At 37.0% G+C, this 115343-nt stretch carries 97 protein-coding genes and 1 riboswitch (1 of these 98 running past the window's edge); of the genes, 33 read left to right on the forward strand and 64 right to left on the reverse strand.

Translation table 11 applies throughout. The annotated features are described in order from the left end of the window. Window positions 1-112 precede the first annotated feature (112 nt). A complete protein-coding gene (locus tag SOLCA_RS11015) occupies window positions 113-625 on the forward strand; it encodes a DinB family protein (RefSeq protein WP_014680521.1) in 513 nt (170 codons plus the stop codon). Between the two features lie 16 nt (window positions 626-641). Here the strand turns inward: SOLCA_RS11015 and SOLCA_RS11020 are convergent, their stop codons facing one another. Both SOLCA_RS11020 and SOLCA_RS11025 read right to left on the reverse strand, forming a co-directional pair. Next, the gene (locus SOLCA_RS11020; protein WP_014680522.1) at window positions 642-1160 is read right to left on the reverse strand and encodes a threonine/serine exporter family protein; all 519 of its coding nucleotides are present in this window, start codon (window positions 1158-1160) and stop codon (window positions 642-644) included. A 12-nt stretch (window positions 1161-1172) separates the two neighbouring features. Then, window positions 1173-1967, reverse strand: a complete 795-nt coding sequence (locus tag SOLCA_RS11025; RefSeq protein ID WP_014680523.1) for a threonine/serine exporter family protein — start codon at window positions 1965-1967, stop codon at window positions 1173-1175. A 324-nt stretch (window positions 1968-2291) separates the two neighbouring features. Here SOLCA_RS11025 and SOLCA_RS11030 point away from each other — a divergent pair, with 324 nt between their 5' ends. Both SOLCA_RS11030 and SOLCA_RS11035 read left to right on the forward strand, forming a co-directional pair. After that, a complete protein-coding gene (locus SOLCA_RS11030; RefSeq protein WP_014680524.1) occupies window positions 2292-2735 on the forward strand; it encodes a GNAT family N-acetyltransferase in 444 nt (147 codons plus the stop codon). Window positions 2736-2807: 72 nt separating this feature from the next. Then, complete coding sequence (locus tag SOLCA_RS11035; protein WP_014680525.1) at window positions 2808-3068, forward strand: TFIIB-type zinc ribbon-containing protein; 261 nt, start codon at window positions 2808-2810, stop codon at window positions 3066-3068. Between the two features lie 47 nt (window positions 3069-3115). Here SOLCA_RS11035 and pyrF read toward each other — a convergent pair whose 3' ends face one another. Continuing rightward, on the reverse strand, window positions 3116-3943 hold the full coding sequence (pyrF, locus tag SOLCA_RS11040) for an orotidine-5'-phosphate decarboxylase (protein WP_014680526.1): 828 nt from the start codon (window positions 3941-3943) through the stop codon (window positions 3116-3118). Between the two features lie 314 nt (window positions 3944-4257). Here pyrF and rho point away from each other — a divergent pair, with 314 nt between their 5' ends. The 3 genes from rho (at window position 4258) to purS (ending at window position 7039) form a co-directional block, all read left to right on the forward strand. After that, window positions 4258-5898, forward strand: coding sequence for a transcription termination factor Rho (gene rho / locus SOLCA_RS11045; RefSeq protein ID WP_014680527.1), 1641 nt, complete (start codon window positions 4258-4260; stop codon window positions 5896-5898). A gap of 102 nt (window positions 5899-6000) precedes the next feature. After that, entirely contained in the window at window positions 6001-6708 is a 708-nt protein-coding gene (pssA, locus tag SOLCA_RS11050) for a CDP-diacylglycerol--serine O-phosphatidyltransferase (RefSeq protein WP_014680528.1), read from the forward strand. A gap of 79 nt (window positions 6709-6787) precedes the next feature. After that, entirely contained in the window at window positions 6788-7039 is a 252-nt protein-coding gene (gene purS / locus SOLCA_RS11055; protein WP_014680529.1) for a phosphoribosylformylglycinamidine synthase subunit PurS, read from the forward strand. Between the two features lie 84 nt (window positions 7040-7123). Here purS and folK read toward each other — a convergent pair whose 3' ends face one another. Beyond that, on the reverse strand, window positions 7124-7612 hold the full coding sequence (gene folK, locus SOLCA_RS11060; RefSeq protein ID WP_042481143.1) for a 2-amino-4-hydroxy-6-hydroxymethyldihydropteridine diphosphokinase: 489 nt from the start codon (window positions 7610-7612) through the stop codon (window positions 7124-7126). 147 nt (window positions 7613-7759) lie between these two features. Between folK and sppA the strand changes: the two genes are divergently transcribed. From sppA to SOLCA_RS11085, 5 genes are all read left to right on the forward strand, one after another. After that, on the forward strand, window positions 7760-9529 hold the full coding sequence (sppA, locus tag SOLCA_RS11065; protein ID WP_014680531.1) for a signal peptide peptidase SppA: 1770 nt from the start codon (window positions 7760-7762) through the stop codon (window positions 9527-9529). Window positions 9530-9565: 36 nt separating this feature from the next. After that, a complete protein-coding gene (locus SOLCA_RS11070) occupies window positions 9566-9979 on the forward strand; it encodes an OsmC family protein (RefSeq protein ID WP_014680532.1) in 414 nt (137 codons plus the stop codon). 141 nt (window positions 9980-10120) lie between these two features. Further along, entirely contained in the window at window positions 10121-11791 is a 1671-nt protein-coding gene (locus SOLCA_RS11075; RefSeq protein WP_042479686.1) for a DNA polymerase/3'-5' exonuclease PolX, read from the forward strand. 37 nt (window positions 11792-11828) lie between these two features. Continuing rightward, a complete protein-coding gene (locus SOLCA_RS11080) occupies window positions 11829-12818 on the forward strand; it encodes a glycosyltransferase family 9 protein (protein ID WP_014680534.1) in 990 nt (329 codons plus the stop codon). Between the two features lie 9 nt (window positions 12819-12827). Next, entirely contained in the window at window positions 12828-13319 is a 492-nt protein-coding gene (locus SOLCA_RS11085; protein ID WP_014680535.1) for a SixA phosphatase family protein, read from the forward strand. A 265-nt stretch (window positions 13320-13584) separates the two neighbouring features. On the opposite strand, the gene SOLCA_RS11090 is transcribed toward SOLCA_RS11085, so the two are convergent. The 5 genes from SOLCA_RS11090 to SOLCA_RS11110 form a co-directional block, all read right to left on the reverse strand. Next, window positions 13585-14934, reverse strand: a complete 1350-nt coding sequence (locus SOLCA_RS11090) for an ammonium transporter (protein ID WP_014680536.1) — start codon at window positions 14932-14934, stop codon at window positions 13585-13587. 94 nt (window positions 14935-15028) lie between these two features. Further along, on the reverse strand, window positions 15029-16123 hold the full coding sequence (gene dprA / locus SOLCA_RS11095; protein WP_014680537.1) for a DNA-processing protein DprA: 1095 nt from the start codon (window positions 16121-16123) through the stop codon (window positions 15029-15031). A 109-nt stretch (window positions 16124-16232) separates the two neighbouring features. Further along, the gene (rsmG, locus tag SOLCA_RS11100; RefSeq protein ID WP_042479688.1) at window positions 16233-16856 is read right to left on the reverse strand and encodes a 16S rRNA (guanine(527)-N(7))-methyltransferase RsmG; all 624 of its coding nucleotides are present in this window, start codon (window positions 16854-16856) and stop codon (window positions 16233-16235) included. A gap of 41 nt (window positions 16857-16897) precedes the next feature. Beyond that, window positions 16898-17503 carry an RNA polymerase sigma factor gene (locus SOLCA_RS11105; RefSeq protein WP_014680539.1) on the reverse strand — a complete coding sequence of 202 codons (606 nt, stop codon included), beginning with the start codon at window positions 17501-17503 and terminating at the stop codon, window positions 16898-16900. Beyond that, window positions 17494-18621, reverse strand: a complete 1128-nt coding sequence (locus SOLCA_RS11110) for a glycosyltransferase (protein WP_042479691.1) — start codon at window positions 18619-18621, stop codon at window positions 17494-17496. The genes SOLCA_RS11105 and SOLCA_RS11110 overlap by 10 nt, the downstream gene beginning before the upstream one ends. A gap of 238 nt (window positions 18622-18859) precedes the next feature. Between SOLCA_RS11110 and tgt the strand changes: the two genes are divergently transcribed. From tgt to SOLCA_RS11140, 6 genes are all read left to right on the forward strand, one after another. Further along, window positions 18860-19990, forward strand: a complete 1131-nt coding sequence (gene tgt / locus SOLCA_RS11115; RefSeq protein WP_014680541.1) for a tRNA guanosine(34) transglycosylase Tgt — start codon at window positions 18860-18862, stop codon at window positions 19988-19990. A gap of 51 nt (window positions 19991-20041) precedes the next feature. Next, window positions 20042-21328, forward strand: a complete 1287-nt coding sequence (locus SOLCA_RS11120; RefSeq protein WP_014680542.1) for a helix-turn-helix transcriptional regulator — start codon at window positions 20042-20044, stop codon at window positions 21326-21328. A 100-nt stretch (window positions 21329-21428) separates the two neighbouring features. Continuing rightward, the gene (locus tag SOLCA_RS11125) at window positions 21429-22544 is read left to right on the forward strand and encodes an LptF/LptG family permease (RefSeq protein ID WP_014680543.1); all 1116 of its coding nucleotides are present in this window, start codon (window positions 21429-21431) and stop codon (window positions 22542-22544) included. Beyond that, complete coding sequence (locus tag SOLCA_RS11130) at window positions 22531-23436, forward strand: DMT family transporter (protein ID WP_014680544.1); 906 nt, start codon at window positions 22531-22533, stop codon at window positions 23434-23436. The genes SOLCA_RS11125 and SOLCA_RS11130 overlap by 14 nt, the downstream gene beginning before the upstream one ends. A 645-nt stretch (window positions 23437-24081) precedes the next feature. Continuing rightward, entirely contained in the window at window positions 24082-26931 is a 2850-nt protein-coding gene (locus SOLCA_RS11135; protein WP_014680545.1) for a TolB family protein, read from the forward strand. Window positions 26932-27050: 119 nt separating this feature from the next. Continuing rightward, window positions 27051-27314, forward strand: coding sequence for a hypothetical protein (locus SOLCA_RS11140; RefSeq protein WP_014680546.1), 264 nt, complete (start codon window positions 27051-27053; stop codon window positions 27312-27314). Between the two features lie 73 nt (window positions 27315-27387). On the opposite strand, the gene SOLCA_RS11145 is transcribed toward SOLCA_RS11140, so the two are convergent. The 14 genes from SOLCA_RS11145 to ispE all read right to left on the reverse strand — a co-directional run bounded on the left by SOLCA_RS11145 (window position 27388) and on the right by ispE (window position 45196). Continuing rightward, window positions 27388-27837, reverse strand: a complete 450-nt coding sequence (locus SOLCA_RS11145) for an RrF2 family transcriptional regulator (protein ID WP_014680547.1) — start codon at window positions 27835-27837, stop codon at window positions 27388-27390. A gap of 256 nt (window positions 27838-28093) precedes the next feature. Next, window positions 28094-29650, reverse strand: a complete 1557-nt coding sequence (locus SOLCA_RS11150) for a TSUP family transporter (protein ID WP_014680548.1) — start codon at window positions 29648-29650, stop codon at window positions 28094-28096. Then, a complete protein-coding gene (gene cobA / locus SOLCA_RS11155) occupies window positions 29650-30432 on the reverse strand; it encodes a uroporphyrinogen-III C-methyltransferase (protein WP_014680549.1) in 783 nt (260 codons plus the stop codon). The genes SOLCA_RS11150 and cobA overlap by 1 nt, the downstream gene beginning before the upstream one ends. A 27-nt stretch (window positions 30433-30459) precedes the next feature. Beyond that, a complete protein-coding gene (locus tag SOLCA_RS11160; protein WP_014680550.1) occupies window positions 30460-32559 on the reverse strand; it encodes a HEPN domain-containing protein in 2100 nt (699 codons plus the stop codon). A 283-nt stretch (window positions 32560-32842) separates the two neighbouring features. Further along, window positions 32843-32986: a hypothetical protein gene (locus tag SOLCA_RS23155; RefSeq protein WP_014680551.1), complete on the reverse strand. Its 144-nt coding sequence runs from the start codon at window positions 32984-32986 to the stop codon at window positions 32843-32845. A 219-nt stretch (window positions 32987-33205) separates the two neighbouring features. Then, window positions 33206-36133: a TonB-dependent receptor gene (locus SOLCA_RS11165; protein ID WP_014680552.1), complete on the reverse strand. Its 2928-nt coding sequence runs from the start codon at window positions 36131-36133 to the stop codon at window positions 33206-33208. Window positions 36134-36438: 305 nt separating this feature from the next. After that, window positions 36439-37314, reverse strand: coding sequence for a DUF4349 domain-containing protein (locus tag SOLCA_RS11170; RefSeq protein ID WP_014680553.1), 876 nt, complete (start codon window positions 37312-37314; stop codon window positions 36439-36441). Between the two features lie 65 nt (window positions 37315-37379). Beyond that, complete coding sequence (locus tag SOLCA_RS11175) at window positions 37380-38552, reverse strand: trans-sulfuration enzyme family protein (RefSeq protein WP_014680554.1); 1173 nt, start codon at window positions 38550-38552, stop codon at window positions 37380-37382. Window positions 38553-38667: 115 nt separating this feature from the next. After that, window positions 38668-38779, reverse strand: a riboswitch (SAM riboswitch). 232 nt (window positions 38780-39011) lie between these two features. After that, window positions 39012-39425: an OsmC family protein gene (locus tag SOLCA_RS11180; protein WP_014680555.1), complete on the reverse strand. Its 414-nt coding sequence runs from the start codon at window positions 39423-39425 to the stop codon at window positions 39012-39014. Between the two features lie 197 nt (window positions 39426-39622). Beyond that, window positions 39623-40870, reverse strand: coding sequence for a sulfate adenylyltransferase subunit 1 (locus tag SOLCA_RS11185; RefSeq protein WP_014680556.1), 1248 nt, complete (start codon window positions 40868-40870; stop codon window positions 39623-39625). A gap of 137 nt (window positions 40871-41007) precedes the next feature. Further along, complete coding sequence (cysD, locus tag SOLCA_RS11190) at window positions 41008-41898, reverse strand: sulfate adenylyltransferase subunit CysD (protein ID WP_014680557.1); 891 nt, start codon at window positions 41896-41898, stop codon at window positions 41008-41010. A gap of 199 nt (window positions 41899-42097) precedes the next feature. After that, on the reverse strand, window positions 42098-42799 hold the full coding sequence (locus SOLCA_RS11195) for a phosphoadenylyl-sulfate reductase (protein WP_014680558.1): 702 nt from the start codon (window positions 42797-42799) through the stop codon (window positions 42098-42100). A gap of 276 nt (window positions 42800-43075) precedes the next feature. Continuing rightward, window positions 43076-43909, reverse strand: a complete 834-nt coding sequence (locus tag SOLCA_RS11200) for an energy transducer TonB (protein WP_014680559.1) — start codon at window positions 43907-43909, stop codon at window positions 43076-43078. Window positions 43910-44392: 483 nt separating this feature from the next. Continuing rightward, complete coding sequence (gene ispE, locus SOLCA_RS11205; RefSeq protein ID WP_014680560.1) at window positions 44393-45196, reverse strand: 4-(cytidine 5'-diphospho)-2-C-methyl-D-erythritol kinase; 804 nt, start codon at window positions 45194-45196, stop codon at window positions 44393-44395. 157 nt (window positions 45197-45353) lie between these two features. On the opposite strand from ispE, the gene SOLCA_RS11210 reads away from it, so the two are divergent. Then, the gene (locus SOLCA_RS11210) at window positions 45354-46148 is read left to right on the forward strand and encodes a thymidylate synthase (RefSeq protein WP_014680561.1); all 795 of its coding nucleotides are present in this window, start codon (window positions 45354-45356) and stop codon (window positions 46146-46148) included. A gap of 62 nt (window positions 46149-46210) precedes the next feature. Further along, complete coding sequence (locus SOLCA_RS11215; protein WP_042481151.1) at window positions 46211-46699, forward strand: dihydrofolate reductase; 489 nt, start codon at window positions 46211-46213, stop codon at window positions 46697-46699. On the opposite strand, the gene SOLCA_RS11220 is transcribed toward SOLCA_RS11215, so the two are convergent. From SOLCA_RS11220 to SOLCA_RS11230, 3 genes are read right to left on the reverse strand one after another with little or no spacing between them, the layout of a single operon-like run. Next, a complete protein-coding gene (locus tag SOLCA_RS11220) occupies window positions 46696-47142 on the reverse strand; it encodes a protease inhibitor I42 family protein (RefSeq protein WP_014680563.1) in 447 nt (148 codons plus the stop codon). The genes SOLCA_RS11215 and SOLCA_RS11220 overlap by 4 nt on opposite strands. Continuing rightward, window positions 47132-48796 carry a C1 family peptidase gene (locus tag SOLCA_RS22375; protein ID WP_014680564.1) on the reverse strand — a complete coding sequence of 555 codons (1665 nt, stop codon included), beginning with the start codon at window positions 48794-48796 and terminating at the stop codon, window positions 47132-47134. Before SOLCA_RS22375 ends, SOLCA_RS11220 begins: the two co-directional genes overlap by 11 nt. A 50-nt stretch (window positions 48797-48846) precedes the next feature. Continuing rightward, window positions 48847-49755: a C1 family peptidase gene (locus SOLCA_RS11230; protein WP_014680565.1), complete on the reverse strand. Its 909-nt coding sequence runs from the start codon at window positions 49753-49755 to the stop codon at window positions 48847-48849. Between the two features lie 294 nt (window positions 49756-50049). On the opposite strand from SOLCA_RS11230, the gene secDF reads away from it, so the two are divergent. The 5 genes from secDF to SOLCA_RS11255 all read left to right on the forward strand — a co-directional run bounded on the left by secDF (window position 50050) and on the right by SOLCA_RS11255 (window position 56813). Continuing rightward, a complete protein-coding gene (gene secDF, locus SOLCA_RS11235; protein ID WP_014680566.1) occupies window positions 50050-52995 on the forward strand; it encodes a protein translocase subunit SecDF in 2946 nt (981 codons plus the stop codon). 154 nt (window positions 52996-53149) lie between these two features. After that, entirely contained in the window at window positions 53150-54457 is a 1308-nt protein-coding gene (locus tag SOLCA_RS11240) for an NAD(P)/FAD-dependent oxidoreductase (protein ID WP_014680567.1), read from the forward strand. 58 nt (window positions 54458-54515) lie between these two features. Further along, window positions 54516-55394, forward strand: coding sequence for a hydroxymethylglutaryl-CoA lyase (locus tag SOLCA_RS11245; protein WP_014680568.1), 879 nt, complete (start codon window positions 54516-54518; stop codon window positions 55392-55394). A 631-nt stretch (window positions 55395-56025) separates the two neighbouring features. Continuing rightward, window positions 56026-56418, forward strand: a complete 393-nt coding sequence (tnpA, locus tag SOLCA_RS11250) for an IS200/IS605 family transposase (RefSeq protein ID WP_014680569.1) — start codon at window positions 56026-56028, stop codon at window positions 56416-56418. 128 nt (window positions 56419-56546) lie between these two features. After that, window positions 56547-56813: a hypothetical protein gene (locus SOLCA_RS11255; RefSeq protein WP_014680570.1), complete on the forward strand. Its 267-nt coding sequence runs from the start codon at window positions 56547-56549 to the stop codon at window positions 56811-56813. A gap of 458 nt (window positions 56814-57271) precedes the next feature. Here the strand turns inward: SOLCA_RS11255 and SOLCA_RS11260 are convergent, their stop codons facing one another. The 7 genes from SOLCA_RS11260 to SOLCA_RS11290 all read right to left on the reverse strand — a co-directional run bounded on the left by SOLCA_RS11260 (window position 57272) and on the right by SOLCA_RS11290 (window position 68481). Next, the gene (locus tag SOLCA_RS11260; RefSeq protein ID WP_014680572.1) at window positions 57272-58468 is read right to left on the reverse strand and encodes an acyltransferase family protein; all 1197 of its coding nucleotides are present in this window, start codon (window positions 58466-58468) and stop codon (window positions 57272-57274) included. Between the two features lie 86 nt (window positions 58469-58554). Beyond that, the gene (locus SOLCA_RS11265) at window positions 58555-59964 is read right to left on the reverse strand and encodes an alpha-amylase family glycosyl hydrolase (RefSeq protein ID WP_014680573.1); all 1410 of its coding nucleotides are present in this window, start codon (window positions 59962-59964) and stop codon (window positions 58555-58557) included. A 111-nt stretch (window positions 59965-60075) separates the two neighbouring features. Further along, the gene (locus tag SOLCA_RS11270; RefSeq protein ID WP_014680574.1) at window positions 60076-61146 is read right to left on the reverse strand and encodes a SusE domain-containing protein; all 1071 of its coding nucleotides are present in this window, start codon (window positions 61144-61146) and stop codon (window positions 60076-60078) included. A gap of 11 nt (window positions 61147-61157) precedes the next feature. After that, complete coding sequence (locus SOLCA_RS11275; protein WP_014680575.1) at window positions 61158-62753, reverse strand: RagB/SusD family nutrient uptake outer membrane protein; 1596 nt, start codon at window positions 62751-62753, stop codon at window positions 61158-61160. A gap of 21 nt (window positions 62754-62774) precedes the next feature. After that, complete coding sequence (locus SOLCA_RS11280; protein WP_014680576.1) at window positions 62775-65750, reverse strand: SusC/RagA family TonB-linked outer membrane protein; 2976 nt, start codon at window positions 65748-65750, stop codon at window positions 62775-62777. 284 nt (window positions 65751-66034) lie between these two features. After that, entirely contained in the window at window positions 66035-67636 is a 1602-nt protein-coding gene (locus SOLCA_RS11285; RefSeq protein ID WP_014680577.1) for a DUF6377 domain-containing protein, read from the reverse strand. Window positions 67637-67677: 41 nt separating this feature from the next. Continuing rightward, window positions 67678-68481, reverse strand: coding sequence for a 5'-nucleotidase, lipoprotein e(P4) family (locus SOLCA_RS11290; RefSeq protein ID WP_014680578.1), 804 nt, complete (start codon window positions 68479-68481; stop codon window positions 67678-67680). 149 nt (window positions 68482-68630) lie between these two features. Here SOLCA_RS11290 and SOLCA_RS11295 point away from each other — a divergent pair, with 149 nt between their 5' ends. Together SOLCA_RS11295 and SOLCA_RS11300 are read left to right on the forward strand one after the other, a co-directional pair. After that, window positions 68631-71141: a cation-translocating P-type ATPase gene (locus SOLCA_RS11295; protein ID WP_014680579.1), complete on the forward strand. Its 2511-nt coding sequence runs from the start codon at window positions 68631-68633 to the stop codon at window positions 71139-71141. Between the two features lie 168 nt (window positions 71142-71309). Further along, window positions 71310-72365 carry a class I fructose-bisphosphate aldolase gene (locus SOLCA_RS11300; protein WP_014680580.1) on the forward strand — a complete coding sequence of 352 codons (1056 nt, stop codon included), beginning with the start codon at window positions 71310-71312 and terminating at the stop codon, window positions 72363-72365. Window positions 72366-72579: 214 nt separating this feature from the next. Here the strand turns inward: SOLCA_RS11300 and SOLCA_RS11305 are convergent, their stop codons facing one another. The 14 genes from SOLCA_RS11305 to fbaA all read right to left on the reverse strand — a co-directional run bounded on the left by SOLCA_RS11305 (window position 72580) and on the right by fbaA (window position 89015). Next, entirely contained in the window at window positions 72580-73512 is a 933-nt protein-coding gene (locus SOLCA_RS11305) for a YeiH family protein (RefSeq protein ID WP_014680581.1), read from the reverse strand. Window positions 73513-73588: 76 nt separating this feature from the next. Beyond that, on the reverse strand, window positions 73589-74485 hold the full coding sequence (locus SOLCA_RS11310; RefSeq protein ID WP_014680582.1) for a LysR family transcriptional regulator: 897 nt from the start codon (window positions 74483-74485) through the stop codon (window positions 73589-73591). A 29-nt stretch (window positions 74486-74514) separates the two neighbouring features. Next, window positions 74515-75930, reverse strand: a complete 1416-nt coding sequence (locus SOLCA_RS11315; protein WP_042481163.1) for an alpha/beta hydrolase family protein — start codon at window positions 75928-75930, stop codon at window positions 74515-74517. A 43-nt stretch (window positions 75931-75973) separates the two neighbouring features. Next, window positions 75974-76396 carry a GNAT family N-acetyltransferase gene (locus SOLCA_RS11320; RefSeq protein WP_014680584.1) on the reverse strand — a complete coding sequence of 141 codons (423 nt, stop codon included), beginning with the start codon at window positions 76394-76396 and terminating at the stop codon, window positions 75974-75976. 300 nt (window positions 76397-76696) lie between these two features. Beyond that, window positions 76697-77284 (reverse strand): hypothetical protein, encoded by a 588-nt coding sequence (locus SOLCA_RS11325; protein WP_014680585.1) that lies wholly within the window; start codon window positions 77282-77284, stop codon window positions 76697-76699. Between the two features lie 157 nt (window positions 77285-77441). Further along, window positions 77442-78791, reverse strand: a complete 1350-nt coding sequence (locus SOLCA_RS11330; RefSeq protein ID WP_014680586.1) for an MFS transporter — start codon at window positions 78789-78791, stop codon at window positions 77442-77444. Between the two features lie 111 nt (window positions 78792-78902). Next, the gene (locus SOLCA_RS11335) at window positions 78903-80747 is read right to left on the reverse strand and encodes an alpha-amylase family protein (protein WP_014680587.1); all 1845 of its coding nucleotides are present in this window, start codon (window positions 80745-80747) and stop codon (window positions 78903-78905) included. 64 nt (window positions 80748-80811) lie between these two features. Beyond that, complete coding sequence (locus SOLCA_RS11340; RefSeq protein WP_014680588.1) at window positions 80812-81522, reverse strand: SDR family oxidoreductase; 711 nt, start codon at window positions 81520-81522, stop codon at window positions 80812-80814. A 27-nt stretch (window positions 81523-81549) separates the two neighbouring features. Further along, on the reverse strand, window positions 81550-83871 hold the full coding sequence (locus tag SOLCA_RS11345) for a glycoside hydrolase family 65 protein (protein ID WP_014680589.1): 2322 nt from the start codon (window positions 83869-83871) through the stop codon (window positions 81550-81552). Window positions 83872-84041: 170 nt separating this feature from the next. Then, a complete protein-coding gene (pgmB, locus tag SOLCA_RS11350) occupies window positions 84042-84713 on the reverse strand; it encodes a beta-phosphoglucomutase (RefSeq protein WP_014680590.1) in 672 nt (223 codons plus the stop codon). A 188-nt stretch (window positions 84714-84901) separates the two neighbouring features. Next, on the reverse strand, window positions 84902-86755 hold the full coding sequence (locus SOLCA_RS11355; protein WP_014680591.1) for a glycoside hydrolase family 13 protein: 1854 nt from the start codon (window positions 86753-86755) through the stop codon (window positions 84902-84904). Window positions 86756-86986: 231 nt separating this feature from the next. After that, on the reverse strand, window positions 86987-87385 hold the full coding sequence (locus SOLCA_RS11360; protein ID WP_014680592.1) for a hypothetical protein: 399 nt from the start codon (window positions 87383-87385) through the stop codon (window positions 86987-86989). Between the two features lie 10 nt (window positions 87386-87395). Then, a complete protein-coding gene (locus SOLCA_RS11365) occupies window positions 87396-87581 on the reverse strand; it encodes a type II toxin-antitoxin system HicA family toxin (RefSeq protein ID WP_014680593.1) in 186 nt (61 codons plus the stop codon). A 342-nt stretch (window positions 87582-87923) separates the two neighbouring features. Continuing rightward, window positions 87924-89015 (reverse strand): class II fructose-bisphosphate aldolase, encoded by a 1092-nt coding sequence (gene fbaA / locus SOLCA_RS11370; protein ID WP_014680594.1) that lies wholly within the window; start codon window positions 89013-89015, stop codon window positions 87924-87926. A gap of 390 nt (window positions 89016-89405) precedes the next feature. Between fbaA and accD the strand changes: the two genes are divergently transcribed. Beyond that, complete coding sequence (accD, locus tag SOLCA_RS11375) at window positions 89406-90254, forward strand: acetyl-CoA carboxylase, carboxyltransferase subunit beta (protein ID WP_014680596.1); 849 nt, start codon at window positions 89406-89408, stop codon at window positions 90252-90254. 185 nt (window positions 90255-90439) lie between these two features. Here accD and SOLCA_RS11380 read toward each other — a convergent pair whose 3' ends face one another. After that, a complete protein-coding gene (locus tag SOLCA_RS11380; protein ID WP_014680597.1) occupies window positions 90440-91576 on the reverse strand; it encodes a cysteine desulfurase family protein in 1137 nt (378 codons plus the stop codon). A gap of 160 nt (window positions 91577-91736) precedes the next feature. Beyond that, the gene (gene glmM, locus SOLCA_RS11385) at window positions 91737-93116 is read right to left on the reverse strand and encodes a phosphoglucosamine mutase (RefSeq protein ID WP_014680598.1); all 1380 of its coding nucleotides are present in this window, start codon (window positions 93114-93116) and stop codon (window positions 91737-91739) included. Window positions 93117-93266: 150 nt separating this feature from the next. Between glmM and SOLCA_RS11390 the strand changes: the two genes are divergently transcribed. The 3 genes from SOLCA_RS11390 to SOLCA_RS11400 are packed head-to-tail and all read left to right on the forward strand — an operon-like array spanning window position 93267 to window position 95342. Beyond that, window positions 93267-94007 (forward strand): class I SAM-dependent methyltransferase, encoded by a 741-nt coding sequence (locus SOLCA_RS11390; RefSeq protein ID WP_014680599.1) that lies wholly within the window; start codon window positions 93267-93269, stop codon window positions 94005-94007. 32 nt (window positions 94008-94039) lie between these two features. Continuing rightward, window positions 94040-94615 (forward strand): phosphatase PAP2 family protein, encoded by a 576-nt coding sequence (locus SOLCA_RS11395; protein ID WP_014680600.1) that lies wholly within the window; start codon window positions 94040-94042, stop codon window positions 94613-94615. Then, window positions 94602-95342, forward strand: a complete 741-nt coding sequence (locus SOLCA_RS11400; protein WP_014680601.1) for a ZIP family metal transporter — start codon at window positions 94602-94604, stop codon at window positions 95340-95342. Before SOLCA_RS11395 ends, SOLCA_RS11400 begins: the two co-directional genes overlap by 14 nt. A gap of 241 nt (window positions 95343-95583) precedes the next feature. On the opposite strand, the gene SOLCA_RS11405 is transcribed toward SOLCA_RS11400, so the two are convergent. The 11 genes from SOLCA_RS11405 to SOLCA_RS11455 all read right to left on the reverse strand — a co-directional run bounded on the left by SOLCA_RS11405 (window position 95584) and on the right by SOLCA_RS11455 (window position 107253). Beyond that, entirely contained in the window at window positions 95584-96030 is a 447-nt protein-coding gene (locus tag SOLCA_RS11405; RefSeq protein ID WP_014680602.1) for a MarR family winged helix-turn-helix transcriptional regulator, read from the reverse strand. Window positions 96031-96129: 99 nt separating this feature from the next. After that, window positions 96130-97560, reverse strand: a complete 1431-nt coding sequence (locus SOLCA_RS11410) for a SusD/RagB family nutrient-binding outer membrane lipoprotein (protein ID WP_042481166.1) — start codon at window positions 97558-97560, stop codon at window positions 96130-96132. A 16-nt stretch (window positions 97561-97576) separates the two neighbouring features. Next, complete coding sequence (locus SOLCA_RS11415) at window positions 97577-100744, reverse strand: SusC/RagA family TonB-linked outer membrane protein (RefSeq protein WP_014680604.1); 3168 nt, start codon at window positions 100742-100744, stop codon at window positions 97577-97579. Window positions 100745-101311: 567 nt separating this feature from the next. Continuing rightward, on the reverse strand, window positions 101312-101527 hold the full coding sequence (locus SOLCA_RS23345) for a DUF5522 domain-containing protein (RefSeq protein ID WP_014680605.1): 216 nt from the start codon (window positions 101525-101527) through the stop codon (window positions 101312-101314). After that, on the reverse strand, window positions 101520-102461 hold the full coding sequence (locus tag SOLCA_RS11425) for an MBL fold metallo-hydrolase (RefSeq protein WP_014680606.1): 942 nt from the start codon (window positions 102459-102461) through the stop codon (window positions 101520-101522). Before SOLCA_RS11425 ends, SOLCA_RS23345 begins: the two co-directional genes overlap by 8 nt. A gap of 56 nt (window positions 102462-102517) precedes the next feature. Beyond that, complete coding sequence (gene coaE, locus SOLCA_RS11430; RefSeq protein WP_014680607.1) at window positions 102518-103117, reverse strand: dephospho-CoA kinase; 600 nt, start codon at window positions 103115-103117, stop codon at window positions 102518-102520. Window positions 103118-103189: 72 nt separating this feature from the next. Beyond that, a complete protein-coding gene (locus SOLCA_RS11435) occupies window positions 103190-104149 on the reverse strand; it encodes a CdaR family protein (RefSeq protein WP_014680608.1) in 960 nt (319 codons plus the stop codon). A 105-nt stretch (window positions 104150-104254) separates the two neighbouring features. Further along, window positions 104255-104578: a preprotein translocase subunit YajC gene (gene yajC, locus SOLCA_RS11440; protein WP_014680609.1), complete on the reverse strand. Its 324-nt coding sequence runs from the start codon at window positions 104576-104578 to the stop codon at window positions 104255-104257. A gap of 22 nt (window positions 104579-104600) precedes the next feature. Beyond that, on the reverse strand, window positions 104601-105041 hold the full coding sequence (locus SOLCA_RS11445; RefSeq protein ID WP_014680610.1) for a DUF1573 domain-containing protein: 441 nt from the start codon (window positions 105039-105041) through the stop codon (window positions 104601-104603). Between the two features lie 42 nt (window positions 105042-105083). Continuing rightward, the gene (nusB, locus tag SOLCA_RS11450; protein ID WP_042479700.1) at window positions 105084-106022 is read right to left on the reverse strand and encodes a transcription antitermination factor NusB; all 939 of its coding nucleotides are present in this window, start codon (window positions 106020-106022) and stop codon (window positions 105084-105086) included. 130 nt (window positions 106023-106152) lie between these two features. Continuing rightward, window positions 106153-107253, reverse strand: a complete 1101-nt coding sequence (locus SOLCA_RS11455; protein ID WP_014680612.1) for a Glu/Leu/Phe/Val family dehydrogenase — start codon at window positions 107251-107253, stop codon at window positions 106153-106155. Window positions 107254-107635: 382 nt separating this feature from the next. Between SOLCA_RS11455 and SOLCA_RS11460 the strand changes: the two genes are divergently transcribed. After that, window positions 107636-109426: an ABC transporter ATP-binding protein gene (locus SOLCA_RS11460; RefSeq protein WP_014680613.1), complete on the forward strand. Its 1791-nt coding sequence runs from the start codon at window positions 107636-107638 to the stop codon at window positions 109424-109426. 184 nt (window positions 109427-109610) lie between these two features. Continuing rightward, window positions 109611-109934 carry a DUF3276 family protein gene (locus tag SOLCA_RS11465; protein WP_014680614.1) on the forward strand — a complete coding sequence of 108 codons (324 nt, stop codon included), beginning with the start codon at window positions 109611-109613 and terminating at the stop codon, window positions 109932-109934. A gap of 60 nt (window positions 109935-109994) precedes the next feature. Here the strand turns inward: SOLCA_RS11465 and SOLCA_RS11470 are convergent, their stop codons facing one another. Both SOLCA_RS11470 and SOLCA_RS11475 read right to left on the reverse strand, forming a co-directional pair. Continuing rightward, complete coding sequence (locus tag SOLCA_RS11470; protein ID WP_014680615.1) at window positions 109995-110570, reverse strand: TetR/AcrR family transcriptional regulator; 576 nt, start codon at window positions 110568-110570, stop codon at window positions 109995-109997. Window positions 110571-110881: 311 nt separating this feature from the next. Beyond that, window positions 110882-111895, reverse strand: coding sequence for a N(4)-(beta-N-acetylglucosaminyl)-L-asparaginase (locus SOLCA_RS11475; protein ID WP_014680616.1), 1014 nt, complete (start codon window positions 111893-111895; stop codon window positions 110882-110884). Between the two features lie 236 nt (window positions 111896-112131). Between SOLCA_RS11475 and ychF the strand changes: the two genes are divergently transcribed. Further along, on the forward strand, window positions 112132-113229 hold the full coding sequence (gene ychF / locus SOLCA_RS11480) for a redox-regulated ATPase YchF (protein ID WP_014680617.1): 1098 nt from the start codon (window positions 112132-112134) through the stop codon (window positions 113227-113229). A gap of 61 nt (window positions 113230-113290) precedes the next feature. Here ychF and SOLCA_RS22820 read toward each other — a convergent pair whose 3' ends face one another. After that, the gene (locus SOLCA_RS22820) at window positions 113291-113896 is read right to left on the reverse strand and encodes a heavy-metal-associated domain-containing protein (RefSeq protein WP_014680618.1); all 606 of its coding nucleotides are present in this window, start codon (window positions 113894-113896) and stop codon (window positions 113291-113293) included. Between the two features lie 41 nt (window positions 113897-113937). Beyond that, a protein-coding gene (locus SOLCA_RS11490) for a TonB-dependent receptor (RefSeq protein WP_014680619.1) crosses the window boundary here: on the reverse strand, window positions 113938-115343 show its 3' portion. Its footprint extends 820 nt past the window's final position; the window shows 1406 of its 2226 coding nt (coding positions 821-2226); its start codon lies beyond the right edge, outside the window; its stop codon occupies window positions 113938-113940.

A 115343-nucleotide genomic window follows, 5' to 3' on the forward strand; every position in this document is an offset into this window, starting at 1 on the left:
ACATACAACGAGATGTAAATAAAATTTAGTATCGAACGAAAATATATAAATAAGACGTTCTTCAAACAGTATCTTTATCAGCTCAAAGAACAATCACCTTATCCTTTTTATTATGCAGAAACCATCAAAAGACGAGTACAATCCTTATTATCAACATTATATTGATCTGGTTCCGGACGGAAACTTTGAAACTGTTTTTACGGATAATTCAATTCAAACCATCCACTTTTTTGAAAATATTACGACAGAAAAGCATGATTTTCGCTATCAGCCGGGCAAATGGTCTGTAAAGGAAGTATTGATGCATATTATCGATACAGAACGGGTAATGTCTTACAGAACGTTGGTAGCCGCAAGAGGTGATAGTAATACCCCACTACCAAGTTTTGATGAAGACGGTTATGCAAATAATGTGGATGTAAGCCATAGGACTATGAATGATCTGCTTGATGAATTTAAGGCAGTACGGAGCGCGACCGAAAAGCTTGTAAAAAATTTAACAGCAGCTCAGGTAAAATTTAAGGCAAATGCCGTCACCCACCCAATAACAGCATGTGCCTTAAGCTATATAATGATCGGGCATATTAACCACCACATCAATGTTCTTAAAGAACGCTATCTATAGCACCCGAATCATTTGGTTAACCTGCTGATTTTCCTAATCTCGGCAGGTTTATTTCTTTGATACTTTTTTTACGGAAGATCAACGTTCCAACACAAAGTCCGATCGCAAGAGAGAAAAGCAGTGAACCCGTCAGAATAAAATAATGGGCCGTTTCTGTTAATAAATGCGGTGAGCTAAAAGCGAGATCCTTATCGGTTAGTTTTGCCACCCCTAACATAGTACGATAAGCGTACAATCCCGGAATCATTGTGATACATGCCGGCATTGAAAACACAATTGGCGGAGTATGAACAATATGCGCAACAAAAATACTGGCAAAGCCTATTAACAATGATGCAGATAAAGTTGATACAATAATACTTTGTCCGCATTCTTCCCTTAAAATAAACCGAAGCATGTGACCGGCAGCGCCCAACAAACCTGCTGTAATTAATGCTTTCTTGGGAGTATTAAATAATAAAGCGAAGCCGATTCCTACAAAAAAAGCCAGTATACCGTCTCTTAAAATGAGTACTAAATTCGATTCCAAATTCATAGCTATGCTGTATTAATAATTGTTAAATCCTATAATTAACATGCTTAGTATCATACCAATAGCGATACTAAGTACTATGCAGGCTCCATAAATTCCACGGGCAATTGCTGTTGGGATATGCCCTTCAACAAGGTCCATAATGGCATTCAATAGCGGAACGCCGGGTACCAAGTACAAAACACTGGTAGCTAAAGTTGATTCAGGAGTTTTTCCTATATGCATTAAAACGTCCAAGCCTGCAATAATACTGGTAACAAAAGAAGCTGCCAGTACAGATATAAGTACGTTGAATCGTCTCTTAGTGAGTAATTGCCTGCAATAAAGTCCGGCAACAGAAGCGATAAAAGCAATGCCTGCGTTTTTATAATCGCCATTCATCAATAAGCACAAGCTTGCACAAGCTAATCCGATACCCAAAAAAAGTACCCAGCGAGGGTAATGAGGTATTTCCCTGATCTTTTCTACTTTGGCTTCCACTTCTTCTATTTCCATTTGTTCATTATGAACATCCCAGGATAGAATGCTGATGCTACTCACAATGGCAAAATTGACTCCATGCATTGGTACCCGTTGAAATCGGGTTACAGTATCCAGTGGATTTTCCTTATCAGTTAGCGTTATCATTATGCCGGTAAAGGATGAAAACAGCTCAAGGTTGTATCCCCATGCATTTGCTATACGAAGCATATTTACACTAATACGTCGGCTATTACTACCCGATGTGAGCAGCAATGCTCCTATCTTAAGCAACAGATTGGCAACCCGGCTGGTGCTACCGCTTGGTGATTGGCTCACTTCTGTGTTCATTCTAAAAATTTTAATATTATTTTTATGTATTCGTGTTAAATTGATCTCCTTAAGAATACTGATTAATTATCATTTTATGCCAAACAGTACTAATCAAGGAATTAAATCTAGTTAAGTCGCATGAGATTTAATAGGTTCAATAGCAGTAACCACTAAACAATGGCAAAATTCATTCGATTTACTATTAAATTATATGAATATTATCAGTTTAAAACATGTTTTTAAACATGTTTTATATCATAAAATCTAAATAAAAATCAATTTTCATTAACTTGCCTTAGATTTTTAACAGATCATCTGAAATTTAACTTTTTATTCCTGTTTATGTTAATTCGTACCGATTCTCAACACCCTGATTTCATATACCTTGTATCATTGCTAGACGGAGACCTAGCCATTCGTGACGGTGAAGATCATGCATTCTATGACCAGTTTAATAAAATTGATTCAATTAAACATGCAGTTGTAGCTTATTTAGATGAAATTCCGGTTGGCTGTGGCGCTATTAAACAATATGAAGATGGCGTAGCTGAATTAAAAAGAATGTATGTTAAGGATGATTGCCGAAGAAAAGGTATTGCCAGTGCTGTTTTAGCGGAATTAGAGAAATGGGCAAAGGAACTCAATTATTCTTCATTAATATTGGAAACCGGGAAAGCGCAGCCAGAAGCAATTGCTCTTTATCAGGGAAAAGCATTTTCAATCATTCCTAATTACGGACAATATGCCGGCGTCGATAATAGTGTTTGCATGAAAAAGCCTATTTAATAAATACGTAACAATTAGGAAACAACAATTCAACCGTACATCCGTTAAATAGGAAATATATCTCTTACTATTATGAAATGTCCAAATTGTAGTGAAACATTGGTAATGACCGATAGAAATGGTGTGGAAATCGATTATTGTCCTCAATGCAGAGGAATCTGGTTGGATAAAGGTGAACTGGATAAAATTATTGAACGTACAGGAAATCACTACTCAAGTCGCGAAAACTATGATAATGATTTTAAACGTTATGGATATGATGAACATGACAAAAAGAATTATCATCCCAAAAAGAAAAAATCATTCTTAAGTGATTTTCTTGATTTTGACTAAGATACATGCATAAAAAAAGCGACAATCAGCTGATTGTCGCTTTTTCATTATAAATATTTATCTAGTAAAATATCCATTTCGTCTCGCAGTTTTTTAGCTTCTTCTCTCGCCTTTTCAGCAAAATCTTCTCCTTTTGAAGCATATATAATAGCCCTTGAGGAGTTTACCAATAAACCGCATTTATCATTCATGCCAAACTGAGCAACTTCTTGTAAGCTGCCGCCTTGTGCCCCTACACCCGGAACCAGTAAAAAATTATCAGGAGCAATCTTTCTAAAATCACTTAGTTCACTTGCTCTTGTTGCTCCAACTACAAACATAATTTGTTCAGGCGATCCCCAGGTATGAGCAGTTTTAACAACTTTTTCAAACAGCTTTTCTTCAGATTTAAGTTCAGAGAACTGGAAATCCTTTCCACCTTCATTTGAAGTAAGTGCCAAAAGAATTACCCATTTATTATCAAAACCTAAAAACGGACTAACACTATCAACTCCCATGTATGGAGCTACAGTTACCGAATCAAAATCAAAACCAGATTCTTCTTTATTAAAGAAGGCTCTTGCATACATGGCTGAAGTATTTCCTATATCACCACGTTTTGCATCAGCAATAGTAAATATATTTTCAGGCACAAGATTCATTGTTTCCTGAAGATTTTGCCACCCTTTCACACCCATACTTTCATAAAAAGCTGTATTGGGTTTATACGCAACACAGAACTCCGCAGTAGCTTCAATAATTTGACGATTAAACTCAACTACTGGATTTTCTTCTTTTAATAAATGTGGCGGGATTTTTGTTATATCGGTATCAAGGCCTACACACAAAAAGGAACGTTTTTCTAAAATAGTATCAAATAACTGCTGTCTGGTCATAGCATAAAATCAGGTCGACAAAGGTAATTTAATTTTCAACATCTCAACACAGAACAAAAGAACCTTTGCTTTTTTAAATACTTAAATCTTTAAAATTTTATGAAAAACAATTGTAAAAAAATTTGATTAATTAAAATTAATAACTACTATTGCAATGTTATCTCTTTCTAAAACTCTTTTGTGAGAGAAAAAATCAACAACTTTTCTATATCAAATTTCGAAACTATATTATACTACTATTACCATTAGTTATATTCTCTTTATCATTAAGAAACATTCTTTACTGATTCCAAAAAAAATTTTTATTTTAATTGATGTACGACATTATTGAACTGAACGACAAGCTCGTCTCGGAGCTTAGAGAGATTGCAAAGGGACTTGAAATTCCTGATTTTGACGAATTACGGAAGCAGGAACTCATCTACAAAATCCTTGATACTCAAGCAATTTCAAGTATCAGCAATCAGGCTGCTATTGAAACGGATATTATTAATGAGGCAGATACCGACTTTGAAGAACCAACCTTCGATGACGACTCATTAAAGGAAGCATCTAAACGCAAAAGAATTACGCGAAAAGTACCTAAAGAAGCTGAAAAAGTGGTTTATGCAAGTAAACCTGCTGCGGAAACAGAAGAAACGCCTGCAGCTCCACCGGAAGCTCCTGTAACTGAAAAAAGAGAATTCACACCTACAGAAAACCGCCCGCAACGTCGTCGTACAGAATATACAAACGACAAAAACACAAAACAACCAACTTATCAAACCCCATCAAACCAACATACGGATCCTAAGACACGTACAAGCTTAGAATCAAATGCATTGGCTACGGTTGATTTTGAAAATGTTATTGTTAATGAAGGTGTTTTAGAGATCATGCCTGACGGTTATGGTTTCTTACGTTCGGCTGATTATAACTATTTAACTTCCCCTGATGATATTTATGTATCACAGTCGCAGATAAAATTATTTGGTTTAAAAACCGGAGATACTGTTCGCGGTAGCATTCGCCCTCCTAAAGAAGGTGAGAAATACTTCCCATTGGTGCGTGTTGAATCAATCAACGGACGCGTACCCGCAGAAGTTCGTGACCGCGTTCCATTTGATTACCTTACTCCTCTTTTCCCTTATGAGCGCTTAAACCTGTTTACAGATAACAGCACTAACCAATCTACACGTATCATGGATATGTTTACACCAATTGGTAAAGGACAACGTGGAATGATCGTGGCTCAACCTAAAACCGGTAAGACTTCTTTATTAAAAGATGTTGCCAATGCAATTGCAGCTAACCACCCTGAAGTTTATTTGATCATACTTTTGATCGATGAGCGTCCTGAAGAGGTGACAGATATGGCTCGCAGTGTACGTGCCGAAGTAATTTCATCAACTTTTGATGAGCCTGCTGAACGTCACGTTAAAATTGCCAATATCGTTTTGGAAAAAGCAAAACGTATGGTAGAATGCGGACATGATGTAGTTATCTTGTTAGACTCGATCACTCGTTTAGCACGTGCATACAACACTGTTCAACCTGCTTCAGGTAAAATTTTATCTGGAGGTGTTGACGCCAATGCATTACATAAACCAAAACGTTTCTTCGGTGCTGCCCGTAAAATAGAAAATGGTGGTTCATTAACCATTTTGGCAACAGCATTGATTGATACAGGCTCTAAAATGGACGAGGTTATCTTTGAAGAATTTAAAGGTACCGGTAACATGGAGCTACAGCTGGATCGCAAACTTTCTAACAAACGTATCTACCCTGCTATCGACCTTACTGCATCAAGTACTCGTCGTGAAGATCTGTTACTGGACAAAGAAATGCTACAACGCATCTGGATCTTACGTAACCACTTGGCAGATATGAACTCTCAGGAAGCGATGGAATTCTTGCTATCGCGAATCAGAGGAACAAAATCAAACGAAGAGTTCTTAGTTTCAATGAACGGATAAAAATATCGATGTGAATTATGAGATGTGAGATATGAGTTTAGGGTATGAGATTGATTTCGATTGATCTCATATCAACAATCTCACATCTCAAATCTAATATCAATGAAAAAACATATACCAAACTTTATTACTTGTTTAAACCTGTTTTCAGGTTGTATTGCTGCTGTTTATGGCATAAATGCGGTTGAAATCAGTGATCTGAAAGTGGTAACCTACTTAATGTTGTTAGCCGCTTTTTTTGATTTTATAGACGGTTTTGCTGCCCGCTTGTTAAATGCTCCATCAATAATCGGAAAAGAGCTCGACTCATTGGCTGATATGGTAAGCTTTGGGTTTGTACCCGGCGTTATATTGTTCACCATTTTAAAGCATTCTCTAGCTCCTGATTATCAATATTTAGCTTATTCAGGGTTTATTGTAACTATATTTTCGGCTTTACGCTTAGCCAAATTTAATGTAGATGAACGTCAGACTGATCGTTTTATAGGCGTTCCAACCCCTATTAATGCTTTATTTATAGGTTCTTTTGCTTTTATTTTAGATAGCTACCCTATTATTAACTGGGTTTTGGAGCATCCGCCATTTTTTATTTTCTTGTTAATCATCATTCAGAGCTATTTACTGGTTTGTGAATTGCCTCTTATTGCACTCAAATTCAAGTCATTCGACTGGCAATCCAATAAACTTCGGTATATTTTAATCATCTCTTCGATGGTATTCATCATTTTGTTTAAATTTGCCGCAGTTCCGCTGATCCTGTTGATTTATATTCTATTATCATTGGTTGAATATAAAGTATCACCGGAATAGTAGAGTTTAATTAGCATTAATTGAAACCTGTTGGAAGTGTCAGCTGCCAATAGCAACTAAAAAAATAAAACTAAAAAACATGAAATTTATTGCTGAAATTGATGTAATGCCGTTAAAGGAAATTCTTGATCCACAGGGAAAAGCTGTAACCGGAAGTATGAAAAACTTAGGTTTAAGTGAAATTCATAATGTGCGTATCGGAAAACACATTACTTTAGAAGTTGAAGCTGAAAACGAAGCAGTTGCTACTGAAAAAGTTGATACTGCCTGCAAAAAATTACTTGCCAATTTAATTATGGAGCAATACCATTTTACTTTGCACCAGGCTTAATTTTAAGAAAATCAGACGATCAAAACGTTTGATCACATTATAAAACAAACCGGTAATAATCTTACCGGTTTGTTTTTTTTATTCTTATTGAATAATTTTGCGTACTTCAAGTTTATCAGGACATTCTTCTAGTAGAGTGGCTATCGTTTTCTGATAAACCGGATGAATTACTGATGCAGCAATTTCATTAAGCGGTATCAAAGCAAAAAGCCTGTTTTGTAGCTCAGGGTGCGGTATTGTTAGACGTTGTGTATTAATCACCGATTGACCCAATAACAAAATATCAATATCAATCAATCGTTCTCCCCACCTTTCAAAACGTTCTCGACCCAACTCATGTTCAATTTGCAGTATATCAGCTAATATTTCATGGGCATTGTCTTTAAATGGATTGATTTTAACCGCTTGATTTAAAAAATCAGGCTGATCGGTTTTTCCCCATGCATCCGTTTCATACAGTGACGAACACCCGTTAATCTCCCCCACTCTTTCTTCCAATAACTTAATAGCTTGGGCCAAATTTTGTTCCCTATTACCTAAGTTTCCTCCTAATAATACATATAGCTCATTCATTAAAAAATAGCGTAGATTATGATTTACGAGCAATTTTAATAATAATTTATTTAGTATACTTGTGTAAGATTTATTAGTTTTAAACATCATCGAAAAACATTCACAAGTTTTTTAAATTAAATAGCTATTCAACATAAAAAATTCTTCATGGCTCAATTTTTCAAATTTGTATTTGCTTCCATGTTGGGTACGTTTATTACCCTCATTATTGGTACAATACTTTTCTTCGCGATCATTGCCGGAATTATAAGTTCTGCAAGTAAAGAGAAAAATGTTCAGATTAAAGATAACTCAGTACTCGTATTGAATTTTGATTACGATATTCCGGAACGCACTCCTTCTGATCCTTTCTCTGACTATAATTACAATGACTTGCAGAGTAAAAATACAGTAGGATTAAACGATATTTTGAGTGGCATTAAAAAAGCAAAAGACGACCCGAAAATCAAAGGTATCTATATCAATTCGACTTCCGTTGGAGCAGGCTTTGCTACAGTTGAAGAAATCCGTAATGCCCTGATCGATTTTAAAACTTCAAAAAAATTCATTGTTGCCTATAGCGAGTACCTTACTCAAAAAGGATATTATGTAGCTACTGCAGCTGATAAAATTTACCTAAATCCTGTAGGAGGACTTGAATTTAAAGGTTTTGGCAGTGAAATCATGTTTTTAAAAGGTGCCTTGGATAAACTGGAAATTGAAGCGCAGGTAATCAAGGTTGGCACTTATAAAAGTGCTGTAGAACCTTTTATCCTTGATAAAATGAGTGACGCTAACCGTACTCAAACCATGTCTTTTTTAGGTTCGATGTATAACCATTTTTTAGCCAAAATTGGTAAATCACGGAAAATAACAACCGATTCCTTGAGACTCATTGCTAATCAGTTATTAGCACAGTCGCCTGAAGATGCATTAAAATTGAGACTTGTTGATGGTTTAAAATATAAGGACGAGATCATTCATCATTTAAAAGCACAAACTAAAACCAAGTCTGAAGACGATGTTAATGTTGTGAGCTTAAAGAAATACAGAAGTTCTATTGATGAAACCGGAGAATTGCCATCTGACCGTATTGCTGTTGTTTATGCATCAGGTGAAATTACAGGAGGCGAAGGTAACGACAATGTTATTGGTTCTGAACGTATTTCACGTGCCATTCGCGAAGTGCGTGAAAATGACAAAGTTAAAGCTATTGTTTTCCGAGTAAATTCACCAGGAGGAAGCGCTCTTGCTTCCGACGTAATATGGAGAGAAGTTGAGTTAGCTAAAAAAGTAAAACCTGTTGTTGTTTCGATGGGCGATTATGCTGCTTCCGGAGGATATTACATTTCATGCGCCGCAAATAAGATTTTTGCTCAACCAAATACTATTACCGGCTCTATCGGAGTTTTCGGTATCATTCCAAATGCACAGAAATTCTTTAATAATAAGCTGGGCGTAACTTTCGACGGGGTAAAAACTGGCGAACATGCAGATATGGGAACCATCAGCAGACCTTTATCTGATTCTGAAAAACTGATTTTACAACGTGAAGTAAATCAAACCTATAACACCTTTACTAAAAAAGTAGCCTCTGGCCGCAGCAAATCGCAGTCTAATGTGGATAGCATTGGCCAGGGAAGAGTATGGAGCGGTACAGAAGCGCTAAGTATTGGTTTAGTTGATAAAATTGGCGGATTAAATGATGCGATTGAAGAAGCCGCTAAACTAGCTAAGATTACCAGCTATAGAACGGTGCCTTATCCTTCTCAAAAATCAATCTTTGAAAGTTTCTTTGGTAATGTGACGGATGATATCCAGACTTCGATTCTTAAAAAAGAGTTAGGTCCGGAATACAAGATCTACGAACAAATTAAAAAAGTTTCACAGTTAAAAGGCGTTCAAGCACGCATGCCGTTTGAGTTTTCAGTAAATTAAGCTTATAACTTCATCCAAATAAACTAAAATCCCTATATGAAACGATCAGCCACCGCAATCTGGAAAGGTTCAGGAAAAGAAGGAACCGGAACCCTTTCTACTCAAAGTACAGTTTTAAATAATACACAGTATTCATTTAACAGCCGTTTTGCTGAAGGTATTGGAACCAATCCGGAAGAGCTAATTGCTGCTGCTCATTCAGGTTGTTTTACGATGAAGCTGAGCTTTTCATTAAATGAAGCAGGCTTTACTGCCGATGAAATCAACACTCAATGTGCTATAACATTTGAAAATGGTGCATTAGTTGAAAGCCATTTAACAGTAAAAGCTAAAGTTCCGGGCATTGATGCCGCAATATTTCAGGAATGCGCAAAAGATGCAGAACTTAACTGCCCGATTTCAAAAGTTTTAAATACAAAGATTACGATGGAAGCTGAATTGATTTCATAATTTGTATCAATTCTGATTCTTTAAAAAATAAAAACGACTGAGTTTTTCAGTCGTTTTTTTATTTTCATGCTATCAACAAGATTGGATAAAATTATAGCACCGGTTTCTGATAACTGGTAACTTATAGCTAATATTGCAGTAATGGAAAACAAGATGATTGCCCGCACATTGCGTTTATTATCGCAATTAATGGAGTTACAGGAAGAAAATCCGTTTAAAATAAAATCAGTAGCCAATGCAGCTTTTAAAATAGACAAGTCTGCGGTTAAAATCAGCACCCTCCCGCTTGAACAACTTGAAAAAGTGGATGGTATTGGTAAAAGTATCGCACTTAAAGTTGATGAGCTTAATCAAACCGGATCTATTGAAGAGCTCACGCAATTATTGCAAATAACTCCTTCCGGAATTGTTGAAATGCTGACAATAAAAGGATTAGGACCTAAAAAAGTGCAGATCATCTGGAAACAACTTGGTATTGAGAGCATTGGTGAACTTTATTACGCTTGCAATGAAAATCGATTAGTTGAGGCTAAAGGGTTTGGATTGAGGACCCAGGAAGATATTAAACGCATCATTGAGTTTACCATGTCGAATATTGGTAAATTATTATACGCGCGAGCTGAAGAAGTTGCAGATAAACTTATTGACCTATTAAACTCACTTTCAGGAGTTTTCGAAGTTAAAGTTGCCGGACAAATGGCCAGAAAATGTGAGATTATTGATATTTTCAGCTTTGTTATTGCTACTGAGAATCCTTCATTAGTTATCGAACAATTAAATACGACAGAACATTTTACAGGAACTTCAATACAAGAGAATACCTGGAATGGCTCTTTCGACAATTTTCAACTTGAATTAGTGCTTTCTGCACCCGCTGAACTTACGTGGAATGCATTTGTTGCAACAGGAAGCAGCTCACATGTTCAGTTAATCTCCGCTTCCGACAGTCTTGACGAGCTTAAGTTATTAACATCTGAACAATCAATTTATGAATCTGTTAACTGGCCTTACATCATACCTGAATTAAGAGAGGATTGGGACGAAAATAAGCTAAAATCTATAGATCATGGTAATATTATAGTTCTAGAAGACCTAAAAGGAACAATACATAATCACAGTACTTACAGTGATGGAATTCATACTTTGCGAGAGATGGCATTGTACTGCAAGGACTTAGGTTATGAATATTTAGGTATTTGTGATCACTCTAAGTCTGCATTCTATGCAAATGGATTATTTGAAGACCGGGTTGCAAAACAGCATGCAGAAATTGATCAATTAAATATTGAGCTTGCTCCTTTCCGCATTTTTAAGGGAATTGAGTCTGATATTTTGTATGATGGCGCTCTTGATTATGCTGACAATGTACTTGCAAGTTTCGATTTAGTAGTTGCTTCGGTGCATTCACAATTAAAAATGACTCAAGAAAAAGCAACTGAACGTTTACTAAAAGCTATTGAAAATCCGTACACAACGGTACTGGGCCACCCTACCGGACGTTTATTATTGGCTCGTGAAGGTTATTCAATTGACCATAAATTAATCATAGATGCTTGTGCTGCAAATAATGTAGTTATCGAACTAAATTCAAATCCTTTGCGTTTAGATATGGATTGGAAATGGATCGATTATGCATTAAGCAAAAATGTAATGATCTCTATCAATCCTGATGCCCACCGTAAAGAAGGTATTCATGATATGAAATATGGCGTACATGTTGCACGAAAAGCTGGATTAACTAAAAATATGTGCTTTAATGCATTGTCGGCAGTGGAAATTGCTGCTAAATTTGCGACAAAAAAGTCAAAATAGATTTTCAGCATCTATATTAGCTTATTGAACCATACAAATGACTCCAAAAACTAAAATTTTAATCATACGTTTCTCTTCTATCGGTGATATAGTTTGGACTACCCCCGTAATAAGGGCAGTAAAAGAGCAATTGCCAAATGTTGAACTGCATTTTGCAGTAAAATCTGTTTTTAAGGATGTTGTTAAAGCAAACCCCTATATCGATAAACTGCATTTACTTACGAATGACAATTTAAATCAGTTAATCGAATCTTGGAAAGATGAAAAATTTGATTACGTTATTGATCTTCATAAAAATCTGCGAACGGCAAAAATAAAATGGAAGTTAAAGGCTAAAACTTATACTTATACCAAGCTTAGCCTTCAACGATTTTTCTTCACACGTTTTCAATGGAAAATAATGCCCGATTGGCACATTGTTGACCGGTATATGAAAACAGTTGAGCCATTAGGTGTTGAGAATGATGGAAAAGGACTGGATTATTTCTTTCTACCGGAAGATGAAATTGCTACGGCGAATTTACCGGCACCATTGCAAAACGGATTTGACGTTTTTGTAATTGGAGGAAGTGCATTTACTAAACTACTCCCATTTAATAAGATGACCGAATTATGCGATAAAATCGCCCGACCGGTAATTTTAGTTGGAGGTAAAGAGGATATTGAAACCGGAGATTTACTTGAAGAACATTACAAACAAAAAGCGATTGAAAACCCGGAAAGCAATGTACCTGCAGTAATTAATTATTCTGGCAAACTAACTATCAGTCAATCAGCATGGTTGGTTAAGCAGGCAGGGCGAGTTTTTGGGCATGATACAGGGTTAACGCATATTGGAGCTGCTTTTCACGAAACAGTGTATTCAATTTGGGGAACAACCTCTCCTGTCGGTTTCCGTCCATATTGCAAAAATCCTGTAATTTTTGAGAATAATAACCTTAATTGCCGTCCATGTTCTAAAGCAGGCAGAAATTCTTGTCCCAAAAATCACTTTAAATGCATGAAAGAGATTGAATTTAATTTCTAACCAATTACAATGAAAACATTATACCTTGTCAGACATGCAAAATCAGATAAAACGATAACCGGTATCTCTGATTTTGAAAGACCCTTGAATGATCGTGGATTGAGAGACGCTCCTGCTATGGCAAAAATCTTAGCAAAAAAAGTAAACTCGCCCGATTTGATCTTATCAAGCCCTGCGGTAAGAGCATTAACAACGGCTCAGCTTTTTGCCGAACCCTTAAATTATAAGGCAGAAAAAATACAGCAATGTGCAGAAATTTATGAAGCCGGAGTTTCAACGTTATTGAAAACCATCAATGAAATTGACGACAGGAACAACTGTGTAGTTATGTTTGGACATAATCCAGGGTTAACAGATCTATTTAATTACTTAACTGACAACGACTTGATCAACCTACCTACCTCAGGAATCGTGAAGATAGATTTTGATCTGGATAGCTGGAAACTCGTTAGTCACGGAATAGGAATTTCAACTTATATTGACTATCCGAAGAAGGTTTGAGATGGTTTTGGGATATGAGATGTGAGATGCGAGATAACTAAACTTAATATTTTATGAGATAACTATATATTTTGAGATTTAAGATAACTGAACTTAAGATTTTAGAGATCGCTATATGATTGTTCAATGAATATAGAGATGTGAGATAAAGTATCAACAACACATGTCTCACATCTCAAATCCCATATCTCATATCTAAACAAAAAAAGAGCCCTGATCCGCCGGGCGACGGCATCAGGGCTCGGGACCAATTTATCAATAAACCTTATGATTGAGGTACATACACATTACGACGACTAGAATAAGTTTCGTCGTGTTGGCTCAGATCAAGACCAATGTTTTCATTCTCTTCGTCTACCCGTAATCCGATTAAAGCATTAGCAATCTTGAAAATTACCCATGAAACACAGAAGCTATAAGCTACTACAATTAATAAAGCGATCAGGTGCTTGTTAAACAAATCTATTCCTCCATAAAACAATCCATCTGCTCCGGCAGGATTAATTGTTTTATTAGCAAAAACACCAGTCAACAACATTCCTATAATTCCACCTAACCCGTGACAAGGGAAAACATCCAACGTATCATCAATAGATGTTTTTGATTTCCAGTGAACAGCCAGGTTAGAAATAATACTTGTTACAGCACCGATAAATATACTCGGACCGATTGCTACAAAGCCGGCTCCCGGTGTAATGGCAACCAAACCAACTACAGCACCGATGCAAGCACCCAAAGCAGAAGGTTTTCTGCCTCGGGCAGCATCGAAGAAAATCCAGCTTAACGCAGCAGAAGCAGAAGCTACTGCGGTAGTGGCAAATGCATACACAGCCAGTGAAGATGCAGATAACGCCGAACCAGCATTAAACCCAAACCATCCAAACCACAACATACCGGTTCCAAGAATTACATAAGGGATATTAGCGGGAAAAATACTATTACCTTTTAAAAGATCCTGACGAGGCTTAAGCACCAGAGCTCCGGCAAGTGCTGCACAACCTGCCGAAATGTGTACAACCGTTCCACCAGCAAAATCCAGAACACCCATTTTAAACAAGAACCCTTCCGGATGCCAGGTCCAGTGAGCAAGTGGAGTATAAACAAATAATGTAAACAAGATCATTACCAGTAAATAACCGGCAAATTTTATGCGTTCAGCTACCGCACCAACTACAATTGCCGGTGTTATAATAGCGAACTTTAATTGAAAAATTGCAAAAAGCATCAATGGTATTGTGGGAGCCAGCTTCCATGGAGCACCACTAAACACATGATTAAACATAAAAAATGTTTTAGGACTTCCAATAAAACCACCAACATCATCACCAAAAGCCAAACTAAATCCTACTACCACCCATAATACTGTAATAACACCTAAAGCGATAAAACTTGACAGCATGGTTGAAATAATATTCTTTTTATTAACCATTCCACCATAAAAAAAGGCTAAACCTGGCGTCATAAAGAAAACCATAGCCGAAGCAGTTAAAATCCATGCTATATCCGCAGGAACAATTGCTGAATTATCAGCATTCCCGCCCGAAACTGGAGCGAAAAGACCAACAACAGAAATCAACAGCAAAATAAACAGAAAAAAATGCCACTTTTTAGCCATAACTTGAAATATTATTTTCTTTATGGCTCAAAAATAAGATTAAATTTTATTTATCCATATAAAATTGAATAAAAAATAATCTTTTATTAGAATTTCAAGAAATAACTGTATAATATTTACCAGGTAACTGCTTAATAAGACTATTAAACTCTAATTGAAGAAGTATTTTTGAAACAAAACTACACGAAAACCCACATTTAAAGATTAAATCATCTATATAAATAGACTTTTCAGCAGAAATTATATCAAAAACAAACTTTTCATCCTTTGATAACTCAACAAATAACGAAATCGTCTTAATATTAGACTTTACTTTATCTTCCCACAGCATAAAACTGACAAAATCTTTGGCAGAAGTGATTATTTGTGCTTTGTTATCTCTGATGAGATTATTGCATCCAATAGAGTAATCATCATTAACTCTACCCGGAACTGCAAATACATCCTTATTATAACTATTGGCAATATCCGCAGTTATTAACGCCCCACCCGATTCTCCTGCTTCAATAACAATAGTAGCATCAGCTATTCCAGCTACAATCCTGTTGCGTTTAGGGAAGTTTTCACGATCTGCATTGGTTTCAGAAGGAAATTCACTTAGCAATCCACCTGTTTCCAACATTTTCTCAGCAATACTTCTATGTGTTCCCGGGTAAATTTTATCCAAACCATGAGCTAATACTCCTATTGTAGATAAATTATTTCTAAGCGCTTCCTTATGAGCCGCTATATCTATTCCATAAGCCAAACCACTAACAATAATTGGATTGTACTGACAAATACCTTCAACAAAACGACGGGTAAATTCCTTTCCATACTCCGTTGCTTTTCGGGAACCAACAATATTGATGATCCGTTGCCTGTTTAAATCACAATTTCCTTTAAAATAGATCAATATTGGAGCATCATTACAGTTTTTCAACCTTTTAGGATACTGAGGATCCGCATAAAAATAGGTTTCGATACCGTACCGCTCAATAAATCTAATTTCTTTTTCAGCCCTTAAGAGTACTGCTCTATCCTTAATAGCTTCAACTATTTTAGGTCCGATACCAGGAATTTTTAAAAGACTGATTTTTTTAGTGGTAAAAACAGCTTCAGCGGAACCGCAATAGCTAATTAGATTGCGTGCAAGGATGTCGCCAACCCCAGAAATCTGAGTTAACGCAATTTGATGTAATAAAGACAAGGTAGAATAAATTAATAAAGTACATAATTGTATACCTGTCCGTAAAAAACAGCAACAGGTATCAATTAGAAAAATTAAATAGCAGCTAACAATTATAATATTCCTTTATCTATACATAAGGAATGTGCAATACATATTTTGTTTCAAAGAAATCTTCTTTAAAGAAATCGCCTAATGGATACATAACAACCTGCTTGTTAATTTCAGCAATCTCTTCTTCTAAATCACCTCCTTTTAAATATAAAATTCCATTCGCAAGTTTATTTTTGCTTTCAGTAAGAAATTTACCTTTTACCCACGGACAAAAATTGTTTAACCGGGTAACAGCCCTCGAAACTACAAAGTCATATTTTTCATTTATTGTCTCAGCACGTGCATGTTCAGTTTTAACATTGGTAAGTCCTAATCCTTTGGCAACTTCTTCAACTACTTTTATTTTTTTCCCGATCGAATCAACTAAATGAAAAGAAACCTCAGGAAACAAAATAGCCAACGGAATACCCGGAAACCCACCACCAGTACCAATATCCAATATTTTTGTTCCAGCAGAAAACGTAATAACTTTTGCTATACCCAATGAATGCAATACATGGCGTTCATAAAGTTCTTCAATATCTTTTCTGGATACCACATTGATTTTTTCATTCCACTCAGCATATAAATTAAACAGTTTACTAAATTGTTCCTTTTGAGTAGTTGTAAGATCAGGAAAGTATTTTAGAATGATATCCATTATGAAAAGCGATTTATAGCTTACATTGTTACCCAATGTAACTATATATTATTTTTTGTATTTCGGAGTGTATTAAATAAGAGATCACGGGCACGGAACAACTGCGCTTTTACTGTTCCCAAAGGCAGATCAAGTTCTTTTGCTATTTCTTCGTATGAGTATTCTTCAAAATAGCGCAAGATCACCAAACGCTTATAACGGATAGGCAAGCCTTCAACAACATTTTTTAATAATGCAGCTTTTTGTTTACGGATAATACTTTCTTCAGGAGTTGGAGTATACCCGGCAACATCAAAGCTTTTTCCCGACTCTTCATCATCATCCATTGGTTCATCAATCGATAATGTTGCAATACGTTTCTTTTTAAGAAAATCAATACAGTTATTGGTTGCTATCTTAAACAACCAGGTACTAAAGGCAAATGTTGGTTGATACTTATCCAGATTTCTGAATGCTTTCGCAAATGTTTCAATCGTAAGGTCGTTGGCATCTTCCTTATTATTGACCATTTTCAGCAACATAAAATAAATCGAATCTCTGTAACGCGACATCAAAGCCCCATAGGCTTTTTGGTCACCTTCAATTGCTTGCTTAACGAGGTTTAAGTCGTTTACTGCATTGGTGGAGAAATTAGGATTTATTTCCATCGAACTTTACTTGCAGAAGGTTTAACCAAAGTCATTAACACTAAGTATAAGTTATAAACAAAATCATACAAAAACGAGAAGAACCAAAGATCTTGTACCTGAAGTTTTTGCATGGCTTTTCTATAAGTTATAGTTAAAAATATTAAATGTAAACCAAATATAGTAAGTACAACTTCGTAATTAATCTTCAAAATTAACGCTGCAATAAATACACCGTAAAATAATAATGCATTAATTGTTCTGATCGACAACATACATTTGTGATAAGGCTTATAAAATTTACCAACGCTCATATGTCTGCGCTTTTGTTGCCAGAACTCACTAAATGTATTTTTAGGTTCACTTAGCATCGCAGCCTCTTTAGAAACCTCAATGCGAGTGTTTAAAGCCGTTGCGTGAGCGTTTACGAACAAATCATCATCACCAGAAGGTAAATGCATATGACTTGCAAAACCTTTATTTCTGAAAAATAAGTCTTTTCTGTATGACAGGTTACGACCTACTCCCATATAAGGTTTTCCGGCATTGGCAAAAGATAAATAATTTAATGCCGTCATAAAGGTTTCGAAACGAATGAACTTATTTAAAAAACCCGATTGTTTACTATATGGTGAGTAACCTAAAACAATTTCCGTGTCATTATTATAATTCTCCACCATTTTAGCTACCCATAGGTTGCTTAGCGGTAAACAATCAGCATCCGTTAATAATAATAAGTCATATTTTGAAGCCTTAATTCCTAAGGTTAAAGCGAATTTTTTACCGTGTCTGTATTTGTCATTTTCTTCCAGTTGAACAATGCGCAGGTTTTTATATTTGGCCGCGATAGCATCCAACACATCTTTTGAGTCATCGTAAGAACAATCGTTTACAACAATAACTTCAAACTCCGGATAATCCTGTTCTAAAATAGCAGGAAGGTTTTTTTCCAGATTCGCGGATTCATTACGGGCACAAATAACAATGCTTACCGGCTCGTTTTTAACAAGGCGACTTTCCTCCTGTTTTTTAAATGCAAACTTGTTATACAATAAAAACAAATAGGCACAGTTAATAAGAAAAGTTGCCGTTAAAACAGCCAATAATGTTATGGATAAAGGCGTAAGTTCTATAGGCATGGTTTGATAAAAAAATATGGGCAAAGAAAACATTTTAATTCTAATGTTCATGAGTTGTTGATAAATTAATTGCACAAAAGTGTGCAATATCAGCCCCTAATTGCTGATTTATAAGTGATTGCCACAACAAGACAAAGTTCTCTTTTTACACTTTCCTACCTCCCTTTTTGTCTTCAAAAGCCTTACTCATAACTAAACACTATATTTGCGGGTTGAAAATTTTAGCAAAAAGCATTTCATGAAGTTTGATTTAGTAGTAACTGATAATAGTTCAAGTGCCAGAGCCGGTTTAATGCAAACCGACCACGGTACAATTGAAACCCCGATTTTTATGCCTGTAGGTACGGCAGGAACGGTTAAAGCCGTTCATCAACGCGAATTAAAAGATGATATAGAGGCACAGATTATTTTAGGTAATACCTACCACTTATACCTGCGTCCGGGTTTGGACACCATACAAAAGGCAGGTGGTTTACATAAATTTAATGGATGGGAACACCCGATACTAACTGATAGCGGTGGTTACCAGGTATACTCCTTATCTGATATCAGAAAGATCAAAGAAGAAGGCGCTACATTTCAATCGCATATCGACGGATCAAAGCATTTGTTCACTCCTGAAAATGTAATGGATATACAGCGTGTGATTGGAGCTGATATTATAATGGCATTTGATGAATGTACTCCTTATCCATGCGAATATACCTATGCACGCAAATCAATGGAAATGACTCATCGGTGGCTTAAGCGCTGCTGCGATCGTTTTGATAGTACAGAAGGTTTATATGGATATAATCAGACACTTTTCCCGATTGTTCAAGGAAGTACCTTTAAAGATCTCCGTAAACAATCTGCAGAAACGATTGCTTCTTTTGAACGTGAAGGAAATGCGATCGGTGGTTTATCAGTAGGTGAACCGGCTCCGGAGATGTATGAAATGACAGAACTGGTATGTAATATTTTACCAAAGGCCAAACCTCGTTACTTAATGGGTGTGGGTACGCCAATGAATATTTTAGAGTGTATAGCATTAGGTGTTGACATGTTTGATTGTGTGATGCCTACTCGTAATGCCCGTAATGGTATGTTGTTTACCCAACACGGTATCATCAATATTAAGAATGAAAAGTGGAAGAACGATTTTTCGCCGATAGATGAAACCAGCGACCTGTATGCTGACCAGGTTTATACAAAAGCTTATTTAAGGCATTTATTGCAATCTAAGGAGATTTTAGGTGCGCAAATCGCAACCTTACATAATTTGCATTTTTATTTGTGGTTAGTAAAAGAAGCTAGAAAACATATTATTCAAGGAGATTTTATTCAATGGAAGAATAAAATGGTTGTTGATATGGGAAAAAGATTATAAATTTGAATATTCATTTATTGAATCTGTTTTCAATATTTGAATATTCAAATTATGAATACAGATTTTGAATTTAGCCATTTAAGGGTTGCCCGGGAGCAATTAGGTTTAACACAAAAAGAGGCTGCTAATGCCTCTGGAATTAGCCAAAGGGACATTTCACAGCTGGAATCGGGGCTTAAGAAGTTCTTTCCGCTTGAATACATCCTATTTTTGAATATTAATAACGTAAATTTGAATATTCTGTTTTCGAATAATTTGAATATTCAAAATTTGATTCAAGATAGATTAGGTAGTATTCGCTCCATTGATCCTGTTTCTATTCAATTTGACTATTCAATATTCAAAAAAGCTAGAGAAAAGGCCGGTTTTACCCAAAAACAGGCTTCAGATAGATCCGGCCTCTCCCAACGTGATATTTCACAGTTAGAGGCCGGTTTAAAGAAGTTTATTCCATTCCAATTCATTAGCTACCTTATTCTTATCAAGGCTGATTTGAATGAAATATTCAAGTATTCAACGAATATTGCTTCTACTCCTGTTTCCAGTACGATTAACGACCAATCTTTACCCAAAAAGCCTGATTTTCCGGTTAAAAACAAAGCCCCTGAGAATAGCTTATTTGACAGTACTCCTGCCATTGGTAAGGAATATTCTACGCATAAAGCCTCTGAAAATTCACCTGAATCAACCATTGAAATATCGGAAAGTAAGGTCCAACCAGTCAATATTTTAACCACTGAAAATATACAGGTAAAAGAACCGGAAATTACTCCTGAAATTCCAGTAAAAGCGGCTACTGTTAAATCCAGTATTGCCGACACTCCTCCTGCTATTAAAAAGAGTAAAACTGCGAATGGAATTGCTGTGGTAAATAAACATGTAGTCAAAGGCTATATCCAACAATTGGATAAAAGAGATTTTATCGGTTCTCTACCTGAATTATCAATTCCGGGACTAGAAGCTGGCGATTTTAGAGCTTTTGAAATTACTGGCCGTGAAATGGAACCTTTATTTTTTGAAGGCGACCTTGTAATAGGAGTTAAATTGGATGACTTTAACGAGATTAAGAACAATCACTTATACATCATCGTAAACGACAAAAGAATCATTATTCGCCGGATTATCAATTGTATTAAGGCTTCGGCTGAACTAATATTGCTCACCGATAACGAAACCGTTGCAAATGAGGTGCAGAAAATAGCTGCAGTGAAGGAAGTTTGGGAATTTAACTTAAAAATTACGGCTTCAGTTGATCAGTTGAAAAACAGCTTTAATGAGCTCTATTTCCAACTTTTAAAGATTCAAAAAGATCTGGATATCATAAAAAGCAAGCTTTAGCCTAAATCAATTAGCGTTAAATCATTAACCTTTGTGAAATGCATCGGTATAATTCATGATTAACTATTAAATTTGCCACTTGCCAAAATTTTGATCTCTTTTGAAAAGTATTATCAATAAATTCAAGAAACTGCTGAATATCACTAAACTGGATGAGCATATCATCAAAAAGTTTTTGGGTACATTCTTTTTCGGCCTTGCCATTTTTATCATCATTATTGTAATTTTCGATATTTCGGAAAAGCTTGACGACTTTTTAAAGGGAAGTGCAACTTTCAAACAAATCGTGCTCGACTATTATGTGAACTTCGTTTTGTTTTATGTGAGTGTATTAAGTCCTGTGGTTATTTTTCTCGCGGTGATCTTCTTTACGGCTAAAATGGCTAATAACACAGAAATTGTTCCTATTCTGAGCAGTGGAGTTAGTTATTTCCGCTTTTTGTATCCCTATTTTATTACGGCTGCATTTCTTGCTGTTGTCAGCTTTATTGCCAATGCTTACATTATTCCACCTTCTACTCGCACAAAACTAGATTTTGAACACACCTATATTCATACAAAATATGAATACAAAGGTCAAAACAGGCATTTTAAGCTGGATGAGCACAGTTACGCATATATCCAGAGTTATAACATTAAGGATAACAGCGGTTATAAATTCACTTTAGAAAAGTTTAAAGGCGATACACTTTATTACAAGCTTGTTGCCAACCGAATTGCCTGGGATACTACCAAAAAAGAATGGAAAATTGAAAATTACTCCATCAGACACAATAATGGCTTAAAAGAAAGAATGGAAGGCGGAGACAAGCTTTTCATGAAATTAAACCTAAGTACCCGCGATTTCGAAAAACAAGATGATACACGCGGCTCTATGACATTGCCTCAATTAAACCGTCAGATTGAATTAGAGGAACTCAGAGGCACAGGAAACGTATCCAAATACGAAATGGACCGCTGGAGAATACTTACAACACCTGTTTCAATTTTTATTTTAGTGGTGATGGCTGTAACCCTATCGTCGAAAAAAGTAAGAGGGGGTGTTGGTTTACCATTAGGAATTGGCATTGGCTGTTCTTTTGCCTATATCATTTTGATGCAGTTTGCTGAAATATTCTCTACCAAGGGAGATTTGCCTACATATATCGCGGCTTGGGTACCGCACATTATTTTCGGTTCATTAGCTATATATCTTTACAAAATTGCTCCTAAATAACAATTTATTCAAACTCCATTTTACGGTGTTAATTTGGGGTTTCACTGCCATTTTAGGCAAGCTGATATCAGTTTCTGCGTTATCATTGGTTTGGTATCGGGTAATTATTGCTGCTGTAGCGCTGTTAATTTTCATTGTACTAAAGAAAAAAAGCTTTAAGGTAAAAAGAAGCGATCTGTTTCAGTTAGTTTCTGTAGGAATTCTGGTTACCCTCCATTGGATTATGTTTTTTCATTCCATTAAAATCTCCACAGTTTCTGTAGCCTTGGTCTGTTTATCTTCTCAAACGCTGTTCACAGGTATTCTGGAGCCAATTTTCATGAAAACTAAAATCTCTGCATTGGATATTATCACCGGTATTCTGATCGTTGTAGGGATTACATTTATTTTCCATTTTGAAGGTCAATACACATGGGGAATCATTTACGGCTTATTGGCTTCATTATTGGCCTGTATTTTTAATATTCTGAATGCAAAACTGGTAAAACGTGAAGATCCGGTGGTGATTAGCTTTTATGAATTAGGTGGAGGCTGGATCGGATTAAGTATATTTTTATTAGCTACTGGTCATTTTACTAATCCCGCAAATTTAGCATTGTCAAATGCTGATATTATTTACTTGTTGTTGCTAGGCATTGTTTGTACCGCATTTGCCTATGTTGTAGGTATTGCTGTTATGAAAGAACTTACTGCTTATACGGTTGCACTGGTAACTAATCTGGAGCCTGTATACGGCGTGATCCTGGCTTTACTCATCTTTAAAGACAAGGAAACGATGACTATGGGCTTTTATATTGGGGCCGCTATCGTAATTGCTGCGGTTGTGCTCTACCCTTTTGCCAAACGACGTATAGACGCTTATAAGGAAGCTAAACTGGGGATTAACGTTTAAAGTATAACCGCTAAGGTGCTAAGACGCAAAGTTTTATAGAAAGGCTGTCCACTTGAAGGATGGCCTTTTTTTGTGGATATATATGAGGGAAAAGGTATAACCGCTAAGGCGCAAAGTTTTATAGTAAGGCTGTCCATTATGGGATAGCTTTTTTGTGGGTGAATAGGTAAGAAAACGGGTAAAGATCGACGGAGATAATTCAAGACTGTCAGAGAAAATGTTGAAGAAAATAAATAGTCCCCGAATGGATTAGATTAATTTGAATTCGTTAGAATGATTAAAGAACGTACCCGTAAATATCTAATAATTAGATCGCTGGCTTGTAAAAAAGCTATCCCCCTAGTGGACAACCTTCTATAAAACTTTGCGTCTTGGTGCCTTTGTGTGCTACTAACTTTATTTCTCAGCACGCTTATACCCTGCCTTAAAAATGAAATCATCTTCTGCTTTCAAAAATCTTTGCGACTCAGCGCCTTTGCGGTTATATTCAAAAAAAATACAGTATTTTAGGTTTCGAAAATTGAATTTATATCAAAAAATATTTGATAATAAAAATCAATAAATCAACTACTTAAGTATATTATTTACCGTAATACTTTACATAAAAAAGCGATCGAAACTAACATATTTAGCAAAACACTGAAAATGAGGCATTTATACAGGTTTAAATATTTATTTATCAGCATATTAACAACACTTATATTAACAAATGCTTCACTTGCTGTTTTTGGGCAAGTTTTTGACAATGGTCAGAACCCTCCCAGCCTAAAATGGAAACAAATCAAAACAGAAAACTACCAGGTGATCTTCCCTTCCGGGTTTGAGAAGGAAGCTGAACGGACTGCAAATGTGTTAGAACATTTATATAATTATGTCGGACGATCGCTAAAAACCAAAAGCCGTAAAATTTCAATCATTCTTCAAAACCAATCGGTATCTAGCAATGGTTTTGTAACACTAGCTCCCCGACACTCCGAGTTTTACACTACACCACCACAAGATTTAGAACCTAACGACTGGATTAATAGTCTGGCTGTACATGAACTTCGACATGTGGTTCAAATTGATAAAACTACATCCGGTATTAATATTCCTTTAATTGAAGAAATTCAGTTTGCCGTTTTTGGAGGAGTATTTCCGATTTGGTTCATTGAAGGAGATGCCGTAGTTACCGAAACCGTATTGAGTAGCTCGGGTCGTGGTCGCTTGCCCGATTGGGAAAAAGAATTCAGGGCAAACACATTATCAGGTGCTAAATACAGTTATTCTAAATATTATTTCGGGTCGTTAAAAGATAATATTCCTGACTACTATAGACTAGGCTATTTTATGTCGGCAAAAATGCGTCGGGATTACGGAGATTCTGTGTATAATGCTTTATTTACCAGGGCTAAAAACAAATTTTATATTCCCTGGCCATTTTCCAATTCATTACGTCATTTTACAGGATACAGTACTAATCAATTTTTTCATCAAGCGGTTGCTGACCTAAAAAACAACTGGCAAAAGCAGTTAACTGATACCAAATCGATCACTTACAATCCGATTAATATCCGAAAAAACTCCGTTTCTACAGATTATGAACTGCCGAAGGCGCTTGATTCCAATGAAATCATTTGTCTAAAAAAGGGCTTGGCGGATGTTGCATCTTTTGTAAAAATTGATAAAAACGGACATGAAAAGAAGATGCTAACAATAGGCCCGCAGTTAACACCTCACTTTGATTTAAAAAATAATACACTTGTTTGGGATGAAATCAGGTATGACCCGCGCTTTCAGTACCACACTTACTCGGTTATTTGTACCTACAATCTTACTTCGAAAACCTTTAAGCAACTCACCAAACAGTCGAAATATTTTTCTCCTGCACTATCCTCAAATGGCAAAACTATAGCTGCTGTAAAAATTTCTGAAGCCAACAATTTCAATATTGTGCTACTAAATGCGGAGACTGGTGAAGAGATAAAAACACTGGAAAACGCTGCTAACTACTTTCTGCAAACGCCCTCTTTTAATGCAAATGGGGATCAATTAGTTTACGCAGTTTCTTCTAACCTTGGGAGAAATATTGCTGTTTATGACCTTACTGAAAATAGAGAAAAGCTATTGTTAACATGGGATTTCAAGCAGTCGTTGCGCCCTGTTTTCTTTGGAGAAAAGATTATTTATCATTCTTCCTATAACGGTATCGATAATATTTATTGTTTCGATACTGCTTCAAAAACGAATAGTCAGCTTACCAATGCAGGCATCGGTGTTTACAATCCATCAATTGACCAATACAATCAGCGTATACTATTTAATGATTTTGTAAAAACCGGACTTAACATTTCTGCTATACCTACGGGTGAAACTACAGCCATTAATCCGGAAAAGACGCCATCTGAATTTATTCAATATTACAAGCCCATGATTGCCAGAGAACAGGGTAAATCCATTCTGGACAGCTTTCCGTCATTATCTTATAAAATAACACCCTATAAAGAAGCCTCACATTTAATTAACTTTCACAGCTTAAGTCCATACACCCAAGCGGGCGAAAACGACAACTACACGGCTGGAATTAGCCTTAAATCCAACAACCTGTTAAATACAATGGGAATTACCCTTGGCTACTCTTATGATCAGTCGGTTAAATCAGGTGAATACAATGCCAGCATTGCTTACAAAAAGTTCTTCCCGATCTTCTCATTAAATTATAATAATCGTAAAAGGACTGCTGTTTTTGACACCCTGATCAATAACAAGGAGACATTCCGGGAGTTTTCATTCAGAGAAAACAAGTTCGATTTTAGTGTTTCAATTCCACTGTCATTCTATAAATCGAATTACAATTACAGTGTTGGATTCACCTCGGAGATTAGTTATATATCCAGATATGATATTAATGGAGGACCTAAAAATTTAGTTAAAACCATCAATTTTCCTATTGATAATACACTCTATTTTTACAGGACTGCCCGCAGAAGTGCACGTGATATTAATCCGAAATGGGGTGAGCAAATTAGCATAAGGTATAATTCGTTACCCTTCGACGACCAGTTAGATGGATCGATATTTACTGTAGAAAGTAGCTTTTTCTTTCCCGGATTATTTAAGCATCATTCATTTTTAGCTTCGTTTAACTATCAGCATAACACTGGCATTTATCAAAGTGCCGTAGAAATTCCTGAAGTATCTGGCGCCGGTAATATCAGCAGAACTTCTCCATTAGAGAGTACTTTACTGTTAAGATACCGGTTTCCGTTATTTTATCCAGACTGGGAGCTGAGTCGTTTTGCCTACATAAAACGTTTTAAAGGAGGATTCTTTGCTGATGCAGAAAACATCACCTCTTCAGGAGAATTTAAGTCATATGGAGTGGAATTGCGTGCAGATTGTAACCTATTGCGCTATTATCTGCCAAATTATGATATCGGCACCAAGGTGATTTTCTTTACAGATAAGGGTATTAATTCACCTGTTTTTCAGTTAATATTTAACTTTACACTATAATAATGAGAATAGCGATTGGAAAGTTGAGCATTTATACTTGAATATTTTTGAATGAATCTTAACTCTTATGCCTAAATCTCAATTGTAACTAATAAATTAGCCTATATAATAACTACCACATGAGCTTTAAAACGATCTTTATTATTGTTGTAACGATTTTACTGACAGTAATCTTTATGCAGAATACTAGTGATGTCAACGTCAGAATTTTAATGTGGGACGTTAGAGTATCCTTTATTTTGTTGATGGCGTCAATGGCAATTCTGTGTTTTTTGATGGGATATTTTGCGGCTTACCGCCAAAGAAAAATCACCAACACAACGTTGAACGCTCCAAATAATGAGAAAAATTTGAGCGACGAAGATAAAAGCTATCTTCAATAGACATAATTATTTAGCAGTATTAGCAAACAGAAGGGGCTTCATTTATCTAAAATGAAGCCCCTTAATATCTAGATTATTTTTCCACTTTAGCGTGGTCTGCTAAATCGGATTCTCTTTTAATAATATCTGCAATACTGGTTTCGAGTAAGATTTTCAATGTAGCGTCCCTTACATCTTTTGCCACATCCCTGATACCACAGGTAATCTCGTCTTTACATTCCTCACAACGCTCATAAAAATTTAAGCTCACGCAAGGAAGCATCGCAATTGGCCCGTCAACGATACGAATAATAGCAGAAAGGCTTATTTCTTCGGCTGGCTTTAACATATAATAGCCACCTCCCGCGCCTTTTTTGCTGCTTACAAAACCATTATGCTTTAACTCCAAAAGAATTGCCTCAAGGAATTTTTTGGGCAGCTGCTCGTTTTTAGCGATATCAGCAATAAGCATAGGGTTATTCGTTTCATTCTTAGCCAGAGCCACCAATGCTTTAATAGCGTATTTAGTCTTTTTGGATAACAATTTATTCTTAGTTAAGTAAGTTAAAAGTGCAAATTAACCAAATGTAACCCAAAATTGAAAAAATACCAAACCTATTAATTTAGTAGCCTGTTTTTAAATGATTTAATGAAATGAACTATTTTAAGGTGGAGTTAACCTTTCGGGTTGCTTGGGAAGGATAGGATTGAAAGGGATTTTCTATTCTGAGGATTTTCTATAGTACTTATAGGTATGAACTGGTGTTAATCAGTTCATACCTATTAAGCCTGTAATTTCATTAAATATATTTACCTACCATCATAATGATAATGCGTAGTGAAACGAGAATTACGATAATTCCCACTGCCAGCATAATAGTTTTAACAGGTAATTTACTTGATAAACGAGCCGCAATTGGTGCTGCAATTGAACCACCTATAATTAATCCGGCAATAACCTGGAAGTGATTTAAGCCTAAAACAAGAATAAAAGTAACTGAACTCGCGAATGATACAAAAAACTCTGTAAGATTAACAGATCCAATCGTATAACGCGCATGACGACCACTTGCAATAAGTGTTGAAGTAACAATAGGTCCCCAGCCGCCACCGCCAACAGAATCCAGAAAACCTCCAATACCGGCTAACCAACCTATTCTTTTCAGCTTCTTCTTAACGATGCGTTTCTTAATCACTTTACGGATAATCACAATACCTAAAATAAGCGTATAAGTAGCCACTAAAGGTTTCATATAGTCTGCATATTCTTGCAATGAAGACAAAATATACGCTCCCATAATAGCACCTAATACCCCTGGAATTACCAGTGTTTTAAACAGTTTCGTATTTACGTTACCAAATTTAAGGTGACTGATACCGGAAACTCCGGTTGTAAAGATCTCGGATGCATGCACACTGGCACTTGCAGCTGCCGGAGTAATTCCGAACGACATTAAGAACGTAGTTGCGCTAACCCCATAGGCCATTCCTAGGGCCCCATCGATCATTTGTGCGATAAAACCTCCAATAATGAAAATGAAAATTTCGGAAGTTACATGGCTGCTTAACCAGCCTTCTGCCACAGTATAATTATCAATAGTGGCATATTTTCCAGCAAGAAAACCTAAAATTGTTAAGCCAACTGCAGAAAAAATATACGTTAAAAGATTAACAATTTTACGGCGTTTCTTAGTTTCAGGTTCAGTTTTAACTGCTAAAACTGACGTAATATCGTTTAACTGACGCACTTTATCCGCAAAATCTCCATCGAGTTTCTTCCGGATAACTTCCATATTATTAAGTACATCGTCAATTTCATATGGAAACGCATCATTAAGCACTTCTTTTACACGTTTTGCAATGGTTGGTGATTTACCATTCGTGGAAATTGCTAATTTCAGATTACCTTTTTGAACTACTGAACTCAGGTAGAAATCACAAATATCAGGAGTATCAGCAACGTTTACCAGGATATGGCGTTCAGTACAAATCTTCTGAATTTCGGCGCTTGCGTTCCGATCATTCACCGAAACAATAACTAAATCAATATCCTCCAAATCAGTGGCATCAAACGCTTTTTGCTCATAACTAATCTCGTATTCATCCAAAAATTCTTTCACTTCAGGATTAAACTCTTTAGCTACAACCTCAATATTAGCATCGGGACTATTGCTGATCACTGCACGCAGCTTTTCAAGTGCAACATTTCCGCCGCCAACGATTAGCGTATTCAGCTTTTCCAACTTCAAAAAGACTGGAAAAAGATTATTTCTTTCACGGTCGTGACCTAAATACGGATGGTGCACAACCGTTGAATCGGGTTGGTCGTTTTTCTCAAGCTCTACTAATTCTTCCATCAATTTTCTTTCTTAAGTGACGCTAGTTGTTCAAATAAATATGAATTGCGACCCAACCGAACCACCTCGCCTATAACGATAATGGCCGGATTAGCCAGATTCTGATCTTTTGCCATATCAACCATTGTTTCAACAGTTGCGTAACCTGCCTTCTCTTCCGGAAGTGACCCATTCTGAATAATAGCAACAGGTGTTTCACTTTTGCCATTCACCAAAAAAGCATGCGCAATTTCCGCCAATTTATTCATTCCCATCAGAATAATAACCGTGGCTGAAGATTGAGCAGCATGGTGAATATCTTTAGAAAGTTCGCCGGATGCAGTTGTTCCGGTAACTACCCAAAAACTTTCATTGGTTCCTCGGGCAGTAACTGGTATCTTTTGTAATTCAGGAACTGAATAAAAAGAAGAAATACCAGGAACAACAGCTGTTTCAACACCGAATGCTTCAGCATAATCGATTTCTTCGTATCCACGTCCAAAAATAAACGGATCCCCACCTTTTAAGCGAACAACATGACCTTTTTGTAGCGCTTTTTTAACAATTAGCTGATTTATTTCTTCTTGCTTCATTGAATGCTTACCAGCACGTTTTCCTACAGAGATCAATTCAGCTTGTTTTGAAGCATATTTTAATAACTCTTCATTCGCTAAAGCGTCAAACAACACTACATCAGCATCAGCCAAAGCTTTTAACCCCTTGATGGTTAACAGATCCGGATCACCAGGACCTGCACCTACCAAGGTAAGTTTAGGTTGTATATGTTTATTGTTAATCTGCATTTTATTGTCCTTTAAAACGTAGAACCATTAAGCTAAAGCAGCTTCTCTGTAAGTTTTAATCAATTGAGTAAAACCACGAGCCTGATCCAAATAATAGGCTGCAAAATCTGCCGTAGGTTCATCTTTATTGATTTGGTAAACCAATTCCTCAAACGAAACAGGCAATTTTACTTTTTCACTCTGAACAAAATTCAAATCAAAGTCCTTGATAATTCCACTTTGAGTATTTGTTTTGATGCCTTCTGAAGTCAAAATAGCCTTAGCCGTGTTAATGAATGAAGTATATGCATAGTAAATACTATCTGCATACTCTGCTTTTTCAAAAGCCTCCTGCGCATTGGCTGTTTTTTCCTCCGACTCAAGCAGCAATGTAGCTACTAAGTCAATCGTAACACCCGCACATTCACCGACACCTATTGCCTGAACATAAGGAGCTGTTTGTCCCCAGTCGATAAAATCATCATCAGTGATCTTATCCATATCCGTCAGCGGATTTAACAAATCATAGAAATAAATTTTACCCTGACGCTGATAATAGCTAAGGAAATACTCACCTTCGTTTCTATTCTCCTGATAATCATTCAACAGCAATCTCAATACATCCGGACCACGTTTGCTAGGCACTTTAATCACTTTATCTGCAACAGCACCTGCTCCGTCACCTAAAACACCGCCACCGATAAGTACCTGTAATGCAGGTAAAACCAGTTTATCTTTTTTCATGCTAGAACCGTGGAAACCAATAGCTGCCATCGCATGTTGTCCACATGAATTGATACAGCCAGAAATTTTAATGGAAATATCATTACCGTAGATAAACTCCGGATATTCATCATAAATCACTTTTTCCAACTCACGGGTAATATCTGTGGAGTTAGAAATTCCCAAGTTACAGGTATCTGTACCAGGGCAAGAAGTAATATCAGCTGTACTTTCAAAGCCGATTTCGGCTAAACCGATTTCATTCAGTTTTTGAAACAAATAAGGAAGATGAACAGCAGGTACATACTTCAAAAGTATCCCCTGTGTATTCGTCAATCTTATTTCATCGGCTGTTAATTCGTTAATTATTTGAATAAGCTGACGTGCGACAGGAGTTTTGATATCTCCATTCGCAATTTTCAACCCTACAGAAAAATAGCCTGTCTGTTTTTGCTGAAACACATTGGTAGTTAACCATTTGTCATACTTCTGCCAATCAGAAAGCTCAAAATCAGGCAATTCAATAATTGCGGGAGGTTGAAGTTCTGAGGTTACAGTACCATCGATTTCATACACTTTATATTTTAAAGCAAGACGCTCTTCTTCAACTAATTTTAAAAACCCGTCTAAACCTACATCTTGTAGCAAATATTTCATCCTTGCTTTATGACGTTTAGTACGTTCGCCATAACGATCAAAAACACGTAATACCGCTTCAGAAAAAGGAATAATCTGATTAATAGGCAAAAATTCAAATGCTACTTCAGCTAAATAAGGTTGCGAACCCAATCCTCCTGCAAGCATCACTTTAAAACCTCTTTCCTCTTTACCATTTACCACTCTTATTTTAGGAATGAAACCCAAATCGTGCATAAAAGTGTAAGCAGTATCTGATTCAGAAGATGAAAAGGCAATTTTTACCTTTCTGCCCATCTCCTGGCACACAGGATTGCGTAAGAAATATTCAAATGCAGCCTGTGCATATGGAGAAACATCGAACAATTCTTTAGGATCAATTCCTGCCGTTGCAGAAGCTGTAACATTACGTACGGTATTACCACATGCTTCACGCAAAGTAATATCATCCCGTTCTAGCTCAGCCCATAATTCGGGTGTACGATCCAGGCTCACATAGTGGATCTGTATATCCTGACGTGTAGTAATGTGCAGATTACCACGAGAATATTCATCCGAAACCTGACAAATGCGCTCCAATTGTTGCGTAGTAACCTTACCATACGGTAATTTAATACGCACCATTTGCACACCTTGTTGACGCTGGCCGTATATGCCGCGTGCAAGTCGCAGACTACGAAACTTTTCCTCGTCAATTTTCCCGTCGCGATATAATCGGATCTTACGTTCCAATTCAATTATATCACGCTCTACGACTGGGTTCTCAAGTTCTGTCCTGAAGCTTTGCATATTGTATTTATATAGTCTATGGATTTACTGGATTATTATGCAATTATAAGACCTTTATTTTAAGAATCAAAACAAAATGTAGCAATGTTACAGTAAAATGATGTAAAAAATATCAATTTATCAAATAACAATCATATTTATTGCCATTTAAGCAACAAATGAGTATTATTCTTCTTTTAATTAGTAATATCAATAAAAAGAAATTTTCAGAAAATTTTGTAGCAAAAAGAGTTCAGCAGTAAAAAATACTGTGCATTTAGGAAGGAAAGATGTGAGAATATTTTTATAGCGTCAGTAGATTAACCACTACAATTGTTAGAATTCCGCCTAATAAAAGGAGATGACGTTCATCAAATGTAAACTTAAATTCTATTACAATCTCTTCGCCTTTTTTAAAAGCCTCAACAGCTTCTTTAATCTTTTTCATACCTCCTTTTACGATGGTGAAAAGGAAAAGTTGTCATTTTATTGTAACATAAACAACTGTAATACAATACAGTGTAAAATCCATTGAGTGAAAGAAGGCGTAATGGAAATCTCTTTCTTCATTACGCCTATTATCAACCAATCGTAATTAATTACGCTCTAAGTAATTAAGAACATCTTTTAGTTAGCTAACTGCTAATAGCTATCAGCTATATTTTTTTTATTTATTCAGTAGTCCATCAAACGTTATCGCAACATAATACACTCCACCCAAAGTAGGTCCTCCGGCATATTGAATATAGTTTCTGTTGAACAAGTTAGTTCCCCCAACTTTCACACTGGCTTTTGCCTGAGGAATTGCCAATGATACCTGTGCATCGAATGTATGAATAGCATCAACAGTTCCGGTTACAAGCGGACTTTCCCACAAGAATGATTGTTGCCATTTATAGATAATACTAAAACCCACATTTTTAACCACTTCCCTATTACCAAATGAAACATTTCCAGACCATTCAGGCGTATTAAAGCCGGTTACAAAAATGTCTGAAGTTTCATTAGCCTTCATTTTATTGAAGCTTACATTACCGCCAACAGTGTAGCGTTTGTAGAAGTTGTAGGTAATTCCAAGCGCAGAACCATAGTTGCGGTAGGTATTTTTAGCATTGGTATAAACACGGTAACGATCTTGTCCCTTGCTTGCTGCGTTCCCTCCTGTTCCCGGATTTGGATCGCGATTACGGTCAACCATCGCAATTACAGCAGCATCAGAACCAACAGTTTCTCCTTTTGGAACGTAAACCTGTACTTGCCCTAAAAAGCCAGTGTAATCATTGGTATAAGCATCCACATCAACAACCAGTTTATTATTGAACAAGATGCTTTTATAACCAACTTCAAATGAATTGATACGCTCAGGGCCCGCATCAGGAAGGTTTGCCACCTTTAATAAATCTCTGTTAGCTAATGCAGCAGCATCCGTATTGCCAGCAGCTTTAACGGCTGCGTTAAAATTAACAACTGAAGCTTGTGTATAGCTGTTATCCAGGTATCCAAGTCCTTCGTTAATGTACGGAAGACTACCAACACGTTTTACACGACCGTTATTTACATAAGAAAGTGCCTCAAACAATGCAGGGAAACGATAACCTTGCTGGAAGGTTACACGGAAATTATGTTTTTCAGAAAGCGTATAAACCGCTGCAATACGAGGAGTTAATTTTGGATCGAATTCAGGATTATAATCCATACGAACAGAACCAAATAATTTCAGTTTTTCCTGAAAGAAAGTCTTGGTAACCTGTGCGAAACCACCAAACTTCTTGTAAGAAACATCATTACCAAAGGTTCCGTCAGCTAATGGCTTATTACGATCTTCAATTGGTCTTGAAAAATCCACAAAATTGTTTCCATCTGGAATAATGTCATAAATACGGGCATCAGCACCAATCAACAAATCAAAATATTTAACTTGTTTTGAAAGATCCCATTGGCCTTCAACATTATACAAACGGCTTTTTTGAACCAAAGCAGCACCACCTGTTTCCGGAGCATCCGGAATAGTTGCAGATTTAATGTCCCAGTTATTGATACCAATGATAGTGTTTTTCAAATCCTGAAAGGCTTGTGTTCCAGGTTGCACACGACTTGCATCTGCTGCCTGCCGAGCGAATTGTGTAGCAGCCGCAAGATTTTCTGAGGTAAGTGCACCACCATGATCAATACCATAAGTGTTTAAAGCCGTTTTAAATTTCGCGGCCCATGCTGTACCGCTACCTCCACTATACAAATCCATATTATCAGCTAATGGCTTCACATTAAATGAATCTCCGGTATCTTCTAACGACATATAACCACGGATCAGGAAATTACTTCCTTTTAATTCTACTTTATGATTCTGAACAATCACATTATCTAATTGAATTTTATTTCCGCGCTGAAAAACTCCGTCCATCTTTCCAAAACGATAAGAATATGAGGCTTCCAGATTATCTGTAATACGATAATGTAATGCTGCGTCAAATTTTAAGTTATCAACGTTAGGGCTTACCAAGTCTTTTTCCCAGTAACCAGTGCGGGCAACAGTAAGTGTTTGATTAGGTTTACCATCAATAGTTAATCCTGTTAATGACACTGTATTACTTCCAGCCAAAGCATCATCTCCATACTTATTCCAGCCATCAAATACAGCATTATTAGCACCATCAAGAGCAGGATAAGCGGGATTGGCCGTTTTTAAGTTATTAGGATTTTGATCAAGGCGAGTATCTGAAAGCCAATCCGTGCCTTTCATGTAGCTAAAGTTCACTTTAAACGCCCATTTATTATTAAACGCTTTAGCATAACGAAGAGCAGTTTCCGTAAGATTGCTTACATCCCTTCCTGTTCCCTCAATATGATTGATACCATTTCTACTATAAACACTTAATCCCTGGTAAACAAACGGACTTTTAGTCAATAGGTTAGACATACCATTAATGGCATTCATGCCGTATAATGCAGAAGCTGCACCGGGAGTGATTTCAACGCTTGCAATATCTAACTCTGTTGGACCGATAGCATTACCAAGCGGAACACCTAATGTAGCTGCTTGCATATCAACACCGTCCACCAGTTGCATAAAGCGAAAGTTATTAGGAATGTTAAATCCGCGTGTATTGGGCACTTTGAATGTTAAGCTAGAAGTGGTCATTTGTACTCCTTTAACGTTTTCTAAGGCATCGTAAAAAGTAGGAGCCGGAGATTGTTTGATCGCTCTTATATCCAGTTTTTCAATTGCCACAGGCGATTTTAAAATACTTTCTTCTACTCTGGAAGCAGTAACCACCACCTCATTTGCCTGTATATTAATGCTTGAAAGGTTTAAAGCGATGGATTGATTAATATCCTTCACCTCAAACTCCTGGCTCTGAAAACCCACTAAAAACACTTGCAACACAAAAGGAAGTTTCTGACGTGTTTTTAATTCAAATCGTCCGTCGTTATTAGTTGACGTACCTGAATTGGTTCCCTTTACCCTTACTGATACACCACTTAATGCTTCGTGGGAATCTTTATCTTTAATGGTACCACTTATCAATATTGCATCTTGTGCTAGTAACCTCAACGAAAAGGTCAAAAGGATAGCTATTAGTAATGATTTTTTCATTCTATTAAGTATTAGTTGGTTGAATAATAAATAGTTGTAATTAGTAATACCTGAAATAGGTATTACCTTTTATCGCTTGTTTTAGCAACAACAATCATAGAGCTGTAGTGCTGTCGATTTGCTTTTCATTTGTATTCTATTAGGTTGATTTGGAAGAAAGATTGAGCGTAGCTTTCTTCTTAATTAAAAGTTAACAAGACAAATATATATAAATCCTACAGATTAAGTAGATTATTTTAAAAAAAATTTAGGGTATTTAATAAAACACCCTAAAAAACGCTTTTTTAGCCTTTATGGCGATTATTTTATTTATTATTTAAGAGGTTCATTACTTTAAGTTTATCGGCAATTAAAAGTAAAACGAATATTGTAAGGGAAAGTACGAGTGAAATAAATACAATAATTGCAAAGTATTTAATTGTCCACTCTAATGACACTTTCACTCTGTGAAACAGGCCGATTTTCTTTTCAGTTGCTCCTTCATAGAGTGAGAGTTTGACTGTACAAAATTCATTTTCAGAATCAAAATTACCTAACTCAACCCCAAGTTCCTGAAGCTTCTCTTCTGTTTCTAATATCTTATCATTCAACGCTATAAAATCAGTTATTTCTCCCCCTCTGGATTTCAGCTCATTTAATGATTGTAACGTTTTCTCAATTGAAACTTTCTTTGCATTTAGTTGCCTGTACTCGTTTGTTTTATCGACTTTGGTAATTTCCTTTGTCTTAACAAGTCCAATTTTCTGAATATCAACATAAAAACTATCAAATTTTGCTGGATTAACTCCAATGACTAAATGAAGTTGCCTGTTCCCCTGCTGCCCCACATTCTGTTCGTATTGAATAACAGCACTGTACGATTTGGTTTTGCCTTTAATTAGTTTATCATCTTTTTCAAATTCAGAAGATTTTGTTTTTATAGAGGCCGTTTTTTCAAACTTTTGATTGGTCGATAAAGATGGAACTGCCTGATAATTAGCCCCTTTAATTAAAATCTTTTCTGAAGCATAGTTCTTTCTAAGGTTTTCAATGCTGCTAAAAAAATCTTCACTGTAATTATTGTTATAATTAACAGATCCCCCTGCAACATATCCATAAATCAACCTAAAAATAAAAAGGAGAATAAAAACAGCTCCAAACCATTTACTTATTCTCCAAAATTGCGTTTTAAAATTGGGCATAATGTTTTAATGCTTTAAATATTAACTATCAAACATAACAATTACTTATTATGTATAAAAGTTATTTAAAGCTTCGAAACTTCTAATGCTTGTTTAATATCTTTCAGAATATCGTCGATATGCTCTAAACCAATAGACACCCTAACAGTTCCCTGATTGATGCCAACCTGTTGACGTTCAGCTTCGGTTAACTTTGAATGCGTACTTGATGCCGGATGCGTTGCAATTGAGCGCGTATCTCCTAAGTTTGCTGAGATAGAAAACATTTTTAATGCATCCATAAACTTACTTGCGCGATCATAACCTCCTTTAACCACAAAGGTTACAATGCCCCCTCCCGCTCTCATTTGTTTTTTAGCAATTTCATATTGAGGGTGAGATTTTAATAATGGATATTTAACCAACTCAATCTCCGGGTTAGCTTCCAAAAACTCGGCTACCTTAAGTGCATTATCACAGTGGCGGTCCATGCGGACAGCTAATGTTTCAAGGCTTTTCGAAAGCATCCATGCATTGAACGGCGACATAGCCGGACCTGAATGGCGGGCGAATCCCTCTATTTCAGCAATCAATTTTTGACTTCCCAGTATTAAACCGCCTAAGGTGCGACCCTGACCGTCGATATATTTTGTAGCAGAGTGAATAGAAAGATCTGCTCCATATTTGATAGGTTGTTGCAGATAAGGTGTTGCAAAACAATTATCTACCACTAAAATAGCATTGTGTTTTTTCGCAAATTTACCCAACCATTCCAAGTCGATAATATCGATTCCCGGATTAGAGGGTGTCTCCACAAAAATCATTTTCGTAGTTGGCTGAATAAGGTTTTCCCATTCTTCCGGTTTATCCAAATCAGCATAGGTTGATGTTACCCCCCATTTAGGAAATACATTTACCAATAACTGATGAGTTGAACCAAACACCGAACGGCTCGACAAAACATGGTCGCCGGACTTTAAGAAAGCAGCGAAAGTGGTGAAAATAGCTGCCATACCTGTTGAAGTTGCCCATCCTGTTTCAGAACCTTCCAAAATGGCCATTTTTTCAATCAATTCAGAAGTATTTGGATTTGAATAACGACTGTAGATATTTCCTTCCCGTTCATTTGCAAAAAGCGCGCGCATATCTTCCGCGTCATCAAATTTATAGCTTGAAGTTAGGTAGATAGGTGCTGAATGCTCTTTTGCCCCTGAGCGTTCTGTTTGAATACGAATAGCGTTGGTTTCGAAATTTGACATTCTGTTAGATTAAATTTTAGAATTTGAAATATAGGATGAGAGATTTGAGACATCACGGTAGGTAACATCGCCAAAATTCCTTAATAAATTTAATTGTAAATTCATGATCCTGTAATTTTTATAGTTCCCAATAAACTCAATTATTTGGGCAGGATTTGGCACCTTTCCGTATGCGGCGGTTGCCAGAGGGTCTTAGAGCCTGTTCTCTCGCCTCTTCTTTATAAGAACTACAGTAACTTAGTGGAATGCTAAGGAGTAATTCAAAGTGGCTGCAAATATAGGATTTAGATTTGAGATGTGAGATATTAGATTTGAGAAAAATTTCAATCTAAATTTGAGATTTGAGATATGGTATCTGAGAAAATCCATCTGACATAACCTCGTATTTGAATATAAATATGGGATTTGGAAAATCTATCTTATTAAGAAATCTCAAATTCCATATCCCATATCTCACATCTAATTAAGCTTATAAGTATAGCTTAATTTAGCTGTTTTACCTAAAATCTGAGCTACTGAGCAGTATTTATCGTAGGTAAGAGCCAAAGCTCTTTCGATCTTTTCTGTATTTAAGTCTCCGAAGAAATGATATTCAACATTGATCACTTCAAACAATGAAGGAATTTCTCCATCTACACGTTTGGCGTCAATGCTGATTTTAAGGTCTTTTAACGGTTCTTTTTGCTTTGTAAGTATCGAGATAACATCAATAGCGCTACATCCTCCTAAACCCGCTAAAAGCGTTTCCATCGGACGAAAACCTTTGTTCTCTCCTCCTATTGACGGATTTGCATCTATATTTACAACATTTCCCTGCTCGTTTACAGCTTCGAAATGGTAAGCGTTGTTTTTACGTTCCAGTTTAATATTCATTCTTTGATCCTGATTTAAGTTCTACAGCTTTGAAATTCGAGGCACCTAAATTATCAATAATATTAGATTTGAGATGTGGGATTTGAGACTCTTATCTATTAATAGCTTATCCTATCTCTATCTAATTGTTAATATGAGCTGAAGGATTAGTACATACTTAAAGTCTATCTCATATCTAATATCTCAAATCTACCCCTTTACAAAATTACTCCGGCAGCAACTGTATTTTTTGTGCCTTCATCTATAATAATAAAGGAACCGTTCGCTTTGTTTTGTTCGTAAGCATCAAAAAATAACGGTTGTGCAGTTTTGATCTGAACTTGTGCAATATCATTCAGCTTCAACTGCTTACGTTCAGTATCTTTTTCCAATGTACTTGTATTTACTATGAAGTCGACATCGCGAAGCATTGATTTTACACGATTATTACTGTGCTGAATAATATATTTTCCTCCCTGAACTGAAGGTGTTGTATCCATCCAACAAACCTGGGCTGTAAATTCTTTGTCGGCTTTTGGCTGATTACCAACCTTGGCAATTAAATTCCCACGGGTAATATCAATCTCGTCTTCAAGCAAAAATGTTACTGCATTTTTAACCTCTGCAGTTTGCAGATCGCCATCAAATGTGGTGATTTGCTTGATTTTCGATGTTAATCCCGACGGGAATGCAATTACTTCATCACCCACACTGAATTTTCCACTCGCCACACGACCTGCATATCCTCTGAAATCGTGATATTCTTCTGAATGCGGACGAATTACATACTGAACAGGGAAACGAGCATCGTTCGTATTTTCATCTTTGTTAACTTCAACATTTTCAAGGTATTCAAGCAATGTCGGGCCTGTATACCAATTCATTGTTTCTGAACGATTCACAATGTTATCTCCCTTAAGCGACGAGGCCGGAATAAAGGTTAGGTTTTGATGTAAACGGTCAAACCCTTTTACGAATTGTTCAAATTCAATGCGGATATTATTGAATGCATCTTCTGAATAATCAACCAAATCCATTTTGTTTACACAAACCACCACTTCAGGGATTTGCAATAGATTGGCAATAAAGAAATGGCGGTGCGTTTGTTCAATTACACCTTTCCGAGCGTCAATAAGTATGATAGAAAGCTGAGAATTGGATGAACCGGTAACCATATTTCGGGTATACTCAACGTGTCCTGGGGTATCAGCAATGATGAATTTGCGTTTATCTGTATTGAAATAGATATGTGCTACATCAATGGTAATTCCCTGCTCACGTTCAGCACTTAGTCCATCTGTAAGTAATGATAAATCTAAATAATCAAAACCTTTGCGTTTACTAGCCGCCTCAACCGCCTGAATTTGGTCGGTAGTAAGCGAGTTTGTATCATATAATAAACGACCGATTAAGGTACTTTTACCATCATCTACACTTCCTGCGGTCGAAAATTTGAGTAGTTCCATGTTGTTTTTTGGGATTACACTGATTGTTGAAAAGATTTACTCCGATTTTTTTAAAGGTCGATAGACCATAGTCCATAGACCATAGTTTTTTGTCGCTATAAAAGCAAATCTATTGACCATAGTCTATTGTCCATGGACTAAAAATACCCCGCCAATTTGCGTTTCTCCATAGCTGCTTCGGAGCGTTTATCGTCGAAACGGGCTCCGCGTTCAGATATGGTTGAGGCTTTGATTTCTGTGATGATATCGTCTACGTTATCAGCTGTTGATAATACAGCTGCTGTACAGCTCATATCGCCTACTGTGCGGAAGCGAACATCCGTTTCGTATACTTCTTCTCCATCCATATTGATGTAAGGAGAGTGAGGAAATATTAAGCCATCGCGTTCAAACACTTCACGCTTATGAGTGAAATAGATGCTTGGCAAATCCATATTTTCTTGTTTGATGTAACTCCAAACGTCTAATTCGGTCCAGTTGCTGATGGGGAAAACACGAACATTTTCTCCAAAATTGATCATACCATTTAAATGATTCCAGATTTCCGGACGCTGACGTTTAGGATCCCATTGTCCGAAGTCGTCACGAACAGAGAATATACGTTCTTTAGCACGTGCTTTTTCTTCATCACGACGAGCACCACCTATACATGCATCAAACTTATTTTTTTCAATAGTTTCGAGCAAAGTAACCGTTTGCAAAGCATTTCTGCTGGCATATTTACCGGTTTCTTCCGCTACTTTCTTCTGATCGATACTATCCTGAACAGAGCCTACGATTAACTGAGCACCAACTTTGTTGACTAACCAATCGCGAAAATCAATCGTCTCCTGGAAGTTATGACCAGTATCAATATGAACCAATGGAAAAGGGAATTTAGCCGGAAAGAAAGCTTTACGAGCCAAATGCACCAATGTGATAGAATCTTTTCCACCTGAAAACAATAAAGCAGGACGTTCAAACTGCGCCGCAACCTCACGTAAAATGTAAATCGACTCTTCTTCTAATGTTTTTAAATGGTTGTTCATAACTGAAAGTTATTTGTTAATAGATCATGGTTCATAGTTCATAGAACAATACACCATGAAAAGTTATTATAAGTTATTGGCTATGAACAATTATCTATTGGCAACGTTATTTGTTAATAGATCATGGTTCACAGAACAATACCTGAAAAATTACTATAAGTTATTGGCCATGAACCATTAACTATGAACTAATCGCATCTTAGCTACTATGCAATCCGCATTCTTTTTTCGACTCTTCCCACCACCAACGACCGGCCCGAGGGTCTTCTCCCGGTTCTATCGCACGTGTACAAGGGGCGCAGCCAATACTTACAAAACCCTTATCGTGCATAAAGTTGTAAGGAACACTGTTTTTCTTGATGTATTCACGAACGTCATCTTCTGTCCACAATAAAATCGGATTAAACTTTATTAAATTAAAGCTTGCATCGTATTCAAACAGATTAAAACCTTTACGATTCTCTGATTGGTCGGCCCGAATACCTGTTATCCAGAGTTCAGCACCCGCTAACGCTTTTTTTAAGGGCTCAATTTTTCTGATTCGGCAACATTCCTTGCGGTTCTCTACAGATTCATAAAAAGAATTAATACCCTTTGTTTTTACAAATTCCTGAATCTCATCCTGATTTGGATAAAAGGGAGTAATTGGAAATTTGTACCTTGCTACTGTTCTGGAATACACTTCGTACGTTTCATTGAACAAGCGTCCAGTATCTAGCGTAAAAACCTTTATATCAGATTTTGCACGAAAAATTGCATCGGTAATCACCTGATCTTCCATGCCAAAAGAGGTAGAGAACACAGCTTTTTGCGGAAAACGCTCGGCCACAAATGCCAGCGATTCTGCTAAACCTAACCCTTCTACTTCTTTCTGAAGCTGTTCTGTTAACTCGTTATGCATATATCCTATCGGCTTAGTAGTTTAATTGCAAAAGTATTAAAAAAATCATTCCAAACAACATCTGTTTACAATAATAGTCACTCATATTTAAAAAAATACTACAAAAACACCTATTTACTGCACTATTAACAACAATAATTACTTAAAAATGAAAATTTAATAATAGAATTTATTCCGATTCAGGACTATAGTGTACCAAATAAAACACAAAAGCGTCCCGGCTTTCGCCGGAACGCAGACACACTAACAATTGAGGTAGATGATTTAACGATATTTTTAATTCAACGTGAATTTTATAGGCAAGCTAAACTGCACTTTTACAGGGCGACCATTTTGTTTACCGGGAGTGAATTTTAACAACCTTACAACACGCATAGCTTCTTCATCACATCCTACGCCTATGCCTCTTAAAATTGACACTTTATTCACACTTCCATCCCGATCAACCACAAACTGTACAATTACAGAACCTTGAACATTATTTTCAACGGCTTGTGATGGATAACGCAAGTTGCGACCAATAAACTTGAACATCTTTTGCATTCCACCTTCATATTCAGGCATTTGTTCTACACTAACAAATTCCTTGTCGGCCGTTCCTTCAACAGCTCCTTCCGATCCTCCATTACCATTGCTATTATTATCTGCAATTGGCAATGATTTAGCATTAGGATCTCCATCCGGATTTTCAACTGTTTCGCTACCCCCTACTTTATCCTTCATCTCATCACGAGTTTGCACCACATCCTTCTCGGTTACCTTATTATCCTCCACAATTCGCATCTCAGTATCTTTGACAGTAGATATAGGAGGTAATTCCTCTGCCTTTTTAGGTGTTTCTAACTTTTCAGGCTCATCAGGCACAATCATAATTTTTTCACCATCTGTTAGGTCGGTTACAATTGTGATCACATCAGGAGCTTCATCAGCTTTCGAACTAAACACTAGTGCCGACAATCCTAAAACCACTAAAGTACCCACGGAAACAAATAATGACTTTCGCATGGTTTTGTCGTAGCGAGCCCTCAATTGATAAGCTCCATACTCCTTGTGGCGGTTCTCAAATACAATTTCGGTTAAATCGTTGTTGTTGATAAATGGGTTCTTCATGGCTATAAGAATTTAAATTTCTATTAAGATGCGGCCATGAATAAAATTCCATAAGGCAGAAGAAAAATATTTTACATTTAGGAATAAAAACAGATTAATATATTGTAAATCAGTCAGAAATAAATCGATTATTTTTTTTCAGAAGCGAATTTGAAATGAAAAATTGGATCAACTGGAAAAGTTGGGAAGACAAAAGGAGAGAATTTCATCCTTAAGAAGAAAACTTCATAGAGGTCTAACCTTAAATAGAAATAAAAAGATTTGAAAAGTTAACTCCGGATGGAGTGAAACTAAACAAAGAATTAGTTTCACTCCATCCGGAGCTTATGTTTCAGACAAGATGTACAAATAACTACTTATAGAGAAGTGTATTGCTAAAATCAATAAGAAAGAAATAAGTATTGATATATGACAAATTATAACACACCCCTAACCCGTCGCAAGATGAAAAACTGGAAACAGATAGTTTTTTCGAACAAATTATTAAACCCCATAAAAAACTTTATGCTCCATTTCAAGGTGTGGTAAGACAACTTCCTTATCAAATATTCCGAATACAGAAGAACCGCTACCGCTCATTGATGCATACATTGCACCAGCCCTATAAAGTTCTTCTTTTATCTTTTGAATGGGAGGGTACTTTTTGAATACTGTTTTTTCGAAATCGTTTTTGATAGTGTTTTTCCATTCAGAAACAGGCAGATGAGCTAATAACTGCAAGGATGTATCCGGTTTTTCAGGTTTACAGCCTCCATATGCATCTACTGTTGAAACATGAATGTCGGGCTTAATGAGCACAAGGAAATATTTTTCGAGATTTAATTCCTGAGAAAAGAATTCATCTCCTTTTCCAACTGCAAAAACAGGCGTATTTTCGATAAAAAAAGCACAGTCGCTTCCAAGTCGTCTCGCATATTGCTGCATTTGCTCCACACTTAAACCAAGCTCGAATTTTTGATTCAGCAATCTGATCATATAGGCTCCATCTGCCGATCCTCCACCTAATCCTGCTCCAACAGGAATATTTTTAAGTAAATGAATATGAATTGGAGGAATATCTATATTTTCCTTCACCATTTGATAGGCTTTCAGGCAAATGTTATCATTGGTATTTCCGGGAATATCAATTCCATGAGCAAAAAATTGGGTTTCTAAAGATTCAATGATCTCCAATGAATCATAAATTTTTACTGGATAAAAAATAGTTTCGATGTTATGGAAACCATCGGTACGTTTTTCAACAATATTTAACCCGATATTAATTTTTGCATTAGGAAAAATGATCATGCTACGAAAGTAAAAAGTTTCTTTTATAATGGAAAAAGCCTATTCCGGTTTAAAGGAAAGCTTCAATTAAGAACAGACTAAAATAAATTTATTTAGCAAGTGAAATAAAAGTGTTATAATACAAAGGAGGTTTTTACTTTTGCAAAAGGGACACAATATGAAACAGTATCACGATTTAATGCAGCATGTGCTGGACACTGGAGCCGAGAAGCACGACCGTACCGGAACTGGCACTATCAGTGTTTTTGGCTACCAGATGCGCTTTAACTTAAGCGAAGGCTTTCCTTTGGTGACTACCAAAAAGGTTCATTTAAAGTCTATCATCCATGAATTGATATGGTTTTTGAAAGGTGAAACCAATATTGCTTACTTAAAGGAAAATGGTGTTAGTATCTGGGATGAGTGGGCTGATGAAAGTGGTGAACTCGGGCCTGTATATGGTTCTCAGTGGCGCTCATGGCCAACTCCTGACGGAGGAAAAATAGACCAGATAACACAGGTGGTGAATCAAATAAAGAACAACCCCGACTCCAGAAGAATCATTGTAAGCGCCTGGAATGTAGCTGAAATTGAACACATGGCCTTACCTCCTTGTCATAGTTTCTTCCAGTTTTATGTAGCGAACGGAAAACTTTCTTGTCAGCTTTATCAACGCAGTGCAGATATTTTCCTTGGTGTTCCTTTTAATATAGCATCTTACGCGTTATTAACGATGATGATGGCACAGGTATGTGATCTTGAGCCAGGAGATTTTGTGCATACTTTTGGAGATGCTCACCTGTACCTTAACCATATTGAACAGGCAAAACTACAGTTAAGTCGCGATTTCCGTCCATTACCTAAGCTGGAGATCAACCCATCAATTAAGAATATTTTTGATTTTAAGTATGAAGATTTTACCCTCACGGGATACGATCCTCATCCACATATTAAGGCAGCAGTAGCTGTTTAATCTAAAAAGTTCATTGCTATATTAGAATATGAACTATTAACTTTCCTATGAACTCTGAAAAAATGAACATAAGCATCATAGTAGCGCAGGCTGAAAATAACGTTATCGGCAAGAGCAATCAATTAATTTGGCATTTACCTGCTGACTTAAAGCATTTTAAAAAATTAACAACAGGTAACACCATTATTATGGGGCGTAAAACCTATGATTCAATAGGCCGACCATTGCCTAACCGCAGGAATGTTATTATCAGTCGAAATAAAGATTTAAAGATCGAAGGTTGTGATCTGGTTAATTCACTGGAAGAAGCTCTGGAGCTAACAAGAAATGATGAAAAGGTTTTTATTATCGGTGGTGCACAGATCTATAATCAGGCGATGAACATTGCAGATACACTCTTTATCACTGAAGTAAAACAAGTATTTGAAGGAGATGCTTTCTTTCCGGACATTGCAAGCGATAAATGGATCGAAATTGCACGTGAAGATCATAAAGCTGACGAAAAAAATAGGCTCGATTATTCATTCGTTACTTATAAACGCAGGAATTAATCAGTAACCTTTATTTCAAAATCCTTTGTATCAATCGGTGGTGAGGTTTTTTCCCAAGGGCGTCGCTGCTCAAAGTGAATTTTAGTTGTCCCTACTTTAGTGCCAATTACTTTAAACACTTCGGGGATGGATGATCCCACCGCGGGTTGAGGAGTGCCTTTAAAAAGATCTTCTGCATAATCTACCCTTTCAATCGTAACAATACCCTCATTCTCTGTTTTGTATTCCCATAAAAGCCCCGATGTACCCTTTCCCGGAAGGGAAATAAAGAGGCTATCATTTATTTTTAAGTCTTTGGATTCCATATTTTTTTCTTGCTGAAGTGATTTGCAGCCATAAAGGGAAGCAATCAAGAAGACAATATTCACAAGATAAACCCTATTCAAATTAGGGTTGAAGATCGTTTTCTTCAACCCCAAATTACGAAATAAATCAGCCTTCATACCATTTATGGTAAAGCTGAGAATTGGTACCCATCACAAAACAATCGAGTCTGTTTGCAGCCCAAGATGAGACACCCACTCCAGAACTTAATACACCTCCAAGGTCTTCTACTCCACTCCATTGTCCGTTCCACCACTTATGCATCATATGGTTATTTTGTCCCGGGAAGAAGACATCAATTCGATTTGGGCCCCAGGAAACAGCTCCCGGATTATCAAATAATTGTGCATTTAAATCTTCCCAATTAGACCATTGGCCTTCATACCATTTATGGAACAAACTATTATTGGTTCCTCTTGCAAAAATATCCAACCTGCCACTAGCCCAAGAACATACAGTTGGAGCTGAGGTTAAGACTCCACCCAAACTTTCCCAACCATACCAGGCCCCATCCCACCACTTATGCCAAAGAGCAGAGTCCGTTCCCCTTGCAAAAATATCAATACGATTATTTCCCCAACTAACACACGATGGATCAGAAGAAAGCAATCCTCCCAGATCTTCCCATCCACTCCAACCTCCCTGATACCATTTGTGATATAAATGATGATTTAAGCCAACTGCAAAAATATCCAACCTGCCGTTAGCCCATGAGCAGATAGACGGAGCACCTTGTATACCTCCTCCTAACGACTCCCAACCAAACCAAGCCGTACCATTCCACCAACGATGCCAAACAGCAGAGTCTAATCCTCGAGCAACCACATCAATTCGATTATTATCCCATGAAACGGCATCTGGCTTTGAAGTTATACCACCTCCAAGGCTTTCCCATCCTTGCCAACCCTTTTGGGCAGGTAAAACAACTCCTTGTGCTCCATAAAACGGATACGTGGTATCGATACCACATTGACCATAGGCTATTTTGAAGAACCCTGCATTTCCCCAAGCAGTATTCCATGAATTCTTACAGATCCAGCATTGTTCTGCTTCAGAGTAACCAATAACTGAAACGCAATGCAAACCAGCCAATCCTCCCGAAACATGATGATAAACACCGTTTGTATAACTAAAAAAGTCTTGATAAACCTCAATAACCGCCGAGCACGGCCCAATGTTTGTCAGGTGATTTTTACGATCAATTTCACTTACAAGTGCCGTATAACTGGTTATTTTCACTGCGTTAGAAGCCCTGTCGGTCACATTTGTACAATGCGGCGGACTTTGCCATATATCATTATTAGGAAATGCCGAAGCATACGGGAAGGACACATCATCCACAATGCCTCTTGCTTTAACTTCGTCCAATGCGTATTGTGGCCACCAACCTCCACAGTTTGCTCCATGATTAGAACAAAAGTGCAAATCGGCCTCTGATAAATTTAATAGTTGACCTTTTTCAATAGAGGTCATTGATTCTACAACGCTTGTAATACAGAACGATACGCATGAGCCGCAACCACCCTGATCTTTTACGGAGGTCACGTGATTTCCATTTCGATTTCGCCAATCTACTGCAGGTGCGAAGCTTGGTGTAGTTGCTTTAGGAGGAACAGCCATAATGGCTTGTAATGCAGCAGGATCAATCTCAACTCCTAATAAAGCACGTTGTTGATTTTCAGGAAGCTTCGAAACTTCAGTTTCACTCGCTTGCCATCGCGCTTGCGTTTTAGCCAGGTCAGACACCAACGCTTTGATTTTTAATTGTGCCATGATAGATATTTATTAATAGGTTTCAGATGTATAATATAGCCCGGATGTTATCAGGCTTTAAAGTTTCCAGTATTAATCCAGGCATTTTTCAGAACGACCCACCAATCAACAGCAAGCCCATTCAACACATAATCATAAGGTAACCAACCATATCCCTTATCACCCCAACCCTTACCCCAGGAATTTCTTATTAATAATGCTCCTTTTGTTTTAGTGGTGCCAGAAGCATCAGGAATTTCAAGCTTATCATCATAGCCAACAGTCATAACGGCATGTCCGCCCACCATTGGATCATTAGCTGATGGATAAGGTATAGTTCCATCATTGGTTGAATAAATAGAATTATAAACAGAGAAGCCAAACATACTTGGCAGACCTGAATTCAGGTGAGATTTTATAGACATTAATAGATCGGTTGTTTTGGTACCGGAAGGATCAAGCCGGTAATAAGTTATTGCTTTATAATTTTGACCAAAAGCATAACAGAAAGCACTAGGTTCGATATCATAATTACCTATTATGTATGGCCAATATTCTTCTGGTGGAACACCAAACAGCGTCATTGCACCTATTGTTGAACGTAGATAGGCTCCTGTATCACCATTCCATTTTAGCAGGTTTCGGGTAACCTTATATAAAAATAGTCTGGATGCGTCAATATGTTTTCCAAAAGCCCTTTTTTCAAAATATTCAATTATCCCAACTCCTGCATTCGCCGTGCAAGAACCTATTGATTCCTGATTTTCAATTGGAGAGCACCAAGTCCTAAGATCCTTTTTAGTAGGTAATGCAGGCTTTGTGGCTGTAGTTACACCAGCCGTTTTCAACATGTTTTTAATCGACTCTGTTTCACCCGCAACATGCAATGAATCAGAAACATTTTTTGTATCAGCTGTGTAGTCTTTAAAGCTAGGAAGATCTCTTAACCAACCTAACGCATAAATGTTAGAATTTTCCATATAGATATTTAGGTGATAAATGTTTACATAAATTTACAAAAAATGCATACAAATTAATCTATTTAATTTATTGAAAATCAAAATATTACACTACTATTCTGTTGATTATTTAATCTATTGCTAACTGTAAAAAAATGACTAATAAGAAAGAGATTTTCATATAACTTTTTATTAAACACACAGATATTATGGAAGATAAACTTGCGTAGAATCAAAATTTATTTAGATTTGCGACTTCGTAAAAAAACCAACAAAACTTAAGAAACAACGCTTTAATTAAAATTTAACCGCATTATGCAAGGAAAAGGTGTCATCAGGTTTGTGGCTATCGCACTGGCACTTGCTTGTCTATACCACATCTCATTTACGTGGATAGTAAGCAGTGTCGAAAAAAAGGCAAAAGAATATGCCAATGGCAATGCAGCCAAAGAGAGTTATTATTTGGATTCAATTGCTACCGAACCGGTTTATAACCTGGGTGTGGCAAAATTTACTTACAAAGAGTGTAAAGAAAAACAGTTAAATCTGGGTCTTGACCTTAAAGGCGGTATGAACGTTACCATGGAAGTATCTGTGGTTGACCTAATCCGTTCAATGTCAGGAAACAGCACTGATCCTGCTTTCAATAAAGCTATGGATTTAGCTAAAGAAAGATCAACAAGATCGTCTGAAGATTTCGTTTCATTATTCGAGAAAGCTTATAATGAAGTAGCTCCTAACGGTAAATTAGCTTCCATTTTTGCTACAGCTGAAAATAAAGGCCGTATCAACTATGACACTCCTAATAAAGAAGTTATCAAACTTTTAAAAACAGAGTCTGAAAGCGCTTTTAATCGTTCATTTGAAATTCTCCGTACCCGTATCGATAAATTCGGTGTTACTCAGCCAAATATTCAGAAAATTGGCGGAAACCGAATTTTAATTGAGTTACCGGGCGTTGATGATCCTGAGCGTGTGCGTAAACTGTTACAAGGTTCTGCAAAACTTGAGTTTTGGGAAACTTATGATAACCGTGAAGTATATGGAGGTTTAGAAGCAGCTAACAAAGCATTAGCAACCAAGTTAGCTTTAACTGATAAAGCGGCTCCTGCAACTACTTCAGCAACAACTGATACAACTAAGAAAAAATCTGATTTGGCTCTTTTAAACAAGATTAAATCAGACTCTTCTAAAAATGATACTTCTGCAATGCGCGCAATGATGGCTAAACAAAACCCATTATTTGCCGTAATGATGCCTAGTACTTATCAGGAAGCTAACGGACAACAAATGTTGGCTCCGGGTTCTGTGGTTGGTTATTCAGCATTAAAAGATACTGCAAAAGTTAACGAATATCTTTCTTCTCCTGAAGTTAGAGCAAGCTTCCCAGCTAACATCAAATTTGCATGGAGCGTTAAAGCTATTAACGACAAGAATATTTTTGCTTTAAACGCATTAAGAGCATCCGGTCGTGATGGTAAAGCAGCATTAAGTGGTAACGTTATTTCAACTGCACGTTCAGATATCAGAGATGGTAAACCTGAAGTAGAGATGGTAATGAATGCTGATGGTGCTAAAGAATGGAGAAGAATTACTGCTGAAGCTGCTGCTGCAAATCACCGTGCAATTGCTATCGTTCTTGATGATGCTGTTTATTCAGCACCAAGTGTTCAAAACGAAATCTCTGGCGGTGTTTCATCCATCTCTGGTAACTTCAAAGTGGAAGAAACCCAAGACTTAGCTAACATTTTAAAAGCGGGTAAATTACCTGCTCCTGCTAAGATTGTTGAAGAAGCAACTGTTGGTCCTACTTTAGGTCAAGAGGCTATCAATGCAGGTTTAATTTCTTGTTTGGCTGGTTTAGCTGTTGTGTTCGTTTTCATGGCGATTTACTACAATAAAGCAGGTATTGCTGCTGACGTTGCTTTAATTGTGAACTTATTCTTCATGATTGGTGTATTAGCGTCATTCGGAGCAGTATTAACCTTACCAGGTATTGCAGGTATCGTTCTAAACATCGGTATGGCGGTTGACGCAAACGTACTGATCTATGAACGTATCAAAGAAGAACTTGATCATGGCAAGAGCTTGCGTATGGCTGTTACTGACGGCTTTAAACACGCTTACTCAGCGATCATCGATGCGAACGTTACCATCTTGTTATTAGGTATCATTCTTTACGTGTTCTCTTCTGGTTTGATCCAAGGTTTCGCAACTACTCTTGTTATTGGTATTTTCACTTCATTGTTCTCAGCTATCTTTATCACTCGCTTGATTTTCGAAGCACAGTTAGCTAAAAACAAAGTGATTAAATTTACCAATGAGTTTTCTAAAAACTGGTTTAAAGACACTGATTTCGACTTCGTTTCTAAACGTAAAATATTCTACTTTATCTCGGGTGCTATTATTTTAGCAGGTGCTATTTCAATTGCTACCAAAGGTTTAAGTTTAGGTGTTGACTTCCAAGGTGGTCGTACTTATACTGTTCGTTTCGAGAAAGATGTTAAAGTTGGTGATGTAAGAGCAGCAATTACTCCTGAATTAGGTGGTAAAGAGCCTGAAGTAAAAACTTTCGGTGGTGCTAATCAGGTTCGTATCACTACTTCTTACGAAATCGATAATCAGTCAGAAAGCATTGATAAAGAAGTTGAAACTAAACTTCAAGCAGGATTAGCTAAGATCAAAGATAATAAGGCTGAAATCATGAATACCCGTAAAGTGGGTCCTACAATTGCAAACGATATTAAAATATCTGCATTGTATTCAATTGGTTTAGCGTTGGTAATTATCTATATCTACATTATCATTCGTTTCCGCCGCTGGCAGTTTGGTATCGGTGCTACCGTTGCCCTACTTCACGACGTATTGGTAATTATTGCGATCTATTCGATATTCAATGGTTTATTACCTTTCTCATTGGAAGTTGATCAAACCTTCATTGCAGCAATTCTGACTATTATGGGTTACTCAATGAACGATACGGTGGTAGTATTTGACCGTGTTCGTGAATACTTAGGTTTACATCATAGCAAAAATGAATCAATGGGCACTGTAATCAACAGCGCGTTGAACAGTACTCTTAACCGTACCGTTGTTACAGGTTTATGTACAATGTTAGTATTGGTAATATTATTCATATTTGGTGGTGCGGTATTGCGTGGTTTCTCCTTCTCTTTGTTGGTTGGTATTGTTGTAGGTACATACTCTTCATTGTTTGTAGCTACGCCAATTGTAGTTGACTTTATCCGCAAAAAGAACTAATCTGATTGCAAATTCAATAAACGAAAGGCGCGTAACAACTGTTACGCGCCTTTTTCGTTTAATACTTTTTCTCTTGACATCGAAGGTCTTACCTAGCGCTGACAACAACTATGGATCTTTTTTGTTAATATTGAAAAACTCTTCTTATTAAGTTATGTCGATAGATATTCCAGAAACAAATTTCCCAAGGGTTGTTATTATCGGAGGCGGATTTGGAGGCATCCAGGCTGCTAAAAAGTTAAAGAATAAAGAAGTTCAGGTGATCATGATCGATCGCCACAACTACCACACCTTTCAGCCGTTGCTTTATCAAGTGGCAACGGGGGGCTTAGAACCCGATTCAATTGCACACCCTCTTCGCAAGATTTTTAAAAATCAGAAAAATTTTATTTTCAGAGTGGCCGAAGCTCGCTTTATTGACGGTGAAAAGAAAACAATTATCACCAATATTGGCGACATTCATTATGATTACCTCATCATAGCGACAGGTTCTAATTCCAATTTCTTCGGTATGAAGGATATTGAAGAACACGCTATGCCAATGAAAACTATTCCTGAAGCATTGGATATGCGCAGCTTGGTACTTCAGAATTTTGAAAGTGCCTTACTTACTGATAGCTTAAGTGAGCAGGAAGCTTTCATGAATTTTGTGGTAATTGGTGGAGGTCCAACCGGAGTTGAAACAGCAGGTGCTTTGGCTGAGCTAAAAAATCATGTGCTTCCACACGATTATCCGGAACTTGATATTCGTCGGATGCAGATTAACCTGATTGAAGGCGGACCAAGGCTTCTTGGAGCAATGTCGGAACAGGCTTCCGAAAAATCGGAGAATTTCCTGAAACGTATGGGTGTAAATATCCGCACTAACGAAAGGGTTTTGGGATATGACGGTGAAAAAGTAGAGCTTGGTAGTGGTAAAGCATTGGAGAGTAAAGTAGTGATTTGGTCTGCTGGTGTAAGAGGTGAAACGCTACCTGGAATCAACAAAGATGTTGTTGTAGGAGGAAACCGCTTCAAAGTAAATACATTTAATCAGATTGAAGGTTACGATGATATTTTCGCTATTGGCGACGTTGCTGCAATGATCACGGAAGATTTTCCTCGCGGACATCCGGGAGTTGCTCCAGCAGCTATGCAACAGGGTGTTTTAGTGGCCAAAAATATCGTCAAAAAAATAAACGATATTCCAATGGAACCATTTAAGTATTTTGATAAAGGCTCAATGGCAACTGTTGGACGCAATCGTGCTGTTGTAGATTTAGGATTTATACGTTTCCAGGGAATGTTTGCATGGTTTGTATGGATGTTCGTTCACCTTATGACTCTTGTTGGCTTCAGAAATCGTGTGGTAGTGTTTGTTAACTGGGTTTGGAGTTACTTCAGCTACGACAGGGGAACTCGTTTAATTATCCGGAGGTTTGAAAAACAAGCAGATAAGAAATTAGATCCAATAGAAGTATAGATTGGCCTATAGTTGATGGTTCATAGATCATAGTTTAAGTCTCTATGAACCATCAACTATGAACTATGAACATTCAATGAGCACCCATCCCTTAAAACTAATCGAATGCCCGCGTGATGCCATGCAGGGAATTCATGAATTTATTCCTACTGATCTTAAGGCTGAATATATTAATAAGCTTTTGCAGGTTGGTTTTGATACGATTGATTTTGGCAGTTTTGTTTCGCCAAAAGCCATTCCCCAGATGAGTGACACAAGGGAGGTTTTAAAACGATTAGACCTTTCATCCAGCAAATCAAAACTACTTGCCATTATAGCCAATTTAAGAGGCGCAGAAGAAGCTGTTGCATTCAATGAGATATCTTATCTTGGATTCCCTTTCTCTGTCTCTGAGACGTTCCAACAGCGTAATACAAATAGTTCTATCACTGAGTCTTTTGATACGGTTCAAAAGATTCAATCACTTTGTGTAAAAAACAATAAGCAACTAGTTATTTATATCTCAATGGGGTTTGGAAATCCTTATGGAGATGAGTGGAGTGCCGAAATTGTTTCCAAATGGGTAAATGAGATGAATAAGATCGGTGTAAACATCATTTCTTTATCTGATACAATAGGGGTTTCAAACCCAGAAAACATTATTTACATCTATAGCAACTTAAGTAAAGATCATCCTGCTATTGAGTTTGGAGTACACTTACACTCAACCCCTTCTACACGAGTAGAAAAAATAGATGCTGCCTGGAAAGCTGGCTGTCGCCGATTTGACTCAGCGCTAAAAGGATTCGGCGGCTGCCCAATGGCCAAAGATGACCTTACAGGCAACATTGCCACTGAAGGCATATTATCTTACCTCGAACAAAATAACATCAATACAGGGCTTAATATGCGGGCTTGGGAAGAAGCAATGATTTTGTCGAGCAGGGTTTTTCTGTGATTCTCTTACCGTTGGTTGAAACCAACGGCAATGAAGTCTTGTCCTATTAGATAATCTACTCCATAAATTTTCTCAATATAGTTCTGTGATTCTTTTCTTACCCGTTGGTTAAAACCAACGGTAATGAAGTCCTTGTCCTATTTTCACAATATAGTTGCTTCATTGCCGTCTGCTTTAGCTGACGGAGGCTTGATGTGTGATTGATTGATTTTTATTTTAATATGCAGGCTTGAGAAGAAGCAATGATTTTGTCGAGCAGGGTTTTTCTGTGATTCTCTTACCGTTGGTTGAAACCAACGGCAATGAAGTCTTGTCCTATTAGATAATCTACTCCATAAATTTTCTCAATATAGTTCTGTGATTCTTTTCTTACCCGTTGGTTAAAACCAACGGTAATGAAGTTCTTGTCCTATTTTCACAATATAGTTGCTTCATTGCCGTCTGCTTTAGCTGACGGAGGCTTGATGAGTAATTGATTGATTTAATTTTAATATGCAGGCTTGGGAAGTGGCAATGATTTTGAATCTTGATGAATGAATATATTTTAATCCTAAAAAGCTATAATTGCGCAATTATTATTGGCTATCAGATTGATAATGAATTTTTCATTATCAATAAAAGAATTTCATCTATGTCACATGTAAAGATTTGGGTACACCTTGTTTTTTCTACCAAAAACAGAATACCTTTTTTAAAAAGAAACATTCGATTTGAGCTAAGGCTGCATATCATGGAAAACTGTAAAAAGAACAATATTTTTTTGCAAGCTATCAATGGATATGAGGATCATTTACACTGCCTGATTTCTATTGGAAAAGATCAGACCATCTCAAAAATTGCTCATATGATAAAAGGAGAATCAGCCTTTTGGTTAAATAAATCAAGAATGCTTAATGATTTTTTTAGCTGGCAAGATGATTATTTTGCAGTCTCTGTAAGTGAATCTCAGCTCTCCAAAGTGATTAATTATATCCATAACCAGGAAAAGCATCCATACCTCAAAATCTTTTGCTCAGGAGGTTGATGCATTTATGAAAAATTTTAAATTTGAAATAAAATAATAATGCTTAAGATGTAAAGATCACTCTCTCCCACCTTTGTCGAAACTTATTTAGTAACAATTCATAATGATCATTTTTACACAATATAGTTATGCCACAGAGTAGAAACAGACAAAAGCATCATACCCATCAACAAGCTCATCATCAACAACACTCAGCTGTACAGTCACATCCTGTTCCTTATAAGAAGAATAAAACCTCATGGTTCTTTGCAATCTTTGTAGGAATTATCGGAGCCGTTGTTGCATTTTTCCTTTATAAAATGAATTGGATTTCAGCTGTGAGCGGAGCCGTTATTGGAGGAATATTTGGCTATTTAATAGGTAATTTCATCAGCAAGGCAAGTAAAACCAGATAATTCGTTTTATTTTTTCATTTTAAGAGAGCCGGTACATACATCGCCTCTAACTCTTATTGCTTATATAGTTGGAGGCAAATTAATAGGAAAAGTGGGGGATTGAATTGTATACTCAAAACTTATGACTTTTAGATTATTTAAATCTCCGGAGGAGGATAACCTTAGTAGATATACATCAGTCTAATACATAAGCCCCGGATGGAGCGAAACTAATTCTCTGTTAAGTTTCACTCCATCCGGAGTTAACTTTTCTAATCTTTTATTTCTATTAAGGCTAGACTTCCCCGAATTTTTCTCCTTAAAGATGAAATTATCTCCTTTTGTCCCATCAACTTTTCCACTAAGTTTGAGAAGACTCTTAAATGGTCTTCCTTAATTGCTTTTTAAATAACAATTATTTGGGAAGCGTACTGTCATCCACATTTCATTAATTGTTTCTGCATAAAATAACCATTTGGCTATTTTACTAAGCTTTTCCATTTAAGGAATTTATTCTCAAAAAGGAATTTGGATAAATAAGAAACGCCGATTACTCCAACCGAGATAATTCCATAAAATACCAAAGTTGACATTAACGGGGATAATTGTTGCAAGTGATTCTTAAAAATCAAAATAACCCCGAATATCACCAGCATTTGGTACATGTATATACCGTAAGAAACATCACCCAAAGAATTTAACCATTTCTTATCCAAGTTAATCCATGATTTAGGATTTAAGGAAATAGACAGAATCAGCCAAAGAAACAACACGTACAAAATCAGATTCGAAATAACCGGGGTATTAAACAATACCTTTGAAACTTCACCCAACGCAATATTAGAAGCAACCAACTCGCCATGGAAAACCAATCGCCATATTAATAAAGTAAAACCTGTAAGTTGTACCACAGGCGAGAATATTTTCCAGTTATCAAAAGATTTGGTTCCGTGGAAAACATAATAAGCCCCAATCCCTCCTATTGCCATGGCTTCAAACTTTAGGGTGTCTACCACTTGTCTGGTTACATCTAAAAAAGAACCAGGCTGCGGGTCCATCAACATTAATAAGGTTATTAAACTGGTTTTGATAACAATGATCAACCAAAACAGTAATAACATATGCTGACGGAAAAATTTCATTAGTGGTGCCCAAATAATGTAAAACCACTCTTCTACCCCTATAGACCATAATGGCTCCAGTAAACTGCTGCCAAATAAGGTATTCACCAAAAACGGTAAAAACAAAAGGTACATCCACCATACTTCACCACCTGAATAAGGCATTTGATACTCAAACCCGATTGTTTTTAGTGCAAAAGGTACCAACCAAACTCCAATTATTACAAGCAAAAAATACAAAGGCCATATACGTACCACTCTTCTCCAATAAAAACCCTTTACACTTATGTCGCCGCTCTCTTTATCTTCTTTCAGTAAAAGATAACTAATCAGAAAACCACTTAACACAAAAAAGAAGGATACTGCAGTACTTCCGTTTCTAAACAATGTATATGCTTCAAGGTTGAATAAGCCATATTTTTGCCTGATGGTTTCGGTATGATGCATCAGAACCAGGTAAGCGGCAAAAAAACGTAAAGCACTTAGGCCCGGGAAATATTTAATGGTTTTAGACATAGTTTCAGTCGGCAAAGATGTTAATTGTAATTGCTTCATACAATCTTTTCCAATAAAAAAGCCTTTAGCGAAATGCTAAAGGCTGAGCTAAACTTTTAATAACACTGCTTAATCAATTATACACACTATTTTTTACTCAGTATGTAGTATTGATACGGTTGTAATTTTAAAGAAGACTGCAAAGTAAAGTCTTTATTATCCATAGCGTTTTTCCAAGAAACATTTACTAGTTCTGACGAAGCCGCAAATGTACTTTCGCTATTATTCGTATTTACAATAACTAACACTTCCTGATTATTGGATACACGTTTAAACACAACTAAATCGGAACTGTTAACCTTAATAATCTCTCCTTCTTTAACAGCCTCACTGCCCATTTTAAAAGCAATGAGCTTTTTATACTCGGCTACCATATCAGGGTTTTCAGTCCAGTCGATCGGATCACGATCAAAGAAGGATAGCTTTTTAGTACTACCCACCTCCTGACCATTATACAGCAAGGTGCTTCCGCCCATGTACGAGGCGAGCACAAATGCTGCCATAGAGCCACGCTTACCACTAAACAATCCAACCGGTGTATCATCCCAAGCCGTTTCATCGTGGTTGGTGGTAAATCTGAGTTTAGTAGAACCAGAAGGAATATTTGTCATTTCTTGCGAACTGGTGGTAAATAATGATGCATCCGGTTGAGTTCCCTTAAATACTTCCTTAAGCGTTTTGTAATAATCCCAACCGTAATTTAACTGAAAACCAGCATTAAAATGATTGGTGCGACTACCTTCTGCCAATAAAACCAATTTTCGGTCTTTAAAAGTTTTAAGCGTGTCGATGGCTTGTTTCCAGAAATCATATGGAATAAAATCAGCTGCATCGCAACGGAATCCATCAATATTTGCAGCTAGCACCCAATACTTCATAGAACGAATCATTTCTTTTCGCATATCCTGATTATTATAATCAAGGGCAGCAACATCATTCCAGTTTGTATTAGGTGGAATTATGATATTTCCGTTGGCATCCTGCTTATACCATGCTTTATTACTGATCCATGGGTTATCCCAGGCGGTATGATTAGCCACCCAGTCGATCACCACCGCCATATCACGTTTATGGGCTTCTTTAACCAGCGTTCTGAAATCTTCTAACGTTCCGAATTCGGGATTTACTTCTTTATAATTTTTAACTGCATATGGAGACCCTAATCCTCCAGCAGACCTGATTTGTCCGACTGGATTAATAGGCATCAACCAAATAACATTCACACCTAAAGCCTTAATCGAATCCAGGCGATTTTGTACACCTTTAAAGTTTCCTTCTTTACTAAAGCCTCTTAGATTCACTTCGTACATTACCACATCTTTTGTAGCAGGAACATTTGCAAAAGGTGCTGCATATACAGGTGGGTCAACGGGTTTTACAACAGGAGGAACAGGTGTTACCGGGTCATCTCCTTTCTTACAATCTAAAAAAGAGAAGGACAACGCGAGTAGCGCGTAAACAACATTCATTTTAAATGGTATGGTTACATATTTCATATAAACGAGATGGCTAAAACGTTAAAATAATCTATTTATAAGAAATAGTTGGGTTTAACAATAGATTAAAAAAGGGCGGGTCACAGCCAGCGAAACCGCCCCTACAATACATTAGTTTTTGCGAACTGTGTACGTGTATTTGTAAGGCTGATTAGCTTTGCTTAAGCTAATGGTAACCGTATAATTTCCGCTTTCAGTTATGTTGATTGCGTCATTTGTTTGTACAAGTTCACCTTCTAACTCAGCACTTGCTGCAGGACCGAAATTAATATCCCAACCATCATTAGCACGGAATTTTAATGCTCCAGCTACCAGGTTGATCGTTTTTGTCCACACATCTTTACTAGCATCATACGTTAGAGGTGTAGAGGCATCCCAACTACCTGGCGTTGCAGTACCAACCATTCCCCAAGTGCTAATATGTGTAATTTTATAAGTAAGGTCACTGATATTAGCTTCAATCTTATAAACACCAGCTTTATCAACCGACATACTGCCGGCCTGTCCATCTGTTGTTAATTTGCCATCAGAAGCATAGCCATAATTGATATGATCCCAATCAGGAGCTGAGGTAAACTTAAGATCAGTACCTGAGTTGAAATAGATATAACCTTCAAATTTTCCATCATCAATAGCGGTTAGTTTAGGTGCTGACGCTGGCTTATAGCCTTGATAGCCACCTGGCACCCATAAACGTACAGGTTCAGGTATAGTCGGAGGTTCAACAATTTCCTTAAACGGCGTAATGGTCATTTTAATGACTTGAGAAATAACTGTATCTAAATTATTGATAGATGCACCTAATCTTAATTCTATTACTGAAGATTTGTTGGCAGGTAAATGCAACTGGTCTAATAATTTTTTATTCAGATCGGTCATTACTATTGATAATTCATCTGAATTACTTGAACCGATAGAAACCGGATGAGCAAATTGTTTAGTTGCCGAATCAGCTTGTAAAAAATAACTTACTGATGTGGTTACCCCATAATCTGCCTTTTTCCATTTAACTTTAACCGTATCAGTTAGGTTTAGTGCTGTTATTTCAATAGTTGATCCGCTTGACGGAGTTGTTATTTCAGGTGCAATAATTTTTTCACCTATCATTGGACCAACCTCATCTTTCTGACAAGCAAACAAGGTTAAACCAAGAAACAATAGTGTATAAAAATGTTTTTTCATGTTGTTTAATCTTAATAACCTTTGTTTTGAACCAGATTAGTATTGATTGATAGATCGGAAGCCGGAATTGGGAACAGATCCATGTGGGCCGGAGTTGCTGCGCCTGCTTTAACATTTCCTTTCCAATCCCATAAATACTCACCACCGGAAAATTTGCCAAAACGGATCAAATCTGTTCTGCGGTGGCACTCCCAATAGAGTTCGCGAGCTCTTTCGTCCAAAATGAAATCAAGTGTCAGATTGGCAGCAGCAATATTTCCGGATGTATTTCCATAGGCCCTCTCGCGGATTTTATTGATATAAGAAACGGCAGTTGCTTCAGTACCACCTGTTCCCCCTCTTTTTACTGCTTCTGCATACATCAGGTAAACATCAGCCAAACGGAATAAAGGAAAATCTGTGTCGACAAATGTTCCATGCTTTCCAGCTGAGCCATCTGCGTTCACATTTCTATATTTAGTACTTAGGTATCCCTCTTTAAACTGATTAGGAACATCTATATCCAGTTTCTGGCCATCGGTAAAGAACATTGCTCTTTTATCAGTGGCACCGGTTTTATCGGCAAATTTGTTTACAAACGTATTCGTAAATCTGTTACCGGCCCAAGGCCCACTAGGTATGCCATAATCTTTTACATAATCCATATTTCCACCCACCTGAGCATGGATAATATAGGTTACACCTCCATAACCACGGGTATTCATTCCATCTTCGGCAATCGGCAATATGATTTCTTCATTCCACTTATGGTTATCAGCTAAAAAGAGTTCATTATATTTAGGGTGAAGAGTATAACCTGCATTAATGATTTTATTGCAATAGGTTAAACAGTCGGTATATCGGGCATTCCCTTTACCTAAGTACACTTCCGCATTCAAGTACATTTTAGCTAGCAACATCCATGCAGCAGCCTGATCTGCACGACCATATTCATTGGTACGAGCTTCTGCTAATGAAGGAAGCACGTCAACTAACTCTGATTCGATATAAGCGAAAAGGTCTTTTCTATTAATTTGCTTAGGAATAAATGCACCTGTTTTATCTTTTTCAGTGGTAAATGGCACATTTCCCCACAGATCCATAGCATAGTAATAATACAACGCTCTCATAAAACGAGCTTCAGCAAGGTATTTGGTAACGTCTCCTTTTAACGGCTCCGACAGCCCCCCTACTCTTTCCTGTACCGAACGGATATATTCATTACAATAAGAAATATTGATGAAAATGCGCTGGTACATCAGGTTAACATAACCGTTAGCATCCGACCATACCATTCCATGATATTCTACTAATCCTCCATCGCCCCAGGCATTAATACATTCATCCGTAGTAACCTCCTGAATATTGAAATATCCTCGTAAAAATGAAGTGGTACCTTCATCAGAAGCAGAAAGCTCAGGCGAACCAAATTCCCCTTTTTGTCCGGTAAGGGTTAAGCTACCGTAAAGTTTTGCAAGCATTTGTTTGTAGGCCTGCGGATCATTAAAAACAGATGCCGAAGTAATAATCCTTTTATCCGTAGGAACGGTATCCAGATCGTTAATGCAAGACGACATGCTAAGTCCTGCTGCCACTAAAGCGATCGTGAAAAATTTATATTTTTTCATAATTGATAAGCTTATTGATGATTAAAAATCACAGTTAACACCTAATTGGAATGTCCTTGAACGTGGGTAGAAGTTATTATCCAAACCTCCACTGATCTCAGGATCCAAGCCGTCATAATTAGTGATCACGAATACATTCTGCACATTGGCATTAATTCTCAGGTTCACTTTGTTATTCCATAAAGCTGGCAGGCGGTAACCCAAGCTGATATTGTCCAAACGGAAGTAAGAGGCATCCTGGATATAATAATCTGATGTATTGGTTTTCAATGCAGTCATGAAACGGGTATCTGAGGCCGACATAGTCTGGTTGCTTAAATAACCCAGTGTTGAATAAAATCCTCTGTAGGTGCTGTTAGCCGCTACGTTATTGTAATTGTAGTTACCCAAGCTTAATCTTCCGAATGCTGAGAAATCCCAACGTTTGTAAGATAAATTGGTTCCGATACCCATCAATACTGTTGCGTCCGGCTTTTTGAATACATACAGATCGCTGCTGTTGATGATACCATCATTGTTACGGTCTACATACACATCTTCCATAGGTTTTCCATCACGATCGTACACTTGTTCATACACAAAGTAGGAGTTAACAGGATAGCCTACTTTCTGTACCTGAATTGTTCCGGAAGTGGTTCCGGCAATTCCTCCTACCAATACTTGATAGTTTGGATCACCTGTTAAACTCAGGTTGGTGATTTCGTTCTTATTGTAAGAAATGTTATAATTCACATTCCATTTCAAAGCAGATTTTGTAAGTATTTTTGCATTTAAAGTGAATTCAACTCCTTTGTTTTCCATGTCCCCAACATTGGTAAGCACACGGGCTGAGAAGTTGGTTCCTGCTGGCACATCCACAATGCTTAGCAGATCGTTCGTTTTTTTCTGATAGAAATCTAAAGTACCGGTGATGCGGTTATCAAGGAATCCATAATCTAAACCGATGTTGGCTGTATTGGTAGATTCCCATTTAATGTTTGCATCATAACCATCCGGACGTAAGGTGTTGTAAAATGAATTCCCGAACTGGTAACGTGAGGTATTATCACTGATCGTGTATTTAGCCAAATAAGGATAATTATTGCCGTTATTTAAATCTTGTTGTCCGGTTGTACCGTACCCAACACGCAGCTTAAGGTCTGAGATGGTTTTGTTATTTTTAAAGAAATCATCATTGATCTTCCAGGCAACAGCAACTGATGGGAACAAGCCCCAACGGTTATCTGCATCAAAACGAGAAGTCGCATCATCACGCAAGGTAAAGGTTACCAAATATTTATCTTTAAACGTATAGTTTAAACGGCCGAAGAAAGAAACCAGGTAATACTCAGAACTGTAGATATTAGGCTCGCCCTTAGCGGTTTTAGTAACGTTCATGCTCGAATCTGCACCTTCTCTATAAAAGTGCGACCACGAATAACCGCCCATCACGTCAATCTTACTTTGGATACTCTTTACCTCTTTTGAGTAATTAAGGTAGAAATCCAATAACTGATTGCGGCGTCTTTCTTCATATGGATTAATTCTACCTCCTGAAACGGCAGGAGAATTTACCCATTGTGTACTGTCCTTAACGTTATTATGACCTTGAGATATCGTATAGTCATAACCTAAGTTAAGGTTAGCACGTAATTCCTTTAAGAATGGAAACTGGTAATCTGCTTGGGCATTTCCAATACTTCTTTTAACAGTTGATGTATTATCTGTTAATTCTAACTGTGCAACAGGGTTTGGTGTTGCCAAAGGAACAGGGTTGCCATTCAAGGTATTATCCTGCGTCCAGGTGGTGAAACCTCTCCAACGTTCATTGCCATTGTATACAGGCTTTGTTGGATCGTAGTATACAGCATTACCAATTGCTCCCTGATCAGCGAAATTGTTATTGTTATACATTCCCTTTACGTTGAAATTGAGTTTCAAGGAGTTTTTAAGGAATGTTGGATTTGCATTAATTGCTAAAGTTGTTCTTTCAAAATTGTACGTTTTCAGCGTTCCATCGGTATTATTATAACCTAATGAAACACGATAAGGCATTTTCTTCCAGGTTCCTGAAACGCCTACGTTATGATCCTGACCAAACGCATTTTGATAAATAGCATCTTGCCAATCGGTATTGGCAGTTCCTAAAAGTGACAATACAGGCTGCTGACCAGCATAAATTTTATTAACCAAAGCTCTAAATTCATCTCCTGTATAAACTGCCACTTTATTTGGAACAGTTGCCAATGATGTTGTTAATCCGTAAGTAACTTTAAATTTTTCGCCACCTTTTTTAGTGGTGATCAAGATAACACCGTTTGATGCTCGTGAACCGTAAATAGCTGTAGCAGAAGCATCTTTAAGAACGGTTACATTTTCCACATCGTTAGGATTTATGGATGATAAAATGTTAGGAGAACCTCCGATCGGAGTGTTATCAACCGGAACGTTATCAATAATGATCAGCGGATCATTGCTAGCATTTAAAGAAGCTCCACCTCGAATACGGATAGTTGATGTATTACCAGGTGCTCCACTGATTGAGGTTACGGTAACACCCGCAATACGTCCAGAAATCGCCTCCTGAACAGAATTTACTGCACCAGCATTAAACTCTTTATTAGAAAGCGTCCCTACCGCTCCGGTAAGGTCATCTTTTTTCTTTGTTCCATAACCAATAACAACTACCTCATTCAATGAAGTTGCAGAGGCTTTTAAATAAAGTGTGATATTGGTATTAGCCGTTACATTGATTGTTTTTTCTAAAACTTCAAATCCCATTGAATTAACCACTACCGTGTGTTGCCCAAGTGGTAATCCTGTAAATTTAAAAATACCGTCTACATTGGTTCCCGTAGATAATTTGGTGCCTTTTATGGTTACCCCGGCAAAAGGCATTGGCAGATTCGTGTCGTCAAAAACACGACCGGTGAGTGTTCCTGTCTGTGCAAATGTTATCAGCGAAACTAATAACATACACAAGGTAGCACCGTACTTAAGTAAGTAGAGTTTTCTCATTGGTTGTAATACATTAAAAATTGGTCGTAACTTTTTTTTGCCCGCACATTTGGTTGTGCTAAGCAGAATCAAAAGAAATGAGGAAACGGATTGAATACAATCAGTATAGAGGGCAATATAGATTAATATAGTTTATACAAAATATAAACTATTGATCTTCAGAAAACTACACCAAGTTCATATCAGTGAAATATCGATTTTTAAAACAAAAATATTGATGATAGCTGGTAGCTTTTAGCCGTTAGCTATTAGTTTTTAGTTAGGATTATGACTAAAAGCTAAGCTCACACCGACTGGATCTTCATAAGGTATTCTTCAAAATCATCATTGGAGACCAGCGATTTTTTCTTGATACGGGTTTTGTAGGCGTAAATGGTATTGACTGAATAATCCAATATTTTTGCGATTCGGTCATTATCCGTAATACCAATTCTAATGAGGGCAAAAATTCGGAGTTCTGGATTCATTAACTGACCGTCTTCGATTTTCATCCGGTCTTCTTCTTTAAACAATGAATTAAATCCCTGAACAAAGTTGGGGAACAATTTCAGAAACACTTTATCGAAGCTCAAGAAAAGTCCTTCTCGTTCTTTATGCAGATCGACCTTTGCTAATGTAGTTTTAAGGTCGTCACCCCTACCCATTAGCAGCTTTTGCTCAATTGATTTCTTCAATCGCTCCAGCTTGTCTATATATTCAGAACATACATTAAAGTAATACACAATGTACTCATCCTTAATTTTGTTGGCCTCTTTCAGCAAATCATTTGTATGCTGTAAATTTTCATTCGCCAGTTTGATGATCTTATCAGCAACTTTTAATTTTTTAAGTTGTTTAAAGATGATTACAATAAACGTAACCACCATCAAGAACAAAACGGTAGCCAGGATAGAATATCCAAGTAATAACTTACGTTGATGCTCAACCGTACTCAATTGTTGTCCTTCAATGATAGGTAAAATGGCCCCAATTTGAATTTCACGGTGACGGGCACCGTAATAGGTTGCATCTTCCAGCGCCTGCTTTATATAATCATAAGCCGTTTGTGTATTTCCCTTTTTATATAAGATATCGGCCAGATTTAAGATCGCCACCGTTTCTTTAGTGGCTGATTTTACATCGGCAATTGCAGCTTTAACCAACAGATCAACCGACTCTTTTTCATGTCCAGAATAAGCATAAATAAAACTTAGGCTACTTGCATTAATAGCAAACTGGTGTGGTGTTAAGTTTTTAAAGCTCATGATCTGCTCATAGCTTTTTGTTGCCGCTTTCATATCGCCATTACGAAGGTTTTTAAGACCTTGAAGCGATAAATAATCATACGAGGCAGGATCTGATAAAGCCATCGCTGAATCAGCAAAATCATTTCCTTTTTGATTGTACGCTGCGGTAAAGTATTTGTCTTTATGAAAATCGGCTAAATCAAAGTAATAGCGGGCTTGCAACGAGAAAAATTCGACTCTCTCTTTTTTATTTAATGATGAAGGGATGATAGACTGCAATACATCATAGGTTTCCTTAAACATTCCTGATGAAAGCAGGATAAAACCTATTTTCAGTTTTACCTCTTCAATTTTGGCTTTATCGTTTAATTGTGGCGCAACCTTTTCCAATTGCTTGGCGCAATAGAATGCAGAATCGTAATTAAAGGTTTTGTACTCTTCATAAAGCGAAGAGTAGCCATTATAAAGTTGTTGCGCAGTCGGATTTTGCTCTTTTCTGAGCGATTGTTTTAGTTCATCAATCCGTTTAAGCTTTATAGCCTCGTATTCTTTCTTTTTAACTAACGCCGCATTCAACTCATTAAATAAGCTGTCTGTTGAGGTTGCAAATGTGGAGAGCGCGCATAATAATCCAATAATAGTGGCTAAAAAATGCTTCATGAGGAAATCAAACTTAAATTGGCTGTGTACAGCCGACTAAGTTAAAATCCTTTTAACAAATCCATCAATATTTTTTTACGTTGTTCAATACTAAGGTTTCGTTGGTAGTTATATAAAGCATTTTCCCACTCACCGTAAAATGCATTCGGTAACACAATGTACCGATGCCCCCATTGTTCTTTAGCCTTATCTGTCTCAGCAAAACGCTCATCAACTGGCTTCTTTTCGAATACTTCAGCATGATCATTCAGGTTATCACCCATCAACATCACAATTTTATGGTTTTCAGCAACTTTATGACGACGATCTTCCTTATTCGATTTATTGGAGCGGAATAAACAATGAGCTGCATCCGCATTAGGTAATTGCAGTTTATTCAGATTTATTACGGTGGTAGTAACTTCACTTGTATCTCTATTACTGATATAGAATATTTCAATTCCTTTAGATGCTGCCCATTGTAAAAACTCAACACCACCAGGTACAGCAGTTGCAGCTGAAAGGTTTGTCCATTGTTTCCATTTTGCTTCCGTAAAATCAACACCCTCCTTAATCAACTGTGCATTGAAATAGCTGTTATCGATAATTGTTTCGTCCAAATCGGTAATTATCGCCCATTTCTCTTTTCTTTTTTTATGCTTCAGATCCTTTTCTAATGTCCATTTGGCCGAATTAAATGCCTGGTAACACAAAGCCCGGTATTCTGCTGCTTTCTGAGTATATAACACTGAAAACGTTTTTAATTCTTCGACAGAGACCTGATGCATTACCGGAGCGGTAGTTTCCTGGGCAAAGGCAAAATTTCCCAAAGAAATGGCAAAAAGGAGAACAAAAATCTTTTTCATTAATCACAGTTTTAGCCGGCAAATTTAAGGTTCTAATACAGAATTACCGATAATAGCCAATTTATTAATACCAATTCCATTTTACACTCCGTTTCGTTAAGCACCTCAAAAAATGATAACTTTCTCAGGATTCCAAACGACAACCATCTATGTCCAAAATAACATCTCTGCCCATTGCAGATAAAGGATTAAGTGAACCTGAGGTTATTATTTCTAGAAAAAAACACGGCAGCAATGACTCTAACCATGAAGAATCAGGGGGATTTTTACATGCATTAAAAGACGCGGTACTGGAGCCTATGTTCCTTATTTTAGTTGCCGCATCTATATTATATTTTGTGATGGGAGAAATGCAGGAAGGTTTTTTCCTGTTAGGTGCCATTGTACTTGTTGCCACAATCTCCATCTGGCAAGACTCAAAAAGTCGAAAAGCCTTAGATGCCTTAAAGAAACTCACCTCACCCCAATCAAAGGTTATCCGCGACGGAAAGCTTCAGCCTATCGCAACAGAAGATATAGTAGTAGACGACTTACTAATTGCTGAAGAAGGTGATATGGTTGCAGCTGATGGGAGAATTATTCACTCCAACGATTTTTCGGTTAATGAATCTATTTTAACAGGAGAATCATTTTCATTACAAAAAAATAGCGATACAGATAATAATGAACTTTTCCAGGGAAGTACCGTTGTATCGGGCTTGGCTATTTTAAGAGTTACGGCAGTAGGAAGTAATACGCAGTTAGGGAAAATCGGTAAATCACTTGCCGAGATTAAACCTGAGGCCACTCCTTTACAATTACAGATCAGAAATTTTGTAAAGAAAATGGCCATTGGGGGCATAATTGTATTTCTGTTGGTGTGGCTTATCAATTTTCTGAACGGATTAAGCTTACCCGAAAGTTTATTAAAAGGCCTTACGCTGGCCATGTCAATACTGCCTGAAGAAATTCCTGTTGCCTTTACCACCTTTATGGCCCTAGGTGCCTGGCGCTTAAGCAATATGGGCATTGTGGTTAAACAAACCCAAACTGTTGAAAGCTTAGGATCTGCTACCGTTATATGTACCGATAAAACAGGAACGATTACAGAAAACCGAATGGAATTGTCCCGGATTTATGCCATTACCAATCACCATGTTTATTTGCCTGAACAATTTAATACCCTCGAAGCTGAAAAAGTAATAGAAATAGCCATGTGGGCAAGCGAGCCGATTCCTTTCGACCCAATGGAAAAATCATTACATGCAGCTTATGGGAATGTGACTTCTGTAGATAAACGAAGTGCTTTCAGTATGTACCATGAATATCCGCTGTCTGGAAAACCGCCCATGATGACGCATATCTTTGAGGATGCAGAGAAACATCGGATCATTGCCGCAAAAGGAGCTGTTGAAGGTGTGTTACCGTCATGCGATCTTTCTCCGGATGAAATCCAAAAGGTTCTTCGAATAGCACGTGGATTAGCGGCTCAGGGATATCGTGTACTGGCAGTTGCTGAAGCTTCGTTTGAGGGTGATAATTTTCCGCAGCAACAACAGGCGTTTAAGTTTAATTTTATAGGGTTGGTGGCATTTTTTGATCCGCCGAAAGAAAATATTGAGCAAACATTTGAGGGCTTCTATAAGGCGGGTATTAAGGTTAAAATCATTACAGGTGATAATGCCGAAACGACAGGTGCCATTGCTCGATTAGCAGGTTTTCAGGGTATTGAAAATTCGTTAAATGGAAAAGAGCTGATGGATTTAAGTGATGAAGAACTTCGTGAACGTGTAAAAACCACTAATCTTTTTACCAGAATGTTTCCGGAAGCGAAGCTTCGCATCATTAACGCTTTAAAGTCCAATGGAGAAATTGTAGCAATGACCGGAGATGGAGTAAATGACGGTCCGGCCTTAAAGGCTGCTCACATTGGTATTGCAATGGGAAAACGAGGTTCCGAAATTGCTAAGAATGCATCCTCGCTCATTTTAACCAATGACGATTTGGGTAGCATGGTTAACGCAGTTGCTATGGGACGTAAAATCTATAGTAACCTCAAAAAAGCCATCCAATACATTATTTCCATTCATATACCTATCATCCTTACTGTTGCCCTTCCCTTATTTTTGGGCTGGTTGTACCCCAATATCTTTAGTCCGATACACGTTATTTTTATGGAGTTGGTAATGGGACCAACCTGTTCTGTCATATATGAGAATGAACCTATTGAGAAAAACTTAATGGTTTCAAAGCCAAGAAATATGACGGAAACATTTTTATCCTTTAAGGAACTAAACATTAGCATATTTCAGGGACTGGCAATAACATTGGGCTGTTTGTATCTGTATCAGTTCAGTGTTGCAAATGGTTTCAGTGAGAATTTAACACGTACATTGGTTTTCGTAACTCTGATCCTGTCTAACGTGTTTCTGACGTTGGCAAATCGTTCCTTCTATTATTCATTTATTTACACACTTCGTTATAAGAATAATCTTATCCCTGTAATAATAGGAGTTACAGTTCTGGCCTTAATTGCCATGGTGCAAATTCCGTTTTTATTGAATCTTTTTGCATTCGAAAAACCAGAATGGATATTATTGTTAAGATGTGTTATTGTGGCTGCTGCATCAATTATTCCGTTTGAGGCTTATAAGCTCGTTAAAAGGATACAGGCAAGATGAGATAGCACTCAAAGACGCAAAGTCTTTTCAAAAGATTTCTTGCAAGTCTACATAATCCTTAGCGGCTTTGCGAGATAATCTTAATTCATCAAAAAATAATTCTTGGCACCTTTGCGGCTTTGCGAGATATGTACTAACTTAAGTTATCAATCAATTTAACTTTATACTATGTCTCTCCAAACTCTTAATGAAGTTTTAGGCGATAATGCCGAATTTTTGTTAAATCATCAGCCCAAAGTTTCAAAGGAAACGCTGCACTTGCCCGGACCTGATTTTGTTGACCGAATGTTTAGTGGAAGTAACCGATCGAACCAGGTATTAAGAAATATTCAAACACTTTATGGGCACGGAAGATTAGCCGATACTGGCTACTTATCTATTTTACCAGTCGATCAGGGAATTGAACACACTGCAGGGGCGTCTTTTGCTCCAAACCCGATTTATTTTGATCCGGAAAACATTGTAAAGCTGGCCATTGAAAGTGGTTGTAATGCAGTTGCTTCCACATTTGGAGTTTTAGCTTCCGTTTCAAGGAAATATGCACACAAAATTCCTTTCCTAGTAAAGATCAATCACAATGAATTGCTTACTTATCCGAACAAATTCGATCAGATTTTATTTGGAAGTGTAGAAGACGCGTGGAACATGGGAGCTGTTGCCGTTGGTGCTACTATTTACTTTGGCTCTGAAGAATCATCACGTCAGATCATTGAAATTGCCGCAGCATTTGAACGTGCACATGAATTGGGAATGGCTACCGTATTATGGTGCTATGCCCGAAACAATGCCTTCAAAAAAGATGGAGTTGACTACCATGTTTCGGCTGATATTACCTCACAAGCTAACCACTTAGGTGTAACCATCCAGGCTGATATCATTAAACAAAAGTTACCTGAAAACAACGGTGGTTTTACAGCAGTAAATTTTTCGAAGAGTAATCCTAAAATGTATTCCGAATTAAGTTCAGACCATCCGATCGACCTTTGTCGCTACCAGGTGCTTAACTGCTATTCAGGACGAATTGGATTGATTAACTCCGGCGGGGAATCCAAAGGAGCCAGCGACAAGGCTGAAGCCATTACAACTGCCATAATCAACAAAAGAGCAGGCGGACAAGGTTTAATTATGGGACGAAAAGCATTTCAACGCCCAATGAAGGAAGGTATTTCGTTATTAAATGCCGTGCAAGATGTCTACCTGTCAGAAGAGATTACGATAGCTTAATTGATTACGAGTTACGGATTGCGTGTTACGGATTATGAGTTGCGTGTTATGGGTTAATTGATTATTGATTATTGATTATTGATTATTGATTATTGATTGCGAATTATGTAGTGCATAAAAAACATATAATTTGAAAATTAATCAATTTCGCATAAACTGCTAACCCGAAACTCGCAACCCGAAACCCGAAACTCGTAACCCGTAACAAGTTAATCTATAACCCCATACAATACACCAATGCCACAACTGAAATAAATACCCACGTTAGGATACCTTGCAGTAAAGGCTTCAGACCTACATGTTTCAGGGCTTCTTTTGACAATCCGGTCCCTACAAGGAATAAGGTTCCGCTGAATCCTAATTTTGACACTTTTGAAATTTCTGTTGATATCTCATGCAATTGAGGTAAATAGGTACTTAACAACATGGCAACTATGTAACCTATAATAAAGTAAGGGATAGTAACCTTTTTCTTATCGCCACCGAACAAGTAAGAAAAAATAAGTGAAACCGGGATGATCCATAAAGCACGACAAAGCTTTACTGTTGTGGCAATCTGCAATGCTTCATTCCCATATTTTGATGCAGCTCCAACCACCGAACTGGTATCATGTATTGTAATGGCTGCCCAAAGACCAAATTGTTCTTGAGAGAGTTTAAAATAATGCCCTATGGCAGGAAAAATAAACAGAGCAACACAATTCAATAAAAAGACCACACCCAAAGCCATTGAAATTTGTTTAGAGTCGGCTTTAATTACCGGTGAAATGGCCGCTATGGCGCTGCCTCCGCAAATAGCAGTACCACTTGAAATCATTAAGGAAGTTTTCTTTTCAGTTTTAAAAAAACGCCCCAGAAGCAAACCTAAACTGATAGTTATAAAAATAGAAAATATGGTTACTACTAAACCACTTTCTCCTGCTTTGATCGCTTCATGAAAGTTCACACCAAATCCCAATCCAATAACAGAAAGCTTTAATAACTGATGCATTAATGAAGCTGTTTTTTCTTCAAAGGGATTACCAATAATATTTACGATTACTATTCCTGCTAATAGAGCGATAGAGGAATCAACAAAGGGAGTTACACAGACTAAACCACAACAAATGAAAATGATTTTTTTAAGACGTAAGGAAGATTTTTGCATTAAATTATTGATTGATTACAGTTGCGAAAGTAGAACCTTATCATAACTGCATCAAATCATCAATTACTATAACCCATTACTTAAAGTTATAATAATTCATTAAAAACCGCTGAAATCGCTCAGAAAGCCGATCTGTTTGACCTATCAACGTTATTAGTTGAAAACTTCTGGTTATTTGTAAATCTTTGACACCTATGTATTTAAACACTCCGTTCGCCAATTCCTGCTCAACGGTTAGTTTTGATAAAAAGGCAAAACAGGAAGAATGTGAGAGAAATGACTTTATACTTTCTGGACTGCCTAATTTCATGACAATGGAAAGATCTGAGGTTTTTACTTTCTTCTCTTCCAATGCATATTCGATCACTTCAAATGTTCCGGAACCCGGCTCCCGAACTACCAAAGGCAAGGATTTAAGATCGCTTATGCTTATTTCTTTTTGAGGAGCTTTCGTGTTATTACGATGGCATACAAGGATTAACTCATCTTTGAGCAATGTTCTATAATGAAGTTCCGTTCGGTGAGATACTCCTTCAACCACTCCTACATCTATTTCTCCTTTGATCAAAAGCTCTTCAATATATTGCGTATTACCACTCAACAGATTAATCTTTATATCCGGAAAACGCTCATGATAAGCAGCTAAAACCGGCGGTAAAACATACTGTGCTATTGTGGTACTGGCACCAACCCTAATTGACCCACTTACTTTCTCTTTCAATAAGCCTAGATCATAAGAAAGTTGTTTGTCAATCGCTAAAACCGATTTGCAATAATCGACCAATATTTTTCCACCATCAGTTAAATTGATCCTTGTGCCGGTTCGCTCAAATAACCTGAGCTCTAAAATCGACTCCAGTTCTTTAATGTGCTTGGTGACAGCAGGCTGCGTTATGAATAGTTCATGAGCCGCTTTGGTAAAGCTTAAATTACGGGCAACTGCATAAAAAACCTTGTATCTGAAATCGAGCATATTAAAAAATCAACCCTGAAAGTTTATAATTACTTCCCTGTTTCCTGCTTCATCCACTTGCCAATTAGTTTTAATGCTTTGGGAGAAATGGTTTCTTTGATAAAAGCATATTCGTCAACAGTACCTTTCTGAGCAGTCTGAAACAAGTGATTCAGGTTTTCCATGGCAGCAAATGTAACACGTTGATTGCCTCCTTTTTCTAAAGCGGATTGGATCGCAGATAAATTCGATTTATATTCTACCTGCAAATCCTTAGTACCATTTATAGCTAATACAGGACATTTAACTTTTTCAAGATAAGGTTTTGGATCGAATTTTACGAACTCTGAAAACCATGATGATTGCCAGATCTTTACGCGGCTATTTACAAACCCTTCAGAATAAGCCTGATTGCTTTTATCTGATTCAGGAATCTTTGTCCAGTAGTCTTCAAAAATGGTCTTAAGTTCATGAGCTTGAGCTATTGAGTCCTTATCCGAAAATATTACTGCAGAAGCCTTTCTGATCGTATTCTCTTCCGTTTTTATCCTACTCTCTTCTGCCCCACCGGCCTCCATAAGTATACGGGTTTGTGTCAACAAAACTTCCTTTCCTGTTGTTCCCGGACCAGCCAACAAAACAATAAAGGCAATTTCTTTATTATCAGCAGCAATCATTGAAGCAATATAACCTCCCTCACTGTGACCAATTAAACCAATTTTAGTAGCATCAACATCAGCACGACTTTTCAGGTAAGCAAAAGCAGCTCTCGCATCATCAGCAAAACCGTAAAGAGATGAAGTTGAAAAAGTCCCTGATGATTTTCCAAATCCGCGATCGTCATATCTTAATACCGCAAAACCCTGTTTGGTAAGGTAATCCGAAAGAACAAAAAATGGCTTATGTCCGGAAATGGTCTCATCACGATCTTGGGGACCGGAACCGGAAATTAAAACAACTGCCGGATATTTTCCTGATCCTTTAGGGCGAGTAAAAGAACCTGAGAAATCGATCTTATCTTTTTTATTTCTGAACACAATCTCCTCCTTATAATAAGGAAGTTCTTGTGCTTTATCTTGAGCATCTTCAGCCTTTAAAACAGCCTGAATTTCTTCTCTACCGAAGCTCAACTCTTTCACAAATCCCGATTGCATAAACTGACCGACAATAGTTTGGCGTGCAATATTATAGATTCCCTTGTAGGAAAAACCAATACGGTGTATTTTAATGGTAAGTGTATCCGTATTTAAGGTGATCTCATCAACCGGAATTCCAAACACTTTTTGGTCAGGACTATCCATGTTTGCCCTTAACTTATCATTCTCACGCGAGATATACAGATTTAATCGAAGCTGATTTCCGATATTAGCCACTCCATACCAACCACCTACGATATCAAGTGATTGGGATGATACTGATAATGAAGCAAATAATAATATAATTAGAGACGGTATTCTTTTAAGCATAGAAGTTTGGTAATTGGGCATAACTATTAACTATTTCAAACTCCTACTTTTTACTCATTTTGTAATGACCAATACCAGCTTCCTCAAAACGATCGCCTTCTATTACAAAGCCATGTTTTAAGTATAAACCAGTTGCAGATTCTTGTGAATGAAGGTAGATTTTCTTTCCATCAGCAGGAATATCCTCCAATACTTTCATTAGTAATGCAGAACCAACTCCACTTCCTCTAGCCTCCGGTAGAACAGCAAAACGTTGTAATTTATAGCCTTCATCGGTCACTATCCATCGTGCCGCTCCTACTGTTTTACCATCTAAATCTGCCAGGTAATGAGTAGCTCCTTCATCATCAAACTCGTCGTATTCAAGATCGGCAGGCACCTTTTGTTCATCAACAAATACTTTCCTTCTAATAGCAAAAACAGCATCAAGGTCGGTTCGAGAATGGGCTTGTTTAACTGTTATCATTTGAGAATCGCTTGTAATATTAAACGTCTAAAAATAGCCATTTAGAATATATCGACACAGTTTTTATCGATGTTTAGACATTAACTTTTTGTAAAAATTTTGCAATAACCGATTATAGGTTAATTATCAGCAGTGTAGAGTAATTAATTTAAGCATACTAATTGGTTGCTAGAATAATTATCGAACCGATCAATTAGTGTGGGCTACTAATGGGGAATTACTTTTCGGATAGCGTATTTAGAAAGCGAGCAGTTTCGATTTTACCTGAAACTGCTCGCTTTTTTTTATTTATTCTCTTAGTTATTTACGCTGAAGAGTTATTTTTACTTTGTTATTAGTTTTAGATACCACTTTAACATCATTTTGAGTTACATTTTGAGTATCATTAATAATCATATCCAAAATAATTTTATCACCTTCGTATCTCAGTTTAGCACCCGTGGGCCTTGCCTTAGGATTGTTACTACTCATAAAAATTGAACCTGATTCAAAATAAATAGAATCGGTCCCTATCATTTTAAATTTCGCTTCAGAACTTGCAAGCGGCATAGTTAAATCCACAGTCTCTTGCGTGGTGTCCACTAATTCACCATCAACATAGCCTTCTCCATACAACGTTGTTTTTATATGATATGAAATACCTCTTGCTACCACTCTTGCTCCTACAAAATTGATAGAACCACTGTTTTTATCGGATACATAAGCCATTTTTGCCACTGCTTTTTGCATAGCTCCCTCAACATTCATTTCATTTGAACTATACATATCAGCAGTTACACCAATAAACTTATACTCCCCTTCTAATGGAGTTGTGTCATCTTCGTCTTTGCTACAAGAAATCAGAGAAATAGAGAATAAGAATAGAATTAGGGTAGAGTAGAATTTCATTAAAATATTGCTAGTTAATTTTTGTGCAAATAAATAAAATGAAAGGAATATTTAAGCGAGATCAGATCTGTATTTTTTAACAATTATCTACAAAAAAGAAAACCGCCTCAAAAGGGCGGCTTCCTACCATTAATCAATAAACCTTATGGAAGATTCATTATCTTGATTCATCATTCACTCTCAAAACACTGAGAGCTCCTAATAACATACAAACTCCCGCAATTACAATAGCATAAATTGCCTGTCCATTGTATAAATGTTTTACAATAAATCCACCAAAAAAGCCATTTACTATTTGTGGAAAAGTAATGAAAAAATTAAAAATGCCCATATATACCCCCATTTTTTTTGCAGGTAGTGATCCGGACAAAATAGCGTAAGGCATTGCTAAAATACTTCCCCATGCAAATCCAACACCAATCATGGATATAATTAACAACTTAGGATCCTTAAATATAAAAATAGATAGTAATCCTAGCCCTCCGGTGATCAATGAAAATGCGTGTGTCTTTTTAAGCCCTATTCTTTTTGATATATATGGCAAACATAGTGCATATACAGCAGAAACACCATTATATACACTAAATAAAACACCTACCCAATTACTTGCATTAGCATAATCATCCGATTTGGTATCAGTAACAGGCAGATTATAAATATGCTGAGCTACAGCAGGTGTTGTAAATACCCACATTGAAAATAAAGCGAACCACGAGAAAAACTGAACTAAACCTAGTTGCTTCATGGCTTTGGGCATATTTGCAAAGTCTGTAAAAATATCAAAGAAACTTCCTTTTTCTTTTTCACTTTCATCCATTTCAAAGGAAGCACGTTCTTCAGGTGAATATTCTTTTGTGGAAATAATCGTCCAAATAATAGAAATCACTAGAATTGCTGCTCCTATATAAAACGACCATTTTACATTTTGTGGGATAATGCCTTGTGCATCCGTTTTAGCAAAGCCAAACCAATTGGAAAGAATATAAGGTAAAGCAGAACCTATAATGGCCCCTACTCCAATTAGGAATGTCTGAATGGAGAAACCAATGCTTCGCTGACTATTAGGTAGGTTGTCTGCAACTAAAGCTCTAAAAGGCTCCATGGCTACATTTATAGATGCATCCATGATCATCAAAAGCCCGGCACCTATCATAATTGGAGGCAAAACAGTAGCCAATGCAGGTGAATTAGGCATTAGTACTAAGGCCAAAGCCGTTAAAATGGCACCTACCAGAAAATAGGGACGTCTTCGTCCGAGTTTATTCCAGGTGTGATCACTGTAGTGTCCAATTATGGGCTGCACTATCATTCCTGTTAATGGTGCAGCTAACCAAAATAATGAAAGATGCTCTACATCAGCTCCAAATGTTTGTAAAATACGAGATGCATTTCCATTCTGCAGTGCAAATCCAAATTGAATGCCCAAAAAACCAAAACTCATATTGAAGATTTGCCAAAATGAAAGATGAGGTTTTTCTTTTACTATTTTAATATCTGTTAAACTCATATACTTGGTTGTTTTTATTGCTAGGTTAGCTAATAATATTCATAATTTCAGGTGCTACCCACTGACTATTAGCAGTATTATGGCTAATTACTAATAGCCGGTGGCTATTAGCTACAATTCTATTTTCAAAATCATACTATTTAAAAACGGCATTTTAACCGGTACTCCTTTGTTATTTTCCTCACTGATTAAATCAACGCCTTTTACTTTTACTTTATAACCCGAACCTAAAAGGTCTGTGAAGGTGTATTCTTTGTTTTCATCCAATTTCATCAACTGGAAAACATCTTTGCTGAATTTAATAACAGCATTCATATTTACCGACTGATCAAATGAATTGACCACCATTACACGTTCCTTGTCTGTAAATCGTAAATAGGAATAATTCAGGTAAGGATTATAACCGCTGCTTTTGCCGTTATCATTTGCCGATTGTAATTCGTAAAACTGACCTTCACGAATGGCTTTTTCATTGCTGCTAACATTTAATAATTTGCTGTAGAAAGCTCGTAATTTTTTCTGATCGGGGCTTAGGTTTCCACCATCAAACTTTCCGTTATTTACCCATTTCTGATGTTCCGGAACTCCCCAATAATCAAAAATAGTGGTTCGACCGTCTTCTCCTCCAAAGCCCTCTACACCTAACCCTGGCTCTCCTACTTCTTGTCCAAAGTAAATCATTACCGGACCGCTTGAGATGGTAGAGCTAATGGTCATCATCGGAATGCCTTTTTTAGCATCTCCGGCAAAACCCTTGCTTGCAATGCGTTGCTCGTCATGATTTTCCAGGAAGTTAAGCATATACGAGGTTATACCATTGATATCTTTTACTCTCGCCTGACTTATAGCCTCTACATTCGATTTATGCTGAATCACATATTTTAATGTATCATACAAACCTACCTTATCATATAAATAATCAAACTTCCCTTGTTCAATATATTTACGATAAACCTTAGGATCATAAGCCTCGCCAATAAATTTGATAGTAGGCTTAGTGGTTTTCACTTCGCTGATTGCATAATTCCAAAACTGAACCGGAACCATTTCGCACATATCGCACCTAAATCCGTCTACGCCTTTGGCCGTCCAATACAACAAAATATCCTTCATTTGTTTCCATGTATTGGGAACTGGATCAAAATGTTCAGCACGGTTATTCTGATAATCAACACCGTAGTTCAACTTTACTGTTTCAAACCAATCATTAATGGATGGAGTTGCAGAAAAGACATCATTTCCTGTTGCCTTAGCCGGAGTTTCATTAAACTTTCCGTCTTTTAACGAATGTTTAAAATCAGTGCCGCCGGCATTATAGCCATCAGGGACAATCAGTGATTGTCCAGGCAAATAATAAAAGTTATTATTAGGGTCGAACGCTTTCGATTTGTCATCCTTTTCTCCCAAATCAATAACTCCTGAAGGCTTTACATCCGAATAATAAGTGCGAGCTACATGATTTGGAACAAAATCGATAATCACTTTCATTCCTGCAGCATGAGTTCTGGCAATTAACGCCTCAAACTCCTTCATTCTATCGGCTGTATTTACAGCCAGATCGGGATTAACGTCATAATAATCTTTAATAGCATATGGTGATCCTGCGCGACCTTTTACCACGTCAGGATCGTCCATTTTTATTCCCTTTGCTGAGTAATCGGTCATTGTTGCTTGTTCGATCACTCCTGTGTACCAAACATGCGAAACACCCATCTTCCTCAATTCGGCAAGGGCCTTTGCTGAAATATCATTAAACTTACCTACACCATTTTCGTCTTTAGAACCGTAAAACTTATTGGTGGTATTGGTATTCCCAAACAAGCGCGTCATCATCTGATAAATGATCAGTTTATTATCAGTTATCTTTTCTGATGATGTATTTGCATTCATTGTTTGCGCATTTGTAAGTTGACTACCAAACACTGTAATAAGAACGGCAATTATAAACTTATACATTGCATCGATCTAAATAATAATAGAATCAGAGAATGTGCCGAAACGAGTTGGCAAACATTCTCCATTAATATTCCTGCGACATCGGGTGGATCATCAATTCATCAATTACAACATGTTTTGGAGCTGTAGCCACATAAGCGATAGCATCTGCAATATCCTGAGGCATCAGCCATGTTTTACCCTCATCGGTACCCGGACCATTTGCGTGAAAATAAGTATCTACCAAGCCTGGATAAATTACACTTACTTTGATGCCATATCGGCGGACTTCCTTACGTAAACCCGAACAGAAAGCATCCTGTGCATATTTACTTGCACAATACAGAGACCCGGTTTCAAACGTGCGTTTTGACACATCTGAAGCAATGGAGATAATATGACCGCTTTTATTGGCTTTCATGTATGGAACTACGGCCTTACTCATTAAAAAAGTGCCTTTAACATTGGTATCCATAACAGTATCCCAATCCGTTGTTTCCAATTGATCGGCAGGCAAGAAAACTCCAATCCCCGCATTGTTTACTAACAAACTGATCTCGTCAAATTCAGCAAGCGTCCTCTCTACAACCATTAGCGCATCAGCCTCTTGCGAAACATCCGCTTTAATTGGCAAGGCACTCAAACCTTCATTAGCCAGTTCATTAGCAAGCACATCTAAATCTGCAGAAGTTCTGCCAACTAATACCACGTTAAACCCTTTACGGGCAAGAGTAAACGCTGTACTGCGTCCAATTCCTCTTGTTGCACCCGTTATTATAGCAGCTTTTTTTGTCATATATTGATAAATAAAATAATCTTTCGATCAGGCGTGAACTTCGGTTTTCTTTACCTCAACTTCACTGCCGGCCGCAACCGTATATTCTTGTCCGTAAACAAACAGCGTTACTGCTTTATCACTTTGATTTTGAATAGTTACACCTGCTTTATGTGCTTTAATCTTTAATAAGGCACCACGGAAACCCACTTTGAATGAAAACGAAGCCCATTTACCCGGAATAAACGGAGCAAAATACATTTGTCCATCTTTCACTCGCATTCCACCAAACCCCTGTACAACAGCCATCCATGTACCGGCCATGCTGGTAGTATGACAACCATCTTCCGTATCATTATTGTAATCGTCGAGGTCTAAGCGTGAAGTACGCAGGTAAAATTCATAGGCACGTTTTTCATCACCTAACTTCGCAGCTAAAATAGCATGCACACATGGCGACAATGACGACTCATGCACGGTACGGGGTTCATAAAAATCAAAATTCCTACGTAATGTTTCGGTATCAAAACGATCTTCAAAGAAGAACAAGCCTTGCAATACATCCGCTTGTTTAATAAAGCATGAACGCAAGATACGGTCCCATGACCATTTTTGATTTAAAGGACGGTCAGACGCAGGGAGATCCTGTACAAGAATCTGCTCTTTGTCCATATAACCATCTTGCTGCAAGAATACACCTAGTTCTTTATCTTCAGGAAAATACATATTATCAATAATATGTTCCCATTTCTCCGCTTCTTTAGGTGTGAAGTTGATTTTTGAAATCAACGCATTGTAAGTATCCGGAGCATGTTCACTTACATATTTCAATGCATACGAAGCATACTCCATACACCATGATGCAATGTAGTTGGTATACCAGTTATTATTAACGTTATTTTCATACTCGTTAGGTCCGGTTACACCTAACATAACATATTTATGACGAGCTTCCGACCAGTTTACACGCTGCGACCAAAAACGAGCAATGCCTGTTAATACTTCTGCACCTGCTTCAGCTAAATAAGCTTCATCACCAGTATACCTAATGTAATCGTAAATTGCATAAGCAATAGCCCCATTACGGTGAATTTCTTCAAAAGTGATTTCCCATTCATTATGGCATTCTTCACCGTTCATGGTTACCATCGGATACAATGCCGCGCCATCTTTAAACCCTAATTTTTCGGCATTTTCAATGGCTCTGTCGAGTTGTTTGTAACGGTATAACAACAAGTTACGCGCTACACGCTGATCGGCAGTAGCAAGATAGAAAGGCACACAATATGCTTCTGTGTCCCAATAAGTACTACCTCCGTATTTTTCTCCGGTGAAACCTTTCGGACCGATATTTAAACGTTCATCCTCGCCTGTATACGTTTGGTTTAATTGAAATATATTAAAACGAATACCTTGCTGAGCTGCAGCATCGCCCTCGATCACAATATCCGATTCGTCCCATTTGGCAACCCAAGCATCAGCCTGTTCTTTCAGTAATTGATCAAACCCTTTTTCAACGGCAACTGCTATTGCTTTTTTGCAGGCAGAAACCAGGTCTGTCGATGAATAATTTAAAGAAGACACATTGGCTGCATACTTGTACAGCACCGTTTCTTCATTTTGTTTACCATTAACAACAACCTCATTAGCTACAAATTTTTCCCGCTCTATAGGTTGAATTGAAGCATTAACAGGAATACTATTTTGTGTAAGATGAAAGTGCATACCTGTACACACTTCAAATCCCGTTTTCTTGGTTTTTAAAGTAATGTAAGCATTGCCTTCACCTGTTTCCTTGCTTATTTGCTCCCAAAACTTCTCATCATAGTTTGCATCCTGATTTTTAATATCACCATCCAAATAAGGAGTGAATTTTACCGTTCCGGAAAAGTTTATTGGTGTGATAGCGTAACGGATAGCACCTAAGTCATCATTTACAATACTGCAAAAACGGAGGGTTGATACTTTTACTTCCTTACCATTTTTCAGTTTTGCATTGAAACTCCTTGCTAAGAATCCTTCGCGCATATTTAATTCACGACGAAAATTGGAGACTTCACAATGCTCCAGATCAAAATTTTCCCCTTCAATTTCAATTTTAATCCCAATCCAATTGGTGGCATTTAATACTTTGGCAAAATATTCCGGATAACCGTTTTTCCACCATCCCACTCTGGTTTTGTCTGGATAATAAACACCTGCAATGTAATTACCCAACATAGTTTCCCCTGTAAAGTCTTCCTCAAAGTTTGCGCGTTGCCCAAATCGGCCGTTACCCAAACTGAAAACACTTTCTGAAATCTTATTATGCTCACGGTGGAAACCGTTCTCAACGATGCTCCACTCGTTCACTTCAAGATACTGTTTCATAACTCTGATTGTTTTGGGTCAGTCGTCTGTATTTTAGATTTTTTATACTATTAACAGAAATTAAATAAAGCTGGCTGTTTTTTAAAATCTTTCCGTCTGTAGTTTTAGTTCTAAAACTGATCGCTGAGCTCCTGCATAATTGGCTGTTTTATATTTTACTAATTTATTTATTAAGATTTTGGCGTGTAAGCACTTAACGATCTTACCTCTTCTAAGGTAATTTCAGCTAAAGATGACACTACGGTATCTGCTTCTGTAAGAACAGCAGGCTGACCGATTCCTACGCAACGCATAGCAGCATTTTTAGCTGCTTCAATACCCGCAATGGCATCTTCAAATACCACACACTCTGTTGCGTTAACATTTAATTCTTTGGCTGCATTCAAGAAAACTTCCGGATCTGGTTTGGCCTTTGTCACTTTATTTCCATCCACAATCGCATCGAAATGTTTATCCATACCGATCTTCATCAAAATGGTCATTGTGTTTTTGCTGGCAGAACCAATGGCCGTTTTTAATCCGGCTTCACGAACCGATTCCACAAATGCCTTAGCGCCGGGCAAAATATCAGCCGGGGTCATCTGTGTAATTAACTCCAAGTACCAGTCATTTTTTTGAGCGGCCATTTTTTCTTTTTCCTCAGAAGTAGCTACATAGTTTCCAAGCGCTAAAATAATTTCTAATGATCTTACTCGGCTTACTCCTTTTAATTGCTCATTCTGGTGTTCAGAAAAATCAAATCCAAGCGAATTGGCCAGGCGTTTCCATGCTTTATAATGATGCACTGCTGTGTCGACGATCACTCCATCAAGATCAAATATGCAGGCGGATAATTTTGTCATATTTTTTTTAGATTTTAGATTTGAGACTTGAGATATGAGATTTGAGACTTGCTTATATAATACGTTATAGGTCTAATATCTCAAATCTGATAGCTCACATCTCTTTTTTAGATTTGAGATTTGAGATATGGGATTTGAGACTCGTTTATATATTATATCTCACATCTGATATCTCACATCTCATTCAATTATTTCCCCAACTCCAACACTAATGTGCTCGTTGCAGGTAGTTTAATTTCTTCTATTTTATTGTGTTGATTACCACTTACCACGTCTTTGGCTGTTGAAAAGCTATTTATGCGATCAGTAAAACGCTTAGTGTTTAGTGTCTGCGGAGTATCATTTGTATTAACGATAACCATCACAGTCTGACTATTTGTATATCGGAAGTAAACGTAAATACCATTCTCTGGTACATATTGCATTAACTTTCCATTCTGTAAAGCATCACTTGTTTTCCGGTAGTTAGCTAATGTTTTGAAAAATGTAAAAGCCTCATTTTCAAAAGCCGTACGACCAGCAGCGGTAAATTTATTTTGTTTATCACCAGGCCAGCCTCCTTGAAAATCTTCACGAACCCATCCATCCGGGTTAGAGAAGTTTTTCATTAAAATTTCAGTACCATAATATACTTGCGGAACACCTCTGGTTGTAAACAATATGGCTAACCCTGATTTATATTTATCAAAGTTTTGCCCTACCATCGAAAAATAACGGCTCATATCATGATTATCCATAAATATCACATTATTTTCAGGATTTTTATAGATAAAATCCTGTGAAAGAACATCATAAAGTCTGTTAACTCCATTGGTCCAACCAAATGATCCATTTAACGTTTCATAGATAGCGTTTTTAAGTGCAACATCCGTTACACCTTTTAGTTTCGTATCAACCTTTTGATTGACGGTGGCTCCTTCTGTGTAAAAAGCCTGACTTACCACGCTGTTTACCAGCGCTTCCCCAAAAATGCTAAATTTTGGATACTCTGCCCGAACAGCTTCCATCCAATTTGCCATAAACTGCAGATCGTTATAGGGAAATGTATCTATTCTGAAACCGTCGAGTCCTGTATATTCGATCCACCAGATATAATTCTGGGTAAGATAGTTTGCCACAAACGGATTACTCTCGTTCATATCTGGCATTGTAGGTACAAACCACCCATCCACCTGTAGTTTCCAATCCATATCATTGCGGTATGGATCCATTGCAGGTTGATCTTTGTAAGTAGTTTGTGTGAATTTAGGCCATTCATGCACCCAACTCTTCATAGGAAGATCATGCATAAACCAAGCTTCACTTCCACAATGATTTGGAACCACATCCTTAATTACTTTTAATCCTTTTTCATGGCATTTTTCTACATATGATTTATACAATTCATTAGTACCGTAACGAGGGTCAATTTTGTAGAAATCAGTTGCAGCGTAACCATGATAAGAGGCACTTTTTTGATCGTTCTCCACCTCTGGAGTCATCCAAATAGCTGTTATTCCAAGGTCTTTCAGGTAATCAAGATTATTGATGACACCTTGCAAATCGCCTCCGTGACGAGTATATAAAGAATCACGGCTAAGAGACATATCTCGCATACCGTTTACCTTGTCATTGCTAACGTCTCCATTGGCAAAGCGATCAGGCATTAAAAGGTAAATAAGATCTTTTGATGTAACTCCCTGGGCTTTTTTACCGTCATTTGCTCGCTGTTTCAACTCATAAGCATAAGTTGTTTTAGCTCCACCAGGAAAACTTAAAATAATATCAAACTTTCCAGGTTTTGCAGCTGCAGTTTCAAAATCGACAAAAAGATAGTTGGGGTTTTCAACTTTGCTTACTTTCTTCAGGGTTAATCCGGGATACTTTGCTGTAACGGTTGCTGAGGCAATATTATCCCCATACAATAAAACCTGAAGTTTGGAATTTTTCATTCCCGACCACCAAAAGGCCGGTTCTACGCGCTTTAGTGGAGCGGTTTGGGCATACGCATTCATTGTCACTCCTGCCAATAGGCACAGGAGTAATCGTTCAAAATACTTCATACTGGCTGTTTATAAAGTGTTAAAAGGACACTAATATATAAATATATTTCAAGCAGTATACGTATTTTATTAAAAATGAAAAAAGAGTAAAAGCTCAAGTAGCTGTAAATGAGTTGATTATTTTTACTATTGGGAGCAAATTTTCTGATATTTTTATTCAGTTCAGGGTTTAAATACCTTTTTTCAATCCACCTAACTTCTTAATAATCAACTATGATTTATTTGTTCAAATTATAGTTCTAAACACATGAGCTCTAGTCCTAAATTATGCAATGCTGTTTCAATTTTTCTCTTTTGTTCTGAACGTGGTTTCTTTAATCCCGATGAATAATGTTGCAATTGTCGTTGATTAATACCTGTTATTTTCTCCAATCCTGCTTTTGTAAATATGCCATTGTAATAATTAAAGAAACTTTCAATGTCCATCTTAAAAATGACTTCATATGGCCCTTTTAATATTTCTGGTACATTTTCAGAATCATTATACTCCTTTAATAATTTAATACCATTCAGGGCAGATTCTTTTGCTTCGGATACAGTGTCTCCCATTCCATATACACCGTCAATATTTTGGGCATAAGCAGAAAAACTATCTGCACTTCTTTCTATAATAACAGTTATTTTTTTCATGTTAAAACGATTAATACAGTATCAGCTTCATTTCTTTTTTAATTTTCATCTCCAATCCTTTACCTACCTCTTTGGAACCATGAAATGGCACAGGGTAATTTCGATCATCTTTTTGATAAATGTAATGGCTGCCTTCGGATCGTATGCAAATCCAACCATTTCGCTTTATTAAGCGATGCAACTCAGATGATTTCATTAGAAAGAACGGATAATACAAAGGTAGTATTTTTACTACTTATTAAAAATATTTTCATACGTAAAGTTTTGTATTAATAGAATTATACAATTCAAAAAATCGTGTAAACTATTTAACTATGATACTGAATAAATGTTACCTGCCTAAAGAATCACCTCATCCCCGGCCCTTCTCCTTAAGGAGAAGGGAGCGCTCGGAATGTAAAATGGAGTTGCTCTGTCTTAATGACCTTCTCTTTAATAAGAGCTGAGTGCTTGGTATGTATAACTTGGGGAAATGGTTACTAACAAAGAAGGCTTTCCGTTTCTGGAAAGCCTTCTTTGTTGTAATCTTGGTATAAATTTAAACGCGACCGTGTACGTCTTTTGCATTTAAATCTTCAAATGCCTGGATTAAACGTTTAACGAAAGTTTCTTCGCCTTTGCGTAACCAAACACGTGGATCATAATATTTTTTGTTAGGAGCGTCTTCACCTGTTGGGTTACCGATCTGTCCTTGTAAGTAATCTTTTTTGTCGTTATAGAAATTCAAGATTCCTTCCCAGAATGCCCATTGCAAATCGGTATCAATGTTCATTTTGATTGCTCCGTAAGAAATTGCTTCACGAATTTCTGCTTGCGATGAACCTGATCCACCATGGAATACAAAGTTAACAGGTTTTTCAGCTGTTAAATTGTGCTTTGCTTTGATGAAATCCTGAGAGTTTTTAAGAATAACCGGAGAAAGCTTAACGTTACCTGGTTTATAAACGCCGTGAACGTTACCAAATGCAGCTGCAATAGTAAAGCGGTGGCTGATTTTGCTTAACTCAGTGTAAGCGAAGTCAACTTCTTCAGGTTGCGTGTATAGTTTAGAACTATCAACATCCGAGTTATCAACACCGTCTTCTTCTCCACCTGTAACACCTAATTCAATCTCTAAAGTCATACCCATTTTGCTCATGCGCTCTAGGTAAGTTTTACAGATTTCAATGTTCTCATGTAATGGCTCTTCAGAAAGATCGATCATGTGCGACGAGAACAATGGTTTGCCATGTTGAGCATAGAATTTTTCACCTGCAACCAACATGCCATCGATCCAAGGCAATAATTTTTTAGCTGCGTGGTCTGTGTGAAGTATTACAGATACACCGTACATTTCAGCTAACAAGTGAACATGCTGAGCTGCAGAAACGGCTCCTGCAACACAAGCTTGCAAATTGTCGTTATTTAGTGATTTACCGGCATAAAATTGAGCTCCACCGTTTGAAAGCTGAATAATAACTGGAGAATTTACAGCTTTAGCAGCTTCCATTACACCATTAATAGTATCAGTTCCGATAGTGTTCACTGCAGGTAAAGCAAACTGATGTTGTTTTGCTAATTCAAATAATTCCTGAACCGCATCACCATGTAAAACGCCTTTTGCAATAGCGGTCTGTGTCTGGTTTGACATACGAGAATAGTTTTGTTAATAGAGAATTATAAAAAAATTGAGTTGCTAAATATAGGAATTTAGAAATAAAATATTGTATGATTTTAAACATGCAATTTTTAATTTCACTGATTAACAATGCAATAGGCTTACTATTTTATATCATTTTAATAGTGTATTTTGTACACAAACATCAATTTATAGAAATTAACATGTCATTGAAAAATAGGGCCGAAATGATTTATTAAAAGTGGCTGTTTCTGTATTATATATTTTTGCTATTTTGCAGCCCTTTTTATTAAAATATTTTTTCGCTTTCCGGGCTTTTAAAAGGGTTTTATTAAACAGTATCGATAAATATCGGTTTTACAATTAACGAGAACAAACATATTCCAATACTAATACTAAACTATGAGTTGGTTTAAACGAGCAAAAGAAGGTATTACCACTAAAACCGAAGAAAAGAAGGAAACTCCTGACGGTCTTTGGAACAAATGTCCTTCTTGCAAAAAGGTTTTACATAATTCTGAGCAGATAGAAAACAAATATGTGTGTCACCATTGCGGTTACCATATTCGTATCGGCTCGAAAGAATATTTTGAAGTTTTATTTGATGATAACCAATTTGAGGAACTTTTTTCAAATCTTACTTCCGGCGACCCGCTAAATTTTGTTGACAGTAAAAAATATACTGATCGTATCATAGAAACGATGGCAAAAACGGGATTGAAAGACGCTATTCGTGCCGGACATGGAAAGATTGAAGGTCAGGATTTGGTGATTGCCTGTATGGACTTCGATTTTATTGGGGGATCAATGGGTTCTGTTGTAGGTGAGAAAATTGCCCGTTCAATTGATTACTCCCTAAAAAACAAAATCCCTTTCCTAATGATCTCTAAATCAGGTGGAGCACGTATGATGGAAGCTGCATTTTCATTGATGCAAATGGCTAAAACATCAGCTAAACTTGCTTTGTTAGCAGAAGCTAAAATTCCTTATGTTTCTTTATTAACCGATCCTACAACCGGGGGTGTTACTGCATCTTACGCTATGTTGGGAGATATCAACATCTCTGAACCTGGCGCAATGATCGGCTTTGCAGGACCTCGTGTAATTAAAGAAACCATCAAGAAAGATCTTCCTAAAGGTTTCCAAAGTGCTGAATTTGTATTGGAGCACGGCTTCTTAGACTTTATTGTGGATCGCCGTCAGATGAAAGCTAAAATAGCTTCATTCTTAAGGATGGTGACTAAAAAATAAGATGTTATCAATTGATAAAACAAAAAACGGATGAAGTGATCACTTCATCCGTTTTTTGTTTCTTAAAGAAGTAATAGGGTGATAATTTTATATAAAAGACATAGCGTAAAATTTATCATCCATTAAAACTAAAAACGGATGAAAAATTAATTCCATTCGTTTCTCTAGTTCTTACAAAATGTTATTTACACCGTTACCGGAATAATCTGTTTTAACTTTTCAATCACAAAATCGATTTCTTCTTTCGTGTTATACTTACAGAAAGAGAAACGAACCGATGGACGATTAGGGTTTGTACCAATTGCCGTAAGTACATGTGAACCAATATTTGATCCGGAAGAACAAGCACTTCCTCCTGATGCCGAAATTCCGTTTATATCCAAATTAAACAACATCATATCTCCCATATCCGATTCGGGGAAAGACACATTTAAAACGGTATATAAGCTTTTGGCAGGATCAGTTTCACCATTGAATTGTACATCGGTAAAATTTTGCGTCAATTGATCCTTCATATAGTTTTTCAAACCCTGAACATATTGAGCATGTTCATCCATTTCATGATAGGCAATTTCCAATGCCTTTGCTAAACCTGCAATTCCATAAACGTTCTCAGTGCCACCCCTCATGTTGCGTTCCTGAGCTCCACCGTAAATAAAAGGTTTAATTTTCACATGATAGTTTACATATAAAAAACCAACCCCTTTCGGTCCGTGTAATTTATGCGCAGCGCAAGCTATAAAATGAACTTTCAGTTTACTGAGGTCATGCACGTAATGCCCCATTGTTTGTACGGTATCGCAGTGAAATAAAGCGTTGTATTGCTCGCAAAGATTTCCTACGCGTTCTACATCCAACAGTGTCCCAATTTCATTATTGGCATGCATTAAGGAAACAAAGCTGCGTTCGTTATTCTTTAACAACTCTTCAAGGTGATCATAATCGACAGTACCTTTTGAGTCGATATTAACATAACTTAATTTAATAACACCTTTCTTTTCCAACTCTTCAAGTGTATGCCCAACTGCGTGGTGCTCAATTTTTGAAGTAATTGCGTGAGTAATACCATGGTCGTGGATACCACAACGAATAGCTGTATTATCAGCTTCGGTACCTCCCGAAGTAAAGAAAATTTCTGCCGGTGATGTATTTAGCAACTTTGCCACAGTTTTACGAGCCGTCTCAACAATTGAACGCACCTCGCGGCCGTGAGCATGAATGGAAGAAGGGTTCCCATATTGATTCTCCATTATGCCAAACATCACCGCCAACACCTCTTTATCAATAGGTGTAGTAGCAGCGTTGTCTAAATAAACTCTCATATAAGTTAAATTTGTGATAAGAGATTTGAGATACGAGTTCAACTACATATTCAAATTTCAAATCGATTGGTTTAGGTTTTTCGGTTTAAATTTATTCAAGAAACCAGATAAGTGATTGGGAAATTATCTCAAATCACCTATCTAATATCTCAAATCTATATTATATCATTTCTTTAAAATCAGCTATAATTTTATTAGCCAATGCATCTGCAACTGTTTCAGAATCGCCTTCTGAGTAAATACGAATAATTGGTTCTGTATTAGAGCGACGTAAATGTACCCATTGTTTATCAAACTCAATGCGAACCCCATCGATTGTATTAATAGGTTGTTTATTATATTTCTCCTGAATCTTATCCATCAACGAATCGATATCCATATCGGCCGTTAATGTGATCTTGTTTTTAGAGATATGGTAAGATGGATAAGAATTTCTTAATACAGAAATGCTTTTTCCAAAGTTTGCCAAATGTGTTAAGAATAATGCGATACCTACTAAAGCATCTCTTCCGTAATGCAATTCAGGATAGATAATACCTCCATTACCTTCACCACCAATTACTGCATTAGTGGCTTTCATCATTTCCACTACATTCACTTCTCCCACTGCAGCTGCGCTATATTTACCACCATGACTTTCGGTAACATCCTGCAATGCACGTGTCGACGACAAATTAGAAACAGTATTTCCTTTATTATGTTTCAGAATGTAATCGCCAACAGCAACTAATGTATACTCTTCTCCAAACATACTTCCATCTTCACAAACAAAAACCAAACGGTCAACATCTGGGTCGACAGAGATACCTAAGCTTGCTCCTTTTGCCATTACCTGTTTCGACAATTCGATAAGGTTTTCAGCTAATGGTTCAGGGTTATGAGGGAATTTGCCATCAGGCGTACAGTATAGTTCATGCACTGTGTTAACACCCAAAGCTTTCAATAATCTAGGAACGAAGATTCCGCCAGTGGAATTCACAGCATCTACCACTACACTGAAATTAGCTTTCTTAATTGCTTCAACATCCACTAAAGGCAAAGCCAAAATCATTTCAATATGCTTATCAACATAAGAATTATCGATTTTGTAAGCGCCTAAAGCATCTACATCTGCATAATGAACAGCGCCTTTTTCAGCAATATCCAATACTTCTTGTCCGTCGGCGGCTGAGATAAACTCACCTTTACCGTTCAGTAATTTAAGAGCATTCCATTGTTTTGGATTATGGCTTGCCGTAAGGATAATACCACCTCCGGCATTTTCCATCGGAACCGCTACTTCAACAGTAGGCGTAGTTGAAAGATCCAGATCGACAACATCGATACCTAAACCTTGTAAGGTACCAACCACCAGATTACGAACCATTTCACCAGAGATACGTGCATCCCTGCCAATTACAATTTTCTTATTTCCTGATTTATTTATAACCCATTGGCCAAAAGCCGAGGTGAATTTTACCACATCTAAAGGTGTAAGAGCGTCTCCGGGAGTACCTCCAATGGTACCCCTGATACCTGAAATAGACTTAATAAGTGTCAATGTTGAGTGATTTTAGAATTAACAAAAACAAAATTATAAATTATATCAAAATAGGCAATGAGAATAAAGTCTTTAGCCTTGTATTTGACCTGCATTTTTAACAATAAATGACGGTAAAAAAACTCATATTGGTTTTATATATTTGTTGCTATGCCTGATAAACAACAGAAGTGGTACCAAAACTGGTTCAATTCACCTTATTATCATATACTTTACAACAAACGTGATGAGCGAGAAGCTGAGCATTTAATGGATAATTTATGCGAATATCTGACGCCGTCTACTCAGGAAAGGATGCTTGATGTCGGCTGCGGCAAAGGTCGTCATGCTATTTATCTGAACAAAAAAGGATATGATGTGACAGGGATCGATCTTTCGCAGGAAAATATAAAACATGCTTCTGCTTTTGAAAACGCTAAGCTGCACTTTTATGTGCACGACATGCGAAATTTATTTTTTATCAACTATTTTGACATCGTTTTTAACCTGTTTACCAGCTTTGGTTTCTTCGAAAAAGAACGTGATCATCAGCATGCGATAAACATGTTTGCTCATTCTCTGAAAAAAGACGGCGCGCTTGTGCTCGATTTCATGAATGCTGAAAAACTACAAAATAATTTGGTTTTCCGGGAGACTCAATTAGTCGGACTTATCGAATTTCACATTCAGCGTAAGCTCGAAAACGGTTTTATCGTAAAGAAAATAGACTTCGAAGATAAAGGACGTCATTTTGCTTTCAAAGAAGAAGTAAGAGCACTTATGCCTGATGATTTTAAACGCTTTTTTACCAAAGCCGGATTAGAGATCGAAGCCACTTTTGGTGATTACGATCTGAATGAATTTGACCCTAAAATCTCAGACAGATTAATCTTTGTTTGTAGAAAGAAATAAATAAACCTTCATAATTTTCGCACTAATAATAAATGCTTGAACAATTAAATTCCATTGACCAGAAAATTTTCTTCTTTATCAATAACGACCTTTCCAATCCATTTTTTGATTGGTTAATGCCGTTAATGCGAAATCAATATTTCTGGGCACCTTTATATGCGTTCCTCATCGTATTTTTTATCAAAGAATATAAGCTTAAAGGGCTATACCTCATCTTATTTTTACTGGTTGCTTTTGGCATCGCCGATTTTACAAGCGCGAGTATAATAAAACAGCATTTTCAGCGCCTTCGACCATGTAACGATCCGGCTTTATTGGGTTTAGTTAAGTTAAGAATTGCTCGTTGCGGTTCAGGATTTAGCTTTGTTTCTTCACATGCGGCAAACCATTTTGCTATTGCTCTGTTCTTGATTGGAACTTTCTACCAACGCTGGAAATGGGTGCTGCCTGCAGCTTTAGCCTGGGCTGTCATTATTTGCTTTGCACAAGTATATGTTGGCGTACACTATCCTTTTGATGTTACTTGTGGAGGGTTATTAGGAGCGTTTATCGGCTGGGGAGTTTCACAAATACGAAAAAATATTTTACCCTTAGATGGAGTTAATTAAGAGTCTTATTTTATTTGGAAGTGCATTCCTTGGTGGAATGGCAGTATTTTTTGTGACCAAAAGCAGCACAAAAAACCTGAAACTTATTTTATCGTTTAGTGGTGCTTACCTGTTTGCTATTTGTGCGCTACACTTAATGCCCGAAGTTTATAGCTCGCATAACCCGATGGTTGGTGTGTTTGTTTTAGTAGGATTTGCTTTTCAAATAATTTTAGAGCAGTTTTCGGAAGGAGTTGAACACGGGCATATTCATGTTCATCACCATGAACATGGCGCAGCCTTCCCATTTGGCTTAATGATAAGCTTATGTTTGCATGCATTTCTTGAGGCTTTACCTTTAGCCAGTTCAGAAGCTCAAAATGAGTTATTGTTTGGTATTGCTATTCACCATATTCCAGCGGCCTTTGCATTAGGAAGCATTTTGCTGCAAAGTAACATCAGCAAATCAACCACCATCATGATGCTTGCCTTGTTTGCTTTAATGTCGCCAGCGGGCTTTATTTTAAGCCAGAACTTAGGACCCAATGCATCCGGTGCGTTATCGCAGTATTTTGATTATATCATGGCGATTGTAATCGGTATTTTCCTGCATATCTCAACCACCATCTTGTTTGAAGCAAGTGAAGATCACAAATTCAATCTGTACAAAACAATTGCAATTTTCCTGGGAGCGGGTATTGCTATTACCATCTTCTTCTTGCAAGATAGTCATGGACATGTGCATTAGTCTTGAGTACTGAGTCTTGAGTCTTGAGTCGTGAGTCGTGAGTCGTGAATACTGGGTCTTGAGTCGTTTTGATCTTGAAAAGCTAACAACTAAAAGCTAATGACTCTAAACTCAATTAATAGTTTGGAGTCTTGAGTACTGAGTCTTGAGTCGGTTTTGATTTCGAAAAAGCTAAAAGCTAATGACTCAGAACTAAAACTAAAGACTAAGGACTCTGGACTAATGACTCTAGACTAAAAAACTATCCTCTTAATTTATCTAAAAGCTCGTTTAATTTTTCAAGTTCGTTGTCGGTAAGATTATTACCTACAAAACCTTGCATTTTTTCAATGGTGATATTAGACAACAGATCCAGGCCTTTCTGAGTAATTAAAAGATCAACCGCTCTTCTGTCGCTTTTACAAACTTTGCGCTCAATAATGTCTTTTTTTACTAATCGGTCTACGATTCTGGAAACATCCGACATCTTGTCTATAATGCGCTCTTTAACCAGGTTTAATGTAGCGGGTTTTGGATATTGGCCTCTTAAAATTCGTAAAACGTTAAATTGCTGAGGGGTAATATCATATGGCTCAAGAATCTGGCGCATATTTGACATCAACCAACTTTGCGTAAAAACGATGTTTATGATTGCCTTCTGGTAGCTATTTTCAAATTTACTTTGAACTATTTCTTTTTCTATTTCCATAATTCTTTGCTGATAATACGCAAATATACAAAGCAACAACAAATAATGTTGTTGCTTTGTATAAAAACTTTATTAAAAGCATTAATTTTTTGGTTGATGCTAATTCTGTTTATTCCACCAAACCCGACCATAAAGATCGTCCTTTCCTCCTAAAGCCTCTTTGGCTTTATCATAGTTTTGTCGGTTCAGGGTAAACTCACTCGACGGATAAGCCTGTCGTGTAGGAATTCCTGCCGTTCCGGATGCCGCAGTAAGTTGAGGATAACCCGTTCTTCTCCATTCGGCCCAAGCTTCATAACCATTCATGTATAAATGCACCCAACGCTGATAAGCAATCAGTTTAATGGCATTATTACTATCATAAGCAACCGCCGGATCGGCCAAGAAGGTTGTCAATCCTGTATTATCTCCATTCCATTGAATCAACGAATTCTCAATAGCCAGGTTATAATTTGCTTGCGCCTCCGCATCACCACCTGAAATAATTCCAGCTTTAGCAGCTTCAGCTTTGGCAAACAACAATTGAGCATAGGTAATTAGCTGAGTAGAGCTGGTTTTCTGGCGTAACTTATCCCCTACTGTTGAAATATTTTTAGATGGAATCTGAGAAGCTTCATCGTTCATTAATCCATATGGCATCCCCGCATAAACTGCAGGAGTTAGCTTATTCTTGTTAGCAAATGTTGTTAAGCGAGGATCATTGGTTGAAATCAAATAATCAACTAATGTTGCACTAGGGGCACAAGCGTCTTTACTTAATGCCGAAAACCAGAAGTTCTGATTAGCTGTTTCTTCCAGGTGGGGATAAACAAAGTTATCTGCATTTGAAGCAAAAACACCACTCGTTATAGCATCATTGAATTCTGTCTGAGCTTTTGTTTGATCAACTTTTGAAATACGAAGTGCCATTAAAGCACGCATTGTATTGGCCAATTTCTTCCATTTGCTCATGTTTTTATTATACAAGAAATCTGTTTTAACACCTTTTCCGCCATCAATTTGAGCAGCAGCCTCTTTCAGCTCTTTCATCAAATCATAATACACATCTTTTTGACTAGTATAAACCGGGGCAAAATTGGCAGAACCTTGCAAAGCTTGTGCATATGGAATATCTCCCCATCTATCTGTAAGATGCCAATAAAAATAAGCTCTTAAAATACGCGCTACAGCCTTTTGGTTATTGGCTGAGCCCTCTGTTGCTTCTGTTAATGGATTGATGGGTTGACTAATGATGTATTGAAGATTCATTAAAGGGTTAGCATAAAATACAGACCAATCAAACGCAACATTCGTGTATCGTGATGCATCTGTATACTGCGTTTCAGCCAATTGCTGAACATATAAAGCCCCTTGCGTTGCTTCTGAAGTATTTGAAACATAACGCATTGCATAGGTAAACAAATCGGAATTATAAGCCACCAACGGTTTATTCGGGCTCACATTAATATCATCATCAAACTTTGTACAGCTTGTTGCAATTAACAAACTCGTGAAAGCAATGGCGATTTTCGCTATTTTATATTTTTTCATTGTTGACAGTCGATTTTTAGAATGATACATTAAGATTTAAGCCAAATGAACGAACCGATTGCAATTCTCCTGATTCATTCCAGCTAAGGCCCGAACTTCCACTTGATAATTCTGAAGGATCAAGGCCTTTAGGCGCTTTTTGCCAAATCATCATTGGATTACGAATGGTAAATGCAAGATTTACTGAACTTGCTGGCAACTTCGTGTATTCTCTCTTATAAAAAGTATAGCCCAAACGAACCTCTCTTAACTTAATATAAGAAGCATCATAAAGGAATAAATTGTAAGCCTTTGTACCAATGGCTGTATAGTATTTTTGAGCATCAACAAAAGCCGTAACTTCTTGCCCTGTGGCTGCAGAAATACCATTTACTTTTACACCTCCACCTTCTGCCAATGGATCACGAACATTTTTGCCATTTTCATTTATAGCTGCTGTTTCTACTGCTAAACCAGTTTTAGCGGCCAATAATTTAGTACGGCTAAAAAATTGTCCTCCACCTTGAAAATCAATTGAAGCGGCCAAAGTAAAGTTTCGATAACTGAATGTATTCTGGAAACCACCTGTAAAATCAGGTGTCATACTCCCAAAATTTTGATTTGCTTCAAAAACAGGAAGATTATTGGCATCTAATAACATTTTACCAGTAGCAGGGTCATATTTAATCCCCGTGGTTATTAATGATCCGAAAGCTTTTCCTTCTTCTGCAAGTAATATTTGATCTATTTTAGAATAGGAGTTTGTTTCTAATGTATAGGCTTTAAACTGCGGATGAAGCTCAACGATCTGGCTTTTATTTCTTGAAATATTTGCTGATAGATCCCAGCTAAACTTATTAACCTTAACCGGGGTGGCACTTAAGCTAAGTTCAAAACCTTTATTTTTAATATTTCCTGAATTAGTTACGAGATTTACATACCCACTTTCTGAAGGAACACTTAGTGTTATTACCTGATTTTTATTTTGTTGATCATAGTAAGTAACATTAAGCCCTAACCTATTATTCAGGAATTTTAAGTCAGTACCAATTTCAAAGGCATTGGCATAGGCTGGCATCATTTCTTCTGAATAAAAAGTATTAGGTAATGATAATGCAACCATAGTTCCTGAAGTAGGGTCAACAGCAAAAGGATTTGAAGTCTGATAAGCTGAAATATCTGTGCCTGCTTGTGCATAACTTACCCGAAATTTACCATATGAAAGGGGTTCCCATTTCAATAAATCTCCAAACACAGTACTAAATGATACGGAAGGATAATAATAAGAATTATTGTTTTGAGGCAATGCTGAAGAAATATCATTACGTAAGGCAACATCCAGAAAATAGGTATCCTTATATCCAACTGATGCCGTTCCATAAAAGCTTCTTACTTGTTTTTTTGCATATGCATTAGAAATCAATGGTCGGTCAATTGAAGCTGAAATATTAAAGAAGTTAGGGGAACTTAAACCACCTACAGTACTTTGCGCTACACTTGAATAATCAATTGTAAAAAGATTTGCTCCGGCATTTGCACTGATATCAAAACTGCCAATCTGTTTCTTATAATGAGCTAAGAACTCATAGTTCATCTCTCGGTTTTCATATTTTGCAACAGCAAATGAATTGGAAATTGTTCCTGTACCACCTAAAGTTGTACGACTATCAAAGTTTTGAGTATAAGTATCTCCTCTAACGGTTCCTGTTAATTTCAACGTTGGAAGTACCTGATAAGCTATCCCTGCACTACCAAAAAAGCGGTTACGTGAATCGTGCGAAGGATTCTCATACATGGCAAAGAATGGGTTGTTCCAATAAAGTGCTTTTAAATAATTATTTCCGGCAGGATCATCCCAGTTTGAAATACTCCATTGTCCGTAAGTACCATCTGCATATTTATAGTTTCTCAACTTATTCATGTCCAATGAACGTTGAAACCATTGATTCATATAGCGTGAACCGTCTTCGGAACCTTGTCCCGGACGTTGACCTTTATTATTTGCAAAGTTGAGGTTTGCATTAAAGCTGATCTTTTCACTCGCTTTTACATCACCACTTAAACTCAGGTTATTTCTACGCAAATAGGTATTAGGCTCAATACCTTTAGTGTTGGTATTATTATAGGACATCCGGAAGTTTAGTTTTTCAGTACCTCCGGTAACCGAGATGTTATTATTGATGGTTGTTCCAGTGTTGTAATAATCTTGAATGTTATTAGGTTGTGGAACAAAAGGTGTTAACTTACCATAATCAGGGTCTTGAGGATAAAAACTATAAAATTGACGAACAGGTGTACCGTCCATTTTAGGGCCCCAGCTCATATCTTGTTTGGTATCCACCATTTTTTCTCCATTTTTAGTTAACGGGAAAGTTTGGCTGGCACCTCCACCATAAATATTCTGAACAGGCATAAAGTTGGTCGCTTTATCAACTGCAAATGAAGAACTAAAGTCAATCTTAGTTTTATCCTTTGCACCTTTTTTTGTGGTAATCATAATTACCCCATATTGACCACGCATACCATACAATGCACTTGCTGCCGGACCCTTTAGTACGTTAACTGATTCTATATCTTCGGGATTAATGTCTTGGCCGATGTTTCCATAATCTCGTCCGGTACGGCCTGAAAAATTATCGTTTGAAATCGGTGTTCCATCCACCACAATTAAAGCCTGGTCATTACCGCTAATTGAGTTGATACCACGTATTTTAATGCTTTGGGTTCCTCCCATGCTGGCTCCTGAAGATCCAACAACCTGAACGCCGCTAATTTTACCTGCTAATGAACCCAATACGTTCTGCTCCTTAGTAAGTGTCAGGTTTTCACCATTCACTTTTTGGGTAGAATAGCCTAATGAACGTTCTTTCCTGGAAATTCCAAGCGCAGTAACAACAACCTCCCCTAATTGCTTCTGATCTTCTTCCAGATGTACATTTATTTCTTTGGTTGATTTTACAGTAACCTCTTTGATCTTGAATCCTACGGAAGAAAATTGGAGTGTTTTTCCTTCCTCAACATTTATCACATAAGTGCCATCGCCATCAGTCTGCGTTCCATTTGTTGTTCCTTTTACAACCACTGAAACCCCTGGAATGGGTTGACCATCCGACTGAGTGACTTTTCCTTTAATTGATCGTTGCTGAGCCCACAAACTTGCAGAAAACAGCAAAGTAAATACAATAAAAAGTAACCTTCTTTTCATAAATTTTAAAATTAGTTTAGTTGATTAGATATAAATGGTTTTAAGCTTACTATGGATTAAAGTTGTAGTGTTTCAAAGGCATATTTTCAAACATTTTAAATGCGTGTTTATGCAATGTATAATTAAAATATTAATAAACATGCACTTGAAAATATTTTTTTTGGAGAAACAGCAATAAATCAAACAAAAAGCTGTTAAATCGGCTGATTTAACGCTTTTTATTTTGAACAAGAAGACATATGTGGAATTAAATTTAATACCTGTTAACTTCTGACCTTTTAAGACAGACAAATGGCTGGCTCTTGTGAATTGCTTATTTATTTAAAAAACAGGCAGATAGAAATTTTAAGAAAGAACTATTCCGTTCGGAGTAAATGATCGGCAGCATGGAAATTATATAAAATAGCGTTGCGCCATTAGGTGCAAAACCTATAGAGTGGTTAGCCCTTAACAGGGCTATAGGCTTAAAGGAAACAAGGTGTTGTTACCAACCTATTGTCCACGATGGGACATTATTGAACTAACAACTTGAGTTAATTAATAAATGATATGAGCAATCAAAGGGGGTTATTCTCCGGAGTTATGATCGGTTGTATTTTTTCTCACCTTACTTCTCAAGAGACTATCTTCTTTTAATCGAGTTACGTAATCCCAAGGGCAATTAAGGCACAAATTTTTACAGCAATACCCCCGTTTAAGGTGATACTCTCTGGTAAAAACTAACAATCCTTTTTCGTTAATTGTATAATCTTCCCCCTCTTTCATTTCAATCGGTTTATTCATTCAATATTTTAACTATATGCGAGGTCTGCAAATGTTCTTTCAATTCTCCACCATCACCATGTAACGTCCAGATCTCTTTTGCTTCGGTTTCTTTTACCAAAGTTAATATTTGTTGCCAATCGGCATGATCACTAATAAACAACTTTTCGTCACAATAATCCTGCAAATTTTCCCATCCTGAAGCAAACACTTTGAAAGCATCTCTGCTATGCCTGTAACTCGAAAAAGTTAATGGCGGCACTACATAGACATTATTGGAAGTGTGTTTCATGGTTCTACGATCATAAATTTGCCATTTCCCTAAATTTACCCCAAACTGCTCATATAACTTATGAATCGGTGCGATGGAATAGTGCACTAAGACATTAAAGCTTTGACAATGCTCATTAATGAGCTGAGTAACCCTTTGAGCTTTACCCAAAGCATATGCCCCAAAAATCACATTGCTGTTGGCAAACCGTCCCAATTTCTGAATCTCATTGATTGCCATTGGATGCTGCGTTGCCTTTGATGCAAAGGTAGTTTCGGTAATAAGTATATCAGCCTTAACAAACTCAAAAGGTTCCGCTGTTTTATCTTCTTCCAGTTTAAAATCACCAGTATATAAAATTCGGGCTCCATCGATTTCAACCAATATTTGGGCTGAGCCCAAAATATGTCCCGCCGGATAAAAAGTGATTATTGTCTCTCCTATTCTAAAAGGTTGATTATAAGAAACAATGTTAAAATACTTTCCGGCATTTTTCTTATAACGCAGCTCCATAACAGCTTGCGTTGCGGCGGTACAGTAGATGTTTTCAGAACCTGCCACGGCATGATCGCCATGTGCATGAGATATTACTGCATTTTTTACCGCTTTTTGAGGATCGAGATAAAAGTTATAACGCTGGCAATAAAGGCCTATTTCAGTGAGTTTAAAAAAATCTTCTGTCATGTTGTGCTAAAGAACTTTGTTCTTTAAATCTAAGTTATAAATAATGGAGAGCCGATCTATAAAGTGGAGTTATTGATCACTAATTTAGTGTGTAAAGATACTATTTGCGGAATTAATGCAGTTTGTTCATCGTTCACAATCATGTAATCGGCCATTTTAATTTTATCTTCTTCCGGCAGCTGATTTTTTATCCGACTCCTTACCTGCTCTTCGTTACTTTTATCACGTTTTATTACACGCGCAATACGCATTTCTTCGGGAGCGGTTACCAAAATATTAAGATCATTCTGTTTATAGGTGCCACTTTCAAACAAAATAGCAGCTTCTTTAAGTATGTATGGCTTGTTTTGGTACTTCTTACACCATTTGTCGAACGCACGAATTGTGGCAGGATGAACTAACCCGTTTAATTGCTTAAGCTTCTCAGGGCTATTAAAAACCAGCGATGCCAGTTTCTTTCTGTCCAGCTCCCCTTTAGCTGAATACACATCTTCGCCAAAGAATTGCTTTATATCGGCAATTAATTTTTCATCTGAATTCATCAATAGTTTTGCCTGGTCATCAGCAATAAAAACAGGCACACCAAGCTGCTCAAACACCTTTACGACTGTACTTTTGCCACTACCTATACCTCCTGTTATTCCTATCTTAAGCATACAATTACATTGATTATCAGTTTGATTACCCAGTTTTTTTTTAAAATTTGATTACACCGATGAAATTAGAGATTATTTGCTTACCAAAAAGTCAACCCATTGGGGCTCTATTTTAATAACTCGAATAAAATCTGGTGAACGAAGCAGCTTAACATCAAGTCGGCTTTTGCTTTGTATTTTCCATTGAAAAAGGTCGACCTGCGCATAGAACATATCACGGTCTATCAAGGGGTATTTACTTACCGGACATAAATATTTCACTTTTATTTTCCCTGGAAGCAGGTTTACATCAAATCGTTCCTGGTTATTGATTAATGTTAATGGAATATCAATTGAACCTTCAGTAAACTTTTCGACTGGTATTTTTAATCCAACTGCAGTTGGCGTTATATTAACATTTTGCGTACCCTTTGGAGCAAGGTTAATCACCGTTGAGATGCTATCACTCAGATTGTGCAATGTTATTTTAGGGGTTGATATGAATTTAATCTTTGAAACTTCGTCAATCGGACCACTAATTGTAACGCTGTCTGGGTCAAGAATTAAATCTGAAGCATAGAAATATTGTTTTTTAAAAGTAATATCGGCAAATATCTCCAAAGGTACTTTTTTTACGATCCGGCTCGAGAAATCAATATTGATAGAGGCAGGACTGATTCCAACTATTTTCAATCCTTCAGGCAACTGGTGATTAAGCAAATCTACATGCTCCATCAGTTGCACATTATCACCTTTAATTTGTGCCATATCAAGCTTTAAGGGTGATTTAAATATATCGATCTTAGAAAATAATAGCTGCCAACCGGTGCCTTCCACATCCATTGTTATTACTTCAACATTTTTTACGTTTAACGTTTTATCAGCGGGAATATTGGTTAATATCAACTCTGTTTTAACCGTAAATGAATATCGGTTTGCAAAAGAAGACACCACCCAGAAAGCGACTGCAACAAGTAAACACAACATAAACAGGCCTATTTTACGTCGGTCACGCTTACTTATTTCAAACCAGGAATTTCCGTTTTGCGACATACTAACTTTTTGGGTGCAATTGCTACATTAATTAACCAATGCAATATAATTGAAAAAAGCCATCCTCTGTAAAAAGAATGGCTTAAATAATAAGTTCGTTACTAACTATGATTGTGTAGCTTCAGTAGTATTTAACGCTTTAGAGTTTTCTAAAGAAATTGCTGATTTCTGAACTTTGATACGAACATTATGGTCAATCTCGATCATAAAGTAAGTATCACCAATTTCAACAAGTTTACCAAAGATACCTCCGATGGTAACTACTTTATCACCTTTCTTCAATTCTTCAATAAATTTCTTCTGATCTTTCATCTTCTTAGTTTGAGGACGGATCATAAAGAAATAAAATACTACAGCGATTAATGCCATCATAACAATTGATGACCAGTTATTTGCTGCGCCTGCTTGTAATAGAACGTTAGCTGTCATTTCTAAATATGGAATTATTGATTTATTCTACCTCGCCAAACAATCTAAGGCTTGAAGCCGACGGATTAGTATTGGCAATAATTGTAATATTCTTTTCTTGTAAACCTTGGCGACCTTCGCTGTTAAATTTAACATTGATACTTGCAGTAGCTCCAGGCATAACCGGTTCTTCAGGTTTACTTGGAACGGTACAGCCACAACTTGCAGTAGCACTTTTGATGATTAACGGATATTTTCCGGTATTGGTAAACTTAAATTCGTGTTCAACAACTTCTCCGGCTGCTACCTTTCCGAAATCGTATTTATCCTCATCAAATTTAATGGTAGTTACTTGAGATGAGTCTACCTGCATTGAAGCTGCATTGGCAGATGAAGAACTATTATTCTTACATGCTACTAATAATGCAGATGCAGCTAAAACTAAAAAGAGTTTATTAATCATAAGTGAAAGGCTTTTTTTCATTTTTCAGTTTATTTTTAAATCTAAACAAAAACTTAATGATTCCTATTCTACTAATCCTCTACCCGTTTTTATAATTTTGTTTTCAGCTTTCAAATCTACCAGAATCTTATCAAGTATCCCATTAATAAATACTTTACTTTTCGGCGTACTAAATTCTTTTGAAAGATCGATATACTCGTTGATGGTAACTTTAACAGGTATTTCCTTGAAATTCAACAACTCACAGATCGCCATTTTCATTAAAATCGTATCCATAAAAGCAATACGTTCAGGGTCCCAATTCTTGGTTTTTGAAGAAATATAGTCCTGGTATTCTCCATTATTACGGATCGTAAACTTAAACAGATCGAGCATAAAATCACGATCGTCCAGCCAATTTGCCGAAATAGGAGCTAATTTTTGTTTTGATTCTCCAAATTCTTTTAGCGTTTTTAACAGCATGCTCATTACTGAATCTTTATCGATTGGCCAGTTAATGAACTTATCTTCCATCATCTGTTCAAATAATACCGACTGTGGTAACACTTTTTTCGCAAAAAAGATCAGAATATCACGTTCTGCAGCCATTGCATGCTCCGGCTCTACACAATAGGCTTTATACTCAGGAGTGGCAATCAAATCTTTAAATATTGATCGTACTATTTCCTGATCATTTGCAAATTCAATTTTAAGTCTTTTGGTATCGTCAATAAGGGTAGGAAACGTTTCCAACATCTGTATCAATTTATTCGTAGCGATACGGGTGCTGGCATTCAAATCTTCTTCAGAAGGAATGTATTTTGACGCACGTTCCTGTGCATCTATAACTGCATACTTGGCAACTTCAATGGTAAGGTTTAATACTGTTAAATAAGCCTCATTTACTCTCGCCACGTTTTGCAGCAAACTTTTTTCGAAACCGGTAATATCTTTGGTTTCTGCCTGGTAAAAAGCATACAATGTTTGTAATGCTTTAATGCGCAAGTGCCTTCTGTTTAGCATCTAAAAGAACAATTTATAAAAATAAGGCCGCAAAGGTAACTAAAATTTGTGAATTTGAGAATATGAAGGAGGGAGAATGTACTTGAAATTGTCATTTCCTTATCTTCAAATTCTCAAACTCTGGGTTATACTAGCTGTTTGCTTTTAATGATCTGATATCAGCAATTCTTTTTTCAGCTATTTTCAGTGCTGCCTGATTGGGAGTTATTTGCTCGCGTTTAGACATACGGAAAATATCTAGTGTTACTTTATAAATGTTCTCGGCTTGTTGTAGTGCTCGTTTTTTTCCACCGCCGGAAATTTCTGAATAAACACTGATCAATCCGCCTGCATTGATCAGGAAATCCGGAGCATACAATATGCCCATATCCATTAATAACTGCCCGTGTACTTCTTCATCCTGCAATTGGTTATTGGCAGAACCGGCTATAATTGCACACTTCAATCGCTTAAGCGTTTCATTATTTACAGTAGCGCCCAAAGCACAAGGAGAATAAATGTCAACGTCTAAATCATATATTTGGTTATTAGGTACTATAATAGCATCATGTTTACGGGCAACTGCTGTAAGTCGGTCATCATCAAGATCACTTATATACACACGTGCATCTTCATCTCTTAATAATCTTACCAGATGTTCTCCTACATTACCGATACCTTGAACAGCTACAGATTTACCCGAAAGACTATCATTTCCCCATAATTCTTTTACACTTGCTTTAATACCCATGTAAACACCATAAGCTGAAATAGGTCCAGTTTGCCCACTGCCGCCAAGTGCCTCCGACAAACCTACCACATGAGGAGTTTCCATCCGGATGTATTCCATGTCTTTTAGCGTTGTGCCGACATCCTGCGCAGTAACAAACTCACCATTAAGGTTGTTAACAAACTTACCAAAGCGTCTCATCAACGCTTCTGATTTATCACGGTTATAATCACCGATAATCACGGCGTTTCCTCCTCCGAAATTCAGACCTGTAATAGCTGATTTATAGGTCATTCCTCGTGAAAGTCTTAGTACATCATCCAATGCATCTGCTTCCGAACGATAGTGCCACATACGTGTGCCTCCGATTGCGGGTCCGAGGGTTGTATCATGAATTGCAATAATAGCTTTTAGTCCGGTTGCTTTATCCATACAAAAAACCAGGTTTTTGTGCGAATTATCAACCATTTTGCTAAAAATAGGACTTGTTTCCACAGGAGTAAGTTGTTTAGTTTCTAACATATTTGAGAACGTTTTTAGAATTGTATACTTAACAAAACCCTTAATAGCAAATCTATATATTTTTTACCCATTTATATAACTGTTAATTAGTTATTGGTTAATCACGATAACTATCGGATAATTTATTTTTTCTAAGTTGGAACTCCGCCAAACAAAAGTTGCTCCAAAAGAGTTGTAAAAAAACAGTTATTAACGTTTGTTGATAATCTGTTGCTTGTAACAGAAATTTCAGCAAATTACCCTCGCAGTAACTGGTAAATTATATAAGTTTGTTGTAGTCAATGACCGGTCGGCAAAAAAAGCTGTCAACTGCTTACTTTTTCATAAGCAATAATAAAACACAAGTAACTGACTAATAACTAAAAAGACAAAATACCAACCCATGGGTGAATTAAAATACCTTAATAAATACCTATTCAGATACCGTTACAGATTAGCTTTAGGAGCTGTTTTTGTCATAATTTCTAATTATTTCGGAGTAATTCCGGCAAAAATTATCCGTAGGGCGTTTGATTTGGTAAATGAAAATATTACCTTATACAAACTGTTCTCAGGGTTTAGTAATCAGGACAGTATTTACCAGATTTTTGGTAAGACCATGCTCATTTTTGGAGCCTCGGTATTACTAATGGCAATCCTTAGAGGTATTTTCCTGTTTTTTATGCGTCAAACCATTATTGTTGTTTCACGTTATATTGAATATGATCTGAAAAACGACATTTACAATCACTACCAACACCTTTCTTTGTCATTTTATCGCCGAAATAATACCGGAGATTTAATGAATCGTATTTCCGAAGACGTTAGCCGTGTACGGATGTACGTAGGTCCAGCCATAATGTATACCATTAATACGGTAGTGCTATTCCTAATGGTAATCACCACTATGGCTAGCATTAACCTGAAATTAACAATTTTCGCTTTGCTTCCCCTACCGTTAATGGCTATCGTTATCTATTATGTAAACTCCATTATACACCGAAAAAGTGAAAACATTCAGGAGCAACTATCTAATCTTTCAACATTTACCCAAGAGACCTTTTCAGGAATAAGGGTGTTAAAAGCTTATGGTCGCGAACAACGCAGTCGAGAAGATTTTGAAGCTCAGAGTGAAGAATACAAAAAACGTTCGATGGGGTTAGCCCGCGTTCAGGCATTCTTCTATCCTACTGTATTGTTGTTAGCTGGAATGAGTGTTGTGTTAACTGTTTATATAGGTGGAGTAGAAGTAAAGAATGGTAATATTACCCCTGGAAATATTGCCGAATTCATTGTTTACATCAATCAGCTAACCTTCCCGATGATGTCGTTGGGATGGGTAACATCTTTAATTCAGCGAGGGGCAGCTTCTCAAAAACGCATTAATGAATTTATGCACACAGAGCCTGATATTAAATCAGGAACATTGAAAGAAGAACCGATACGAGGTAAGGTGGAATTCAGAAATGTAAGTTTCACTTATCCTGATACTGGTATTCAGGCGTTAAAAAATGTAAGTTTCGTGGCTGAGTCAGGTGATTTTATTGCCTTTATAGGAAGAACCGGTTCCGGAAAGTCTACCATAGCCAATTTACTAGCCAGAATGTACGATGTAAACGCTGGAGAGATATTAATTGATGATAGAAATATAAAGGATTATGACCTTCACCATCTCCGTGATGCAATGGGATATGTGCCGCAAGAAGTATTCCTCTTCTCCGATACCATTAGTAACAACATAGGGTTTGGCGTAAACAAGGTAATTGAAGAGCAGGTTTTTGCTGCAGCTAAGAATGCTGCCGTTTATGAAAATATTCAGGCATTCCCACATGGTTTTGAAACAACCATCGGTGAGCGGGGCATTACCTTATCGGGTGGGCAAAAACAACGCGTTTCAATTGCAAGGGCGATCATCAAGGAACCTAATATTATGGTGTTTGACGACTGTCTTTCGGCGGTTGATACCAAAACTGAAGAAGAGATTTTATCGAATCTTGGAAAAGTTATGGAAAATAAAACCAGCGTAATTATAAGTCACCGGGTGTCTTCCATAAAAAATGCAGATAAAATCTTTGTAATTGACAACGGAGTGATCATTGAAAGCGGATATCATGAAGCTTTACTGGAACAAAAAGGAGAATATTTCGAATTATACGAAAAGCAACTGTTGGAAGAGGAAGAAATCTCAGAATAATACAACTTTAAGAGAAAAAGCTTAACATTTTTTGAACCTGTTAGATATGATTAACGAATCCATTAAGTATGTTTGGTAATTATTGATTTATTGCATGTTGTGAATTTTGTTCTTTTTTTAATATTTGGAATTTTGAAAATTTATACTTTATATTTACGGCAAGCTAAACTTATTGACACGAACAATGGGAGATTTTGATAACAAAGAGCGCGAAGAGGTATTCTCAAAAAAAGTAAGAGCAGGAAAACGTACTTATTTTTTCGATGTTAAGTCGACTCGTGCGGGTGATTATTACATTACGGTTACCGAGAGTAAAAAACGCATGGAAGATGGCGTATTTGTAAAGCATAAGATTTTCCTTTACAAAGAAGATTTCGAAAAATTTGCTGAAGGCCTTACTGAGGTGGTTGATTATATCAAATCAAATCAGGATGTTGTTGAAAAACGTTATGAGGCTTACGAAAGCAATGGCGTACACGATAAAGTTGACGACGATTTTTCTTTCTAAACCAGAAAATATTTACAAATAAAAAAATGCATGATCAACCTCATGCATTTTTTTTGTTCCTTATTTCTTCACGCTTAACCAGCAAGATTCGATGATTTCGTCTAGATGAACGTCTTCATTTAAATTAATCTCATTCGTTTGATGAAACCTCACCAGCGCTATTACAGGCCCATAAAACAGGGATAGTAATGCTGTTAAGTGCATTGGTTTTATATACCCCTGGTCAATACCCTTTCCTAATATTTCATACACAGGAGCCAAAATCTTCTCCCCCTTACGTTTTGTTGATTCTACAATAAATGGTGAGCTTGAATACTGTTCGATGAATTTAAATACCTGATCGTTATTTAAGTAGTAATCATACAAAGAATGCCAGATATTGGAGAAATTGGTACGATAAGCCAAGGCCTCATCAAAGGCATTAACCACCACATCGTTGATCCTTCTTCTTATTTCAAGAAATAATTCGTTGATAAGTTCTTCTTTGTTGGTGAAATACAAATAAATGGTTCCGGCAGCTACTCCTGCTTTCTCAGAAATCATTTTCATGGATGAGCCATGGAATCCATGCTCGGTAATTATTGCTAATGATGAATTTAATATAGACTGACGTTTGTCAACTACAGGTTGTTTCATAAAGGGTTTATTGGTTATGGCTAAGATAAAAGATTTTTACACATAATGAATAAGTATTCATTTTTTTATAACCAATGTCATTTGATACTATTTTTTGTTTTTTTAGCGTAATATTAACGCACCCAAGCCCGAATGCATTAAGTCAATAATTTTCTTGTCAGAAAAAAAAATAACATGACTTGTCATCCTGACGCAGGAAGGATCTGTTAGTTCTATTGCTTAAAAGAAACAGATGCTTCGTTCCTCAGCATGACACAAATGAAGATCCCATCGCCTAATGACATTGGGGCTGTGTGCGTGTTAATATAGCTTTAAAACAAACTTTTTCCTTTTATCACCAGATCTTCATCAGCTGAACGAACTGAATAGGTAAAGCCTGGTTGCAGGCAGTAAGCGCCGTATTCACCTTGTTTATTCAAGGCAATAAAACCAATTTGTACTTCCTCAGCCTTTTTAGGGTCGCGCTTAGCAATACGTTCTACAGCTTCTTGACAGGCTTGCTGCGGAGACCGGCCCTGACGCATTAACTCAACCACTAAGAAAGAACCAACTATTTTAATCACCTCTTCTCCCACTCCGGTTGCCGCTGCACCTCCAATCTCATTATCAACAAACATACCTGCTCCAATAATAGGAGAGTCTCCAACACGTCCATGCATTTTAAAAGCCATACCACTGGTAGTACAAGCTCCTGACAGATTGCCACTTGCATCCAATGCAATCATCCCAATGGTATCATGATTATCCTTTCCTCCCGGAAGTTTCTTTGGTGCAGCCGCTTTATTTTCGATATTCATTATTGGCTCATACTTGGCAGTTTTCAACCATTCCTTCCATGCCTTTTCAGATTCAGGAGTTAGAAGATTTGTCTTACTAAATCCATTTTGCAAAGCAAACTGCAAAGCTCCTTCACCTACCAGCATCACATGTGGTGTTTTTTCCATTACCATACGTGCCACTGATATCGGATGTACAATATGTTCAAGAGCTGCTACAGAACCTGCATTTCCATGCTCGTCCATAATACATGCATCCAAGGTAACCCTACCATCGCGATCAGGAAAGCCACCGTATCCAACGGTTTGATTTTTAGGGTCTGCTTCGGGAACATGCACCCCTTTTTCAACTGCATCCAATGCTCTTCCACCACTTTGCAAAACCTGCCATGCAGCAGCATTCGCTGCTTGTCCGAAATCCCATGTAGAAATGACAATTGGCTTTTTTGCCATGCCATTAACCGAAGTTTTAGCTAATGCTTCAATTACTACGGTTGAAGAAATAGCCGCAAGGCCCGTTCCTTTTATAAATTTTCTTCTTGATATCATTTAATTATTTGGTTGTGTTACGATTTATACAATGGCTAAATTTAACCGCTAAGATGCTAAGGCGCAAAAGTTTTTTTTATAACTATTGGCTTGTTAGTTATTAGCTGTTAGGTTATGTGTATTAGCAGAATGTAACTACAATGCTAATGGCTAATAGCTAAAACTACAAGCCAATTGCTAACATAACTGCAAAATCATATCTTTGCGCCTGATTTAAAAACGCATAAGAAAAGAATATGGCTTTACAATGTGGTATTGTTGGACTACCAAACGTAGGAAAATCTACTCTATTTAACTCTCTTTCCAACGCAAAGGCACAAGCAGCAAATTTTCCATTTTGTACTATTGAGCCAAATGTGGGCGTAATTACCGTTCCTGACGAACGCTTAAATAAGTTAACTGAATTAGTGAAGCCTCAACGCGTTGTTCCTAACACTGTTGAGATTGTTGATATTGCAGGTTTAGTAAAAGGTGCGAGTAAAGGTGAAGGATTGGGTAACCAGTTCTTGGCTAATATCAGAAATACTAATGCAATCTTACATGTATTACGTTGTTTTGATGATCCTAACGTTGTACACGTTGATGGCTCAGTAGATCCTATCCGCGATAAAGAGATCATAGATACTGAACTTCAGTTAAAAGATCTTGAATCGGTTGAGAAAAAGCTTCAGAAGGTTGAAAAATCAGCAAAAACCGGAGATAAAGATGCCAAAAAAGCGGTTGAAGTATTAACAACAGTTCGTGATCTTTTACTTTCCGGTCAATCAGCTCGTGCTGCACAGTTGGAAGAAAAAGACCTGGAGCATTTAGAAGATATTCACTTATTGACGTTAAAACCAGTGATGTACGTTTGTAACGTTGATGAAGCATCTGTAAATACCGGCAACAAATATGTTGATATTATACGTGAAGCTGTAAAAAATGAAAACGCGGAGGTTTTGGTAATTTCTGCTAAAATCGAATCGGAAATAGCTGAACTGGAAAGCTACGAAGACAAACAATTGTTTTTGGCTGACTTAGGTTTGGAAGAATCTGGTGTAAATAAATTGATCCGTGCAGCATACCGATTATTGAACCTTGCTACTTATTTTACTGCCGGTGTGCAGGAAGTTCGTGCATGGACCATCACTTTGGGTATGTCGGCTCCTCAAGCTGCAGGTGTTATTCACACTGATTTTGAAAAAGGATTTATCCGTGCTGAAGTGATTAAGTATAATGACTTTGTAACCTTAGGATCGGAAAATGCCTGTAAAGAAGCAGGAAAGCTTGGTGTAGAAGGAAAAACTTATATAGTTGAAGATGGTGATATTATGCACTTCCGTTTTAACGTGTAAAGTGTAATTTCAGATAAAACAACAAGGCCGATTCATTAGAATCGGCCTTGTTTGTTTTTGATTAGTTGGCAACAACCTCTGCACGATATTTTGATGATTCTCCTTCCGGACTAAAATCTTCGATAATTTTTTTCATTTGATCAATCGAAAGTTTTGACTGATCAAAAACAACTTTAGCGACTCCGGTCTCAAAATTTACTTCGCTTTGCTTTACGCCTTTGTGTTTATACAAAGCCTTTTCAATTCCTTTGGCACATCCATCAGCACAGGTCATACCTGATACTTTAAAGAATACAGTTTGTACTTTCCCTTTTGGAGCCTCCTGACTTGTAACTTCTCTTGTATACTGACAGCATCCATGCAGCTTATCGTATGCTTTCGACGTTGCTTTCGTCCCTTCCGTATCATGTCCAGCCTCAGCAATAGCTTTCTGTATACTCAACAAACTTGCAGGCGATGTATAGCTTACTTTCAACTGTTTAGTAGCCTCATCCCATTCAGCTGATTGTACACCATCTATTTTTTTTGCAGCATTTTCAATCCTGTTTTCACACATTCCGCAGTTGCCACCAACCTTAAAGATTTCTGTTTTGATTTCCTGAGCTACTGAATATTGAGCAGCAAAACTCAGTAAAACAGCGGATAAGATAAATTTCAGTTTTTTCATTGTTTTTCTTCTTTATAAATTGTTTAGATTGTTCTAGTTGATTATCGATCTATTTTATACCTAAATCCGGCGTACATTCTCCTACCTTCAACCGGCCCCCAGATGTAGGAAGCATCAAAAAAGCCTGTATTCGGATTTGCTGAACCCACAATATAATTCTGTTGACGGAAATCAAGGAGATTTTCAGCACCCAGATAGAGCTCAAAATCTTTCCAATTACGCGTAAGCTGCAGATTTATGGTTGAATATGTTTTTGAATAGCTATTGTAATCACTAATCTCAGGTTGAAATACTTCATTTAGATAAGGCATTTTTTTGCTGCCAAACCATTGCCAGGTAAAATTGGCATTCCATTTACGATTGAACGACTCATAAAATAATGAAGCCACAGCACGATGCTTAGGCACAAATGGCTCTACAATTCGTTGACCATCCGTTTTACGAAATACATCAAGATATTTATATGCCACTTTCAACTCTACAGGTTTGAGAATGTAATAAGCAGCTTCTACTTGAATGTTGTTAGCATAGGATTTGCCATCCAAATTATTAAAAAACACCTTAGTTGGATCGGTATCATAATCAGGAATAATCTTGTTGGTGAACTGGGTTCTATACAAATCAACTCCTATACTTCCTTTTCTATAATCAATCTCAAATTTTCTATTGATGTTGAAACCATAATTAAGTGCTTTTTCAAACTTTAAAGGTCCCTGTATTACAATTTCCCGGTTACTAACTTTAATATTAGCGTTTTCAGCCAAAACATTTGCTGTTTTAAAACCTGTTCCAATTGAAAAACGCATGTCTGTGTTTTTATCAACTGACCATTTCACATTTCCCCTTGGAGTAAAAACAAGTTCTCCATTTGCCCAATCAGCACGTCCTCCAATTACTATTGACAATGGACGACTGCCCTCTCCTGAGAAGGTGTTTTCCACAAAAACACCGGGCATAGTCAAATCATTGTTCAACTGCAAATTGCCAAATTGTTCATTGATCTTATCCAGGCGATAACTAGCTCCCATATTAAGGGAATTTAGCCTGCCAATTGTCTGATTATAGATTAAGCGAAGGTTTATGCTTTGTTGATGTCCATTATTTGAACGTAGGCCATAAAAACCACTTAAATCATGTAAAACATAAGAGTATTGCAACCCCAGACTTTTATAACTACCGGAAGGAACTATAAAACCTGTACGGCCATAAAACTCAAACCTGTTAGTTTTTAATTGCTGTCCGTAAATTGAAGGATCGAATTGAGTATTATCGTTATAAAAATGCGATTGACCACCTTCTCTGTTTTCATTCAAATACTTTATAGAATTTTGAGAAAACCAGCCACTCCCTGATTCATATTTCCATTTACTCAACACATTAATATTTTGCAACATGGGCATGTCAAGAAATGAGTCATCGTTCTGATCCATCTTCAACTTAAACCGAT

The organism is Solitalea canadensis DSM 3403 (assembly GCF_000242635.2).
In the GTDB taxonomy this organism is placed as follows: Bacteria; Bacteroidota; Bacteroidia; order Sphingobacteriales; family Sphingobacteriaceae; genus Solitalea; species Solitalea canadensis.

Bases quoted from the DNA above. Each gene is read 5' to 3' on its own strand.
- SOLCA_RS11275 (WP_014680575.1), bottom strand. From the start codon at position 62,753: ATGAAAAAATATAAATTTTTCACGATCGCTTTAGTGGCAGCAGGACTT.
- SOLCA_RS22820 (WP_014680618.1), bottom strand. From the start codon at position 113,896: ATGAAAAAACTGAAATTTATCTTATCCGCTGTTTTACTGAGTTTTGCT.
- SOLCA_RS11415 (WP_014680604.1), bottom strand. From the start codon at position 100,744: ATGAAAAGAAGGTTACTTTTTATTGTATTTACTTTGCTGTTTTCTGCA.
- SOLCA_RS11470 (WP_014680615.1), bottom strand. From the start codon at position 110,570: ATGAAACAACCTGTAGTTGACAAACGTCAGTCTATATTAAATTCATCA.
- SOLCA_RS11150 (WP_014680548.1), bottom strand. From the start codon at position 29,650: ATGGAAGAATTAGTAGAGCTTGAGAAAAACGACCAACCCGATTCAACG.
- SOLCA_RS11260 (WP_014680572.1), bottom strand. From the start codon at position 58,468: ATGAAGCAATTACAATTAACATCTTTGCCGACTGAAACTATGTCTAAA.
- SOLCA_RS11265 (WP_014680573.1), bottom strand. From the start codon at position 59,964: ATGAAATATGTAACCATACCATTTAAAATGAATGTTGTTTACGCGCTA.
- SOLCA_RS11290 (WP_014680578.1), bottom strand. From the start codon at position 68,481: ATGAAAAAGATTTTTGTTCTCCTTTTTGCCATTTCTTTGGGAAATTTT.
- SOLCA_RS11180 (WP_014680555.1), bottom strand. From the start codon at position 39,425: ATGAATATTAAACTGGAACGTAAAAACAACGCTTACCATTTCGAAGCT.
- SOLCA_RS11380 (WP_014680597.1), bottom strand. From the start codon at position 91,576: ATGAGAGTTTATTTAGACAACGCTGCTACTACACCTATTGATAAAGAG.
- secDF (WP_014680566.1), top strand. From the start codon at position 50,050: ATGCAAGGAAAAGGTGTCATCAGGTTTGTGGCTATCGCACTGGCACTT.
- SOLCA_RS11410 (WP_042481166.1), bottom strand. From the start codon at position 97,560: ATGAAAAAATATAAAATAGCGAAAATCGCCATTGCTTTCACGAGTTTG.
- ychF (WP_014680617.1), top strand. From the start codon at position 112,132: ATGGCTTTACAATGTGGTATTGTTGGACTACCAAACGTAGGAAAATCT.
- SOLCA_RS11465 (WP_014680614.1), top strand. From the start codon at position 109,611: ATGGGAGATTTTGATAACAAAGAGCGCGAAGAGGTATTCTCAAAAAAA.
- SOLCA_RS11025 (WP_014680523.1), bottom strand. From the start codon at position 1,967: ATGAACACAGAAGTGAGCCAATCACCAAGCGGTAGCACCAGCCGGGTT.
- SOLCA_RS11280 (WP_014680576.1), bottom strand. From the start codon at position 65,750: ATGAGAAAACTCTACTTACTTAAGTACGGTGCTACCTTGTGTATGTTA.
- cysD (WP_014680557.1), bottom strand. From the start codon at position 41,898: ATGAACAACCATTTAAAAACATTAGAAGAAGAGTCGATTTACATTTTA.
- SOLCA_RS11315 (WP_042481163.1), bottom strand. From the start codon at position 75,930: ATGCTTAAAAGAATACCGTCTCTAATTATATTATTATTTGCTTCATTA.
- SOLCA_RS11230 (WP_014680565.1), bottom strand. From the start codon at position 49,755: ATGGAAAATTCTAACATTTATGCGTTAGGTTGGTTAAGAGATCTTCCT.
- SOLCA_RS11220 (WP_014680563.1), bottom strand. From the start codon at position 47,142: ATGAAGGCTGATTTATTTCGTAATTTGGGGTTGAAGAAAACGATCTTC.
- SOLCA_RS11165 (WP_014680552.1), bottom strand. From the start codon at position 36,133: ATGAAAAAATCATTACTAATAGCTATCCTTTTGACCTTTTCGTTGAGG.
- SOLCA_RS11335 (WP_014680587.1), bottom strand. From the start codon at position 80,747: ATGTATAAGTTTATAATTGCCGTTCTTATTACAGTGTTTGGTAGTCAA.
- rsmG (WP_042479688.1), bottom strand. From the start codon at position 16,856: ATGGATATCATTCTAAAATACTTTCCTGATCTTACAACTACTCAAAAG.
- SOLCA_RS11140 (WP_014680546.1), top strand. From the start codon at position 27,051: ATGAGCTTTAAAACGATCTTTATTATTGTTGTAACGATTTTACTGACA.
- SOLCA_RS11345 (WP_014680589.1), bottom strand. From the start codon at position 83,871: ATGAAACAGTATCTTGAAGTGAACGAGTGGAGCATCGTTGAGAACGGT.
- SOLCA_RS11090 (WP_014680536.1), bottom strand. From the start codon at position 14,934: ATGGCTAAAAAGTGGCATTTTTTTCTGTTTATTTTGCTGTTGATTTCT.
- nusB (WP_042479700.1), bottom strand. From the start codon at position 106,022: ATGCTAAACAGAAGGCACTTGCGCATTAAAGCATTACAAACATTGTAT.
- tgt (WP_014680541.1), top strand. From the start codon at position 18,860: ATGAAGTTTGATTTAGTAGTAACTGATAATAGTTCAAGTGCCAGAGCC.
- SOLCA_RS11020 (WP_014680522.1), bottom strand. From the start codon at position 1,160: ATGAATTTGGAATCGAATTTAGTACTCATTTTAAGAGACGGTATACTG.
- pyrF (WP_014680526.1), bottom strand. From the start codon at position 3,943: ATGACCAGACAGCAGTTATTTGATACTATTTTAGAAAAACGTTCCTTT.
- SOLCA_RS11080 (WP_014680534.1), top strand. From the start codon at position 11,829: ATGACTCCAAAAACTAAAATTTTAATCATACGTTTCTCTTCTATCGGT.
- SOLCA_RS11445 (WP_014680610.1), bottom strand. From the start codon at position 105,041: ATGAAAAAAAGCCTTTCACTTATGATTAATAAACTCTTTTTAGTTTTA.
- SOLCA_RS11270 (WP_014680574.1), bottom strand. From the start codon at position 61,146: ATGAAAAAACATTTTTATACACTATTGTTTCTTGGTTTAACCTTGTTT.
- coaE (WP_014680607.1), bottom strand. From the start codon at position 103,117: ATGCTTAAGATAGGAATAACAGGAGGTATAGGTAGTGGCAAAAGTACA.
- yajC (WP_014680609.1), bottom strand. From the start codon at position 104,578: ATGACAGCTAACGTTCTATTACAAGCAGGCGCAGCAAATAACTGGTCA.
- SOLCA_RS11160 (WP_014680550.1), bottom strand. From the start codon at position 32,559: ATGCAAAGCTTCAGGACAGAACTTGAGAACCCAGTCGTAGAGCGTGAT.
- SOLCA_RS11255 (WP_014680570.1), top strand. From the start codon at position 56,547: ATGCCACAGAGTAGAAACAGACAAAAGCATCATACCCATCAACAAGCT.
- tnpA (WP_014680569.1), top strand. From the start codon at position 56,026: ATGTCACATGTAAAGATTTGGGTACACCTTGTTTTTTCTACCAAAAAC.
- SOLCA_RS11240 (WP_014680567.1), top strand. From the start codon at position 53,150: ATGTCGATAGATATTCCAGAAACAAATTTCCCAAGGGTTGTTATTATC.
- SOLCA_RS11400 (WP_014680601.1), top strand. From the start codon at position 94,602: ATGGAGTTAATTAAGAGTCTTATTTTATTTGGAAGTGCATTCCTTGGT.
- SOLCA_RS11330 (WP_014680586.1), bottom strand. From the start codon at position 78,791: ATGAGTTTAACAGATATTAAAATAGTAAAAGAAAAACCTCATCTTTCA.
- SOLCA_RS11405 (WP_014680602.1), bottom strand. From the start codon at position 96,030: ATGGAAATAGAAAAAGAAATAGTTCAAAGTAAATTTGAAAATAGCTAC.
- folK (WP_042481143.1), bottom strand. From the start codon at position 7,612: ATGAATGAGCTATATGTATTATTAGGAGGAAACTTAGGTAATAGGGAA.
- accD (WP_014680596.1), top strand. From the start codon at position 89,406: ATGAGTTGGTTTAAACGAGCAAAAGAAGGTATTACCACTAAAACCGAA.
- SOLCA_RS11325 (WP_014680585.1), bottom strand. From the start codon at position 77,284: ATGAAATTCTACTCTACCCTAATTCTATTCTTATTCTCTATTTCTCTG.
- SOLCA_RS11195 (WP_014680558.1), bottom strand. From the start codon at position 42,799: ATGCATAACGAGTTAACAGAACAGCTTCAGAAAGAAGTAGAAGGGTTA.
- SOLCA_RS11105 (WP_014680539.1), bottom strand. From the start codon at position 17,503: ATGGAAATAAATCCTAATTTCTCCACCAATGCAGTAAACGACTTAAAC.
- SOLCA_RS11320 (WP_014680584.1), bottom strand. From the start codon at position 76,396: ATGATAACAGTTAAACAAGCCCATTCTCGAACCGACCTTGATGCTGTT.
- SOLCA_RS11030 (WP_014680524.1), top strand. From the start codon at position 2,292: ATGTTAATTCGTACCGATTCTCAACACCCTGATTTCATATACCTTGTA.
- SOLCA_RS11305 (WP_014680581.1), bottom strand. From the start codon at position 73,512: ATGCAAAAATCTTCCTTACGTCTTAAAAAAATCATTTTCATTTGTTGT.
- purS (WP_014680529.1), top strand. From the start codon at position 6,788: ATGAAATTTATTGCTGAAATTGATGTAATGCCGTTAAAGGAAATTCTT.
- SOLCA_RS11075 (WP_042479686.1), top strand. From the start codon at position 10,121: ATGGAAAACAAGATGATTGCCCGCACATTGCGTTTATTATCGCAATTA.
- pssA (WP_014680528.1), top strand. From the start codon at position 6,001: ATGAAAAAACATATACCAAACTTTATTACTTGTTTAAACCTGTTTTCA.
- SOLCA_RS11135 (WP_014680545.1), top strand. From the start codon at position 24,082: ATGAGGCATTTATACAGGTTTAAATATTTATTTATCAGCATATTAACA.
- SOLCA_RS11285 (WP_014680577.1), bottom strand. From the start codon at position 67,636: ATGAAGCATTTTTTAGCCACTATTATTGGATTATTATGCGCGCTCTCC.
- SOLCA_RS11215 (WP_042481151.1), top strand. From the start codon at position 46,211: ATGAACATAAGCATCATAGTAGCGCAGGCTGAAAATAACGTTATCGGC.
- cobA (WP_014680549.1), bottom strand. From the start codon at position 30,432: ATGCAGATTAACAATAAACATATACAACCTAAACTTACCTTGGTAGGT.
- SOLCA_RS11310 (WP_014680582.1), bottom strand. From the start codon at position 74,485: ATGCTCGATTTCAGATACAAGGTTTTTTATGCAGTTGCCCGTAATTTA.
- SOLCA_RS11475 (WP_014680616.1), bottom strand. From the start codon at position 111,895: ATGATATCAAGAAGAAAATTTATAAAAGGAACGGGCCTTGCGGCTATT.
- SOLCA_RS11170 (WP_014680553.1), bottom strand. From the start codon at position 37,314: ATGCCCAATTTTAAAACGCAATTTTGGAGAATAAGTAAATGGTTTGGA.
- SOLCA_RS11185 (WP_014680556.1), bottom strand. From the start codon at position 40,870: ATGGAACTACTCAAATTTTCGACCGCAGGAAGTGTAGATGATGGTAAA.
- SOLCA_RS11355 (WP_014680591.1), bottom strand. From the start codon at position 86,755: ATGAAGTATTTTGAACGATTACTCCTGTGCCTATTGGCAGGAGTGACA.
- SOLCA_RS11435 (WP_014680608.1), bottom strand. From the start codon at position 104,149: ATGTCGCAAAACGGAAATTCCTGGTTTGAAATAAGTAAGCGTGACCGA.
- SOLCA_RS11015 (WP_014680521.1), top strand. From the start codon at position 113: ATGCAGAAACCATCAAAAGACGAGTACAATCCTTATTATCAACATTAT.
- SOLCA_RS11085 (WP_014680535.1), top strand. From the start codon at position 12,828: ATGAAAACATTATACCTTGTCAGACATGCAAAATCAGATAAAACGATA.
- SOLCA_RS11390 (WP_014680599.1), top strand. From the start codon at position 93,267: ATGCCTGATAAACAACAGAAGTGGTACCAAAACTGGTTCAATTCACCT.
- SOLCA_RS11120 (WP_014680542.1), top strand. From the start codon at position 20,042: ATGAATACAGATTTTGAATTTAGCCATTTAAGGGTTGCCCGGGAGCAA.
- fbaA (WP_014680594.1), bottom strand. From the start codon at position 89,015: ATGTCAAACCAGACACAGACCGCTATTGCAAAAGGCGTTTTACATGGT.
- ispE (WP_014680560.1), bottom strand. From the start codon at position 45,196: ATGATCATTTTTCCTAATGCAAAAATTAATATCGGGTTAAATATTGTT.
- SOLCA_RS11425 (WP_014680606.1), bottom strand. From the start codon at position 102,461: ATGACAGAAGATTTTTTTAAACTCACTGAAATAGGCCTTTATTGCCAG.
- SOLCA_RS11175 (WP_014680554.1), bottom strand. From the start codon at position 38,552: ATGTCAAATTTCGAAACCAACGCTATTCGTATTCAAACAGAACGCTCA.
- SOLCA_RS11340 (WP_014680588.1), bottom strand. From the start codon at position 81,522: ATGACAAAAAAAGCTGCTATAATAACGGGTGCAACAAGAGGAATTGGA.
- SOLCA_RS11210 (WP_014680561.1), top strand. From the start codon at position 45,354: ATGAAACAGTATCACGATTTAATGCAGCATGTGCTGGACACTGGAGCC.
- SOLCA_RS11360 (WP_014680592.1), bottom strand. From the start codon at position 87,385: ATGAAAAAAATAACTGTTATTATAGAAAGAAGTGCAGATAGTTTTTCT.
- SOLCA_RS11295 (WP_014680579.1), top strand. From the start codon at position 68,631: ATGTCCAAAATAACATCTCTGCCCATTGCAGATAAAGGATTAAGTGAA.
- SOLCA_RS11035 (WP_014680525.1), top strand. From the start codon at position 2,808: ATGAAATGTCCAAATTGTAGTGAAACATTGGTAATGACCGATAGAAAT.
- rho (WP_014680527.1), top strand. From the start codon at position 4,258: ATGTACGACATTATTGAACTGAACGACAAGCTCGTCTCGGAGCTTAGA.
- pgmB (WP_014680590.1), bottom strand. From the start codon at position 84,713: ATGACAAAATTATCCGCCTGCATATTTGATCTTGATGGAGTGATCGTC.
- SOLCA_RS11455 (WP_014680612.1), bottom strand. From the start codon at position 107,253: ATGTTAGAAACTAAACAACTTACTCCTGTGGAAACAAGTCCTATTTTT.
- SOLCA_RS23345 (WP_014680605.1), bottom strand. From the start codon at position 101,527: ATGAATAAACCGATTGAAATGAAAGAGGGGGAAGATTATACAATTAAC.
- SOLCA_RS11245 (WP_014680568.1), top strand. From the start codon at position 54,516: ATGAACTATGAACATTCAATGAGCACCCATCCCTTAAAACTAATCGAA.
- SOLCA_RS11070 (WP_014680532.1), top strand. From the start codon at position 9,566: ATGAAACGATCAGCCACCGCAATCTGGAAAGGTTCAGGAAAAGAAGGA.
- SOLCA_RS22375 (WP_014680564.1), bottom strand. From the start codon at position 48,796: ATGGCACAATTAAAAATCAAAGCGTTGGTGTCTGACCTGGCTAAAACG.
- SOLCA_RS11395 (WP_014680600.1), top strand. From the start codon at position 94,040: ATGCTTGAACAATTAAATTCCATTGACCAGAAAATTTTCTTCTTTATC.
- SOLCA_RS11110 (WP_042479691.1), bottom strand. From the start codon at position 18,621: ATGCCTATAGAACTTACGCCTTTATCCATAACATTATTGGCTGTTTTA.
- SOLCA_RS11200 (WP_014680559.1), bottom strand. From the start codon at position 43,909: ATGAAGAACCCATTTATCAACAACAACGATTTAACCGAAATTGTATTT.
- SOLCA_RS11460 (WP_014680613.1), top strand. From the start codon at position 107,636: ATGGGTGAATTAAAATACCTTAATAAATACCTATTCAGATACCGTTAC.
- sppA (WP_014680531.1), top strand. From the start codon at position 7,760: ATGGCTCAATTTTTCAAATTTGTATTTGCTTCCATGTTGGGTACGTTT.
- SOLCA_RS23155 (WP_014680551.1), bottom strand. From the start codon at position 32,986: ATGAAAAAGATTAAAGAAGCTGTTGAGGCTTTTAAAAAAGGCGAAGAG.
- SOLCA_RS11365 (WP_014680593.1), bottom strand. From the start codon at position 87,581: ATGAAATCATCTGAGTTGCATCGCTTAATAAAGCGAAATGGTTGGATT.
- SOLCA_RS11300 (WP_014680580.1), top strand. From the start codon at position 71,310: ATGTCTCTCCAAACTCTTAATGAAGTTTTAGGCGATAATGCCGAATTT.